Source organism: Mycobacterium sp. 29Ha (assembly GCF_032883055.1).
GTDB lineage: Bacteria > Actinomycetota > Actinomycetes > Mycobacteriales > Mycobacteriaceae > Mycobacterium > Mycobacterium gallinarum.
Window position 1 is genome coordinate 162129 of sequence record NZ_JAMQTI010000006.1, and the last position, 114796, is coordinate 276924.

General features: G+C 66.0%; 106 protein-coding genes and 3 riboswitches (2 of these 109 only partly in view). Of the genes, 43 read left to right on the forward strand and 63 right to left on the reverse strand.

The genetic code is table 11. The features are described from left to right. On the forward strand, positions 1–1077 hold the 3' portion of the coding sequence (locus tag M1248_RS10010) for a primosomal protein (RefSeq protein WP_317148229.1). The gene continues 180 nt to the left of window position 1, outside the view; the window shows 1077 of its 1257 coding nt (coding positions 181–1257); the start codon falls outside the window, past its left edge; its stop codon occupies positions 1075–1077. A 9-nt stretch (positions 1078–1086) separates the two neighbouring features. Here the strand turns inward: M1248_RS10010 and M1248_RS10015 are convergent, their stop codons facing one another. From M1248_RS10015 to M1248_RS10025, 3 genes are read right to left on the reverse strand one after another with little or no spacing between them, the layout of a single operon-like run. Next, positions 1087–2172, reverse strand: a complete 1086-nt coding sequence (locus tag M1248_RS10015; protein WP_317148230.1) for an adenosine deaminase — start codon at positions 2170–2172, stop codon at positions 1087–1089. A gap of 1 nt (position 2173) precedes the next feature. After that, positions 2174–3490: a thymidine phosphorylase gene (locus M1248_RS10020; protein WP_163735961.1), complete on the reverse strand. Its 1317-nt coding sequence runs from the start codon at positions 3488–3490 to the stop codon at positions 2174–2176. A gap of 38 nt (positions 3491–3528) precedes the next feature. After that, complete coding sequence (locus tag M1248_RS10025) at positions 3529–3951, reverse strand: cytidine deaminase (RefSeq protein ID WP_163735958.1); 423 nt, start codon at positions 3949–3951, stop codon at positions 3529–3531. A 243-nt stretch (positions 3952–4194) separates the two neighbouring features. Here M1248_RS10025 and sdhC point away from each other — a divergent pair, with 243 nt between their 5' ends. The 4 genes from sdhC (at position 4195) to M1248_RS10045 (ending at position 7679) form a co-directional block, all read left to right on the forward strand. Then, complete coding sequence (gene sdhC / locus M1248_RS10030) at positions 4195–4623, forward strand: succinate dehydrogenase, cytochrome b556 subunit (protein WP_317148231.1); 429 nt, start codon at positions 4195–4197, stop codon at positions 4621–4623. 68 nt (positions 4624–4691) lie between these two features. Then, positions 4692–5111, forward strand: coding sequence for a succinate dehydrogenase hydrophobic membrane anchor subunit (locus M1248_RS10035; RefSeq protein ID WP_163690651.1), 420 nt, complete (start codon positions 4692–4694; stop codon positions 5109–5111). A gap of 22 nt (positions 5112–5133) precedes the next feature. Beyond that, a complete protein-coding gene (gene sdhA / locus M1248_RS10040; protein WP_163735951.1) occupies positions 5134–6888 on the forward strand; it encodes a succinate dehydrogenase flavoprotein subunit in 1755 nt (584 codons plus the stop codon). Continuing rightward, on the forward strand, positions 6888–7679 hold the full coding sequence (locus tag M1248_RS10045; RefSeq protein WP_163735947.1) for a succinate dehydrogenase iron-sulfur subunit: 792 nt from the start codon (positions 6888–6890) through the stop codon (positions 7677–7679). Before sdhA ends, M1248_RS10045 begins: the two co-directional genes overlap by 1 nt. Here the strand turns inward: M1248_RS10045 and M1248_RS10050 are convergent. Beyond that, positions 7651–8769, reverse strand: a complete 1119-nt coding sequence (locus M1248_RS10050) for an AI-2E family transporter (RefSeq protein WP_163735944.1) — start codon at positions 8767–8769, stop codon at positions 7651–7653. The genes M1248_RS10045 and M1248_RS10050 overlap by 29 nt on opposite strands. 63 nt (positions 8770–8832) lie before the next feature. Here M1248_RS10050 and M1248_RS10055 point away from each other — a divergent pair, with 63 nt between their 5' ends. Then, positions 8833–9441 carry a carboxymuconolactone decarboxylase family protein gene (locus M1248_RS10055; protein WP_317148232.1) on the forward strand — a complete coding sequence of 203 codons (609 nt, stop codon included), beginning with the start codon at positions 8833–8835 and terminating at the stop codon, positions 9439–9441. On the opposite strand, the gene M1248_RS10060 is transcribed toward M1248_RS10055, so the two are convergent. Then, positions 9371–10327, reverse strand: a complete 957-nt coding sequence (locus M1248_RS10060) for a sigma-70 family RNA polymerase sigma factor (protein ID WP_317148233.1) — start codon at positions 10325–10327, stop codon at positions 9371–9373. The two genes, M1248_RS10055 and M1248_RS10060, sit on opposite strands and share 71 nt — an antisense overlap. A 113-nt stretch (positions 10328–10440) precedes the next feature. Between M1248_RS10060 and M1248_RS10065 the strand changes: the two genes are divergently transcribed. From M1248_RS10065 to M1248_RS10075, 3 genes are all read left to right on the forward strand, one after another. Continuing rightward, positions 10441–11949 (forward strand): APC family permease, encoded by a 1509-nt coding sequence (locus tag M1248_RS10065; protein ID WP_317148234.1) that lies wholly within the window; start codon positions 10441–10443, stop codon positions 11947–11949. Between the two features lie 8 nt (positions 11950–11957). Continuing rightward, a complete protein-coding gene (locus tag M1248_RS10070; RefSeq protein ID WP_163735933.1) occupies positions 11958–12821 on the forward strand; it encodes a universal stress protein in 864 nt (287 codons plus the stop codon). Positions 12822–12967: 146 nt separating this feature from the next. Beyond that, the gene (locus M1248_RS10075) at positions 12968–17335 is read left to right on the forward strand and encodes an Ig-like domain-containing protein (protein WP_317148235.1); all 4368 of its coding nucleotides are present in this window, start codon (positions 12968–12970) and stop codon (positions 17333–17335) included. Between the two features lie 175 nt (positions 17336–17510). Here M1248_RS10075 and M1248_RS10080 read toward each other — a convergent pair whose 3' ends face one another. After that, on the reverse strand, positions 17511–19016 hold the full coding sequence (locus tag M1248_RS10080) for a gamma-aminobutyraldehyde dehydrogenase (protein WP_317148236.1): 1506 nt from the start codon (positions 19014–19016) through the stop codon (positions 17511–17513). A gap of 122 nt (positions 19017–19138) precedes the next feature. On the opposite strand from M1248_RS10080, the gene M1248_RS10085 reads away from it, so the two are divergent. The 4 genes from M1248_RS10085 to M1248_RS10100 all read left to right on the forward strand — a co-directional run bounded on the left by M1248_RS10085 (position 19139) and on the right by M1248_RS10100 (position 23466). Next, positions 19139–19648 carry an Lrp/AsnC family transcriptional regulator gene (locus M1248_RS10085; RefSeq protein ID WP_083124924.1) on the forward strand — a complete coding sequence of 170 codons (510 nt, stop codon included), beginning with the start codon at positions 19139–19141 and terminating at the stop codon, positions 19646–19648. After that, positions 19645–21024, forward strand: a complete 1380-nt coding sequence (locus M1248_RS10090; RefSeq protein WP_317148237.1) for an aspartate aminotransferase family protein — start codon at positions 19645–19647, stop codon at positions 21022–21024. The genes M1248_RS10085 and M1248_RS10090 overlap by 4 nt, the downstream gene beginning before the upstream one ends. A gap of 23 nt (positions 21025–21047) precedes the next feature. Beyond that, entirely contained in the window at positions 21048–22064 is a 1017-nt protein-coding gene (locus M1248_RS10095) for an SMP-30/gluconolactonase/LRE family protein (protein ID WP_317148238.1), read from the forward strand. 178 nt (positions 22065–22242) lie between these two features. Next, positions 22243–23466 (forward strand): D-alanyl-D-alanine carboxypeptidase family protein, encoded by a 1224-nt coding sequence (locus M1248_RS10100; RefSeq protein WP_317148239.1) that lies wholly within the window; start codon positions 22243–22245, stop codon positions 23464–23466. Positions 23467–23491: 25 nt separating this feature from the next. On the opposite strand, the gene M1248_RS10105 is transcribed toward M1248_RS10100, so the two are convergent. After that, positions 23492–24658: an agmatinase family protein gene (locus M1248_RS10105; protein ID WP_163735909.1), complete on the reverse strand. Its 1167-nt coding sequence runs from the start codon at positions 24656–24658 to the stop codon at positions 23492–23494. Between the two features lie 11 nt (positions 24659–24669). Continuing rightward, positions 24670–24738: riboswitch (guanidine-III (ykkC-III) riboswitch) on the reverse strand. A gap of 118 nt (positions 24739–24856) precedes the next feature. Beyond that, positions 24857–24963, forward strand: a riboswitch (guanidine-I (ykkC/yxkD leader). A 25-nt stretch (positions 24964–24988) separates the two neighbouring features. Between M1248_RS10105 and M1248_RS10110 the strand changes: the two genes are divergently transcribed. Beyond that, positions 24989–26509: a sodium:solute symporter family protein gene (locus tag M1248_RS10110; protein ID WP_163735906.1), complete on the forward strand. Its 1521-nt coding sequence runs from the start codon at positions 24989–24991 to the stop codon at positions 26507–26509. A gap of 28 nt (positions 26510–26537) precedes the next feature. Here M1248_RS10110 and yhjD read toward each other — a convergent pair whose 3' ends face one another. The 4 genes from yhjD to M1248_RS10130 are packed head-to-tail and all read right to left on the reverse strand — an operon-like array spanning position 26538 to position 30840. Next, entirely contained in the window at positions 26538–27587 is a 1050-nt protein-coding gene (yhjD, locus tag M1248_RS10115) for an inner membrane protein YhjD (protein ID WP_163735902.1), read from the reverse strand. Positions 27588–27617: 30 nt separating this feature from the next. Then, complete coding sequence (trpS, locus tag M1248_RS10120) at positions 27618–28625, reverse strand: tryptophan--tRNA ligase (RefSeq protein WP_317148240.1); 1008 nt, start codon at positions 28623–28625, stop codon at positions 27618–27620. 21 nt (positions 28626–28646) lie between these two features. Next, on the reverse strand, positions 28647–29999 hold the full coding sequence (locus tag M1248_RS10125; protein ID WP_317148241.1) for an NAD(P)/FAD-dependent oxidoreductase: 1353 nt from the start codon (positions 29997–29999) through the stop codon (positions 28647–28649). A 16-nt stretch (positions 30000–30015) separates the two neighbouring features. Continuing rightward, the gene (locus M1248_RS10130; protein WP_317148242.1) at positions 30016–30840 is read right to left on the reverse strand and encodes an exodeoxyribonuclease III; all 825 of its coding nucleotides are present in this window, start codon (positions 30838–30840) and stop codon (positions 30016–30018) included. 71 nt (positions 30841–30911) lie between these two features. Here M1248_RS10130 and M1248_RS10135 point away from each other — a divergent pair, with 71 nt between their 5' ends. Continuing rightward, entirely contained in the window at positions 30912–31745 is an 834-nt protein-coding gene (locus M1248_RS10135) for an alpha/beta fold hydrolase (RefSeq protein WP_163735890.1), read from the forward strand. Here M1248_RS10135 and M1248_RS10140 read toward each other — a convergent pair. Beyond that, positions 31742–32566, reverse strand: a complete 825-nt coding sequence (locus M1248_RS10140; protein ID WP_163735886.1) for an SDR family oxidoreductase — start codon at positions 32564–32566, stop codon at positions 31742–31744. The genes M1248_RS10135 and M1248_RS10140 overlap by 4 nt on opposite strands. Then, positions 32563–33000 (reverse strand): nuclear transport factor 2 family protein, encoded by a 438-nt coding sequence (locus M1248_RS10145; protein ID WP_163735882.1) that lies wholly within the window; start codon positions 32998–33000, stop codon positions 32563–32565. Before M1248_RS10145 ends, M1248_RS10140 begins: the two co-directional genes overlap by 4 nt. Before the next feature lie 89 nt (positions 33001–33089). Here M1248_RS10145 and M1248_RS10150 point away from each other — a divergent pair, with 89 nt between their 5' ends. Beyond that, positions 33090–33680, forward strand: a complete 591-nt coding sequence (locus M1248_RS10150) for a TetR/AcrR family transcriptional regulator (protein WP_197905563.1) — start codon at positions 33090–33092, stop codon at positions 33678–33680. Between the two features lie 30 nt (positions 33681–33710). Here M1248_RS10150 and M1248_RS10155 read toward each other — a convergent pair whose 3' ends face one another. Then, positions 33711–35948 carry an NADP-dependent isocitrate dehydrogenase gene (locus M1248_RS10155; protein WP_163735875.1) on the reverse strand — a complete coding sequence of 746 codons (2238 nt, stop codon included), beginning with the start codon at positions 35946–35948 and terminating at the stop codon, positions 33711–33713. Positions 35949–36149: 201 nt separating this feature from the next. Beyond that, a riboswitch (SAM riboswitch) is annotated at positions 36150–36272 on the forward strand. 24 nt (positions 36273–36296) lie between these two features. Between M1248_RS10155 and M1248_RS10160 the strand changes: the two genes are divergently transcribed. Genes M1248_RS10160 through M1248_RS10170 form a run of 3 tightly spaced genes read left to right on the forward strand, consistent with a single transcriptional unit; the run spans position 36297 to position 39534 of the window. Then, on the forward strand, positions 36297–37652 hold the full coding sequence (locus M1248_RS10160; RefSeq protein ID WP_317148243.1) for a bifunctional o-acetylhomoserine/o-acetylserine sulfhydrylase: 1356 nt from the start codon (positions 36297–36299) through the stop codon (positions 37650–37652). After that, positions 37652–38809: a homoserine O-acetyltransferase MetX gene (locus tag M1248_RS10165; protein WP_232076397.1), complete on the forward strand. Its 1158-nt coding sequence runs from the start codon at positions 37652–37654 to the stop codon at positions 38807–38809. The genes M1248_RS10160 and M1248_RS10165 overlap by 1 nt, the downstream gene beginning before the upstream one ends. After that, positions 38806–39534, forward strand: a complete 729-nt coding sequence (locus M1248_RS10170; RefSeq protein ID WP_163735870.1) for a class I SAM-dependent methyltransferase — start codon at positions 38806–38808, stop codon at positions 39532–39534. The genes M1248_RS10165 and M1248_RS10170 overlap by 4 nt, the downstream gene beginning before the upstream one ends. 82 nt (positions 39535–39616) lie before the next feature. Here the strand turns inward: M1248_RS10170 and M1248_RS10175 are convergent, their stop codons facing one another. Next, entirely contained in the window at positions 39617–39910 is a 294-nt protein-coding gene (locus M1248_RS10175; protein WP_317148244.1) for a DUF3017 domain-containing protein, read from the reverse strand. Next, positions 39907–40764 (reverse strand): bifunctional methylenetetrahydrofolate dehydrogenase/methenyltetrahydrofolate cyclohydrolase, encoded by an 858-nt coding sequence (locus tag M1248_RS10180; protein ID WP_317148245.1) that lies wholly within the window; start codon positions 40762–40764, stop codon positions 39907–39909. The genes M1248_RS10175 and M1248_RS10180 overlap by 4 nt, the downstream gene beginning before the upstream one ends. Positions 40765–40822: 58 nt before the next feature. Between M1248_RS10180 and M1248_RS10185 the strand changes: the two genes are divergently transcribed. Then, entirely contained in the window at positions 40823–42019 is a 1197-nt protein-coding gene (locus tag M1248_RS10185; RefSeq protein ID WP_163735857.1) for an NADH:flavin oxidoreductase, read from the forward strand. On the opposite strand, the gene M1248_RS10190 is transcribed toward M1248_RS10185, so the two are convergent. Together M1248_RS10190 and M1248_RS10195 are read right to left on the reverse strand one after the other, a co-directional pair. Further along, a complete protein-coding gene (locus M1248_RS10190; RefSeq protein ID WP_163735855.1) occupies positions 42016–42477 on the reverse strand; it encodes a hypothetical protein in 462 nt (153 codons plus the stop codon). The genes M1248_RS10185 and M1248_RS10190 overlap by 4 nt on opposite strands. 57 nt (positions 42478–42534) lie before the next feature. Next, entirely contained in the window at positions 42535–43098 is a 564-nt protein-coding gene (locus tag M1248_RS10195; RefSeq protein WP_163735852.1) for a TetR/AcrR family transcriptional regulator, read from the reverse strand. A 49-nt stretch (positions 43099–43147) separates the two neighbouring features. Between M1248_RS10195 and M1248_RS10200 the strand changes: the two genes are divergently transcribed. The 3 genes from M1248_RS10200 to M1248_RS10210 all read left to right on the forward strand — a co-directional run bounded on the left by M1248_RS10200 (position 43148) and on the right by M1248_RS10210 (position 47120). Further along, entirely contained in the window at positions 43148–43555 is a 408-nt protein-coding gene (locus tag M1248_RS10200) for a nuclear transport factor 2 family protein (RefSeq protein ID WP_232076396.1), read from the forward strand. Positions 43556–43618: 63 nt separating this feature from the next. After that, positions 43619–46279, forward strand: a complete 2661-nt coding sequence (locus tag M1248_RS10205) for an FHA domain-containing protein (RefSeq protein WP_317148246.1) — start codon at positions 43619–43621, stop codon at positions 46277–46279. A gap of 4 nt (positions 46280–46283) precedes the next feature. Then, complete coding sequence (locus M1248_RS10210) at positions 46284–47120, forward strand: GNAT family N-acetyltransferase (RefSeq protein ID WP_317148247.1); 837 nt, start codon at positions 46284–46286, stop codon at positions 47118–47120. On the opposite strand, the gene M1248_RS10215 is transcribed toward M1248_RS10210, so the two are convergent. From M1248_RS10215 to M1248_RS10250, 8 genes are all read right to left on the reverse strand, one after another. Beyond that, positions 47092–48366 carry an amidohydrolase family protein gene (locus tag M1248_RS10215; RefSeq protein WP_317148248.1) on the reverse strand — a complete coding sequence of 425 codons (1275 nt, stop codon included), beginning with the start codon at positions 48364–48366 and terminating at the stop codon, positions 47092–47094. The genes M1248_RS10210 and M1248_RS10215 overlap by 29 nt on opposite strands. A 63-nt stretch (positions 48367–48429) precedes the next feature. After that, positions 48430–49278 (reverse strand): pyridoxamine 5'-phosphate oxidase family protein, encoded by an 849-nt coding sequence (locus M1248_RS10220; protein ID WP_317148249.1) that lies wholly within the window; start codon positions 49276–49278, stop codon positions 48430–48432. After that, positions 49275–50189, reverse strand: a complete 915-nt coding sequence (locus tag M1248_RS10225) for a zinc-binding dehydrogenase (RefSeq protein WP_317148250.1) — start codon at positions 50187–50189, stop codon at positions 49275–49277. Before M1248_RS10225 ends, M1248_RS10220 begins: the two co-directional genes overlap by 4 nt. A 27-nt stretch (positions 50190–50216) precedes the next feature. Further along, positions 50217–50780 (reverse strand): pentapeptide repeat-containing protein, encoded by a 564-nt coding sequence (locus M1248_RS10230; RefSeq protein ID WP_317148251.1) that lies wholly within the window; start codon positions 50778–50780, stop codon positions 50217–50219. 4 nt (positions 50781–50784) lie between these two features. Continuing rightward, the gene (locus tag M1248_RS10235) at positions 50785–51321 is read right to left on the reverse strand and encodes an ATP/GTP-binding protein (protein WP_317148290.1); all 537 of its coding nucleotides are present in this window, start codon (positions 51319–51321) and stop codon (positions 50785–50787) included. A 55-nt stretch (positions 51322–51376) separates the two neighbouring features. Further along, a complete protein-coding gene (locus tag M1248_RS10240; RefSeq protein ID WP_163735827.1) occupies positions 51377–51748 on the reverse strand; it encodes a DUF742 domain-containing protein in 372 nt (123 codons plus the stop codon). A gap of 7 nt (positions 51749–51755) precedes the next feature. Beyond that, complete coding sequence (locus M1248_RS10245; RefSeq protein ID WP_317148252.1) at positions 51756–52184, reverse strand: roadblock/LC7 domain-containing protein; 429 nt, start codon at positions 52182–52184, stop codon at positions 51756–51758. Next, positions 52181–55018 (reverse strand): ATP-binding protein, encoded by a 2838-nt coding sequence (locus M1248_RS10250; RefSeq protein WP_317148253.1) that lies wholly within the window; start codon positions 55016–55018, stop codon positions 52181–52183. The genes M1248_RS10245 and M1248_RS10250 overlap by 4 nt, the downstream gene beginning before the upstream one ends. Before the next feature lie 256 nt (positions 55019–55274). Between M1248_RS10250 and M1248_RS10255 the strand changes: the two genes are divergently transcribed. Beyond that, a complete protein-coding gene (locus M1248_RS10255; protein WP_163735818.1) occupies positions 55275–55739 on the forward strand; it encodes a tRNA (cytidine(34)-2'-O)-methyltransferase in 465 nt (154 codons plus the stop codon). A gap of 3 nt (positions 55740–55742) precedes the next feature. On the opposite strand, the gene M1248_RS10260 is transcribed toward M1248_RS10255, so the two are convergent. After that, on the reverse strand, positions 55743–56381 hold the full coding sequence (locus M1248_RS10260) for a nitroreductase family protein (RefSeq protein WP_163735815.1): 639 nt from the start codon (positions 56379–56381) through the stop codon (positions 55743–55745). Positions 56382–56404: 23 nt separating this feature from the next. Between M1248_RS10260 and M1248_RS10265 the strand changes: the two genes are divergently transcribed. After that, positions 56405–56821 carry a TIGR03667 family PPOX class F420-dependent oxidoreductase gene (locus tag M1248_RS10265; RefSeq protein ID WP_163735812.1) on the forward strand — a complete coding sequence of 139 codons (417 nt, stop codon included), beginning with the start codon at positions 56405–56407 and terminating at the stop codon, positions 56819–56821. Here M1248_RS10265 and M1248_RS10270 read toward each other — a convergent pair. The 7 genes from M1248_RS10270 to M1248_RS10300 all read right to left on the reverse strand — a co-directional run bounded on the left by M1248_RS10270 (position 56818) and on the right by M1248_RS10300 (position 67388). Next, entirely contained in the window at positions 56818–57960 is a 1143-nt protein-coding gene (locus M1248_RS10270) for an MFS transporter (RefSeq protein WP_232076395.1), read from the reverse strand. The genes M1248_RS10265 and M1248_RS10270 overlap by 4 nt on opposite strands. Before the next feature lie 59 nt (positions 57961–58019). Beyond that, a complete protein-coding gene (locus M1248_RS10275) occupies positions 58020–61340 on the reverse strand; it encodes an error-prone DNA polymerase (RefSeq protein ID WP_317148254.1) in 3321 nt (1106 codons plus the stop codon). A 50-nt stretch (positions 61341–61390) separates the two neighbouring features. Further along, complete coding sequence (locus M1248_RS10280) at positions 61391–62770, reverse strand: 13E12 repeat family protein (RefSeq protein ID WP_317148255.1); 1380 nt, start codon at positions 62768–62770, stop codon at positions 61391–61393. 90 nt (positions 62771–62860) lie between these two features. Continuing rightward, on the reverse strand, positions 62861–63931 hold the full coding sequence (locus tag M1248_RS10285) for an NAD(P)-dependent alcohol dehydrogenase (protein WP_317148256.1): 1071 nt from the start codon (positions 63929–63931) through the stop codon (positions 62861–62863). Positions 63932–63995: 64 nt separating this feature from the next. Further along, positions 63996–65522 carry an APC family permease gene (locus tag M1248_RS10290; RefSeq protein WP_317148257.1) on the reverse strand — a complete coding sequence of 509 codons (1527 nt, stop codon included), beginning with the start codon at positions 65520–65522 and terminating at the stop codon, positions 63996–63998. Next, entirely contained in the window at positions 65519–66406 is an 888-nt protein-coding gene (locus tag M1248_RS10295) for a universal stress protein (protein ID WP_163735799.1), read from the reverse strand. Before M1248_RS10295 ends, M1248_RS10290 begins: the two co-directional genes overlap by 4 nt. Before the next feature lie 112 nt (positions 66407–66518). Further along, positions 66519–67388, reverse strand: coding sequence for a MaoC/PaaZ C-terminal domain-containing protein (locus tag M1248_RS10300; RefSeq protein ID WP_163735795.1), 870 nt, complete (start codon positions 67386–67388; stop codon positions 66519–66521). Between the two features lie 206 nt (positions 67389–67594). Between M1248_RS10300 and M1248_RS10305 the strand changes: the two genes are divergently transcribed. Both M1248_RS10305 and M1248_RS10310 read left to right on the forward strand, forming a co-directional pair. After that, positions 67595–69616, forward strand: a complete 2022-nt coding sequence (locus tag M1248_RS10305; protein WP_317148258.1) for an SDR family oxidoreductase — start codon at positions 67595–67597, stop codon at positions 69614–69616. A 25-nt stretch (positions 69617–69641) separates the two neighbouring features. Next, complete coding sequence (locus M1248_RS10310) at positions 69642–70682, forward strand: nucleoside hydrolase (RefSeq protein ID WP_317148259.1); 1041 nt, start codon at positions 69642–69644, stop codon at positions 70680–70682. Here M1248_RS10310 and M1248_RS10315 read toward each other — a convergent pair. Together M1248_RS10315 and M1248_RS10320 are read right to left on the reverse strand one after the other, a co-directional pair. Then, entirely contained in the window at positions 70673–72214 is a 1542-nt protein-coding gene (locus M1248_RS10315) for a DNA polymerase Y family protein (RefSeq protein ID WP_317148291.1), read from the reverse strand. The genes M1248_RS10310 and M1248_RS10315 overlap by 10 nt on opposite strands. A gap of 37 nt (positions 72215–72251) precedes the next feature. Then, positions 72252–72974: a hypothetical protein gene (locus tag M1248_RS10320; protein ID WP_317148260.1), complete on the reverse strand. Its 723-nt coding sequence runs from the start codon at positions 72972–72974 to the stop codon at positions 72252–72254. Positions 72975–73164: 190 nt separating this feature from the next. On the opposite strand from M1248_RS10320, the gene M1248_RS10325 reads away from it, so the two are divergent. The 5 genes from M1248_RS10325 to M1248_RS10345 are packed head-to-tail and all read left to right on the forward strand — an operon-like array spanning position 73165 to position 78349. Beyond that, the gene (locus M1248_RS10325; protein ID WP_317148261.1) at positions 73165–74133 is read left to right on the forward strand and encodes an alpha/beta hydrolase; all 969 of its coding nucleotides are present in this window, start codon (positions 73165–73167) and stop codon (positions 74131–74133) included. Between the two features lie 5 nt (positions 74134–74138). Next, entirely contained in the window at positions 74139–74972 is an 834-nt protein-coding gene (locus M1248_RS10330; protein ID WP_317148262.1) for an SDR family NAD(P)-dependent oxidoreductase, read from the forward strand. 10 nt (positions 74973–74982) lie between these two features. Then, entirely contained in the window at positions 74983–75915 is a 933-nt protein-coding gene (locus M1248_RS10335; protein WP_317148263.1) for a ferritin-like domain-containing protein, read from the forward strand. Between the two features lie 8 nt (positions 75916–75923). Beyond that, entirely contained in the window at positions 75924–77429 is a 1506-nt protein-coding gene (locus tag M1248_RS10340) for an NAD(P)/FAD-dependent oxidoreductase (RefSeq protein WP_317148264.1), read from the forward strand. Continuing rightward, on the forward strand, positions 77426–78349 hold the full coding sequence (locus tag M1248_RS10345; protein WP_317148265.1) for a MerR family transcriptional regulator: 924 nt from the start codon (positions 77426–77428) through the stop codon (positions 78347–78349). The genes M1248_RS10340 and M1248_RS10345 overlap by 4 nt, the downstream gene beginning before the upstream one ends. Here M1248_RS10345 and guaA read toward each other — a convergent pair whose 3' ends face one another. Further along, positions 78350–79909, reverse strand: a complete 1560-nt coding sequence (gene guaA, locus M1248_RS10350) for a glutamine-hydrolyzing GMP synthase (RefSeq protein WP_317148266.1) — start codon at positions 79907–79909, stop codon at positions 78350–78352. It lies immediately after the preceding gene. Between the two features lie 156 nt (positions 79910–80065). Between guaA and M1248_RS10355 the strand changes: the two genes are divergently transcribed. Together M1248_RS10355 and M1248_RS10360 are read left to right on the forward strand one after the other, a co-directional pair. Then, on the forward strand, positions 80066–80806 hold the full coding sequence (locus M1248_RS10355) for a beta-phosphoglucomutase family hydrolase (protein WP_163735777.1): 741 nt from the start codon (positions 80066–80068) through the stop codon (positions 80804–80806). Continuing rightward, positions 80803–83157, forward strand: coding sequence for a glycoside hydrolase family 65 protein (locus M1248_RS10360; protein ID WP_317148267.1), 2355 nt, complete (start codon positions 80803–80805; stop codon positions 83155–83157). Before M1248_RS10355 ends, M1248_RS10360 begins: the two co-directional genes overlap by 4 nt. Before the next feature lie 5 nt (positions 83158–83162). On the opposite strand, the gene phoU is transcribed toward M1248_RS10360, so the two are convergent. The 4 genes from phoU to guaB all read right to left on the reverse strand — a co-directional run bounded on the left by phoU (position 83163) and on the right by guaB (position 88381). Beyond that, positions 83163–83822: a phosphate signaling complex protein PhoU gene (phoU, locus tag M1248_RS10365; protein WP_163735771.1), complete on the reverse strand. Its 660-nt coding sequence runs from the start codon at positions 83820–83822 to the stop codon at positions 83163–83165. Between the two features lie 37 nt (positions 83823–83859). Next, positions 83860–85605, reverse strand: coding sequence for a GMC family oxidoreductase (locus M1248_RS10370; RefSeq protein WP_317148268.1), 1746 nt, complete (start codon positions 85603–85605; stop codon positions 83860–83862). A 61-nt stretch (positions 85606–85666) separates the two neighbouring features. Beyond that, complete coding sequence (locus M1248_RS10375; RefSeq protein ID WP_317148292.1) at positions 85667–86788, reverse strand: GuaB3 family IMP dehydrogenase-related protein; 1122 nt, start codon at positions 86786–86788, stop codon at positions 85667–85669. A gap of 51 nt (positions 86789–86839) precedes the next feature. Beyond that, complete coding sequence (guaB, locus tag M1248_RS10380; RefSeq protein ID WP_317148269.1) at positions 86840–88381, reverse strand: IMP dehydrogenase; 1542 nt, start codon at positions 88379–88381, stop codon at positions 86840–86842. Positions 88382–88522: 141 nt separating this feature from the next. On the opposite strand from guaB, the gene M1248_RS10385 reads away from it, so the two are divergent. Then, a complete protein-coding gene (locus M1248_RS10385; protein ID WP_014209027.1) occupies positions 88523–88927 on the forward strand; it encodes a DUF5319 domain-containing protein in 405 nt (134 codons plus the stop codon). A gap of 15 nt (positions 88928–88942) precedes the next feature. Here the strand turns inward: M1248_RS10385 and M1248_RS10390 are convergent, their stop codons facing one another. The 3 genes from M1248_RS10390 to M1248_RS10400 all read right to left on the reverse strand — a co-directional run bounded on the left by M1248_RS10390 (position 88943) and on the right by M1248_RS10400 (position 91608). Next, complete coding sequence (locus tag M1248_RS10390) at positions 88943–90157, reverse strand: anti-sigma-D factor RsdA (protein WP_163735762.1); 1215 nt, start codon at positions 90155–90157, stop codon at positions 88943–88945. Then, positions 90150–90728, reverse strand: a complete 579-nt coding sequence (locus tag M1248_RS10395) for a sigma-70 family RNA polymerase sigma factor (RefSeq protein WP_083124837.1) — start codon at positions 90726–90728, stop codon at positions 90150–90152. The genes M1248_RS10390 and M1248_RS10395 overlap by 8 nt, the downstream gene beginning before the upstream one ends. A gap of 91 nt (positions 90729–90819) precedes the next feature. Beyond that, the gene (locus tag M1248_RS10400) at positions 90820–91608 is read right to left on the reverse strand and encodes a hypothetical protein (RefSeq protein ID WP_317148270.1); all 789 of its coding nucleotides are present in this window, start codon (positions 91606–91608) and stop codon (positions 90820–90822) included. Positions 91609–92047: 439 nt separating this feature from the next. Between M1248_RS10400 and M1248_RS10405 the strand changes: the two genes are divergently transcribed. Continuing rightward, positions 92048–92338 (forward strand): WhiB family transcriptional regulator, encoded by a 291-nt coding sequence (locus M1248_RS10405; RefSeq protein ID WP_317148271.1) that lies wholly within the window; start codon positions 92048–92050, stop codon positions 92336–92338. Positions 92339–92400: 62 nt separating this feature from the next. Here M1248_RS10405 and M1248_RS10410 read toward each other — a convergent pair whose 3' ends face one another. The 4 genes from M1248_RS10410 to M1248_RS10425 form a co-directional block, all read right to left on the reverse strand. Next, positions 92401–93357, reverse strand: coding sequence for a DUF4349 domain-containing protein (locus M1248_RS10410; RefSeq protein ID WP_317148272.1), 957 nt, complete (start codon positions 93355–93357; stop codon positions 92401–92403). 67 nt (positions 93358–93424) lie between these two features. After that, positions 93425–94345 (reverse strand): NADP-dependent oxidoreductase, encoded by a 921-nt coding sequence (locus M1248_RS10415; RefSeq protein ID WP_163735755.1) that lies wholly within the window; start codon positions 94343–94345, stop codon positions 93425–93427. A 29-nt stretch (positions 94346–94374) separates the two neighbouring features. Further along, the gene (locus tag M1248_RS10420) at positions 94375–94695 is read right to left on the reverse strand and encodes a hypothetical protein (protein WP_163735752.1); all 321 of its coding nucleotides are present in this window, start codon (positions 94693–94695) and stop codon (positions 94375–94377) included. 39 nt (positions 94696–94734) lie between these two features. Continuing rightward, complete coding sequence (locus M1248_RS10425; RefSeq protein WP_174262180.1) at positions 94735–95094, reverse strand: hypothetical protein; 360 nt, start codon at positions 95092–95094, stop codon at positions 94735–94737. 71 nt (positions 95095–95165) lie between these two features. Here M1248_RS10425 and M1248_RS10430 point away from each other — a divergent pair, with 71 nt between their 5' ends. Continuing rightward, a complete protein-coding gene (locus M1248_RS10430; RefSeq protein ID WP_163735749.1) occupies positions 95166–95636 on the forward strand; it encodes a hypothetical protein in 471 nt (156 codons plus the stop codon). A gap of 52 nt (positions 95637–95688) precedes the next feature. Here M1248_RS10430 and M1248_RS10435 read toward each other — a convergent pair whose 3' ends face one another. The 13 genes from M1248_RS10435 to M1248_RS10495 all read right to left on the reverse strand — a co-directional run bounded on the left by M1248_RS10435 (position 95689) and on the right by M1248_RS10495 (position 107708). Then, on the reverse strand, positions 95689–96030 hold the full coding sequence (locus tag M1248_RS10435; protein WP_232076393.1) for a hypothetical protein: 342 nt from the start codon (positions 96028–96030) through the stop codon (positions 95689–95691). A gap of 286 nt (positions 96031–96316) precedes the next feature. After that, positions 96317–97942 carry a chaperonin GroEL gene (gene groL, locus M1248_RS10440; RefSeq protein ID WP_317148273.1) on the reverse strand — a complete coding sequence of 542 codons (1626 nt, stop codon included), beginning with the start codon at positions 97940–97942 and terminating at the stop codon, positions 96317–96319. Positions 97943–98044: 102 nt separating this feature from the next. Further along, positions 98045–98347, reverse strand: a complete 303-nt coding sequence (gene groES, locus M1248_RS10445) for a co-chaperone GroES (protein WP_046754122.1) — start codon at positions 98345–98347, stop codon at positions 98045–98047. 182 nt (positions 98348–98529) lie between these two features. Further along, on the reverse strand, positions 98530–99522 hold the full coding sequence (locus tag M1248_RS10450) for an alpha/beta hydrolase (protein WP_317148274.1): 993 nt from the start codon (positions 99520–99522) through the stop codon (positions 98530–98532). Positions 99523–99548: 26 nt separating this feature from the next. Beyond that, positions 99549–99992, reverse strand: coding sequence for a nuclear transport factor 2 family protein (locus M1248_RS10455; RefSeq protein ID WP_163735739.1), 444 nt, complete (start codon positions 99990–99992; stop codon positions 99549–99551). Further along, positions 99989–101014 (reverse strand): tRNA (adenosine(37)-N6)-threonylcarbamoyltransferase complex transferase subunit TsaD, encoded by a 1026-nt coding sequence (gene tsaD / locus M1248_RS10460; RefSeq protein WP_317148275.1) that lies wholly within the window; start codon positions 101012–101014, stop codon positions 99989–99991. Before tsaD ends, M1248_RS10455 begins: the two co-directional genes overlap by 4 nt. Beyond that, positions 101011–101487 carry a ribosomal protein S18-alanine N-acetyltransferase gene (gene rimI, locus M1248_RS10465; protein ID WP_163735731.1) on the reverse strand — a complete coding sequence of 159 codons (477 nt, stop codon included), beginning with the start codon at positions 101485–101487 and terminating at the stop codon, positions 101011–101013. The genes tsaD and rimI overlap by 4 nt, the downstream gene beginning before the upstream one ends. Then, positions 101484–102080 (reverse strand): tRNA (adenosine(37)-N6)-threonylcarbamoyltransferase complex dimerization subunit type 1 TsaB, encoded by a 597-nt coding sequence (gene tsaB / locus M1248_RS10470; protein WP_163735728.1) that lies wholly within the window; start codon positions 102078–102080, stop codon positions 101484–101486. The genes rimI and tsaB overlap by 4 nt, the downstream gene beginning before the upstream one ends. Then, on the reverse strand, positions 102077–102544 hold the full coding sequence (tsaE, locus tag M1248_RS10475; protein ID WP_317148276.1) for a tRNA (adenosine(37)-N6)-threonylcarbamoyltransferase complex ATPase subunit type 1 TsaE: 468 nt from the start codon (positions 102542–102544) through the stop codon (positions 102077–102079). The genes tsaB and tsaE overlap by 4 nt, the downstream gene beginning before the upstream one ends. After that, the gene (locus tag M1248_RS10480; RefSeq protein ID WP_163735722.1) at positions 102537–103628 is read right to left on the reverse strand and encodes an alpha/beta fold hydrolase; all 1092 of its coding nucleotides are present in this window, start codon (positions 103626–103628) and stop codon (positions 102537–102539) included. The genes tsaE and M1248_RS10480 overlap by 8 nt, the downstream gene beginning before the upstream one ends. Next, positions 103625–104776: an alanine racemase gene (alr, locus tag M1248_RS10485; RefSeq protein WP_163735719.1), complete on the reverse strand. Its 1152-nt coding sequence runs from the start codon at positions 104774–104776 to the stop codon at positions 103625–103627. The genes M1248_RS10480 and alr overlap by 4 nt, the downstream gene beginning before the upstream one ends. 134 nt (positions 104777–104910) lie before the next feature. Next, a complete protein-coding gene (locus tag M1248_RS10490) occupies positions 104911–106293 on the reverse strand; it encodes a glutamate decarboxylase (RefSeq protein ID WP_163735715.1) in 1383 nt (460 codons plus the stop codon). Positions 106294–106307: 14 nt separating this feature from the next. After that, positions 106308–107708, reverse strand: a complete 1401-nt coding sequence (locus tag M1248_RS10495; RefSeq protein ID WP_163735713.1) for an NAD(P)H-hydrate dehydratase — start codon at positions 107706–107708, stop codon at positions 106308–106310. Positions 107709–108122: 414 nt separating this feature from the next. Here M1248_RS10495 and nthB point away from each other — a divergent pair, with 414 nt between their 5' ends. From nthB to M1248_RS10510, 3 genes are read left to right on the forward strand one after another with little or no spacing between them, the layout of a single operon-like run. Then, on the forward strand, positions 108123–108839 hold the full coding sequence (nthB, locus tag M1248_RS10500; protein WP_317148277.1) for a nitrile hydratase subunit beta: 717 nt from the start codon (positions 108123–108125) through the stop codon (positions 108837–108839). Between the two features lie 8 nt (positions 108840–108847). Next, positions 108848–109429, forward strand: coding sequence for a nitrile hydratase subunit alpha (nthA, locus tag M1248_RS10505; protein ID WP_317148293.1), 582 nt, complete (start codon positions 108848–108850; stop codon positions 109427–109429). Further along, entirely contained in the window at positions 109419–109754 is a 336-nt protein-coding gene (locus M1248_RS10510) for an SH3-like domain-containing protein (RefSeq protein WP_317148278.1), read from the forward strand. Before nthA ends, M1248_RS10510 begins: the two co-directional genes overlap by 11 nt. On the opposite strand, the gene M1248_RS10515 is transcribed toward M1248_RS10510, so the two are convergent. Next, positions 109751–110638, reverse strand: coding sequence for an alpha/beta hydrolase (locus M1248_RS10515; protein ID WP_317148279.1), 888 nt, complete (start codon positions 110636–110638; stop codon positions 109751–109753). The two genes, M1248_RS10510 and M1248_RS10515, sit on opposite strands and share 4 nt — an antisense overlap. After that, a complete protein-coding gene (gene glmS, locus M1248_RS10520) occupies positions 110638–112506 on the reverse strand; it encodes a glutamine--fructose-6-phosphate transaminase (isomerizing) (RefSeq protein ID WP_163735700.1) in 1869 nt (622 codons plus the stop codon). The genes M1248_RS10515 and glmS overlap by 1 nt, the downstream gene beginning before the upstream one ends. A 56-nt stretch (positions 112507–112562) precedes the next feature. On the opposite strand from glmS, the gene M1248_RS10525 reads away from it, so the two are divergent. From M1248_RS10525 to M1248_RS10535, 3 genes are all read left to right on the forward strand, one after another. Continuing rightward, entirely contained in the window at positions 112563–113408 is an 846-nt protein-coding gene (locus M1248_RS10525; RefSeq protein ID WP_317148280.1) for a dienelactone hydrolase family protein, read from the forward strand. A 43-nt stretch (positions 113409–113451) separates the two neighbouring features. Further along, on the forward strand, positions 113452–114492 hold the full coding sequence (locus M1248_RS10530; RefSeq protein WP_317148294.1) for an LLM class F420-dependent oxidoreductase: 1041 nt from the start codon (positions 113452–113454) through the stop codon (positions 114490–114492). 178 nt (positions 114493–114670) lie between these two features. After that, on the forward strand, positions 114671–114796 hold the start of the coding sequence (locus tag M1248_RS10535) for a DEAD/DEAH box helicase (RefSeq protein WP_163738457.1). Its footprint extends 1149 nt past the window's final position; only the first 126 of its 1275 coding nucleotides appear in the window; it begins with the start codon at positions 114671–114673; its stop codon lies beyond the right edge, outside the window.

Sequence of the window (114796 nt, forward strand, 5' to 3'; positions counted from 1 at the left end):
AACGACCTCGCCGACCATCCCGCCTGGGAGAAGCTCACCCAGGCCAATGCACATCGGCTGAACCCCACCGAGGAGCGGCAATACGACGTCGTCGGTGTCCCGGAGCTGGCCGCAGAGAAGCCCAGCGACGAGACCGTGACGCAGTTGCACCGGTCGCTGGCCATCGCATCGTCCATCGGATCGGTGTGTGAGCTGCCCGCGATCAGCAAGTTCTTCAACGGCAACCCGGGGCTCAGCCAGCTCGGCGGCGGAGTCGACGCGTTCTCCGGCCGCACCGGCCGCAAGCGGTGGGCCGAGATCGAGTTGGCGATCGGTCGCAGCTGGGACAACGTCGTCGATGCCATCGACGAGCTCATCAGCACCCCCGATGTCGACGCCGCGGCTGCGAAGAAGGCTGCCGAGGAACTGGCCGAGGACGCTCCCGAACTCGAGGAGGAGGTTGTCGACGAGGACGACGAGACCGGCGAGGACGACGTCGAGGAAACCGACGACCTCGAGGACCACGCCGGCGGCGCGGTGCTCGGCAGCGACGACGACTTCTGGGTCAAGGTCGGCATCGACCCGGTGCGGATCATGACCACCGGCGGTACGTACTACACCCTGCGGTGCTACCTCGACGATCAGCCGGTCTTCCTCGGCCGCAACGGCCGCATCAGCGTGTTCGGATCCGAGCGCGCATTGGCGCGGTATCTGGCCGACGAGCACGACCACGACATTTCGAACCTCGCCACATACGACGACATCCGGACGGCCGCCAACGACGGGTCACTGCGCGTGAACGTCGCCGACGAGAACGTGTACGTACTCACCGAGATCGTCGACTATCTCGCCGAGGGACCCGACGCGATCGACCGTGACCAGCTGGACCTGGCAATCGAATTGCTCAGGGACGTGGGCGACTACGCCGAGGACACCGTGGTCGAAGAGTCCCTGGATGCCGACCAGCCGCTAGGCAAGATCGTCTCGTACGTGCTGGATCCGGAGAATGTCCGGAAACCGACACCCCCGTACGCCAAGGCGGTTGAACAGTGGGAGTCGCTGGAAGCCTTCCTCGAATCGCGCCTGCGCGCCGAATAAGGTTGCAGCTCAACCGATCAGGACCGCAAAACGTGGCTTGATCACGTCGTCGATGATAGATAGGCGCTCGTCGAACGAGATGAAAGCGGACTTCATCGCGTTGATCGTGAATCGCTGAAGGTCGCTCCACCCGTAACCGAACGCCTCGACGAGTCGCAGCATCTCCTGGCTCATCGTCGTGTCGCTGATCAGCCGGTTGTCGGTGTTGACGGTGACGCGGAACCGCAGCCGGGCGAGCAGATCGAACGGGTGCTCGCCGATGCTGCCGACCGCACCGGTCTGCACGTTGCTGCTGGGACACATCTCGAACGGAATCCTCTTGTCCCGCAACAACGACGCTAACCTGCCCAACTCCATCGTCCCGTCCGGCCGCTCGGTGATGTCGTCGACGATCCGCACCCCGTGACCGAGACGGTCGGCGCCGCAGAACGCTATCGCCTCGTGGATGGACGGCAGTCCGAACGCCTCTCCAGCGTGAATCGTGAACCGGGCGTTGTTGCCCCGCATGTACTCGAACGCGTCGAGGTGTCGCGTCGGCGGATACCCGGCCTCGGCGCCCGCGATGTCGAAGCCCACGACGCCCTTATCGCGGAACCGGATCGCCAACTCGGCGATCTCCAGCGACCGTGCCTGATGCCGCATCGCCGTGACCAGGCACCGCACCACAATCGAGCGGCCCTCGGCGCTGGCCGCTTTCTCACCATCGGCGAAACCGGCCAACACGGCATCGACGACCGCGTCCAAAGACAGGCCGGCGTCGATGTGAAGTTCAGGCGCGAAACGGATCTCGGCGTAGACCACGTTGTCGGCTGCAAGGTCCTCGACGCATTCGAAGGCCACCCGGTGCAGGGCCTCGGGTGTCTGCATCACCCCGACGGTGTGTGCGAAAGGCTCCAGATAGCGCACCAGCGATCCGCTGTGTGCCGCCGTACGGAAGAACGCGGCAAGTCCGTCGACGTCGGTAGCCGGCAGGTCGCTGTAGCCGTTCGCATCGGCGAGCTCGAGCACGGTGGCCGGTCGCAGCCCGCCGTCGAGGTGGTCGTGCAGCAGCGCCTTGGGCGCGTGCCGGATCGACTCCAACGTCAGTGCAGCCATTTCAACCTCCGTTCGTGATCCGATCGATGATCAGCGGGCGCACGGGCGGCGCATGGTCCCCCACGCGCCAGCCGCCGTCCAGTTCGGCCATCGCGGCCTCGAAACGCTCCGGTGTTTCGGTGTACAGCGTGAACAGCGGCTCACCAGGTGCTACAGGCTCGCCGGGACGGCGGTGGATACGCAGACCCGCACCGGACTGCACGCGCTCACCGGGCACAGAGCGACCCGCACCGAGCCGCCACACCGCAAGTCCAACCGCCATCGCATCGATGTTTTCCATGGTGCCACCGCGCGGCGCGGTGACGGTCTCGGTATAGGCGCCGATGGGCAACGTGTCCGGAGAGAGGGCGCCGAGATCGCCGCCCTGCGCGGCGACCAGCTTGCGGAACCGATCCATGGCGGTGCCGTCCCGCATCGTCTGAGCCGGATCGACACCGTCGATGCCTGCGGCGTCGAGCATTTCCGCGGCCAGCGCCAGCGTCAGCTCCACCACGTCTGACGGGCCTCCGCCGGCCAGCACCTCCAGGGACTCGGCGACCTCTATGGCGTTACCCACCGTGCGCCCCAGGGGCGTCGACATGTCGGTCAGCAGCACCCGGGTCACCAGCCCGGCTTCGGTGCCGAGATCGGCGAGCGTGTGGGCCAGTTCTCGGCACTCCTCCTCGGTGTCGAGAAACGCGCCCGAACCCACCTTGCAATCGAGCACCAGCGACGCGGTCCCTTCGGCGATCTTCTTGCTCATCACCGAGCTGGCGATCAACGGCAGTGACTCGGTGGTGCCCGTGACGTCGCGCAGCGCATAGATCTTTCGGTCCGCCGGCGCCAGCTCACCGGCGGCGAATATCGCGGCACCGATATCGCAAAGTTGTTGACGTATCTGGGCTTTCGGCAGCTCGGGGGTGAACCCGGGGATGGACTCCAGCTTGTCGAGGGTGCCGCCGGTATGGCCGAGCCCGCGCCCTGCCGCCTGTGGCACCGCGCCGCCGCACGCCATCACGACCGGCACGAGCGGGATGGTGATCTTGTCACCCACCCCGCCGGTGGAGTGCTTGTCCACCAACGCCAATGGCTTTCCATCGCGACGCAGATCTGTAAAGTCCATGCGCTCGCCGGAGGCCACCATCGCCGCCGTCCAGCGAGTGATCTCCGATCGCGTCATACCGCGGATGAAGATCGCCATCAACAGCGCCGACATCTGCGCATCGGCGACCCGGCCGTGGGTGTAGGCGTCGATCACCCAGTCGATCGCCGCGTCGGAGAGCGCGCCGCCGTCGCGCTTGGTCCTGATGATCGTCGGAGCATCAAACGGATGCGACATCCAGCCTCCGCGCATCGAATGTGAACTGCATCACCGGATTACGGTACTTCTTCCTGAGGCCCCTCACGCCGTGCCAGGTCCTGCGGCCCGAACGCGTCGGGGAGCAACTCGCCCAGCGGCCGTGGCCCCATGGGATGGTCGATCAGCATCTGAGGCCCGCCATGCTCGAGCAGCACCTGCCGGCACCGCCCGCATGGCATCAGCACCTCTCCCGCACGGTCCACGCACGACAGCGCGATGAGCCTTCCGCCCCCGCTGGAATGAAGGGCGCAGACCACTGAACACTCGGCACAGAGACCTAGGCCATATGAGACATTCTCCACATTGCAGCCGGACAGCATCCGGTGGTCGTCAACCAGCGCGGCAGCCCCGACGGAGAAGCCCGAATACGGCGCATACGCATGGATACTCGCCTCAGTTGCCTTGTGGCGCAGCATTTTCCAGTCGATTTCGGATGTCATGTCGCCCTTGCCTGGATCGATTCTGAATGCATTCCGAAGCTCCCGTCCGCGGTCGGCCAGTGACCAAGGTAACCCTAACTTTTCCCGTTTTACGTGCACCGACGGCTAAACGGTAGTTCGTTAGGGAGTAGAAGTGGGTTTAGAGTCGCCCCGAGGTTTGGGCAGCGGTTCGCAGCCACGGCCAGTGTCCGGCCGCCGTGGCGGCTCCGAGCCCAAGCGTCCACCGAAGGCGTTGGAGGCCAGATGAGTACTGCAACACCCGCGAGCACGGAGGTGCCTGCTCCGCGATCCGAACGGTCGCGCAGACGCACCCTCTATCGCGGTGACCCCGGGATGTGGTCCTGGGTGCTGCATCGCATCACCGGTGCCACCATCTTCTTCTTCCTGTTCGTCCACGTGCTCGACACCGCGCTCGTGCGGGTCAGCCCGCAGGCGTACAACGAGATCATCGAGACGTACAAGACACCGATCATCGGGCTGATGGAGATCGGGCTCGTCGTCGCGGTCCTCTACCACGCCCTGAACGGCATCCGGGTGATCCTCATCGACTTCTGGGCGAAGGGTCCCCGATATCAGAGGCAGATGCTGTGGGTCGTCATCGGTGTCTTTCTCGCCGTCTTCATTCCCGCCCTCAGCATGATCGGGATGCACATGGTGGAGCGGTTCCTGTGAGCACGCCAGAGGGGACGCCGGGAGGAGTTTGGACGCCGCATCACAAGGAGGGCCGTATCGCCCCGGTGATGGAGAAGGAGTACGACCGCCCGGCCAGCCTGGATCATCCTCGGGCGCCGCGGCGTCCGCGTGGCATCCCCTACTTCGAGAAGTACGCGTGGCTGTTCATGCGATTTTCTGGTGTCGCCCTTGTGTTTCTCGCGCTCGGCCACCTGTTCATCATGTTGATCTGGGACGGCGGCGTGTACCGCATCGACTTCAACTTCGTCGCGCAGCGGTGGGCCTCACCGTTCTGGCAGATCTGGGACATGGCCCTGCTGTGGCTGGCGATGATCCACGGCGCCAACGGCATGCGCACGATCATCGGCGACTACGCCCGCAAGAACACCACGAAGTTCTATTTGAACTCGCTGCTGTTGCTGGCGACCGGCTTCACCCTGGTGTTGGGCAGCTACGTGCTCGTCACCTTCGACGCGAGCATCGCATGACCTTCTACGGGGAGCTCACCTCATGATTCAAGAACATCGCTACGACGTGGTGATCGTCGGCGCAGGGGGCGCGGGTATGCGCGCCGCCGTCGAGGCCGGCCCACGGGCCCGTACCGCCGTGCTGACCAAGCTGTACCCGACGCGCAGCCACACCGGCGCCGCGCAGGGCGGCATGTGCGCTGCACTGGCCAACGTCGAAGAGGACAACTGGGAATGGCACACCTTCGACACCGTCAAGGGCGGCGACTACCTGGCCGACCAGGACGCCGTCGAGATCATGTGCAAGGAAGCCATCGACGCGGTGCTCGACCTCGAGAAGATGGGCATGCCGTTCAACCGCACCCCCGAGGGGCGCATCGATCAGCGCCGGTTCGGCGGGCACACCCGCGACCACGGCAAGGCGCCGGTGCGCCGGGCGTGCTACGCCGCCGACCGCACCGGCCACATGATCCTGCAGACGCTGTACCAAAACTGCGTCAAGCACGACGTCGAGTTCTTCAACGAGTACTACGCACTCGACATCGCGATCACCGAGACGCACTCTGGCCCCGTCGCCACCGGTGTCATCGCCTATGAGCTGGCCACCGGCGACATCCACGTCTTCCACGCCAAGGCGATCGTCTTCGCGACCGGCGGCTCGGGCCGCATGTACAAGACGACCTCGAACGCGCACACACTGACCGGAGACGGCCTGGGTATCGTGTTCCGCAAGGGACTTCCCTTGGAGGACATGGAGTTTCACCAATTCCACCCGACAGGTCTGGCCGGCCTCGGCATCCTGATCTCCGAGGCTGTGCGCGGTGAGGGCGGTCGGTTGCTCAACGGTGACGGCGAGCGCTTCATGGAGCGCTACGCGCCGACGATCGTCGACCTGGCGCCGCGCGACATCGTCGCCCGCTCGATGGTGCTCGAGGTGCTCGAAGGCCGCGGCGCCGGTCCCAACAAGGACTACGTGTACATCGACGTCCGGCACCTGGGCGCGGATGTGCTCGAGGCCAAGCTGCCCGACATCACCGAGTTCGCCCGCACCTACCTGGGCGTCGACCCCGTCACCGAACTGGTGCCGGTCTACCCGACGTGCCACTACGTCATGGGCGGTATCCCGACGACGATCAGCGGTCAGGTGCTGCGCGACAACACCACTCCCCTGCCGGGCCTGTACGCCGCCGGCGAGTGCGCATGCGTCTCGGTGCACGGCGCCAACCGACTGGGCACCAACTCGCTGCTGGACATCAACGTATTCGGCAGGCGCGCGGGGATCGCGGCGGCCAACTACGCGCTCGGTCACGACTTCGTCGACCTGCCCACGGACCCGGCGGGTATGGTCGTCAGCTGGGTCGGCGACATCCTGTCCGAGCGCGGCAACGAACGCGTCGCCGACATCCGCGGCGCGCTACAACAGTCGATGGACAACAACGCCGCGGTGTTCCGCACCGAAGAGACACTCAAGCAGGCGCTCACCGACATCCATGCGCTCAAGGAGCGCTATTCCCGAATCACCGTGCAGGACAAGGGAAAGCGTTACAACAGCGACCTGCTCGAAGCTATCGAGCTGGGCTTCCTTCTGGAGTTGGCCGAAGTCACCGTCGTCGGTGCGCTCAACCGCAAGGAATCCCGCGGCGGCCACGCCCGCGAGGACTACCCCAACCGTGACGACACCAACTACATGCGCCACACCATGGCTTACAAGGAAGGCACGGATCTGTTGAGCGACGTCCGGCTGGACTACAAGCCGGTGGTGCAGACCCGCTACGAGCCGATGGAACGGAAGTACTGATGACTATCGCTCCCGAAGTCTCGACGAAGGACTCAGAGCTGCCACCCGTGCCAGAGGGCGCGGTGATGGTGACGCTGAAGATCGCCCGGTTCAATCCTGAGGATCCCGACGCCCACGCCGATTCGGGGGGCTGGCAGAGCTATCGCGTGCCGTGCCTGCCGTCGGACCGGCTGCTCAACCTGTTGCACTACGTGAAGTGGTATCTGGACGGCACTCTGACGTTCCGGCGCTCGTGCGCACACGGCGTGTGCGGCTCAGATGCGATGCGTATCAACGGCGTCAACCGCTTGGCGTGCAAGGTCCTGATGCGCGACATGCTTCCGAAGAAGGCGAGCAAGCAGCTCACCATCACCATCGAACCGATCCGCGGCCTGCCGGTGGAGAAGGACCTCGTGGTGAACATGGAGCCGTTCTTCGACGCCTACCGTGCGATCAAGCCGTACCTGATGACGTCCGGCAACGAGCCGACCCGCGAACGCATCCAGAGCCAGACCGACCGTCACCGCTACGACGACACCACCAAGTGCATCTTGTGTGCGTGCTGCACCACCAGCTGCCCGGTGTACTGGAGCGAGGGTAGCTATTTCGGGCCCGCCGCGATCGTCAACGCGCACCGGTTCATCTTCGACAGCCGTGACGAGGGCGCGGCCGAACGGCTCGACATCCTCAACGAGGTCGACGGGGTGTGGCGCTGCCGCACGACGTTCAACTGCACCGAGTCGTGCCCCCGTGGCATCCAGGTCACGCAGGCCATCCAGGAGGTCAAGCGGGCGCTGATGTTCGCGCGCTGACGCTTTCGCCTGTGCGCTCATCGACCTGTTCGCCGTAATAGCGGACCACCACCGCCGCTGCCGCAACGACCGGCACAGCCAGAAAAGCGCCGACGACACCGAAGGTGGACGCGCCAAGCGTCACCGCGAGCAAGACGATCACCGCGTGCAGCTGCATCGATTTCGATTGCAGCCACGGCTGCAACACGTTGCCCTCGAGCTGCTGCACCGCGACGATGATGGCCAGCACGATCAACGCGTCCACCGGCCCGTTGGAGACCAGCGCAATGAGCACAGCCAGACCACCGGCAACGAACGCCCCCACGATCGGGACGAACCCGGCGACGAATGTGATGATCGCCAGCGCATATGCCAGCGGCACTCCCATGATCACGAGGCCGACCCCAATGAGCACTGCGTCAATGAGGCTGACCAGAGCCTGAGTCCGGATGAAACCTCCCAGGGTCGACCAGACGCGTTCGAGTATCTCCGCAGCGTGCGGCGCAGCAGGACGACCCACGACTCCGCGCAGCCATGGTATGAACCGTGGGCCGTCCTTGAGGAGGAAGAACGCCACGACGATCGTGGTGAACAGGGTGACCAACGCCGACGTCGCTGCGCCCACCCCGGTGAACACGCCCGACGCGATCTGGGCGCTGCTCGAATTCAGTTGTTCGTTTATCGCGGTAACCGCTGAATCGAGTTGCGCCTCACTGATGTTCAGTGGGGGACCGCCCAGCCAGTCGCGCACCTGCACGACTCCGGCGGTCGCTTGTTCGGCCAACTCCGCGGATTGCTCGACGATTGCCGGCGCCACCGCCGCCACCACACCGGCGAGCACCGCCACCGCGACCAGGAGGACCGAGATGACCGCGACGGCGGGGGGCAGACGCTTGCCGAGGAGCCAGCGCACGGGCGGCCACAGCACGGTACACACGATCAACGCCAGGAAGACGGGCAGGATGATCACCCACGTCTTTCCCACCACCCACGCCAACACCCACAGCGCGGCGGCAACAGCGATGAATTGAACGGCAGCTACCGCAGCCGACCGAAGATGGGCGCTGTAGATCGTTCCGCGGACGGGAAGCGTTGTCGATTCGTCATTCACCGGACTTAGGTACCCGCGCGCTGACGGCTGTCACACTTCTGCGGGCCGCCTCGTCTAAGGGTTATGACTCAGACATCTCGCATCGAACCCGTATCCCCGAAGCACGCATCGCTGATGACCAAGGTCTTCTACCGGGTCGCCAAGCGCAAGTTCGGTGAGGTACCCGAACCCTTCGCCGTGGCGGCGCATCATCCACGGTTGATGCTGGCCAACGTGGTTCACGAGGGCATGCTGGGATCGGCGTCCAAGAAGCTGCCAAAGAACGTGTTCGAACTGGCGGTGTTCTGGACTGCGCGCACCGTCGGTTGCTCGTGGTGTGTCGACTTCGGCTCGATGCTGCAGCGCCTCGACGGCCTGGACGTCGACCGACTCAAGCACATCGACGACTACGCCATGTCCCCGCTCTTCAACGACGACGAGCGCGCGGCCATCGCCTACGCCGACGCCATGACCACCGACCCGCACACCATCACCGACGAGCAGGTCGCCGATCTGGTGCGCCGCTTCGGCAACGACGGCGTGATCGAGCTGAGCTACCAGATCGGTGTGGAGAACATGCGCGCGCGGATGTACTCGGCGCTGGGCATCACCGAGCAGGGCTTCAACTCCGGCGATGCGTGCCGGGTTCCGTGGGCGACCGAGGGCGCCGGCGGCGCAGCGGCGAGCCGGTGAACTTGTCCGGATTGGCGATATCCCAGATGGCGCAGACCTTTCCGTCGCGCACTGTCATCGCCGTCACCCGCGGCATGACCTCCGGATAGCCGTCGTTCGCGGGCGACCCGACGAGGTAGGTGCCCAGCTGGCCGTTGATGTTCGCCATCTGGCTCGACGACAGGAAACCCGGTCCGTAACGTGCGGCCAGCCCGAACAGGAAACGAGCCACCTTGTCCGGACCGTGGATGACGCGCGCGGCCGTCGGCGCCTTGCGGTTTGAGTCACCGGTGAACGTCACATCCGGATGTAGCAGGGCCACAACGGCTTTCATGTCACCGGCGGCGAGCGCGAGCATCAGCGCACCGGCGACCTCGGCGTGCACATCGTCGGAGACCGCGGGCGGTGCGGCCGCCACCGCGCGTCGCGCTCGCGATGCCAGCTGGCGTGCGGCCGCGTCGGAAACACCAAGCACCGAGGCGATCTCGCCGAACGGCACGGCGAACCCGTCGTGCAGCACGAACGCCACCCGCTGATCGGGGTTCAGCCGCTCCAGCACCACCATCGCGGCGAACCGGGCGTCCTCACCGGCTACCACGGCGGCCAGCGGATCGTTGCCGTCGAGCGCGGTCACGACGGGCTCGGGCAGCCATTCGCCGTAGTACATTTCGCGGCGATGGGCGGCCGAACGCAGCCGGTCGAGCGCCAGCCGGCTGACGACCGTCGTCAACCACGCCCGCAGATCGGTGATCGCATCGCAGTCGGCACGATCCCATCGCAGCCACGCATCCTGGACGAGGTCTTCTGCGTCAGCGATCGTCCCGGTCAGCCGGTACGCTACCGACAGCAGGTGTGGCCGCAATTCCTCGAATTCATCGATGCGCGTCGTTCCCGAAAGCCGGGTCATGGCCCAAGTCTAGAACCGCTGAGTTGTGCACTGATTCCGTAGCCAAATCGCGTTTGTTCCTCGATTCCCGGTTAGGACCCGCGCAAAAACCGCGCAAACCGTATATTCCGCACATGGCAATCAAGGAACCCGACGCCCCCGCTGTCGGTGACAAGGGGCTGCAGGCAGGCGCCCTAGGTCTTGTCGGCAACATCGTCATCGGTCTCGCCGCGGTGGCTCCCGCTTACAGCCTGGCCGCCACCCTCGGCTACGTCGTCCTCGCGGTCGGCGACAAGGCACCGTCGATGTTCGTGCTCGCGTTCATCCCGATGCTCCTCGTCGCATTCGCCTACAAGGAACTGTCCCAGGACACCCCGGACTGCGGCACCACCTTCACCTGGGGCACCAAGGCGTTCGGGCCGTGGATCGGATGGATCGGCGGATGGGGCCTGGCCGTGTCGGCGATCATCGTGCTGGCCAACGTGGCCGAGATTGCGGCGATCTACCTGTTCAAGTTCCTCGGCCTCGACGACCTCGCCGACAACATCCTGGCCAAGGTGCTGCTCGGCGCCTTCTTCATCGTCGCAATGACCCTGATCAGTGCGCGAGGGATCGTGGTGTCCGAGCGGTTCCAGAACGTGTTGATCGCCATCCAGTTCGGCGTGCTGGTCATCGTCAGCATCATCGCGCTCATCCGCGTGTTCTCCGGAACCGCCGGAGCCCAGGCGATCACGCCCCAACTGTCCTGGCTCTGGCCGAGCGGTCTGGACATGTCCTCGATCGCCGCCGCGATCATCCTGTGCATCTTCATCTATTGGGGGTGGGACGCCTGTCTGGCGGTCGGTGAGGAAACCAAGGACCCCGGCCGTACGCCCGGCATCGCCGCCGTTATCACCACGCTGATCCTCGTGTGCACCTACGTCCTCGTCGCCTATGCGGTGCAGTCGTTCTCCGGGTTCAGCGAAGTGGGCATTGGCCTGAACAACCCGATGAACACCGACGATGTGCTGACCGTGCTCGGTAAGCCGGTCGCAGGAACCATCGCGGCCTCCCTGCTGCTGCTCACCGTCTCCGTCTCGGCGCTGTCGTCGACGCAGACGACCATCCTGCCTACTGCCCGCGGCACGTTGTCGATGGCGGTGTACGAGGCCATCCCCAAACGGTTCTCGAACGTGCATCCGCGCTACATGACCCCGGCCTTCGGCACCATCGTGATGGGGCTGGCGGCTCTGTTCTTCTACCTCTTGCTGACCTTCTTGTCGGAGAACGCACTCGCCGACTCGGTCGCTTCGCTTGGGCTCGCGGTCGCGTTCTACTACGGCATCACCGCGTTCGCGTGCGTCTGGTACTTCCGCAGGACGTTGTTCACCTCGGTACGAAACCTGTTCTTCCGGGGCGTCTTCCCGCTGATCGGCGGCCTCGCAATGGCGGCCGCGTTCGGCATCAGCGCCAAGGACATGATCGCCCCGGACTACGGCTACACCGCGTTCGGCCCGATCGGCGGCGTCTTCGTGCTCGGCGTCGGCATGCTCGTGCTCGGCATTCCGCTGATGTTGGCGTGCTTCGCATTCGGGACCAAGCGGTTCTTCCGCGGCGAGACTCTCAACGCGAACACCGAAGTCAAGGTCCCAGACGTCTTCTAGGAGAAGCAATGCATCTGACAGTCGGCTATCTGGCAACCCCGACCGGGGACGACGGCGTCGCGCTCGCGAGCGCTCTCGCCAGCACCTTTGACGCGCAGGTCGACGTCGTCCTCGTTGTGCGGCAAGAACTTCCCGACGGCCACCCCGGTCGCGTCGAGTACCAACAGCTGCTCGTCGAACGGGGAGAGGACTGGATCTCCCGGGCCATCGACCGGCTCACCGCCAACGGTGTCAGCGCATCGTCCACCGTGATGGTCGGTGAGTCGTTCGCCGAATCGCTCGTCGGCTTTGCCGAACAGAAGGATTCGGATCTGATCGTGGTCGGCGGTGCGCGCGACGGATTCTTCGGCGGCCACACCATCGGACCGGTGACCGGTTCCCTGCTGCACTCTTCGCCGATTCCGGTGGCGCTGGCTCCCCGCGGTTATGCCGACGATCCCGACGACGCCTTTGCTGCGGTGACGGCCGCCGTTCCGACCCGTCCGGGCGACGACAACCCGCTGCCGTTCGCGATCACCCTCGCCAGCGCGGGCAACATGGCCATTCGGATGCTGTCACTCGTATCCTCCGAGAATCTCTCCGAGGCCGCCAACGCACGAGAGGTACGCCAGCTCCAAAAGGCCGCCGCCGAAGAAAATCTCGCTGTCGCGGCGCGCGCACTTCCGGACGCACCCGAGATCGAATCGCGTGTCGCCGAAGGTATGACGCTGGAGTCCGCGCTGAAGAAGCTCCGGTGGAATGACGGTGATCTGCTTGTCGTCGGGTCCAGCAGGTTCGCGGCGCCGCGGCGGATCTTCCTAGGGTCGACTGCTGCGCGCATCCTGGCCGGCGTTGATGTCCCAGTGATCGTCGTCCCGAAGTCGGACGGCTAGCTGCCGGAGCCGCAGAGTAAGTAGTGGTCTGCTTTACGTCACAGAAAATTAATAGCGCGTTCAGCGTAAAGTTTGCTACTTCGTACGCCAGAATGGATTCATCATGCAGCGGGCCGCGAGGCGTCCGCACTGACGGACGGATTGCGATGGGGTATGCCCAGCATGTGGGTCGGGTTGGCGCGTTGGCGGTGGCACTTGGAGTCGGTGTCGCGGTGGTCACCGGCTACGGCGCCGCGGTGGCTTGCGCGGACGAGACCGGTACAACCGAGACCCCACCCGGTGTTACTCCAGATCCGCCATCACTGACGTCCGAGAACGACGAAGTGAGTCCTGCAACCGACTCCAACGATCCCGCCCCCGATCCGACCGAGGACGGCGCAGCGCACCCGGGTATGCAGGTGGGCAACTCCGGCGGCCAACACACCTCGATCAACGACCAGGGCCAATACACCGACACCAACGCCGACGACGGCACCGACAACGAGGCGAGGTTGGCGGACCCGCCATCCACGACGACGCCCGAACCGCCGGCACCTGAGATGCCGCCGGCAGCCGAGATCCCGCCCTCGCCGCCGGACCAAAGCCTGGATCAAAGCCTGCAGGATCAAGCACAAGACCACTCGGTCGCAACGACCGAAACGAGCCTGCAAGCTGTCGACCCCTCGGCCGGCGATCCCGACCTGGGCGACGTAAACGGCTCAACCGGCGATGGCGAGCTCACACAGATCGGTGTGTTCTCGGCCCTGGGCGCTCAAGACATCGGAGCACCGGGTAATGGGCGGATGATGGCAACCTTTGCCGGCAGCGAGATGCCTGGCCTCGTCACCACGACGGCATTGCCCGCGCCATTGGTGCCGCAGCCCTCCGGCCCGGTAGATGCAGTTTTGGGGCTGCCCGGCGTCGTGGCCAGTATCGCCACAACGGTCGTGGGCTTGATGGTGGCGCCGTTTTTGGCGCCCGGACCGGTCGCCCCGGCTCAGCCGCCGCTGCTGTTTGCGATGCTGGAGTTCGTCCGGCGGCAGATCCAACGCACCTTCTTCAACAGCACCCCCAAAGCTGGCGTCGATGACGTGACGACGTCTGAGGACGTCGCCACGACCATTCCGGTGCTCACCAATGACACCGATTCCGACGGGGATACCGTGACCGTGACCGCCTTGAGCCAGCCGCGCCACGGCATCACCGTCCTCAACTCCGACGGCACCATCACCTACACTCCGGATGCCGACTTCTCCGGCACTGACAGCTTCACCTATCGCATCTCCGATGCAGCGAGCCCGTGGCATATCCACGGCCTCGCAGGCTTTTTCGGCGGTGGCGGGCACACCGAGACAGTCACCGTGAACGTCGCCGTCACCGGAGTCAACGACCCGCCGCTGGCCGAACCCGACACCTACACCACCGTGGAAGACGTCGCGGTGATCGTTGATGCCCTGACCAACGACAGCGACCCCGAAGGCGATCCACTGGATCGCAAGCTCACCTCCGCTCCACGAAACGGCAGCCTCGCCGAGATCAACCAAGGACCCAACGCCGGCGCATGGACCTACACCCCCAACCGCGACTTCCACGGCACCGACACCTTCACCTACCAGGCATTCGACGGATCCGAATTCAGCGACCCCGTGACCGTCACCATCACGGTGACCCCCGCCAACGACCCGCCCACCGCCGTCGGTAACACCGCCACCGTGGCCGAGGATTCCATCGCGAATCCGATCGACGTGCTGCCCGACGACTCCGACCCCGACGGCGACGCCCTGACCGTCACAACCGTCACCCAGGGTGCCAACGGGTCAGCGCATCTGGTCGACGGCTCAGTGACCTACACACCCAACGCGAACTTCCATGGCACCGATTCCTTCACCTACACCATCAGCGATGGCAACGGCGGAACCGCCACGGCCACCGTGAGCGTCACCGTCACCGGAGTCAACGACCCACCCAACGCAATCGGTGACACCGCCACCGTGACCGAGGATTCCCGCACCAACACCATCGAAGTGCTCGCCGGCGACACCGACATCGACGGCGACACCCTGACCGTCATAGCCGTCACCCAGGGTGCCAACGGGTCAGTGCATCTGGTCGACGGCTCAGTCACCTACACACCCAACGCGAACTTCAGCGGCAGCGACTCGTTCACCTACACCATCAGCGACGGCAACGGCGGAACCGCCACCGCAACCGCAGCGGTCACCGTCACCGATGAGAACGACGACCCGACGGTGGCCAACCCGATTCCGGACCAGAACGCCACGGAGGGAGGAGCTTTCACCTACCAAATCCCGTCCAACGCCTTCGCCGACATCGATGGCGACGCGCTGACCTACACCACGGGCACCCTTCCCAACTGGTTGAGCTTCGACCCCGCTACCCGTACCTTCACCGGCACCCCGGCCCGTGCCGACGTCGGCACGGCAACGATCACGGTGACCGCCACCGACGCCGCGGGACAACGCGTCACCGACACGTTCGTCCTCACCGTCGTCGTCAGTCCGATCACCGCGAACGACGACGCCTACACGGTGGACGAGGGTACCTACACCGACCTCACCCCCGCATTGACGGCCAACGACACCACAACGTTGGGCAGCGCACTGGGCGCCGTGAAGGTCGTGACCGAGCCCACCAACGGTTTGCTGTTCGAGACCAACGGAGTGCTGAGCTATCGACCCAGGAACAACTTCACCGGAACCGACACCTTCACCTACACCGTCGCCGACAGCGCCAATCCCGACATCGTCTCCAACGTAGCCACGGTCACCGTCACCGTCGTCGGCCCGATCACCGCGAACGACGACGCCTACACGGTGGACGAGGGTACCTACACCGACCTCACCCCCGCATTGACGGCCAACGACACCACAACGTTGGGCAGCGCACTGGGCGCCGTGAAGGTCGTGACCGAGCCCACCAACGGTTTGCTGTTCGAGACCAACGGAGTGCTGAGCTATCGACCCAGGAACAACTTCACCGGAACCGACACCTTCACCTACACCGTCGCCGACAGGTTCAATCCGGACATCGTCTCCAACGTGGCCACAGTGACCGTCACCGTAGTCCCGTACAACCCCCTGAAGGCAGCCGACGACGCCTACACGATCCTGGGCAGGCCGACTGTGCTCACCCCGGCGATCACCGCCAACGACACCACCGACCTGGGCAGACCGCTAGGCGCTGTCACCGTCGTCAGTGGTCCCGCCCACGGCACCCTGAGCACGACGGGCGATGGGCTGACCTACACGCCCAATTCCGGCTACGTCGGCTCCGACAGCTTCACCTACACCGTGTCCGACAGCGTCGACCCCACGCAGAAGTCCGTTCCCGCCACCGTTGTCCTCAACGTCATCGCCTACAACCCCATCCTTGCGAACGCCGATGCCTACTCGATCCCGTTCGAAACACCCACTGTGCTGACGCCGGGCATCACCGCGAACGACACCACCGACCTGGGTCACCCGCTGGGCGCCGTCACGGTCGTCAAAGGGCCCGCCCACGGCACCCTCAGCGCGACGGGCGGCGCGCTGACCTACACACCTGACACCGGTTACGTCGGCTCCGACAGCTTCACCTACACCGTGGCCGACAGCGTCGACCCCACGCAGAAGTCCGTTCCCGCTACGGTTCAGCTCACGGTTCATCCGTACAGCCCGATCGTCGCACGCAACGACGTCTACACGGTGCTGTCCGGTACCTTCACCCCAATGCGGCCCGCGATCACCGCAAACGACACCACCACGGCTAACGGCCTCGGTCGGATCACGATCCTCACCGAGCCCACCCACGGGTACCTCACCGAGGAGAACGGCGAACTGACGTACCGGGCGGGCAACGGCTACACCGGGACCGACTCGTTCACCTACATCGTGGCCGATAGTGGTTATCCGGACATCGTCTCGAATCCGGCGACGGTCACGCTCACCATCGTCGACTCGCTGCCGGTCCGGGCCCGCGATGACCGCATCACGGTCTTCACCAACGAACCGATCGCGCTCACCGAGGAGATGGTCTCGAACGACCGAACCGAAGCGGACGGACCGGTGGGGGCAATCACCGTTCTCACCCAACCGGCCCATGGCACTCTCACCGAGATCAACGGCATCCTGACCTACACGCCCGACGCGGAGTTTCGCGGCGAGGACAGCTTCCTCTACACCGCGGCCGACAGTGTCGATCCCACCGTCGTATCCCTTCCCGCCCGTGTCACCCTGATCGTCACCGATCCGATCAGGTCTCAGAACGACTTCTACTGGGTACCTGCGGGCGTCTCCACCGAGCTTGATCCACCGCTCACCGCCAACGACGTGACCTATACCGGCAACCCGCTTGGCGCGCCGGTGATCTTCGGCCAACCGCTCGGAGGCGCCGTCACGGTTGTCGGCAACCGATGGACCTTCACCCCCAAGGCCGGCTTCACCGGGCTCACCACCTTCGGGTACCGGGTCACCGACAGCGTGAACCCTGCGTGGAGCGACACCGCAACAGTTTTCATCACCGTGACCGCCGATTAGACCCGAGTGTTGCCGGTCGGATCAGGGTTCCGACGCTGTCACCTTGCTCGCACGACAGCAGGTTCAGCAGCAGCCGGCTGCACAGCCGACGAAAAAACCGGCACCCGTCGTCGCGCTAATCGCACACCTCCGTCGCAGGGCGGACGGCGAGTATCGTCTCTACGAGTCAGCTCCGCTAGCGCTTCGTGAAGATGGTCCGGTGCCACTCCTTGTCGGCCACCCCGGTGATATCGCTCATGACGTGCTTGATCGTGAGGTACTCCTCGAGCGAGTAGTCGCTCATGTCCTTGCCGAATCCTGACGCGCCGACGCCGCCGTGCGGCATCTCGCTGATGATCGGAATGTGGTCGTTGATCCAGACACAGCCCGCGTTGATCTCACGTGATGCCCGCTGCGCGCGGTACACATCGCGTGTCCACGCCGAAGCCGCCAAACCGAACGCGGTGTCATTGGCCTGCCGCAACGCGTCGTCGTCGTCCGTGAACGACCGCACCGTCAGCACCGGTCCGAAGATCTCGTCGCGGTAGATCTCGGAGGCCTCGTCGACATCCGCGATCAGCGTCGGACGGTAGAACGACCCCGGCAGATCGGGCGCCACGCCGCCGGTGACCACGCGTCCCCCCTGACCGGGTGCCCGCTCGACCATGCCCGCGACCTTGGCGCGGTGCGCCATCGAGATCAACGGACCCAGGTCGGTGTCGGGGTCCTGCGGATCGCCGACCACCACCTTGCCCATCACCTCGGCGACACCGGCGACGAAGTCGTCGTAGAGATCTCGCGCCACGATCGCGCGCGTCGCTGCCGTGCAGTCCTGTCCGGTGTTGATGAGCGCACCGGCGACGGCACCCTGGATGGCGGCGTCCAGGTCGGCGTCGTCGAACACCACGAAAGGCGCCTTGCCGCCCAATTCCAACTGCGTGCGGTGGCCGTGCACCGCGGCCGCCGCCATGACTTTGCGCCCCACCGGGGTCGAGCCCGTGAACGTGACGACGTCGACGTCAGGGTGTCCGGCCAGGGCGGTGCCGACATCGCCGCCTGCGCCGGTCACGACATTGAAAACTCCGTCGGGCAGACCTGCCTCGGTCGCCAGCCGGGCCAGGGTCAGCGTCGTCAGCGGTGTGAGCTCCGCGGGTTTGATGACCACGCTGCATCCGGCGGCCAACGCCGGCAACACCTTCCACACCGCCATCTGCAGCGGATAGTTCCACGGCGTGATCGTCGCAACCACGCCCACCGCCTCGCGCCGGATGCTCGACGTGTGATCACCGGAGTACTCGGCGGTGGCCTTGCCCTCGAGATGGCGTGCCGCACCGGAGAAGAACGAGATGTTGTCGATGCTGCCCGGCACGTCGAACTCCGTGGCCAACCGCACCGGCTTTCCGGTCTGGCTCACTTCCTCGGCGATGATCGCCTCCGCGTTGGTGTCGACGAGTTCGGCGAGTTTGGCGAGCACGCCGGCGCGGTCGACAGGGGTAGCCGTCGCCCAACCGCGCAACGCGGCACGGGCTGAAGCCACAGCGCGGTCGACGTCGGCCGGAGTCGCCAGCGCCATCTCGGCCACCGTCGATCCGTTGGCGGGGTTGACCACCTGATGTACGCCGCCGGCGGTGACCACCGGCGCCCCGTCGATCCAGCTGCCTGCCACGTGTGTCGATACGGTCTCGGGGGAAGACACAGTCATCGTTCAACGCTAACCGACTCCGACCGGCCAAGCTACGCATTCCTGCAGCGCGAAGCCGTCAAAACGCGTGATTTCATGGTCATAGTTGCTTGCTACGACGGATTCCGTGCACAATCTCATGCATGGCTAACCCGGGCGTTGGACCCGTGTCGTTCCGCGTCAACCAGTCAAGACCTGGCGCGGCGTTCCAACTCGACGACTTGTCGAAACAGATCATCGAGAAGCTGCAGCAGGACGGCCGACGTTCCTATGCCGGCATCGGCAAGGCAGTCGGCCTCTCCGAGGCCGCGGTCCGGCAGCGGGTGCAGCGCATGGTCGACGCGGGTGTCATGCAGATCGTCGCGGTGACCGATCCGATGCAACTGGGCTTCGCGCGTCAGGCCATGATCGGCATCAAGTGCACCGGGGACACCACCAAAGTGGCCGAGAAGCTGGCCACCATCGAATCCGTCGACTACGTGGTCCTGACGGCGGGTTCGTTCGACGCCATCGTCGAAGTCGTGTGCACGGACGACGACGACCTTCTCGACCTCCTCAACACCCAGATCCGCGCACTACCGGGAGTGATATCAACCGAGACACTTGTTTACCTGAAACTCGTTAAACAGCAATACAATTGGGGTACAAGATGACTGCTACCGATATCGATCTCTCCGCCGAGCTGGGCGCCACCGCCGATCGTCACCTCTGGGGCCACTTCGCTCGCCACGGCGCCGGCATCACGCCGCCGATCATCACTCGCGGCGAAGGCGTCACCATCTGGGACAGCAAGGGCAAGAGCTACATCGACGGCCTGTCAGGGCTTTTCGTGGTCCAGGTCGGCCACGGCCGCAAGGAGCTCGCCGAGGCGGCGGCCAAGCAGGCCGAGACGCTGGCGTTCTTCCCGCTGTGGTCCTACGCCACGCCGTCGGCCATCGAGCTGTCCGAGCGCCTCGCAGGGTACGCACCGGGCGATCTCAACCGCGTGTTCTTCACCACCGGCGGTGGTGAAGCCGTGGAGTCGGCGTGGAAGCTGGCCAAGAACTACTTCAAGCTGACCGGCAAACCCGGTAAGCACAAGGTGATTTCGCGTGCGATCGCCTACCACGGCACCCCGCAGGGCGCCCTGGCGATCACCGGCCTGCCGGCGTTCAAGGAGCAGTTCGAACCGCTGACACCGGGCGGTTTCCGCGCGCCCAACACCAACTTCTACCGGGCACCCGCGCTCTTCGAGCATGACGCGAAGGCGTTCGGTCGGTACTGCGCGGACCGCATCGCCGAGGCGATCGAGTTCGAGGGCCCCGACACCGTCTGCGCGGTGTTCCTGGAACCCGTGCAGAACGCCGGCGGCTGCTTCCCGCCGCCGCCAGGGTATTTCGAGCGCGTTCGCGAGATCTGCGACGAGTACGACGTGCTGTTGGTGTCCGACGAGGTAATCTGCGCCTACGGCCGGATCGGCTCGATGTTCGCCTGCGACGACTTCGGCTACGTGCCCGACATCATCACCTGCGCAAAGGGTTTGACGTCGGGTTACTCGCCGATCGGCGCGATGATCGCCTCCGACCGGCTGTTCGAACCGTTCAATGACGGCAAGACGACGTTCGCGCACGGTTACACCTTCGGCGGGCATCCGGTGTCGTCGGCGGTGGCGCTGGCCAACCTCGACATCTTCGAGCGCGAGGGTCTCAACGATCACGTCAAGGAGATGGCACCGGCATTCCGCGCGACGCTCGAGCAGCTCTATGACCTCCCGATCGTCGGCGACGTCCGGGGCGAGGGCTTCTTCTACGGCATCGAGTTGGTGAAGGACAAGGCCACCAAGGAGACCTTCAACGACGAGGAGAGCGAGCGGTTACTCCGCGGTTTTCTTACTCCCGCGATCTTCGAGGCGGGCCTGTACTGCCGTGCCGATGACCGCGGCGACCCAGTCGTGCAGTTGGCGCCGCCACTGATCAGCGGCCAGAAGGAGTTCGACGCGATTTACGAGATCCTTCGCGGCGTCCTTGAAGAAGCGGGTCGGTTGCTTTAGCGAACCACGCTAACGTCGGCGGCGTGCCTGTCAAACAGCCCAAGCCGCCGATCGACCCCGTCCGCTGGAATCCGCCGCCGGTCGACCCGTTGCCGGAGTTTCCCTCCGCGGAACTGACGGTTGTGCCCGTACCGGGCGATGCGCCCGAGGATGTCGTCGTCGACGGCAACGGCCAGATCTGGGCCGGTCTGATCGATGGCAGGATCGTGCGCATCGACCCGAATGGCGGCGCATCCGTGGTCGTCGCCCAGATCGACAACCGGCCACTGGGGTTGCACGTCGCGCGGGACGGCCGGTTGTTGGTCTGCAGCAGCCCCGGCGGCCTGCTGGTGCTCGACCCGGCCACCGGCGCCGTCGAGCCGCTGGTACCGGAGGTTGACGGGCGGGCTTTGCAGTTCTGCTCGAATGTCACCGAATTGGCCGACGGCACAATCTATTTCACCGAGTCGACCAGCGCGTTCACTTACGAGCACTTCCTCGGACCGATCTTCGAGGCCCGCAACCGCGGCAGCGTGTTCCGTCGCGATCCCGATGGAACGGTGCTCACCGTCGTCGCGGGGCTGTACTTCGCCAATGGCATCACGCCGACGTCCGACGGCTCGGCTCTGGTGTTCGCCGAGACGCAGGCGCGGCGGCTGTCGAAGTACTGGCTCACCGGCGATGAGGCGGGCACGGTGACACCGCTTGCGGTGAATCTGCCGGGCAGCCCGGACAACTTGTCGACGGGTGCCGACGGCCGGATCTGGTGCGCGATGGTCTCGCCCACGAACGCCGCCGCGGAGTGGCTGCCTAAAAGTCCGCCGGCATTGCGCAAGCTGCTGTGGCGACTGCCCGACGGGCTGCAGCCCAAGATCAAACCGATCGTGTGGGCGGTGGCATTCGACCCCGACAGCGGCGAGGCCGTCGCCGGTGTACGCACTGAACATCCCGGGTTCGGCATGGTGACCGGACTGGTCGAAAACGGCGACAGGCTGTGGATGGGCAGCATCGGCTTCCCTGCTGTCGCGCACGTCGACCTGGCGGCCACCGCCTTGCGCTGAGGGGGCATCGCTTTTGACGAAATGCAGAGGTCTACTCGCACTTCTTCTGCATTTCGTCGATAACGATGCCGACCGCCCGCCCGCGCTACCCCGCCGAGTCACATTTGAAACTCCAATCACACCAGTCACAGCGCGCCTCCCGGCAAACCCGCCTGCAACGTCCTAATCTGCGCTCACCATGGCGAACGTACGAACCTCGTCCAAACGCGCTGCTGCCCTGGTGGCGGCCTTGTTTCTGCTGACCTCGCCCGCGGTGGCCGCCGCTCAGCCGGATGCCGCGCCGGACACGAACGCTTGTCCGTACAAGCAATCGACGCCACCGGCCGTCGACGCGTCCGAGGTGCCCAAACCCGGCCAAGCCGCACCCGGTCCGCTGCCTGTCCCGGCCAAGCCGATGGGCGGCGATGCGCTCTCGGGTTGCGGCGTCATCACCGCGCCCGGCACCCCACCGCTGCCCAACGACATCTCGGCCGGAGCATGGCTGGTCGCCGACCTCGACACCGGCGACGTCATCGCCGCCAAGGATCCGCACGGCAGGCACCGGCCCGCCAGCATCATCAAGGTCCTCGTCGCAATGCAGGCCATCAGGGAACTGCCGATCCACAAGGTCGTGCCGGGCACCGCTGAAGATTCGGCGCAGGAAGGCACCAAGGTCGGCGTCGGCGAAAACGGGCACTACTCCATCAACGACCTGCTGCACGGTCTGCTGATGTATTCGGGCAATGACGCCGCACACGCGCTGGCGGCCCAGATGGGCGGAATGGAAACCACGATCGGCAAGCTCAACGTCCTTGCCGACAAGCTCGGCGGGCATGACACGCGAGTCGCGACGCCGTCGGGTCTCGACGGTCCCGGCATGAGCACGTCTGCCTACGACATCGGCCTGTTTTACCGATATGCCTGGCAGAACCCGATTTTCAGCGACATCGTCAGCACGCGCACCTTCGACTTCCCGGGTCGTGGTGATGCCGGCTATCCGATCGAGAACGACAACAAGCTGCTCGCCAACTATCCCGGCGCTCTCGGCGGCAAGACCGGCTTCACCGACGACGCGGGCCAGACGTTCGTGGGTGCGGCCAACCGTGACGGACGCCGACTGGTCGCGGTGCTGCTGCGCGGAACCCGCCAGCCGATCGCACCCTGGGAGCAGGCGGCGCATCTGCTTGACTACGGCTTCGCGACGGCGCCGGGCACCAAGGTCGGCACTCTGATCGAACCGGACCCTTCGCTGCTCGCGCCGAAGCCGGAAGCGGCCGCAGGAGCCGAGGCGCTCAACGCCGCACCGGTACTGCCCGACATCGACGCCACGCCCGTGCGCGTGGGTGTCGGCATCGCCGGCTCGATCATCGTGTTCGGGCTCATCATGGGCGCCCGGTCACTCAATCGCCGCCCCCAGCACTGATTTCAGGCCCCGCGGCGACATCGAGTCACGGCCCCCACGCCGGTCGGGGCAGCGCCGCGGACTTCTTGCCAAGCTTTCCCGATCGGACCTGCGCGGCGAGGCTGTCGAGTATCACCCGTGAGCTCATCAGCGCGGTCTGCTCCGCCCAGTCATAGGGCGGCGAGCACTCCACGACTTCGATACCGGCCAACCCGGGCTCGGACACCATCTTGACCAGGTTCAGCGCTTCGCGCGGCAGCAGCCCACCCGGCTCGGGCCAGCCGGTGCCCGGCACGAAACCGGCGTCGATCACATCGATGTCGAACGACAGATAGACCGCTTTGGCGCCCTTCCATGCGATTTCGAGGGCCATCTCAGCGATTTTCTCGACGCCGACACGTTCCACGTCGCCAACGGTGATGACCGTCGACTGGCGTTCGCGGCCGACCTTCACGCCCTCGCGTGGGCTCTGCCAGCCGCCGATGCCGATCTGGACGAGGTTGGTCGCGGGCGCGTTCTTGATGTTGGTCGCGTGGAACCAGGGGGTGGTGTGCATCCGCTCGTCGAGGTCCGTCTCCTGGGTGTCGACATGGCGGTCGAAGTGGATGATGCCGATGTTGCCGTCCATGTAGGGCGCCAGCCCGCGAACTGTCGGAAAGCCGATCGAGTGGTCGCCACCCAGCACGATCGGCATGACGCCCTTCTGCGCCACATGTGCCATCGCCTGACTGATCTGGTCGAAAGACTTCTCCAGATTGCCCGGGATCGTGAACACGTCGCCGATGTCGACCATGTTCAGCTGCTCGCGCAGGTCGACCCCGGACTCGTAGTTGTACGTGCCGAACAGGTTCGTGGAACGACGAATTCCCTGCGGACCGAACCGGGTGCCAGGCCGATAGGTCGCACCGGCATCGAGTGGCACACCGAAGATCGCCACCTCGGCGTCGTCGACCTCGTTGACATCCTCGATGAACGGGCACTTCAGGAATGTGCCGCGCTCACCCGCGAAGTGCGGTTTCTCACCGCGGACGAACGTCGAGATGGTTCGGTCGTTGATGGTCGGGGCGGCCTCCAGGCCGTAGCTCAGACCGCGATCGATCTCCTCGCGAAGCCGGCGATCGCCGAGATTTGCCTCGACTTGCTGCGCCCACGCACCTTCGGCGTTGGGCAGCGACGGATCCGGACGGTCGGGGTAGCCAGACGAATCGGACACGAGATTCTCCTCACGCGCCGTCTTGTCGCTGACCGGGTACGACGCACCTCGTCCGGGGCGCCGGATCTCGCAGCGCCTGACGCCATTGTTGGCACGTCTGTGAATCCGTGTCCAGCGCTGAATGAAACGCATCGTTAACACCGGACGCGACGACACGTAATCAACCGGGCTTTTCCTGACGTGGACTCACAGAAAGTTGTGGGGCGCGTCTAGGGTTCCGCCGGCACGCCGGGCCTGGTCCGAGAGACGCAGGCGGCCAGCACCGACGCATGACCGTTCCACGGCGGGACAAAAGCCCGGGAGACTCCAGCTTCATACAGGAGACTCCAGATGATTCTTCTCGGCGTGGCGATCAGCATCGCCGTTGTCGTGGCCGTCGGCTTCTACGTGTCCAAGCGTATCGAGGGCGACAGCTCCAATTTCCTTGTCGGCGGCCGGATGTTGCCCTTCTGGCTCGTCGGCGGCGCACTCATGGGCGCGGCCGTCGACACCAACGCGACCCTCGGCAACACCGACCTCGCCTTCGAATTCGGCTTCTGGGCCGGCGCGGCGCTGCCCCTGGGTCTGGCGCTGTGTCTGACGATCACCGGCATCTTCTTCGCCAAACCGATGAACCGGATGGGGCTGACGTCGTTTCCCGACTACTACCGGCTGCGGTTCGGGCGTTCGGTCGAGGTGGGCGCCTCGGTTCTCCTGGCCGTCGCGTTCTGCATGCTGGTGGCCGGCAACCTCGTCGCGGGCGGGTTCTTGTTCAACTACTTCCTCGGCATGCCCTACTGGCTGGGTGTGGTCCTGATCGCGGCAATCGCGGTGGCCTACACCGGAACCGGCGGCCTGATCGCCGACGCCTACACGGCGATCATCCAGATGTCGCTGATCCTGATCGGCGCGATCGGGCTGCTCGTGTGGATGACCACGACGCACGGTCTCGATATCGCCGAGGGCACGGGACCTTTGGCGCTCGGCCAATTGTCCGACCCCGCGCAGGGCGCGGTCATCAACTGGGCGACGCTGATCGCACTGGGCATCGGTGACATCGTCGCGATCGACTTCATGGCCCGCGTGTTCTCCGCGAAGTCGCCCGAGGCCGCGCGCAAGGCCTGTTTCACCGCGGCGGCAGGCACCGTCGCAATCTGCGTTCCGTTCGGATTGGTTGTGCTAGCGGCACATTCGTTCATGCCCGCGGAGCTCGACGGCCCGGTGCTCTTCGTCCTGCTGGACCAGTACGCGCCAATCGGACTGACGGTCCTCGTGCTGTGCGGGCTGGTCGGTGCGTCGATGTCCACTGCGAACGGCGCAATCCTGGCCATCTCGAATGTCTGCGTGCGCAATCTGGGCGGTGTCCGCCGCGTGCACGAGCCCGGCAAGAAGGATCCGCTACTGAAGGCAACGCGGATCGCAATGGTGCCGATGACGCTGTTCTCGATCCTGTTCGCGGTCTACGTGCAGCAGACGGGAATCTTGCTGACGCTCGCCTTCGACCTGATGCTCGCGTGCCTGGCCGTGCCGTTCATCCTCGGGTTGGTGTGGCGCCGAGGGACCACCACGGCCGCGGTCGCCGCGATCGGCGTCGGGTTCGTTGTCCGGATCGTGCTGTTCGTCATGACGCCGACGATGTTCGGGGTCGAGAACACGATCCTCTACATCCCGAACAGCCTCATCACCGCATCGTTCGACGGGTGGCCCACCTTCATCGCATTCGGGGCCGGCTTGCTGACCTATGTCGTGGTGTCGCTGATGACACCGCCGGCACCGTTGCGCGGCCTGGACATTCAGGTCGCGCAGGATGTCGACGATGCCCTGGATTCCACGACAGTGGAGACCGAGACGGAGCCTGTGCTCGCGGGGTGAGGCTGCGCGCGTATAGCGCAGCCGGGGCTTACGGGCGGCGGCTCCACCGCGAAATCCCCAACGCACCAACGGCTCCCAGGGCGGCCGCGGCCAGCGCACCGCGAATCCCCAGGCCCTCTCGGAACTCGACGCGCGGGGTGATCTGTGCCGGGTTGGGCGGATCGACCGGAGCCGTCGCCAGGTTGTCGGATGACGTCGCGGCCCACGCCGTGGCGAACAGAATGAGCCGAGAGGTGATGTAGGCGAACACCATCAGGCCCAGCACCGGACCGAACGTCGCGCCGGCCGGGCCGGTCACCACTGAACGCAGGTAGATCGACGCCAACTGCTTGAAGACTTCGAATGCCACCGCGGCCATCAGCCCGGCCCTCAGCGCGCTGCGGAAGCTGACCGACTCCCGGGGCAGACGCGCGATGACCCAGGTGAACAACCACCAGGTGATCAGCACCGATACCGCAAGCGAGGCCACCCGCAGCGCTATGCTGACGCCCGGAACATCCTGCAGTCCAACCCATTCCAGCACCTGCTTCATCGCGCCCGAACTACCCAGCACGGTGAGCCCGATCGTCAGCACCAGCGCGAGGAACAAGCCCACCATGGCCGTCAGATCTGACAACTTGGTGCGGACGAACCCCTTCGCCTCGTTCCGCGCCCCTCCCCACATCTGACTCAACGCTTCACGAAGGTTCGCCATCCAGCCCAGGCCGGCCCATGCGGCGGTCGCGAGGCCGATGATGCCGACGGAGGTGCGCGATTCGATCGCCGAGTCCATCAGATCGACCAGTTGCTGGCCGACGTCGCCGGAGATCGTCGACTTGATCCGCTCCTGGATCTCGGCGAGCAGCTCGGGCTGGCTCGCCAGAATGAACCCGCCAATCGCGAACCCCACCATCAACATCGGAAAGAGCGCGAAGATCGTGAAGTACGTGATGCCCGCGGCGTAGAAGTCGCCCTTGCTCTCCTGGTACCGCTCTTGGGCGCGCATCACATGGTCGAACCAGTGGTATCGCGCGCGAAAGCGGTCGAGAATTCCGGGTTTGGACTCGTCCGGATTGCCCGGCTCGACCGGAGGTGTCATTCAAGCCTCCAAGCGAGTTGCGGGCGTTGGCTAGGTCCCCCGGGGAAACCCTAAACGGTCATATACCCGCTGCAGAGTGTTTGAAGACACCTCTCTGGCGCGCTCGGCGCCGGCGGCCAGCACCGACTCGAGCTCGGCCGGATCGGCCATCAGTTCATCGACACGCGCCTGGATCGGCGTGACGAACTCGACTACCGCTTGGGCGGTGTCGGCCTTCAGGTCGCCGTAGCCGCGGCCCGCGTACCCTTCGACGAGCTTGTCGACGTCGGCGCCGGTGATCGCGGACTGGATGCTCAGCAGGTTCGACACGCCGGCTTTCGCGGCCGGGTCGTAGCGGATCTCGCGCTCACTGTCGGTCACCGCCGACCGGATCTTCTTCGCGGTCTTCTTCGGATCGTCGAGCAGACTGATCAGCCCGGCGTCGGTGGCCGCAGACTTACTCATCTTCGACGTGGGGTCCTGCAGGTCGTAAATCTTGGCGGTGGCCTTCTGGATCAGTACGTCGGGCACCACGAAGGTGTCCGGAAAACGGGCGTTGAAACGTTGGGCGACGTCGCGGGCCAACTCCAGATGCTGGCGCTGGTCCTCCCCGACCGGAACCAGTTCGGTGTCGTAGAGCAGGACGTCGGCGGCCATCAGCACGGGATACGTGAACAGCCCGACGGTCGTGGCCTCCGCACCTTCCTTCTGCGACTTGTCCTTGAACTGAGTCATCCGTGACGCCTGCCCGAATCCGGTGAAACAGCCGAGCACCCAAGCGAGTTCGGCGTGCTCGGGCACCTGGCTCTGGACGAAGACGGTGGACCGTGACGTGTCGATGCCGAGCGCGAGGTATTGCGCGGCGGTCACCATGGTGCGCCGACGCAACTCCTCGGGATCCTGCGGGATGGTGATCGCGTGCAGGTTGACCACGCAGAAGAAGGCGTCGTAGTCGTCCTGCATGCCCACCCACTGCTTGATGGCGCCCAGGGCGTTGCCCAGGTGCAGGGAGTCAGATGTGGGTTGGACACCGGAAAAGACGCGACGCGCAGTGCTCATGATGCGTCAATCTTGGCATGGTCAGCCAATGGCTTTTTGAGCGCTCTGTTCCCGGGACTCCTCGATGGCCCTGCGCGCGAAGACCCACCGTTCCGTGATCGCCAGCTGGCTGCGGCCGCGGCCCAGGAAGGTGATGAACCAGGAGTACACCGCGACAATGCGGTTTCGGCTGCCCACGAGGTAGTAGAGGTGCAGACCGAGCCACGCGAGCCAGGCCAGGAACCCGCCGAACTCGATCTTGCCGATCTGGCACACCGCGCTGAACCGCGAGACGGTGGCCATGCTGCCTTTGTTCAAGTACTTGAACGGCTTTCGTTCGCCTGCCGAACCCTTGAGTTCGCTCTTGATCTGCTTGGTGGCGTAAACCGCGCCCTGAATCGCGCCCTGCGCCATCCCCGGGACGCCGGGAACGCTCATCAGGTCACCGATGACGAAAACGTTCGGATGCCCCTTGACCGTGAGGTCAGGCTCGACGATGACGCGTCCGGCCCTGTCGACCTCGGTGCCGTCGGACTGCTCGGCGATCAGCTTGCCGAGCGGGCTGGCCTGCACGCCGGCTGACCACACCTTCACCGCGCATTCAATCCGCTTTTCTTCACCGTCTTCCTTGACGGTCAGGCCCATGTAGTCGACATCGGTGACCATCGTGTTGAGCTTGACCTCGACGCCCATCCTCTCCAGCCGGCGCTGCGCCTTGAGCCCGAGCTTGGGCCCCATCGGGGGCAGGACTGCAGGGGCGGCCTCGACCAGGATCACCCGGGCCTCGGTGGGGTCGATGGTGCGGAACGCACCGGCCAGGGTCCGATCGGCGAGCTCGGCGATCTGTCCGACGACCTCGACACCGGTCGGTCCGGCGCCGACGACGACGAATGTCAGCCGGCGCTTGCGTTCGGCCTCCGATGTCGTCACCTCGGCCGCCTCGAAGGCGCCGAGGATCCGGCCGCGCAGCTCCAGCGCGTCGTCGACTGTTTTCATGCCCGGAGCGAAGGCCTCGAAGTGGTCGTTGCCGAAATAGGACTGCTGTGCGCCTGCGGCCACGATCAGACTGTCGAACGGCGTGACCCGCTCCCAATCGAGCAGCTTGGAGGTGATCGTCTTGTTCTCGAGGTCGATCCCGGCCACATCACCGAGCAATACTTCGGCGTTCTTGTTCTTACGCAAGATGATTCGCGTCGCCGGCGCTATTTCACCGACCGACAGGATGCCGGTGGCGACTTGATAGAGCAGCGGCTGGAACAGGTGGTGGGTCGTCTTCGCGATGAGGGTGACGTCAACGTCCGCGCGCTTGAGGTGTTTGGCCGCGAACAGCCCACCGAAGCCGGACCCGATGATGACGACGCGATGACGCCGGGGAGCGATGGGTTCGTCGGTCATTGGCCGACCCTAACGGTCATGCGCTCCGCTCACAGTCCACAGCAGGTGAATATTCGACGGTGACCGGGGCATGGTCGGACCAGCGCAGCGCATAGGCCTCGGCCCGCTCGACCCTGGCGGATACGGCTCGCGCCGCGAGCGGTTGGGTGGCGAGCTGGTAGTCGATCCGCCAGCCTGCGTCGTTGTCGAATGCGCGGCCCCGCCAGGACCACCAGGCATACGGGCCTGCGACGTCAGGATGCAGCACCCGCACCACGTCGACCCAGCCGGACGCAAGTAGATCCGTCAGCCAGGCCCGCTCACTGGGCAGAAAGCCGGACTTCTTGACGTTGCCCTTCCAGTTCTTGATGTCGCTCTCGGTGTGCGCGATATTCCAGTCGCCACACATGACGGCGTCGCGGCCCGCCGCGGCCAGGACGGCCATCCGGGCCGCCAGCGTCTCCATGAACCGCTCTTTCTCCGACTGGCGCGGCGTATCCGCTTCGCCGGTCTGGATGTACAGGCTGGCGACCGTCGTGCCCGCGGTGTCCACCTCCAAATAGCGGCCGTGCGTACCGAATTCGTCCGAATCCATCAGCCGCGCGTCGTCGATCGGATGCCGCGAAAGGATCGCAACGCCGCTACGCCCTTTGACATGCGGCTCCGCCGACGCCAGTTGCCACCCGTCGGCCAGCACCGGCGCCAGCGCAGTCGAGACTTGATCGTCGTCCGCGCGGGTCTCCTGCAGGCACACGACGTCGGCGGTGGTGGCGGCGAGCCACGGCAGCAGCCCGAGGTTCTCCGCTGACCGCTCCTTGATCGCCGCGCGGATGCCGTTGACGTTGATGGTGCTGACAATCACGTGCCAGACCCTAACCATCGGCCGGGCTGCGGGCTTGCGGTACCGGCGGTACCACCTTTAGTGTCGGGCAGATGATCGAGCGCGCACCCATCCACCTGGGCTCCGGCGAACCACTGCTATTGCTACACCCGTTCATGATGTCGCAGAACGTGTGGAAAGGCGTCGCACCTCTGATTGCTGACACCGGTCGGTACGAAGTGCTGGCACCCACCATGCCCGGCCACAACGGCGGTATCAAGGGCAGGTTCTTCCTGGACACCGTCGAGCTGGCCGACGATATGGAACGCCGGATGGACGCGCTGGGCTGGGACACCGCGCACATCGTCGGTAACTCGCTCGGCGGTTGGGTGGCCTTCGAACTGTCGCGCCGCGGCCGCGCCCGCTCGCTGACCGGCATCGCGCCCGCCGGCGGCTGGCATCGTTACACCCCCGCCAAGTTCGAGATCGTGTTCAAGTTCGTGGCCGGCCTGCCCGTTTACCTAGGCGCCAAGCTGCTCGGCCAGCGTGCGCTGAAGCTGCCGGGCGTGCGTCATCTCGGTTATGTGCCGATCAGCGCTAAAGCAGACCGCCTCAACGACGAGCAGTGGCTCGACATCATCGACGACGTCACCCACTGCCCGGCCTACTACCAGCTGCTGATCAAGTCGCTGCTGATGCCCGGCCTGATGGAATTGGCCGAGGCCAAGACGCCGACGCATCTTGTCATCTGCGAGAAAGACCGGGTGCTACCGCATCCGAGGTTCACCCGGCACTTCACCACTCACCTGCCGGAGTCCACGCAGATCACGCATCTCGACGACGTCGGGCACATCCCGATGTTCGAGGCGCCGCGCCGGGTCGCCGACCTGATCGTCGAGTTCACCGACCGCCACGCGACGCCTCCGCCCCACCAGGCGATCGGCTAGCCGCTGCGCCCCTCGGCCCTGACCACTTCGGCGAGTGACCGCGGCCGACGGCCGGTGATGCGCTGCACCGACTCGGTGACCCGGTTCTCTGCGCCCGCTGCAATGACCGCGTCAAGGCTCGCCAGCAAGGTGGCATAGTCCGCGGACAACCCGGCGCTGGTGAACAGCGCAACGAGAGTGTCGGGGTCGACCGATCGGTGGCGCACCATGTGGCCGACGGCACGCGAGATGATGTCGGCCGCTTGGGCGTAGCTAAGCGCTTCGGGACCGGTGAGGACATAGTCGGTGTTGTGCGGGGCGTGGTCAGTGAGCACCGTGGCCGCGACTGCAGCGATGTCGCCGGCATCGATGAAGGCCACCTTGGCGTCGCCGGTGGCGGTGACGATCTCGCCGTGGCGGACGGCGTGCGCGAGGGGATGGTCACCGAAAAAGTTCTGCATGAACCACGACGGTCGCAACACCGTCCACTCCGGCATCGCCGACGCGATCATGCGGTGTACGACGCCGGGTCCCGGGGCGCCCGCCTCGACGGCCGACGAGCTCAGCGTGACGACACGTTGCACTTTCGCGGCAGTTGCTTCGTCGAGAAAAGCTTCGACCTGATGACTGGGGTCGACCACCTCGATCGGACCGACCAGGTAGACCGCGTGCACGCCGCGCAGCGCGTCGGCGAATGTCGAGGAATCGTCCCAATCGAACCGGACCTGATCTGACGAACGCGGCCGACGCGTCGCGGAGCGATACGCCACCCCACGACATCGCAGTTCAGCGACCACGCGCGAGCCGGTCGTTCCCGCCGCTCCCGTGACGAGGACCGTCACCGCGCATCCGTCCCGCCGAACGCGGCCACGAACTCCGGCAGGCCACCAATGATGTCGGCCGCGGCCGCGGGGCTCCAATAGTCGCGGTAGCGGGTGATGCTCCCGTCGCGGACGGTGACCACACTGATGTAACGCATTTCGTAGGGCTTCCCGCTCGCGACCACGGTCCCGGCGGCGGCGAACTCGACCACTGCGACGTCGGGCGCGTCGGTGGCATGGATGTGCGGGTCAACGATGCGGTCGATGTGCAGCGTGTTCGGGTAGTCCTTCAGATATTCGTGGATCGCGGCGCGTCCACGGACCTGCTGCGGATACCCGGGCGGCGCGAAGGGGAACTCAATGACCCCGTCGTCCGCCCACAGGTCGGCGAACCCCACAAAGTCGTTGGCGGACAGCAGGCTCAGCGCTCGTCTGGTGACAGCGATGACATTCATGAATGTGCTCCTAATAGGACGATACGGTGTCGTCCTATCCAACTTAGCACGCGCCGGGTCGGTACCGTCCTGGCCCTATGCTCATGGGCATGTCACCAAGGGCACCGACCGGCGCTGCGCTGCTGCAGCCGCACATCACTCGGGCCATCACCGACGCCGTGCTCGACGAATGGGCCGAACGCGGTTACGGACGGCTCGCGATGGAAGGAGTCGCCAAACGCGCCGGCGTCGGCAAGAGCGCCCTGTATCGCCGCTGGCCGTCAAAGCAGGCAATGGCGATCGCCGTCCTCGGGGAGCTGGGCGTCAGCCTGGCCGCGGCGCCCGATACCGGAAGTCTGCGCTCCGATCTGACCGAGATGATCGCCTCGCTGCTGGCCTGGCTCAATCACCCGCAAGCCTCGCGGATCCTGCCCGACTTGATCGCCGAGACAACACGAGACCCGGCCCTGGGACGGGCGGTCAAGGCGATGCTGGGTGACCCGCGGCGCGAGCGGAGCCGCGTCGTCTTCGAGCGCGCGATCGTTCGGGGGGAACTGCCCGCCGCCACCAACATCGACCTGGTGCTCGACTTGGTTCCCTCGGCGATCTACTGGCGCCAGACCATCCGCGGCGTGCCGGTCACCGAGGACTATGTCGAGCAGCTGACCGAGATGATCTTGCGGGCGATTGCACCGTCCTGACCATGCACCGGCCGGTTCACGGCCGAGGCCTCAGCCGCGCGCGGACTCCAGGGTCGAGTTCAGCGTCTTGCTCGGCCGCATGATCGCGGTGGTCTTCTCCGGGTCGGGCCAGTAGTAACCACCGATGTCCACCGAATCCCCTTGCACCTCTGCAAGTTCAGACACGATGGTCTCCTCGTTCTCGGCAAGCGATTTCGCGAGCGCGGCGAAGTGGTCGGCGAGCTCCTTGTCCTCGCTCTGTTCGGCGAGTTCCTGCGCCCAATACATGGCGAGGTAGAACTGGCTGCCGCGGTTGTCGAGCTCACCGGTTTTGCGCGACGGGCCCTTGTCGTTCTCCAGCAGCTTGCCGATCGCGCCGTCGAGCGTCTTGCCGAGCAGGGTGGCGCGCTTGTTGTCCGTCTTGGTGCCCAGATCCTCGAAGCAGGCGCCCAGCGCGAGGAACTCGCCGAGCGAATCCCACCGCAGGTGGTTCTCTTCGACCAGCTGATGCACGTGCTTTGGCGCCGATCCACCCGCGCCCGTCTCGTACATTCCGCCGCCCGCCATCAGCGGCACGATCGACAGCATCTTGGCGCTCGTGCCGAGCTCCAGAATCGGGAACAGGTCGGTGAGGTAGTCACGCAGGATGTTTCCGGTGACGGCGATGGTGTCCTGTCCGCGGGTGACCCGCTCCAGCGTGTATCGCATGGCCCAGACCTGCGGCATGATCTGGATGTGCAGGCCCTCGGTGTCGTGGTCCTGCAGGTACGCCTTGACCTTCTTGCGCAGTTCGGCCTCGTGCGGACGCTCGGTGTCCAGCCAGAACACCGCCGTCATCCCTGACGCGCGGGCGCGGGTGACGGCGAGTTTGACCCAGTCCCGAATCGCCGCGTCCTTGGTGACGGGCATGCGCCAGATGTCGCCTTCCTCGACGTTCTGCGACATCAGCACCTCGCCGGTGTCGATGTCGACGATGTCGGCGACGCCGTCCTCGGGGATCTCGAAGGTCTTGTCGTGTGAGCCGTACTCCTCGGCCTTCTGCGCCATCAGGCCGACGTTCGGCACGGTGCCCATCGTCGTGGGATCGAACTGGCCGTTGGTCTTACACCAGTTGATCATCTCCTGGTAGATGCGGGAGAACGTCGACTCGGGGTTGACCGCCTTGGTGTCCTTGGTGCGACCGTCGGCGCCGTACATCTTGCCGCCGAGTCGGATCATGGCGGGCATCGATGCGTCGACGATCACATCGCTGGGCGAGTGAAAGTTGGTGATTCCCTTGGCTGAATCCACCATCGCCAGCTCGGGACGGTGCTCGTGGACGTCGTGGATGTCCTGGATGATCTGCTCGCGCTGGAACGACGGCAGCGCCTCGATCTTGTTGTAGAGATCGACCATCCCGTTGTTGACATTGACTCCGAGTTCGTCGAGCACGTCCTGATGCTTGGCGAAGGCGTCCTTGTAGAAGACCTTCACGCAGTGACCGAACACGATGGGATGGCTGACCTTCATCATCGTCGCCTTGACGTGCAGTGAGAACATCACCCCGGTCTTGTAGGCATCCTCGATCTGCTGTTCGTAGAACTCGACGAGCGCCTTCTTGCTCATGAACATGGATTCGATGACGTCGCCGTCCTCCAGCACCGTCTCGGGCTTGAGCACAATCGTCTGCCCGCCCTTGGTTTTCAGCTCCATGCGTACCTTGCGGTCGCGATCCAGCGTCATCGACTTCTCGCCGTGGTAGAAGTCGCCACCCTTCATGGTCGCCACGTGGGTGCGCGACGCCTGGGAGAACTCACCCATGCTGTGCGGATGCTTGCGGGCGTACTCCTTGACGGCGTTGGGAGCGCGACGGTCTGAATTTCCTTCGCGCAGAACGGGGTTCACCGCGCTGCCGAGAATCTTGCCGTAGCGCTCCTTCAGCGCCTTCTCCTCGTCGTTCTTCGGCTGCGCCGGATAGTCGGGAACCGCGTAACCCTTCTCCTGCAGCTCCTTGATCGCCGCGTAGAGCTGCGGCACGGACGCGCTGATGTTGGGCAGTTTGATGATGTTGGTGTCCGGGGACTGCGTCAGCTTGCCCAGCTCGCCGAGGTTGTCCGGGACGCGCTGCTCTTCGGTCAGGTGGTCGCCGAACTCGGCCAGGATGCGGGCCGCCACCGAGATGTCGCTGGTTTCGATGTTGATCCCGGCCGGATCGGCGAAGGTCCGAATGATCGGCAGGAAGCCATAGGTCGCAAGCAGCGGCGCCTCGTCGGTCAGGGTGTAGATGATGGTCGGCTGCTCTTCGCTCATGTGATGCACTCCCGGGGGTCTTCTCGGCCAGTTCGACAAAGCTCCGCGTTGTGCGCGGCGGCTATAAGTATTGCGTCGAACATGACGCTACGCGTGGGCCACGTTGTACTCCCGGGCGGACTTCAGCTACCGGCGGGTAGCTTTCGGCGCATGACAACAGGCTGCTGGCCCGCAGTCAGCCCCATGCGATAGTCTGTGCTCGGTCATGAGCGCCAGCGTCAAGCCCCGGCTTGCTGGCCGGCAACCCTCCAACCGCGGTGGGGTGCTCCGGGTGAAGACCAGGTTGAGTAGCCGCTAGCGAGCGGTTGCCGGCAAGCGCGGGTCCGTTTGACGGGCCCCCTGACACAAATGGAGGGCCGTCTCATGAGCGCGCCAGAAGACCCGAGCCAGAATTGGGCGTTCGAAACGAAGCAGGTCCACGCGGGCCAAACCCCCGATATCGCGACCAACGCACGTGCCCTGCCGATCTACCAGACCACGTCGTACACGTTCAACAGCACCGATCACGCCGCCGCGCTGTTCGGCCTCGCCGAGCCGGGCAACATCTACACCCGGATCATGAACCCGACGCAGGACGTCGTCGAGCAGCGCATCGCGGCGCTGGAGGGCGGCGTCGCCGCGCTGTTCCTGGCATCCGGCCAGGCCGCCGAGCACTTCGCGATCCTGAACCTCGCCAACGCGGGTGACCACATCGTCTCCAGCCCACGGCTCTACGGCGGCACCTACAACCTCTTCCACTACACCCTGCCCAAGATCGGGATCGAGGTCAGCTTCGTCGACGACGCCGACGACCTGGACTCCTGGCGAGCCGCGGTCCGCCCCAATACCAAGGCATTCTTCGGCGAAACGATCTCCAACCCTCAAATCGATGTGCTCGACATTCCATCGGTAGCCGCCGTAGCACACGACAACGGCGTGCCATTGATCGTCGACAACACGATCGCGACGCCGTACCTGATTCAACCGCTCGCCCACGGCGCCGACATCGTCGTGCACTCGGCCACCAAGTACCTCGGCGGGCACGGCGCGGCGATCGCCGGCGTGATCGTCGACGGCGGCACTTTCGACTGGACCAACGGCAAGTTCCCCGGATTCACCACACCCGACCCGAGCTATCACGGTGTGGTGTTCGCCGAACTCGGCCCTCCCGCATACGCATTGAAGGCGCGCGTGCAGCTGCTCCGCGACCTCGGCTCGGCGGCGTCGCCGTTCAACGCGTTCCTGGTCGCCCAGGGGCTGGAGACGTTGAGCCTCCGGGTCGAACGGCACGTGCAGAACGCGCAGCGCGTCGCGGAGTACCTCGCCGGGCACGGGGACGTCATCTCGGTGAACTACGCCGGGCTGCCCAGCTCACCGTGGTATGAGCTCGGAAAGAAGCTGGCTCCCAAGGGAACCGGTGCGGTGCTGGCGTTCGAGCTGGCTGGCGGCATCGACGCGGGCAAGGCGTTCGTCAACGCGCTCACATTGCACAGCCATGTCGCCAACATCGGCGACGTGCGGTCGCTGGTCATCCATCCGGCGTCGACGACGCACGCACAGTTGTCGCCCGAGGAGCAGCTGGCCACCGGAGTCACTCCGGGGCTCGTACGCCTCGCGGTCGGCATCGAAGGTATCGATGACATCCTTGCCGACCTCGAACAGGGCTTCGCCGCCGCCAAACAGGTCAGAGGCTCGGCCGATCCGAAATCCGCGGCGGCATTCTGATGACGTTGCTCGATAAGGAACTCGACGTGAACATCGATGAGCGCGAAGAGCGTGATTCCGCAACGCTGCCCGCCGAAGGGGAAGTCGGCTACGTCGACATCGGCCCGCTGACGCTGGAGAACGGCGCCGTCATCGACGACGTCACGATCGCCGTGCAGCGCTGGGGTGAGCTTTCGCCCAACCGCGACAACGTGGTGGTCGTCCTGCACGCGCTCACGGGCGATTCCCACGTCACGGGGCCCACCGGTCCAGGCGACGAGACTGAGGGCTGGTGGGAAGGCGTGGCCGGACCCGGCGCGCCCATCGACACCAACCGTTGGTGCGCCATCGCCACCAACGTGCTCGGTGGCTTCCGCGGATCGACCGGTCCGAGCTCGCCGCATCCCGACGGTAAGGCGTGGGGTTCCCGGTTTCCGCCGGTCTCGGTGCGCGACCAGGTCGAAGCGGATATCGCCGCCTTGAGCGCGCTGGGCATCACCGAGGTCGCCGCCGTGGTCGGCGGCTCGATGGGTGGCGCCAGAGCGCTGGAGTGGATCGTCGGCCATCCCGACAAGGTGCGCGCCGCGCTGGTGCTGGCCGTCGGGGCCCGCGCGACCGCCGACCAGATCGGCACCCAGAGCACCCAGGTGGCGGCAATCAAGTCCGATCCGAACTGGTGCGACGGCGACTACTACGACACCGGCCTCGCACCGAGAACCGGTATGGAGATCGCACGCCGGTTCGCGCACCTCACTTATCGCGGCGAGACCGAACTGGACGACCGTTTCGCCAACGACCCACAGGGCGACGAGGATCCCGCGGCCGGCGGCCGCTACTCCGTGCAGAGCTATCTCGAGTACCAGGGGCGCAAACTGTCGGCCCGGTTCGACGCCGGCACCTATGTGGTGCTTACGGATTCCCTGTCCAGCCACGACGTCGGACGCGGCCGCGGAGGCGTGGAGGCGGCGTTGCGCAGCTGCCCGGTGCCGGTGGTGGTCGGCGGTATCACCTCGGACCGGCTGTACCCCCTGCGACTGCAGGAGGAATTGGCCGAGCTGCTTCCGGGTTGCACCGAACTGAACGTGGTCGACTCGATCTATGGCCACGACGGGTTCCTGGTCGAGACGGAGGCGGTGGGCGAGTTGATTCGCAAGACGCTGGAGTTGGCCGCGCGGTGACGAGCAGCCAGCAGCGCTCGCTGTCGTTTGGTGCGGAAGCCGCGGCATATGAGCGCGGCAGGCCGTCCTATCCCCCGGAGGCGATCGACTGGCTGTTGCCAGAACGGGCGCGCGATGTCCTCGATCTCGGCGCCGGGACGGGAAAGCTGACCACGCGGCTGGCCGAACGCGGACTGAATGTCATCGCCGTTGACCCGATCCCGGAAATGCTGGAGCTACTGAGCAATTCGCTTCCCGATACCCCCGCACTGCTGGGCACGGCCGAGGAGATCCCGCTGCCCGACGACAGCGTCGACGCGGTGCTGGTGGCCCAAGCCTGGCACTGGTTCGACACCGAGCGTGCCGTCAAGGAGGTGGCGCGTGTCCTGCGGCCGGGTGGTCGGCTGGGCCTGGTGTGGAATGCGCGCGACGAGCGGCTTGGCTGGGTGAAGGATCTGGGCGCCATCATCGGCCACGAAGATGCCCACTTCAACGAAAAAACGACGCTGCCGGAGGTGTTCACGGATGTCGAACATCACCGCGTCGACTGGACGAATTACGTGACACCGCAAGCCGTCATCGATTTGGTCGCCTCACGCAGCTACTGCATCACGTCGCCGGAGAAGGTGCGCACCACGACGCTGGACCGGGTGCGAGAACTGCTGACCACCCATCCCGCTCTGGCCAACTCGAACGGTCTTTCGCTGCCGTACGTCACGGTGTGCACCCGCGCCACGGTGTGCTAGACGTGCCGGATCAGACGCTTTCGACCTTCACGACCATGACACCCCCATCGCAAGCAGAACCGCAGCCGTCGGCGGCGTGACGCTAGCTGGTGCCCAGCGGATCGATAGTCCATGCGATGTAGAGAATCGCCGCGCTGACGCTGGCGGTCGTGGCGACGTCGATGCCGCGACTGCGTACTGCGAGCAGGCCCGCCCGGTCTTCGGGCAGGGTGAGCCTCAGCACCGCGGCGACGGCCACTCCGATCGCGAGGACCAGTGCCCCGCGGCGCCAGTAGCCGGCGACCACGAGCCCGAAGGCCGTCACCACGATGATGCCGGGCAGCAGAATTGGCCACTGCCGGCCGAACACCTTGTGCGCGAACTCCCGCAATGTCACTGATCTGCCAGGACCTCGGCTCGCTCCACCACGTTGGTGAGCAGGAACGCGCGCGTGAGCGGACCGACTCCGCCGGGGTTCGGTGACACGTGACCGGCCACGTCCCAGACGTCTGGGTGCACGTCGCCCACCAGCTTGCCCGCGTCGTCGCGGCTCACTCCGACGTCGATCACCGCGGCGCCGGGACGGACCATCTCGGCGGTCACCATGTGCGGCACCCCTGCCGCGGCGACGATGATGTCGGCCTCGAGGGTGTGCTGGGGCAGATGCCGAGTCGCGGTGTGGCACAACGTGACCGTCGCGTTCTCGGAGCGACGGGTCAGCAGCAGGCCCAGCGGCCTGCCGACTGTCACGCCGCGACCGATCACCACGACCTCGGCGCCGGCGATCTCGACCTCGTAGCGGCGCAGCAGATGCACTATGCCGCGCGGTGTACAGGGCAGCGGCGCCGGCTCGTTGAGAACCAGCCGGCCCAGATTCGTCGGGTGCAATCCGTCAGCGTCCTTGCCGGGGTCGACCCGCTCCAGGGCGGCGTTCTCGTTGAGGTGTTTGGGCAGCGGCAACTGCACGATGTAGCCGGTGCACTCGGGGTTGGCGTTCAACTCGTCGATGGTCTCGTCGAGCGTGGCCTGACTGATGTCGGCGGGCAGATCGCGGCGGATCGAGTTGATGCCCACCTTGGCGCAGTCCGCGTGCTTGCCCCGGACATAGGCATGTGAGCCCGGGTCGTCCCCGATCAGCACCGTGCCCAGTCCAGGCGTGTGACCTGCGGCGGTCAGCGCCGCCACCCGCTCCTTGAGGTCGACGAAGATCTCGTCTCGTGTGGCCTTACCGTCCAATGTGATCGCACCCACGCAAGATTCTCCCGTCGCTTCGCTCGGCCGCGAAGCCAGTCTGGCATGCTCACTGCCTATGAACACACAGCCCAATGTGTTCACCCCGGCCAAACTCGGCCCGGTGACGCTGCGCAACCGAATCATCAAGGCGGCCACGTTCGAGGCTTCTTCGCCGGACGCCCTCGTCACGGACGACCTGATCACTTACCACCGGCTGCCCGCCGCGGGCGGAGTCGGAATGACGACCGTCGCGTATCTGGCGGTGACGAAGGGCGGACGCACCGAAGGCAACGTCATCTGGTGGCGCCCCGAGGCCATGCCCGGACTGAAGAAGCTCACGGACTCGATCCACGCCGAGGGGGCGGCGATCAGCGCGCAGATCGGCCATGCCGGGCCGGTGGCCAATGCCCGCGCGACGAAGGCGACGGCGTACGCGCCGGTGCGGTTCTTCAATCCACTCTCGATGCGGTTCGCCAAGAAGGCGACACGCGACGACATCAACGACATCATCGCCGCGCACGCCAACGCGGCCAGGATGGCGATCGAAGCCGGGTTCGACGCCGTCGAAATCCACTTGGGGCACAACTATTTCGCGAGTTCGTTCCTCAGCCCGCTGATCAATCGCCGAGCCGATGAATTCGGTGGCTCGCTGGAGAACCGGGCCAAGGTGGCGCGCGGCATGGTGATGGCGGTGCGACGCGCGGTGGAGGCCGAAGGCACTCCGATCGCGGTCACCGCCAAGTTGACCATGGCCGACGGCGTGCGCGGGGGCATCTCACTCGAGGAATCACTGCAGACCGCGAAGTGGCTCGAGGAGGACGGCGGTCTGGACGCCATCGAGCTCACCGCGGGCAGCTCACTGGTCAATCCGATGTATCTGTTCCGCGGCGACGCACCCGTCAAGGAGTTCGCGGCGGCGTTCAAGCCACCGTTGCGCTGGGGCATCCGGATGACGGGCAAGAAGTTCCTTCGCGCGTACCCCTACCGCGAAGCGTTCCTGCTGCGCGACGCCAAGCAGTTCCGCGCCGAGCTCAAGATGCCCCTGATCCTGTTGGGCGGCATCACAAATCGCGAAACGATGGATCTGGCGATGGCCGAGGGTTTCGACTTCGTTGCGATGGGACGAGCGCTACTCGCCGAGCCCGATCTGATCAACCGTATCCAGGACGACGGGGACGCCCACTCGATCCGGTCGCTGTGCACGCACTGCAACAAGTGCATGGCGACGATCTACAGCCACACGCACTGCGTGGTGACCGGTTCACCCGGTTAACGAGGCGGTGTCGGCATCTCCACCGCGAGCATCGGCTGCGTACCGAATTGCAGCACCGGTTCGGTGCGCACCCACTCGTCGGTCTTGATGATCAGGTTCTGCGCGGTCACGGTGTAGGTGACGCCGTCCTTTTGGGCGAAGAATTCGCCGGGCACGGTTGGTTCGGCCACCACGGTGAGCACCGCATCCTTGTTGGCCACCTGCGCTCCCCGGTATTGGTAGCGCCCGGCCTGGTCCACGCAGATCGCCACGATGGACTGTTCGGTGCGGCTGAATGCGACCGCCGACTGCGGCGCATCGCAACGAATCTGCGAATCGACGAAACCTCGATCGTCAGTGGGATACGCCGGGTCCGCGGCCGCCATCGGCGACGTGATCGCCGCGGCCGCAGCCAACACCGCCGCCATGCCCGTGAGCAGGGCTGCAGGCGGTTTGGACACCATGATCAACGACACCACGAACACAGCGTCGACGCCGAACGACTCGCCGTACGAACCAACACTTATTTGCGTTTTTCAGCCGGCAGATATGAGTGCCCTGGCGCAGTCGGCAACGATGCTGTCCACGCTGCCGGGAATGGCTTGCTTGGCCAGCAGATGCCGCCGGACGACGGCATAGGGGATGTCGACGATGGCCGCGTTGACTCGATCCGGCTCGGCCCGCACTTCTTTCATGAGGTGCCGCAGTTTGCGGTGCAGGCGCTGCCTGGCCGCGGTCAGGTGTTCGGGCCAGTCCGCGGCGGCCAGCGCGTCGGCTCCGGCCAGCAGCACCTGCGCTTCGTTCGGGTGCTCGCGGCACCACCGCACCGTGAACTGGGCCGCGGCGACACACCGCGTCTGCGGGTCTGCCGGTTCGGATAGCGCCGCGGTGACACCGGAGTGGAAGCGCGTCTCGGTACGAATCCACAATTCGCCGCACAGGGCGGCCCTGGTCGGAAAGCGGTGATACATCGATCCGCTGGGCGCACCCACCGCGCGCGCGACGGCCGACATGGTGACGGCGGCCGGGCCCTCGTCAGCCAGCAGGGTCGCGGCGGCGTCGAGCAGTTGGTCGACGGTGTATCGCGCGGGCCGCGGCATCGTCCTATCATAATAGAGGTCACTCTCTATTATGAGTTTGGAGGCAGCCGTGTCCCTTTCCGAATCCAGTCCCGTCACCGTCGCCCAGCGCTTCTATGACGCCATCGCCCGGTCCGCCGCCGACGAGCTGTTCGCGCTGCTCACCGATGACTTCGTCGGAACGGTCAGCGCGGGTATGCCCCACGATGTCGGCGGTCAGCACAAAGGCCCGGACGACATGATCGCCGGGGTCTGGGGCCGCATCGACGCGCTCTACGACGTGACGGTCAACCCCGTCGAATTCCTCTCGGTCGACGACGACCGGGTCGTCGTGATCGGCCAATACCGGGGTCCCTCGCGCGACGGTGCGACTGCCGTCGATGCCGCTTTCGCTCACGTCATCACCACACGAGGCGAGCGGATAACCGCACTGCACCAGATCACCGACACTGCCCAATGGCGCATTCCGTGTCGATGACTGCGGATTGACGACCCCCAGACCTGCGCCGAGATCGGTGTCATACCGATAGAGTTGGTCGCGATGAGCCGACCAGCCCCACCCGCGCTGACCGTTCGATACGACGGGTCGACCCGAACCTTCGCGCCGGGCAACGACGTAGTCGTCGGCCGCGATCTTCGCGCCGACATCCGAATCGCACATCCGTTGATCTCGCGCGCGCACCTTGTGCTGCGGTTCGACCAGGGTCGGTGGGTCGCCATCGACAACGGCAGCCTCAACGGGATGTACGTCAACAACCGTCGGGTGCCCACTGTCGACCTGCAGGACGGTCAGCACCTCAACATCGGCAATCCCGATGGGCCGCAATTGAGTTTCGAGATCGGGCGGCATCAGGGCGCCGCCGGCCGGACACCGACCCAATCGGTTCCCATCGGCGCGGCGCGCCCGGCTGACACGTCGTGGCCCACGCAGGCACCGGCACATCCGCCGGCCTCCTCGCCGCAGGTTTCGCGGCCGCAGCCGCCGAGCGCGCAGCGGCCGGCGTACCCGTCCGCGCCGCAACCGCGATACCCGTCGTCGCCACAACAACCGGCCGCCCGCGGCGGGCCGGGATATCCGTCCAGCCCGTCGAGCCCCGTGCCGCCGCTGCGGCCACCGCCGATTTCGCAGCCCATGTCGCAGCCGGCGCTCGAGTCGGTCACCGCGATGGGTCCGACGGCCGCCCCACGTGCGGGCGAGGGCAATCTCGCGACGAGCATGCTGAAGATCCTGCGGCCGGGCAAGCCCGCCGCAGCGGCCGGCCCGGGCGCTGTCAAGATCGGCCGCGCCACCGACAACGACATCGTCGTTCCCGATGTGCTCGCGTCGCGTCATCACGCGACGCTGTTGCCCACACCAAACGGAACCGAGATCCGGGACAACCGCAGCATCAACGGCACGTTCGTCAACGGTGCCCGAGTCGACTCAGCGCTACTGCGTGAGGGCGATACCGTCACGATCGGCAACATCGACCTCGTGTTCACGGGCGGCACGCTGGCCCGGCGCACCGAGACCGCCGCCGCCACCCAAACCGGTGGCCTCGAGGTGCACTCGGTCACCTGGACGATCGAGGGCAACAAGACTCTGCTGGACAGCATCTCGATCGCGGCGCGCCCCGGCACGTTGACCGCCGTCATCGGACCGTCGGGCGCGGGCAAGTCGACCTTCGCGAAGTTGGTGGCCGGCTATACCCAACCGACGACGGGCACCGTGTCCTTCGAGGGGCACAACATCCACGCCGAGTACGCCTCGCTGCGCTCCCGGATCGGCATGGTGCCGCAGGACGACGTGGTGCACGGTCAGTTGACCGTCCGGCAGGCGCTAATGTACGCCGCCGAGCTCCGGCTGCCACCGGACACGACGAAGGCCGACCGCGAGCAGGTCGTCATGCAGGTCCTCGAAGAACTCGAGATGACCAAGCACCTGGAAACCCGTGTCGACAAGCTCTCCGGCGGTCAGCGCAAACGCGCCTCGGTCGCTCTCGAGCTGCTGACCGGGCCGTCACTGCTGATCCTGGACGAGCCCACGTCCGGTCTGGACCCGGCGCTGGACCGCCAGGTCATGACGATGCTGCGTCAGCTGGCCGATGCGGGCCGCGTGGTGCTCGTGGTCACGCACTCGCTGACCTACCTCGATGTCTGCGATCAGGTGCTGCTGCTGGCACCCGGCGGAAAGACCGCGTTCTGCGGCCCGCCCAGTGAGATCGGCCCGTCGATGGGCACCACCAACTGGGCCGACATCTTCAGCTCGGTCGCCGGAGACCCGGACGCGGCCAAAGCGCGATACCTCGCCCAGCACGGGCCGCCGCCACCACCGCCGGCGGTAGAGAAACCTTCCGACCTCGGCGAGCCGACGAAGACGAGCCTGCGCAAGCAGTTCTCCACGATCAGCCGCCGCCAGATGCGACTGATCATCTCGGATCGCGGTTACTTCATCTTCCTGGCGTTCCTGCCGTTCATCATGGGCGCATTGTCGCTGTCGGTGCCCGGAGATGTCGGCTTCGGTGTTCCCAAGACCGCGTTGGAAGGCGGCGAAGCCCCGAACGAACCGGGACAGATTCTGGTGCTGCTCAATGTGGGCGCCATCTTCATGGGCACCGCACTGACGATCCGGGCGCTGATCAGCGAGCGGGCGATCTTCCTGCGCGAACAGGCGGTCGGATTGTCCACGACCGCATACATGCTCGCGAAGGTCTTCGTCTTCTCCGGCTTTGCGCTGATGCAGTCGGGCATCGTCGTCGCCATCAACATATGGGGCAAGGGTTGGGGCCCCGGAGCCGTCGAGAGCGGCGCGGTGATACCCAACCGGTCCCTGGAGTTGTACGTCGACGTGGCGGCGTGCTGTATCGGGGCAGCGATGGTCGGCTTGGCCCTCTCGGCGATTGCCAAGTCGAACGAGCAGATCATGCCGCTGCTGGTGATTGCGATCATGTCGCAGCTGGTGTTCCAGGGCGGCATGATCCCGGTAACCGGTCGCATCGTGCTCGACCAGATGGCATGGGTGACTCCAGCCCGCTGGGGATTCGCCTCGACGGCGTCGACGATCGATTTGCTCAGGCTCGTACCGGGCCCGTTGACACCGCAGGACTCGCATTGGAAGCACACCGCAGGTGCCTGGTGGTTCAACATGACCATGCAAGCGCTGATCTGCGTCGGTTACCTGGGCCTGGTGCGGTGGAAGATCCGGCTCGCCGCTGCCGGCTGACCCAATGTTCTGCAGCACTGCGCTGGCCGAGCGCATCGAGCGCGCGGAGGCAGGTCTCATCGCCGCGGGTGCTGTTGCGGCACGGCGCCGTGGCGGTGAGGGCTTCAAGATTGCGATGGCGGGTGGCGCGGCGTGCTTCGCCGGCGAGAACTCGCCGTTCAACAAGGTCGTCGGGCTCGGCTTCGGCGGCATGCCGGCCGACGCCGAATTGGAAGAGATCGAAAGGGCTTTCGCCGCGCACGGTTGCCCGACCCAGGTCGAGCTGGCGCACCTGGCCGACCCCGAGATCGCCGCGGCGCTGACAGCTCGCGGCTATCAGCTGGTTTCCTTCGAGAACGTGCTGGGCCGCCCGCTGGCCGATGCGTTGGAGCGGGTCACACCGCCCGGTGTCGACGTTCGGCCCAGTGCTGACGACGACTTCGAGACCTGGCTCGACACGCTCGTCGAAGGTTTCGCCAACCCGGACACCCAAGGCGTCGCGTCGCACGAGGAATTCCCGCGCGACGTCCTTGCCGACGCGACCCGCGACATGGCGGCGGCCGGCGCCACTCGCTATGTCGCGATGGCCGACGGAGTCCTCGCAGGTGCGGCGAGCGTTCGCTTCGCCGACCGCATCGCGCAACTCACCGGTGCCGCGACTGCTCCCGCACACCGCAGACGCGGCGTCCAGACGGCGCTGCTGGCGGCCCGGCTCGTCGACGCGGCCGCGGCGGGATGCGACATCGCGGTCGTCACGACGGCGCCCGGTTCGAAGTCCCAGGAAAACGTGCAGCGACGCGGTTTCGACCTGCTCTACACCCGCGCGATCCTGGTCAAACCCGTGCCGGAGCCAACCGCTTGAGCGCCAGCCCGCCTTCGAACGGCCGGTAACCGAACGCGGGCGGAGCGACGTAACCGGTGTCCCCCAACGGCGTTGCGACCTCATCGACCGTCGGCCCGATCTTGGCGGCAATCGGTGCGAGCTTGTCGAGATCAAAGCGGTAGAGGCGACCGGCGTTGCCGCCCAGTATCTTTCGACAGTTGTCCTCGGGCTGGTCGTGTAGCGCCCACCGGATCGCCAGCTTGGAGTGCGGCGCGAAGCCCTCCTCGTGCGGATAGTCGCTGCCCCACATGATGTGATCGGCGCCCATGTAGTCGACCATCGACTTCTCGAACGGCGTGAGTTCGGACGCCAGGTAGCAGTTGCGCTTGGCATATTCGCTCGGCGCCATGGTGAGCTCGTCGATCGACGAACCGCCGAACATTCCGTACGTACGGTTGCCCGCTTCGGTTTTCATGCTCGGCACCATGACGTCGAGCAGCATCATCTGGTTTTGCAGCCACATGGTGCCCTGCTCGGTCGGCACGAAGCGCAGCGTCGGGTGACGCTCGAACACCCCGGCGAGAACGAGATGGCTGACCGTGCGTTGCGCCCACAGCGCCATCTCGGTCACCAGCACTGCGTTCGACGCCGGCTGATCCATCGGCATCACGGGGCTGCCCGCACCCGCGTGCTGAACCAGCGTCAGGTCGAGCTCGGTACACAGCGCCCAGATCGGTTCGTAACGCGTGTGAAAGAGCGGGGCGACGTTCGGATCCCCGGGCGAGACCGCCGGCAGTAGTACGCCGCCGAAGCACTGCTGCTGCGCGCCCCAGCGGATCTCCTCGAGAGCGAGCTCGATGTCGTTGGGAAATATCTGGATCAGCCCGCGACGCCGATCCGGTGCCAGCGAGCAGAAGTCGACCTGCCACCGGTTGTGGGCCTGCACGCCTGCCCATCGGTGTTCGAACTCTTCTCGGGTGCGCGGCAGGCTGATCGTGATGTTCGGGGACGTCGGGAAGAACGGCGGCACGGTATTGGGCAGCAGCACTTCGGCGGCCACCCCGTCGGCGTCCATCTCCGACATCCGCAGCTCGTGGTCCCAGTTGCGTTTGGCGGTCGCGATGATCAGGTCGTCGAAGGGACTGATGTAGGTCTTCGCCCATGCGTCGAAATCGTCATGAAGTCGCGTGGGCAGATACTCCTTGTAGTCGTGGAGATCCGCGCCTGCGTGTGTGTCAGTCGAGATGACGACATAGCGATCGATCATGTCCCAGGTGGCTGCCATCTCCCGATCATGCTCTCCGCCGGGGCGAGCGCAGGTGAGATTCAGCGATCGTGTGGCGGGTGCTCACCAGCGGGCTCCCCACACCACCGACTCGACCGTCAGGCTGACACGGCGTCCCGTACCACCGTCGATGTCGCTCGGCGTCACCCATTCGACGGTGGCGGTGCCTGAGATATGCAGCGTCGTGCCGGTGTCGAAGTCGATGAACAGCAGCGCTGCGCTGGGGTCCACCGCGAGATTGCCGAAGCTGTTGAACATGTTGTTGCCCGGATAGTCCGGCCACCACAGGCGGTTGCCCTCGACACGGACGAATCCGGGTGGGCCGCCCCGATGGGAAGCGTCCGCTCCGCGAGACGGGTGGATGGTGCCGAGGAAGAAGGTGTCGGCGTTGGTGACGAGCTGTACGTGCTCGGGGCTGAGCGCCGGCGAACGTTCGATAGCCGGCGCGGGAGTGTCGTAATGTTCGAGATGGCGTGGGTGAATGTACTTGGGGCAGTTGCCGTATGCCTGTTCCACCGAAAGCAGCAGACTGGCCTCGCCGACATGGACGAGGGTGCCGTTGACCCGGACCCTGCGACGGGTGGCGAACTCGATGGCGAGCAAGCCGATCGGCTGCTGCACGGCAAGGTCGTGCAACGGGTCACCGGGCGACGGCAGGGCGTGGACCTTCAGCTCGCGGTCGTGCGCTTGCAGGAACCCGGTCGAGGAGAACAGCGGTGACGTCCACAGCCGGCCGTCGGCGTCACGGCCCGTCAGCACGGCGAAGTCGCGGGCTGCCAGGAAGGCACCCATGCCGCCATTCAGATCGGGAGTGGCGAGCATCGCCTCCCCGAGGCGAGCCGCCTGCACGCGGACGCCTGCGCGGTCCTGAACCGCGAGTTCTCCGTCGTGAAACCCCGTCTGTGCCGTCATTTCACATCCAGTACGGCCTTACCTGCGACTCGACGGTCGAGCAGCGCCTCTGCCGCCTTCGACACATCCTCCCACGAGGTCCGCAGACCGATCTGCGGATCGATCTCTGCAACGGCGAGCAGGTCGACGAGGTAGCTCAAGTCCGGCCCCAGCGGAGTGCGAACGGTGAACGGTTCGAGCCGCTTTCGCACGCCCAACCGTCGCTCAGCTTCGAAGTCGATGGTCGTCGGCTGGCCCGATGCCATCCCGATCGACTGCGCCGAACCACCGTCGCCGACGAGGCTGAACGCCTCCGCGAGGAGTTGCCCGCCGACGTTGTCGAGCACGCCGAACACCGGCTCGGTCACATCGGCAAGCCCAACGACCACCTCGGCAGCCCCCAATTCCACCAGACCCTCACCACGGGCGGTTGCGCCGACCGCGGCAATCACGTGGGCACCGGCTCTGGCGGCCAACTGCACCGCGAAGCGCCCCACCCCGCCCGACGCGCCGGTGATGAGCACCCGTCGCCCCACGACTGGGCCGAGTGCACGCAATGCCTGCAGGGCCGTCACACCGGCAACCGGCAGTGCAGCCGCAGAACCGAGGTCGACCGAATCAGGCAAGACAGCAAGGTTTTCCGTCGGCACCGCGCGCAGTTGCGCCCAGCCGCCGGATCCGTCGAACCCCACAACGCGGGTACCCGCGGGGGGACCCGAGCCATCGGCAGCCGCCGTCACGACGACTCCGGCGGCGTCCCAACCAGGCACCTCACCGGGTCGACGCGATTGGTCGATCCAGTGCACCTCACCGAAATTGAGGGCGATGGCATGTACCTCGATCAGGGCGTGGGATTCGGCCGGTACGGGTTCGTCGACTTCGGAGAGACGGAGTTTCGCGGGTGCATCGGGGTCATAGATGACAGCACGCATGCAACGTCTAACCGCCCGCGCGACGGGTTATTCCCCATGGATGTTCAGACCGTGAGCCGCGGCGTAGGCCAGTGCCTGCTCGATGTCGACCTTCGCGCCGCGCAGGGCCGCAGTGGTCCAGAACGTCGCGTCGGTGCGCGCCCCCCGAAGATCGGATTCTTCGAGGCGGGTCTTCTGCAGGCGGGCGCCGCGAAGGTCGGCGCCGCGCAACACCGCTTTGCGCAGGTCGGTTTCGACAAGGCTGGCCTCCCGCAGCCGACATCCGGACAGGTCGACGTTCTTCAGATCGCAACCGCCGAGGACCGCGAGCGTGAGGTCGACCTCGACCAGTTTCAGCGGGCGCATCTGACATTCGGTGAACACCGATCCCAACATGCTGCAGTGCTGAAATGTGCTGTGGTGCAGTCTGGCCCGTTCGAAACGGCAGTTACGGAATGCCGAGCCGACGTGCTCGGATTCGGCTAGATCGACACCGCGGAAGTCGCATTCGTCGAAGACCGCACGTTCGGTGCGCAGCCGGCTGAGATCCTCGTCGCGAAAGTCGTACGCGACGAACTCCCTTTCGACCCACGCCTCTTCGTTGTCACCCACCGGTTCAGCCGGGCAGCGAGGATAGCGTGTCGAGCGCGTACTCGGTGACCGCGATCAGCGCCTCGCGGCACGAGTTACGGTCTCTGGCGTCGACCGTGACCACCGGGATGTGATCAGAGAGTGCCAGCGCTTTGCGCAGCGCCTGAGTGGAATATCTTGGTGCACCGTCGAATTCGTTGATCGCGATCAGGAATGGCAGGCGGCGGGCTTCGAAGAAGTCGACCGCGGCGAAGCTGTCCTGCAGGCGGCGGACATCGACCAGGATGACCGCGCCGATGGCGCCGCGGATGAGGTCGTCCCACATGAACCAGAACCGGCGCTGACCGGGTGTGCCGAACAGGTACAGCACGAGGTCTTCGCCGAGGGTGATCCGGCCGAAGTCCATTGCCACTGTCGTGGTGGTCTTCGACGGGGTCGCATCCAGGCCGTCGACGCCTTCGGACGCGTTGGTCACCAACGCCTCGGTCCGCAGCGGCATGATCTCGGAGACTGCGCCGACGAACGTCGTCTTGCCGGCGCCGAAGCCGCCGGAGATGACGATCTTCGTCGAAGCGGCGGCCCGCTTCGCCGCGAGGTCCGTCGAGACATGCCGCCTCTCAGAGTGCCCTGAGGCCACGCAGCGTCCTTCCTATGAGATCTCGTCGTTCGTCATCGGTCTCCGAATCGCCGAGTGTGGTGTGTACCTGCAGATATCCCTGTGTCACGAGGTCACCGATCAGCACCCGTGCGACCCCGAGCGGTAGGGCCAGGCCCGCGGCGATCTCGGCGACCGAGGGGACCTCGACGCTCATCGTGAGGATTTGGCCCCGCACATCGTTTCCCGGCCAGCGCGGCGGCTTGGTCGTCGTGAGCTTCCCGATCGGTGCTTCCAACGGCAGATTCAACCGGGCCTCGGTGCGTCCGGACGTCAGCGTGTACGGCCGGACCAGACTCGGCTCGTCGTCGACCTCCCGCTCCCAGTTGTCCATCGGCCACTCACATGTGCTGGGGTGCGCGTCGCCGCGATGATTGCACCACGGCGCCCACCCGTTCCACCAGAATCGCCATCTCGTAACCGATTTGGCCGATATCGCAGTTGCGCGATGCGAGCGTCGCCAGGTTCGAGCCGTCGCCCACGCGCATCAACAGCAGATAACCGTTCTCCATCTCGACGATCGACTGCATGACGTAACCGCCGTCGAACAGCTGCGCGGCGCCCGTCGACAGACTGGCCAACCCGGAGGCGACCGCGGCCAACTGGTCGGCACGTTCGACCGGGATGTGCTCACTGGAGGCCATCAACAGTCCGTCCGCGGACACCAGGACCGCATGGGTGACCCCGGAGACTTCGTGCGCGAACTTCGAGACCAGCCAGTCGAGCGAATCGCGCTGCGTCGATCGTGGCGGGTAGGACTGGGAGGTCACTGGCTATCTGTTCCTCTGGTCTCTCGCGCGTGCGAGCGGCCCGCGTGCACACCGCCGAAGTGGCTGCTGAGACTCGCACGGACCGCATCGGGATCGCGCTGCGGTAAATCACCGACTGCGGATGATGCGTCCGGCCCCGGGGAGCCGAACTCAGCCGCCGATGCTACCTCGTCGTCGACCTCGGTGTTCCTGTGAGCGCCCTCGTCTTGGTGGTGTCCGACCTCACTACCTGCGGATTCAGCCGCGCCGGGCACCAGCCGGGCACCGGGCGCACGCACCGGCAACCCCTCCTCGGTGTGCTGCTCGACCGGAGCCTCGTCGGCGGCTTCGGCGGCCGACCAGCCGCTGTCCCACACCGATTCCCAATTCAGATCGGCGCTGTTGGCCAGCTCCGTCGGATCGACCAGCCACTCGGAGAGCATCCGCTGGTAGATCGCATCATCGGAGCCCGAGGTGGCTGACGGTTCCGCGGGTGGGACGGGTTCGGGCTGCGGTGCCGGGCTAGCCGGTGTCGCCGCAGCGGCGGCCACACTGTTGCTCGCGGCCTGCTGCCTTGCGGCGAAGAAGCCCGACGTGTCCGTCGGGCGCTCGGCGGGCGCAGAGGGTGCGCCCCATTCGCCCGTCTGGGCCGGCATGGAGTCCTCGGGCCACTCGTCTTCTGGCCACTCGTCTTCTGGCCACTCGTCCTGCGCCCATTCGGCCTGATGCGCCGACGGCGCGAGCGACGCCGGGACGTCGGAGATCCCACTGGCGCCGGGATCGCGTTGCGGCAACAACGCGATCGGTACCTCGGAATGGCCGTTGCGGTACTGCGGCTCGTCTTCGTAGTCGCCCCAGCCGTCTGAATGGTCGTCGTCCAGTGCCAACGCGGTCGCGATGCCCGCGTGCGCATCGGCCGCGTACTCCGGTTCGCCGTATTGATGCGGGGCATCCGCGCCGCCGAGCAGCTCGGGAGGGACGTAGACCCCTGCGGTCGTGCCTGAATTCGGCTCGCCCGCAATGGTGCTGCGCAATCTGACCACCAGACCGTGCTGCGCCGCCAGCCGTCCGACCACGAACAGGCCCATGTGCCGCGCGGTGTACGGGGTGACCTCACCCCCGGACTGCAGACGCGTATTGGCCACCCGCAGGTCCGAATCGGTCATACCGAGGCCGATGTCGCTGATCTCGATGACGAGGCCACCCTGACCGGTGTGCACGGCGGATACCCGTACCTGTGAAATCGGCGGCGAGTAGCGAAGTGCGTTGTCGAGCAGCTCGGCCACCAGGTGAACGAGGTCGCCCGCCACCGAGCCGGCGACCTCGCTGTCGGGCACCGTCGCGGTGACCACGCGGGTGTAGTCCTCGACCTCGGAGGCCGCCGCGTTGATGACGGCCGAAACCGGCACCGGCTCCGCCTGCTCACGCTGGACCCTCGCACCGGCGAGCACCAGCAGGTTGGCGCCGTTGCGGCGCATCCGGGCCGCGAGGTGATCGAGACGGAACAGGCTTTCCAGCCGCTCGGGATCCTCTTCGTTGCGCTCGAGCCGGTCGATGAGCGACAGCTGCTGATCGACCAGTGAGCGACTGCGCCGCGACAGGGTCTCGAACATGTCGCCGACCTGCAGCTGCAGCCGCGACTGCTCGCCGGCCAACAGCACCGCCTGCTCGTGCAGTTCGTCGACGGCGTGCGCGACCTGGCCCACCTCCTCGGAGGTGTACACCGGTATCGGATCGATCGGTCCCGGGTCGCCTCCGGCACGCACGTGCTCGATTTCGCGGGCCAGGTCGTCATGGGCCACCCGCAGCGCGCTGTCGCGCAGTCGACGCAGAGGTCGCACCAGCGACCGCGCCACCACGATGACCACGATCAGGGCGAGCAGCATCGCTCCCCCGATGATCGCCGCATCCCGGATGGCCGCCGTGCGCTGCGCGGCCGCGCGCTCATCCACCGTCGACGTCACCGAAGCGGTGGCGTCGGTGATGATCTGACTCGCGATCTGATCGGTGACCGCTTCGGAGGCACGCAGATCCGGGTTGTTGACCAGAACCGCAGCCGGATCCGACATGATCGCCAACCGCTTGACCATCTCGCCCTGCAACTGCTGGGCCTCCGCCGAACCGACGCCGAGCACTTGGCTCATCCCGAACAGCGTCGACGGCTCCGTGCCGGCCAACGCGATCATCCTGGTGCGCAGCTCGGGTTCCGGCAGTTCGCCGCCGAGGTTCACCAGCAGCTGCTGCATCATCATCTGTCCGCGCGCACCGACCGCGCGGGACAACCCGAGTGTCTCGGCCGTGATGCGCTCGTCGTCGACGCGTACGGACCCGTTGATGGCGTCCTCCGCGGTGAGCAGGATCGGCGCGTAGGTGGTCACCCGCTCGAACAGGTTGATGTTGTTGGCCGTGACCCTGTCCATCAGCGCCTGGCCGCCGTCGATCATGCTCGTGACGCCCTTGCTGACGTCGTCGGCGATGTCCGTGTCGGACAGCCGGCGCTGCAATTCCTGCCTGCTCGAATCGAACTCGGTGAGGGCGGACTGCGGATCACCGCCGGTGGAACTCGCCAACATTGCGCGGTCGAGCGCCGCCATGTAGTTCACGATCGCGGGCACCATTTCGGTGCGGTCCGCGGCACGACGCAAATCCGTTGCTTCGGTGACGCTGCTGTAGATGCGCAACCCGCCAAACACACCTGCGAGAACCAGTGGCACCAATACGATCGCAAATACTTTCCAGCGGACCGGCCAATTGGAAACCGACCAACGGCTCGGCCTCTTGGGCGGCGGCGCGGCTTTGGCTTCGAAATTTGCAGGCGCGTCGTCAGACGGTTCCACCTGCGAGAAGGCGGTCATCGACGCTCTCCCGCGTTTTCGCCCGCGTGTCGGCATTTCGGTTTTGGAGCGTGGTTCATATGCTTCCTGATAATTCGCCCGCGTCCACGGGCTGGCGGTGTGCGCCTGGCAATTGGTCGAGTATGCCAGCCGTGTCGTGCTGATTCCACAATTCTTACTGAACAGACAGAGTTCATAACTGCACGTCTAAGTCGCTTTGTGATAACAGAGCAAACACGTTTTGGACTGTCAGCCCGCCCGGCGCAATGATCTATGAATGTTCCGCGTGCTGTTCTTCTCGCCGCGCATCGCACCCAACACCGGTAACGCGATCCGAATGGTCGCCGCAACGGGCTGCGAATTGCATCTCGTCGAGCCGCTCGGATTCGATTTGTCCGAACCCAAACTGCGGCGGGCCGGCTTGGACTACCACGACCTCGCGTCGGTGACCGTGCACCGCGACTTGCCCGCCGCATGGCAAGCCATCGCACCGAAGCGCGTGTACGCGTTCACCGCACATGCCAAGGCACGGTTCGACACCGTCAGTTATGAGCCGGCAGACGTGATGATGTTCGGTCCCGAACCCACCGGCCTGGACGCGGCGACGCTGGCCGACCCGCACATCACCGCGCAGTTGCGCATTCCGATGCTCGCGGGTCGACGGTCACTGAACCTTTCCAACGCCGCAGCGGTCGTCGTCTACGAAGCGTGGCGGCAGCAGGGATTCAGCGGCGCAGTCTGAGCTTCACCACGAATCCCAGTGGGTCAGCTGCTCAGCGGGCAGCCGCTTGGCCGGACGGAAATCGGTGCCCTTGGTATAGGCGATGGGGAACAGGCCACCCTGGCGATACTCGTCGAACGGAATGCCGAGGACCTCGGCAGCCAGCTTCTCCCCCTTGCCGACCAGATGCAGCGTCGTCCACGCCGAACCGAGCCCTCGCGAGCGCAGGGCCAACATGTAACTCCAGACCGCGGGTAGCAGCGAGCCCCAGAACCCGGCGCTGCCCGCGACCGCGTCGTCCGGGCTGCCCGCAAGGCAGGGAATCAGCATCACCGGTACCTCGTGGAAATGCTCGGCGAGGTACTTCGCGGAATCCGTGACGCGCGGGCGCTGCTCGTCACGCTCGTCGCCGTAGGTGGGCTTGGGCATCTCGAGGTACCGCTCGGCGTTGTACCGGTAGATGTCGGCGAGCGCCTTCTTCTTCTCGGGATCCTCGACGAAGACCCACTGCCAACCCTGCGCGTTGGATCCGGTCGGTGCCTGAAGCGATAGCTCCAGACACTCCATCAACACCTCGCGCGACACCGGCTTCTCGAGGTCCAGCCGCTTGCGCACTGAACGTGTGGTGGTCAGGACTTCATCGACAGACAAGTTCAGGGTCACATTTGGAGACTACATTCGGCGGTATGGCAGTCGAATTCACGCAAGAAGTCACCGACCGGCTTTCAACCGATCACTCGGGATGGTTGACCACGGTGGCCAAATCCGGCCAGCCCGTGCCGCGGTTGGTCTGGTTTTACTTCGACGGCAAGGACGTCTTCGTCTATTCGGAACCCGACGCCGCGAAGGTCCGACACATCAGGAACCACCCTCGGGTCAGCCTGAATCTGGATTCCGATGGCGCCGGTTCCGGCGTCATCGTGGTGGGCGGTGCGGCCACCGTCGACGCCGAGAACGCAGATCCGTTGCAGGACACGCGATATCGCGCGAAGTACGCCGAGCTGGCGACCAGCCTTGGGTTCACCGAGGAATTCCTGTCGGCCTACAACCTGCGATTGAAGATCGACGTCGACAAGGTGTGGACCACCCCGACCGAGGGCTAGGCGGTTCGAGGCTGAGCCGACCCCGGCGGCCGCAGGGCAACGACGCTCAAGCCCACCAGTGCGATCGTCACGAACGCCGCTGCGGTCCCGACAGCATCGATCAGCAGACCGGCCGCAGGTGCGCCCAACGCCTGCCCCGCCGCGATGGTGAAGAACGACAGACCGACCCCGAACGAAGTCCGGTCCGGGTACAGCCGCACGCTCCACAACAGGAGCAGTCCCGTCAGACTGATATAGGCAGCACCGAACAGCGCGGCCGCGACCATGACCGCGACGAGGCTGGACGGCACCAGCGCCAACAGCACCGAAGCCGCGGCCATCGTCACCGTCGCCGCGATCCACGCCCGCCGCAGTCCGATGCGGCCGACGGCGTCGCCTGCCAACGCTCCGACGATGCCGGCCGCACCGAGCACGATCCACATGAGCGACGAGCGCGTCGTGTCGGCTCCACCGACCGTCGTGATCAGATCGCGACCGAAGGTCCAGACCGCAATGCTGCCGATTCCCATCATCAAGGATGCGGCGATGAGACCGAAGGAACCTGGGCGCCAGGATCGTTCGGCCGCAGCCTTGGCAGGCAGGCCCGAAGTGGACGGTACCGCCAGGATCACCGCGATGGTCACGAGGACGGCCAGGATCGCGTATACGGCCCACGCCAGACGCCACTGGGTGAAGAGCGCAAGCGCGATCGGCGCGGACAACACCACTCCGACCCCGGTACCACCATTGACGACCGTCTGGGCTCGATCCGCGGCTTCGCTGGGCACGAACTGTGCGACGGCCGCCGCCAGTGGCGGCGAGGCGATCCCGGTGCTGCACCCGGCGACCAGCACTCCCGCAGCCAGAACCCAGGCTGACGTCGCGACGGCGACTATCGAGATACCCACTGTCGCAACGACTCCGGCTGCGGCGGCGACCCATCGCGCACCGAGTCGTTCGGTCAGCACCAGGCTGACGATGATCGCGGCGCAGTACCCGACGTAGCTTCCCGCACCTATCACCCCGGTGAGCGTGGGCGTGAGCTGGAAAGCGTCGGTGAACACGGGTGCGAACAATCCGTAGGTAAACCGCGCGAAGCCATAACAGCATGCGATGAGCGCGGTTCCCGCGGCGACGAGGAAGTACACGCGACGCGTCACTTCCTCACGGTAGCGGTCAGCGTTTCACCTGCTGGGTCCGACGTTCCGCTTCGCTACGCTCAGCGAAAATCGCGGGACTTAGAACCCACCCGCATGTCGAGCTTGCCCATGCGGTCGGCGACGACGGTGACCGCGCCGGTGGCGTTCTGCACCTGTCCGCGGATCAGCAGCGCCGACGCCGTCTGCGCCAGCTTGCGATGCCGCGCCCAAACCCCGCGCGAACACAGGACGTTTACCATCCCCGTCTCGTCCTCGAGGTTGATGAACGTGACCCCCTGTGCCGTCGCAGGCCGCTGGCGGTGAGTCACCGCTCCGGCCACCAGCACCCGGGTCCCATCGGGGACCTCCAGCAGCTTGTCGGCCGGAACGACGCCGAGTGCGTCGAGGTTTCGACGCAGGAACTGGGTGGGATAGCTGTCGGACGAGACGCCCGTCGCCCACACGTCGGCGGCGGCCAGTTCCAGTTCGGTCATGCCGGGCAGCGAGGGGATCTGCGATGACGCTCCCACTCCGGGAAGCCGGTCGGCACGCTGGGTGGCGGCCGCGCCCGCGGCCCACAGCCCTTCTCGGCGGGTGATTCCGAAGCAGCCCAGCGCACCCGCGGTGGCCAGCGCCTCGGTCTGCGGAACGCTGAGCTGAATCCGCTGGGTGAGATCGAGCAGAGAAGTAAACGGCCCGTTGGTATTTCGCTCAACGACTATGCGTTCGGCCAGCTCGTCACCGATGTGTCGGACGCTGCCGAGCCCCAATCTGACGACGTTCCCTGCGTCTTCCAAGGTGGCATGCGCGAGGCTGGCGTTGGCGTCCGGTCCGTGGACGGTGACCCCGTGCCTGCGGGCGTCGGCCACCAGCGACTGCGGTGAGTAGAAGCCCATCGGTTGTGCCCGCAGCAGCGCAGCACAGAACGCCGCAGGATGATGCAGCTTGAACCACGACGAGTAGAACACCAGCGAGGCGAAGCTCAGCGAATGGCTTTCCGGGAAACCGAAGTTGGCGAATGCTTCCAGCTTCTCGTAAATCCGGTCGGCCACCTCTCCCGTGATGCCGTGCCGCGCGCGCATACCGTCGTAGAACCTGCCCCGCAGCCGCCGCATGCGTTCGGTGGAGCGTTTGGAGCCCATTGCGCGGCGCAACTGGTCGGCCTCGGCGGCGGAGAAGCCTGCGCAGTCCACCGCGAGCTGCATGAGCTGTTCCTGAAACAGCGGAACACCCAATGTCTTTCGCAGAGCGGCTTCCATCGACGGGTGGTCGTAGGTGACGCGTTCGTCCCCGTTGCGCCGCTTGATGTATGGATGCACCGACCCGCCCTGGATGGGGCCCGGACGGATCAGCGCGACCTCGACCACCAGGTCGTAGAACACCCTTGGCTTCAGCCGGGGCAGCGTGGCCATCTGCGCGCGGGACTCCACCTGGAACACCCCGACGGAGTCGGCGCGCTGCAGCATCTCGTAAACCGCGGGCTCGGACAGGTCCAGCTTGGCCAGGTCGACGTCGAGGTCTTTGTGCTCGCGCACCAGGTCGATGCAGTAGTGCAACGCTGAGAGCATACCGAGGCCGAGCAGGTCGAACTTCACTAAACCGATTGCTGCGCAGTCGTCTTTGTCCCACTGCAGCACGCTGCGGTTCTCCATGCGTGCCCATTCCACCGGGCAGACGTCGGCGATGGGGCGGTCGCAGATCACCATGCCGCCGGAATGGATGCCCATGTGCCTTGGCAGGTTGGAGATCTGCACGGCCAGGTCGATCACCGGTTCGGGGACATCATCGACATGAGTCGCTTCGGTCAGGTTGCCCCACTGGCCGATCTGCTTACTCCACGCATCCTGTTGCCCCTGGGAGAAGCCCAGCGCGCGGGCCATGTCGCGCACGGCGCTGCGGCCCCGGTAGGTGATGACGTTGGCCACCTGGGCGGCGTAGTCGCGGCCGTAGCGGTTGTAGACGTACTGTATTGCGTTCTCGCGCAGGTCCGATTCGATGTCGATGTCGATGTCCGGAGGTCCGTCGCGCGCCGGAGACAGGAACCGCTCGAACAGCAGCTCGTTGGCGATCGGATCGACGTTGGTGACGCCGAGTGCATAACAGACGGCCGAGTTGGCCGCCGATCCCCTGCCCTGGGCCAGGATGTTGTTCTCTTTGCAGAATCGAGTGATGTCGTGAACCACCAGGAAGTAGCCCGGAAATGTCAGCTGTTCAATGATTTTCAGCTCGTGCTCGATCTGGGCGTATGCCCGCTGGGCACGCTCGGGCGGGCCGTACCGGTTCCGGGCCCCCGTCATGACGAGATGTCTCAGCCAGCTGTCTTCGGTGTGCCCCTTCGGGACATCGAAGGGCGGCAACTGCGGGGCGATCAGCGCGAGCCCGAACGCACACTGCTCGCCCAGCTCGGCCGCCGCCGTCACCACCTCGGGACGGTGTGCGAAGAGTTGCGCCATCTCCATTCCCGACCGCAGATGCGAACCGCCCAGCGGGGCAAGATAACCGGCCGCCTCATCCATGGAATGCCGAGCGCGGATCGCACCCATGGCCATGGCCAGCCTGCCGCGTGACGGTTCGGCGAAGTGAGCGCCGGTGGTGGCGACGACGCCGAGGCCGAACCTGGGCGCCAGTTCGGCGAGTGCGCCGTTGCGTTCGTCGTCGCAGGGATGTCCGTGGTGAGTGAGCTCGATGCTGACTCGGTCACGGCCGAACCGGTCGACCAGATCGGCGATTGCGGTGGCCGCCGCCTCCGGTCCGCCTTGGGAGAATGCCTGGCGGACATGCCCTTTACGGCATCCGGTGAGGATGTGCCAGTGTCCGCCCGCCGCCTCGGTCAACGCGTCGTAGTCGTAGCGCAGCTTGCCCTTCTCGCCGCCCGCCAGATGTGCCTTTGCGAGCTCGCGCGACAGTCGCCGGTATCCCTCCGGACCGCGAGCCAGCACCAGCAGATGCGGACCCGGCGGGTCCGGGTCCTCGGTGCGGTCGCCACCGCCGAGTGACAGTTCCGCGCCGAACACCGTCTGCATGTCGAGTTCCTTGGCGGCCTCGGCGAAGCGCACCACCCCGTAGAGCCCGTCGTGATCGGTCAGCGCGATGGCACGCAGATCGAGCCTGGCGGCCTCCTCGACGAGTTCCTCCGGCGTGCTGGCGCCGTCGAGGAAGCTGTACGCCGAATGCGCATGCAACTCCGCATACGGCACCGACGATCCGGAGCGGTCGATGTCCAGCGGCTCGTAGGACCCGCGCTTGCGCGACCAGGCCGGACTGTCTCCGCCGTCGCCGACCTGCTGGTCGATGGGCCAGCCGGCACGGCGCGGTTTTGCCCCTCCGGCGGACCGGAGCGACCGGCCTGAGAGCACCCGCTCCATTTCCGTCCAGCTCGGCGGTCCGGTATGCCAGCCCATCCACGCAGTGTATCGAACACATGTTCTAATCGCAGCCGGGGACCGCACCGCTACTCGGAGTCGGGCGGGTCTGGGTCGCTGCGCAGGAGTTCTTCGGGGTGGTGGGCGTGGTTGATGTCGGGGGGTCGGGTTCCGTTGGTCCATGCCAGTCGTCCGGTGTCGGTGATCGTGGTGTGCCATCGCCCCTTGCTGACTGCTGTGTGGTCGGGCCCGCAGGCGAAGAACAGCATGTCGGCGTCGGTGGCACCGCCTGCGGCCCAGTCGACGCTGTGGTGGACCTCGCTGTGATATCCGGGCGCGAGGCAATTCGGGCGGGTGCAGCCGCCGTCGCGTGCGTAACAGATGATGCGTTGGTCAGCGGTGGCCACCCGCTTCTGGCGGCCCAGGTAGATGGGGCGCTCGCTGTGGTCCTCGAACACCGCCAGGTAGTGGATCCCGTCAGCGGCCATCCGGATCAGGTCCCGCATCGGCAGTGCGGTGTCCCCGCCGGTGCGCGCCGGCGACGGCATCGGCACATCGGGATCGTGCACGGCGTGGGCGGCCTGGTTGAGCTCGGCCAGCGTGGTGCGCGCGATCACCGTGACCGCATGCCCGCGATGGGAACCCATCTCCCCGGAGGCGATGCCCAACTTCAGGCCGAGTTTGATGCCGTCGTGACACCGCTGGGACGCGCTGCGGTCATCACGATCCTCGGCCGGGGTGCCGTCGGGCAGATGTCGGCCCGGGCGCACCGCGGCCGTCGCTGTCTCGACATAGCAGCGGGTTTCGGGGTCGATCCACCCCGACAACCGCGACATCCCATCAGGGCCCTGCGGACCCAGCACCATGGAGCGCCGACGCTGCCGGTCGGCCTCATCGAAGTCGCCATCAGGGTTGAAGATCTCATCGATGCGGCGGCCGGCGGCCTTGACGATCTCGGCGTCGTTCTTGACCGCCTCGCGGACCAGGCTGCGTTCAACCTCCACCCGGTCAGCGGCCGACACACACGACGGCAACCTTTCGATGGCGTTCCTGATCACCCGCAGGTGGTCCTCGCCGATATCGCCGGACTCGACTGCGGCAGCCACCAGCGGCAGTTGCGGTGGCAGCGCGGGTCCGGCGAGTTGGCGGCGCGGGGAAATCCGCGCGGCCACCTTCATGCGCCGCTTGATCTCATCGACCGGGATCCGCAACCGCGCCCACAAGCTGTCGACCACACCGCCCACCAGACCCGTCTCATCGGGCGGGTCGGCGAGTTGACCGAACACCCGATACATCAACCCCCGATTGGTGCGCTCCTGGGTCTCGAGGCGTTCGGCCATCTCCACCCGAAACGCATTGCCCACCTCGTCAGAGGACAACTCCCGTATCTGGGCATAGGCGGCATCTACCTCATCGAACAGCACGCGAAACCGCTCACGTGCCGCTGCTCCGGTGACGAATTCGCCCATACCACAACGCTAACGACACCCACCTCCCCAAACAGCCGCCCCGAACCCCAGAACCCCCAGCCTGTGGATCAACCCGTGATTGGGGATAACTCAGTCGAAGGTCACCACGAGGCGACCGACCACATCGCCGCGTGCCAACGCCTCGAGTTTCTCGTTGACGTCATCAAGACGCAGAGTGGTGACGGTGTGCTTGATCAGGCCCTGGCTGGCGAGCGACAGCACTTCGGCGAGATCGTCGTAGTTCCCCCAGAACGAGCCGAAGTACGACCTCTCCCCGTTCGTGAACGGCAGCAGCGGCAACACCACCTTCTGCCCCATCAGGCCCACGCAGGTTATCGCGCCCTCGCGGGCCAAAACCGCCGCCCCCAACTGCAAGCCGTCTTCGGCTCCAGCGCAATCGAGGATCGCGTCTGCCTCCCGCCGACCCGTCATGTCCTCGAGGACATCGGCCACCTCGTCCGCCGTCTTCCCGCGGGTGTTGATGGTGTGATGCGCACCGTTTTCCATTGCCAGGGCTAGCTTTTCGTCGCTACGCGCGAAGGCCACCACCGTCGCACCGCCACCGAGCAGGCGCGCGTACTGAACCCCGTAACTGCCCAGACCGCCGATGCCGTTCACAACGACCGTGCGACCCGCACCGACCTTCCCCGCCTGCCGCAGCTTCTTCATCCCGCGATACGGCGTGAGCCCGGCGTCGGTCAGCGGCGCCAGCGTTTCGGGCCGGGAGTCGAGTCCGTCCCGAACAGCGATGACGTGGCGATAAGGCACGGGCATGTACTCCGCGAAACCGCCCGGCGGACCGAAGCCCGCCATCTGTCCGTTTGCGCAGATCTGTTCGTTGCCTTCGCGGCACTGTCGGCACGTCCCGTCCCCCCAATTCGGGTTCACCACAACCAGATCGCCCTCGGATAGACCCGCGACGCGGGGCACGTCGGCACCCACCGCGGCGATGCGCCCCGCCACCTCATGCCCGGGGATGATTGGTGCCTTCAATGGCGCACCCTGGGTGAAGTAACCCTCCATGAGCTGACAGTCGCTGCGGCACATGCCTGTCGCGGCCACCTTGACGAGCACATCGGCCGGCCCGACGTCGGGAACCGGAACTTCCTCGATGCGCAGGGGCTCGTTGTAGTCGTGCATTATGGCCGCGCGCATCTGCATGAGACCAATACAACCGCAGCGCGACCCGCGCGAGTGGCGCATTCGTGCTCAGATCGTGCCCGTTCTAACTCATGCTGTCGGACAGCGTGCGCCGCTCGAAGAACTCCGGGCTGCTGAACCGTCGGATCACCATCAACACCGCACCGAGCAGCAGGATCCCGAAGCCCATGAAGAACACCAGGCCGATGCCGCCGATCGCGGCGCCGCTACCGTTCTCCGGATTCATGCTCTCCTGCACCGAGATCACGAAGACCGCGGCGAGCATGATGCCGCCGAGCAACGGGAAAAGGAACTTGAACACGATGTTGTGGACGTTGCTGAACAGCTCTTTGCGGAAGTACCACACGCACGCGAACGCGGTGATGCCGTAGTACCAGCAGATCATGATGCCAAGCGCGGCAATGGTATCCAGCAGCACCCGCTCGGACAGCAGGCTCACGAGCGTGTAGAACGCACCCGTCACCACTCCGGCGACCACGGTGGCATACGACGGCACCAGAAATCGCGGGCTGACACTGGCGAAGCGCTTCGGAAACGCGCCGTAAGCACCCATTGCGAGCATGGCCCGCGCAGCGGGCAGGAAGGTCGTCTGCAGGCTGGCCACCGAGGACGCGAGCACCGCCAGGAAGAGCAGCGGTCCGGCCCAGCCCAGCACCGGATCGGCCAACGCGCCGAATACGTTGTCCGCGTTCCCCTCGTTGCCCAGGCCCAGGCCCTCGACGCCAACGCCGGCGTACATCATCACCGCGACGGCGATCAGCAGATAGGTCACCAGGATCGATAGCACGCACAGCAGTCCGGCGCGGCCGGGAACCCTCGTGGGGTCTTTGGACTCCTCGCCCAGCGTCAGGCAGGTGTCCCAACCCCAGAAGGCGAAGATCGATCCCGTCACACCGATCACGAAGGCGCTCAGCACAAGCCCGGTGAACGGGTTGAACCAGTCCAGGTCGAACGAGAGACCGGCAGGCGCGTCGCCCCGTCCGACGAGGATGAACGCCGCGACCGCGAAAGCGATCAGCACCGTCATCTGAAAACCGACCAGGACGTACTGCACACGCTCGCTGGTGGTGATGCCACGGCTCGCGATCAACGTGGCGATCGCGATCAACACGAGCGTCGTCACGATGTTGATCACCTTATTGTCCGCGAGGTCGGCGATCGACGGGTTGTCGAGCACCCGCGCGATGAACAGATAGAGGAACTCGACGGCGATGGCGGCCAGATTGGACAGCACGATGATGGTCGCGATCACCATCCCCCACCCGCACATCCAGCCGACGTACGGTCCAAAAGCCTTGGTGGACCAGGTGAACGACGCTCCGCAGTCGGGGGCGCGTGAGTTCAGCTCGCGATAGGCGTAAGCGGTCAGGAACATCGGGATGAACCCGGCGATCAGGATCGCGGGCATCTTCAGTCCGACCGCCGCCACGATCAGACCGATGCTCGCCGTCAGCGTGTACCCGGGCGCGACCGACGAGATACCCAGTACCGCACCGGAGAAGGTGCCCACCTTGCCTGCGGCAAGCCCCTTCGAGACGAGACCTGCCGACTCTTCGGCGATCTGCAGTTGCTTGTCCGCGGCGTCGCTCACGGCAGGTCCGCGGCGTCGAACTGATCCCTCGGAACGACCACCATCGGAACTTCGAGTACCCGCAACATCTTCGCCGCCGTCGACCCCAGGAACAGGCGCTTGGGTGCGCTGAGCCGACTCGATCCGACCATGATCACGTCGCCGTCCCGCCATTGGAGCTTGCTGACCGCCTCCTCGACCGTGCGACCGTCGACAATCGTCGACGTCACGGGAAAGTCTTCGGGTAGTTGGCTTTTGGCCGCCTCGAGCGTGTGCTCGGCGTGAGCGAGCGCACGCCCACGCACCGCGTCGTCGTCGCCGCGAAGCGTCCCGAACATCGGGTCCAGCGAAACCAACGACACCAGCCGCAACGGAGTCCCCGCCGCTCGGCTGAAGCTAACGGCGGTTTCGAGCAGCAGATCCGCGCCCGCACGCTCGCCGATCGCGCACGTCACCTCCCGCACCCGATTCTCTGACCAATGGCGGCTGCCCCGCGGCGCCACCGCGACAGGCACCGGCGCCGAATGCAGAAGCTCGTTGACGACCGATCCCAACGAGTAGGGGCCCGCCAGCCCGCCACCAGAGCCGCCGACGACGATGAGGTCGGCCTGCACCCGTGCCGCTTCCTTGATCAGACCGTCGGCGTAGGAGTCGTCGAAACTGACGTGGGTCCCCGCGACGACGTCGGCGGGAATCATCGCGCGGGCTTCGGCAAGCCAGTGCTCGGCCTGCTCGGCGAGATGCTCGTCGTAGCCACCGACCGGAACCAGCGAGGGCACCATCCGATCCGGCGGCAAGATGATGCTCACCCCGAGTTCGGCGCCGAGCGTGCGGGCGAGCCGCACCCCGAGTGCCAGCGCGTCGGCGCCTCCCGGCGTTGCCAGGTAACCAACGATCAGTTTCATAGCCGTACCACCCTCCATCTCGCACACCGATGTCCGGACGTCGTGGGGTGAATCCTGTCAACGCGGAACCCTGGTTACCGCCGTTTGAGGGAAATTGGCCGCCGGCGCAGCGTCAGGAGCTGTATTCGGCGGTGCCGTCCTCGAGTACCAGCCGCGTGTTCGAGCCGTCGGGATTGGCGGCCTCGGTGCGGAACACCGCATGCCCCGGCTCGGTCCGCCAGATCGACGTCGTGAGAGTTTCGCCGGGAAACACCGGCGACGTGAACCGGGCTGCGACGGCACTGACTTTCGTCGCGTCACCGCCACCGAGGTCGGCGACGAGCGCTCGTCCTGCGACACCGTAGCTGCACAGACCGTGCAGGATCGGCTTGGGGAAGCCGGCCAGCTCGCGGGCAAACCACGGATCGCTGTGCAGCGGGTTGCGGTCCCCGGACAGCCGATAGATCAGCGCCTGGTCCTCGCGGGTGGGCAGCGCGATCGTCGAATCCGGTTCGCGGTCAGGGATTTCCGGCGCCGCGGGACGCTGGCCAGGCTGGCCGCCGAATCCACCCTCACCGCGGATGACCGCCGTGGTGTGCGTCTCGGCGATCACCTCACCGGAGTCGGGATCGGTGCCCGTTGCCTTGAGCATGACAACCGCATTCTTGCCCTCACCTTTGTCCTGAATGTCGGCGACTTCCGCTACGACGCTGAGCTTGCCCGCCGGCGGCAGGGGTTTGAACAACCGGATCCCCTGGGATCCGTGCAGCAGCATGGCGAAGTTGAAGCTGCCGATCATGGCGGCGGCTGCGAACGGCAAACAAGCGATGACGGCATAGGTCGGCAGCACCTGTTGTGGAGTGTCGTGGGTGTTCTCTGTGGTGAACGCCAGATCGTCGAGTCCGGCGCCGACGCCGAGTGCATAGAGCATCGTGTCGCGGTCGGTCCATTTGAAAATCTGCGGTTCCGTCTTTGCGCCTATGGCATTCGGATCGAGCGGCATCGAGGCTCCCTTCGCTGGTGTGTCGGACGATACACAGCACTGTCGGCCGAGCCGACAATCCGGCCACGTCGGCCGAGCCGACAATCCGGCCACGTCGGCCGAGCCGACAATCCGGCCACGTCGGCCGAGCCGGCGATCCAGCCACGTCGGCCGAGCCGACAATCCAGCCATTGACGTATCCCTCGTCAGGGGTGACCATGGCTCGCATGCGTTATGTCGTTACCGGCGGTACTGGGTTTATTGGCAGACGCGTGGTGTCGCAGATTCTGGCGAGCCGCGAGGACGCCGAGGTGTGGGTCCTGGTCCGCCGAGAGTCGCTCGAGCGGTTCGAGCGGTTGGCCGCCGAGGGTGAGCATCCATGGGGCGAACGAGCGAAGCCGCTGGTCGGCGACCTCGCCTCGGCGGACCTCGGGCTGACCGACGAGACCGTCGCCGAGCTGGGCACCGTGGACCACGTCGTGCACTGTGCGGCGATCTACGACATCACCGCCACCGAGGCCGACCAGCGTGCGGCCAATGTCGACGGCACTCGCGCCGTCATCGACCTCGCCCTGCGCCTCGGCGCGACCCTGCACCACGTGTCGTCGATCGCGGTGGCCGGCACCTATCGAGGTGAATTCACCGAGGACGATTTCGACGTTGCGCAGGAGCTCCCGACGCCCTATCACCAGACGAAGTTCGAAGCCGAGCTGCTGGTTCGATCAACGCACGGGCTCCGGTACCGGATCTACCGGCCCGCCGTCGTCGTCGGCGATTCACGCACCGGTGAGATGGACAAGGTCGACGGGCCGTATTACTTCTTCGGCGTGCTGGCCAAGTTGGCCCGATTGCCCGGCATCACGCCGATGGTGCTGCCCGACACCGGCCGCACCAACATCGTCCCGGTGGACTATGTAGTTGAAGCGGCTGTCCATCTCATGCACAAGCCCGACCGCGACGGGCAGACGTTTCATCTCACCGCTCCGAAAACCATTGGGCTGCGAGGGATCTACCGCGGGGTGGCCAAGGCCGCGGGTCTGCCACCGCTGGTGGGTTCGCTGCCGCGCAGCGCAGCCACACCGATTGTGCGGGCCACCGGGCGCGCCAAGATCCTGCGCAATATGGCGGCCACCCAGCTGGGCGTTCCCGCCGCGGTGCTCGATGTCGTCGACCTGATGCCGACGTTCACCTCCGACAATGCCGATGAGGCGTTGCGCGGCACCGGCATCACCGTGCCCGAATTCGCCACGTACGCATCGAAGTTGTGGCAGTACTGGGCCGAGCACCTGGACCCCGACCGTGCACGCCGCGACGATCCCGCCGGCCCGTTGGTGGGCAAGCACGTCGTCATCACAGGCGCGTCCAGTGGGATCGGGCGTGCGTCCGCCGTGGCCGTCGCCGAACGTGGGGGATGCGTATTCGCGTTGGCGCGCAACGCCGAAGCGCTCGACGAGCTCATCGCCGAGATCCGCGAGGCCGGTGGGCAGGCGTACGCCTTCACCTGCGACGTCACCGACTCGACATCCGTCGAGGCCACGGTCAAGGACATCCTCGGGCGATTCGGGCACGTCGATTATCTGGTGAACAACGCGGGCCGGTCGATCCGTCGCTCGGTGGCGGCGTCCACCGACCGCCTGCACGATTACGAACGCGTGATGGCGGTCAACTACTTCGGGTCGGTGCGGATGGTGCTCGCCCTCCTACCGCACTGGCGCGAAAGGAAGTTCGGGCACGTGGTCAACGTGTCCAGCGCCGGCGTGCAAGCCAGCAGCCCGAAGTACAGCGCGTACATCCCCAGCAAGGCCGCGTTGGATGCGTTCGCCGAAGTCGTTGGCAGCGAGACCCTTTCCGACCACATCACCTTCACCAGCATCCACATGCCGTTGGTGAAGACGCCGATGATCGCGCCGTCGCGGCGACTCAACCCGTTACCGCCGATCACCGCCGAGCATGCTGCGGCGATGGTGGTGCGCGGGCTCATCGAGAAGCCCGCAAGGATCGACACCCCGGTCGGGACACTGGCCGACGTCGGCATGTACTTCACCCCGAAGCTGTCGCGGCGGGTACTGCATCAGATCTACCTGGGCTATCCGGATTCGGCGGCCGCCCGAGGCGAGGTATCCGAATCCACGCCGGAACGTCGCCCGAAACGACCGGCACGCGCCGCGGTGCCCAAGGTCCGCGTCCCGCGGGCGATGGCACGCCCCGCCAAGCGCGCCCTGCGCCTGGTGCCCGGCGTGCACTGGTGAGCGGGCTGGTCCTATCGTTGGCAGCGTGACGCTGCCTGTCTTCGTCGATGTCGACACGGGGGTCGACGACGCGATGGCGTTGGTGTATCTGTTCGCCAGCGACGACGCCGAAGTCGTTGGAATCGCCTCGACCGCCGGAAACGTTCCCGTACAACGGGTCTGCGAGAACAACCTGGGTCTGCTCGAGCTGTGCCGGATGAACGTTCCGGTGTCCAAGGGTTCCGAACGACCCCTGGTGGTGCCGTTACGCACCGCTGAAGACACCCACGGACCCAAGGGGATGGGTTACGCGCAACTGCCGTCGACCGATCGTGAACTCACCACGCACGACGCCGCCGACGCGTGGATTCGTGCGGCGCGCGCGTATCCCGGCGAGTTGGTCGCGATCGCCGTCGGCCCGTTGACCAATCTGGCACTGGCCATGCGCAGGGAACCGGCGCTGCCGAGACTGCTACGCCGGCTGGTCATCATGGGCGGCGCATTCGACTACCGCGGCAACACCACACCGGTGGCGGAGTGGAACATCAGCGTGGATCCGGAGGCCGCCGGAGAGGTCTTCGCCGTGTGGGGTGCAGCGTGGGGGCTGAAGCCACCCGAACATCTCCCAATTGTGCTCGGCCTGAACCTGACCGAGCACATCGCGATGACGCCGATGCTGCTGAGCCGACTCGCCGCGGCCGCGGAGTCGTCGTCGATCCCGATGAGCGTGCTGGACAACCGCGGCACGAAATCGGTCGCGTCCAATCCGTTGATCGCGGTGCTCGAGGACGCGATGCGGTTCTACTTCGAGTTCCACTTCGACCAGAACGAGGGCTATATCGCGCACCTGCACGACCCGCTGGCCGCGGCGGTTGTGCTGGATCCCGACCTTGTCCGCTGTCGACGCGTCACCGTCGACGTCGAGCTGACGGGCACCCTCACCAAGGGCATGACGATCGCGGACTGGAGCAACAGGTGGGGCCGGGAGCCCAATGCGCTCGTCGGCGTCGGCGTTGAGCCCGAGGCGTTCTTCGAACGTTTCATCGCCCGAGTGGGTGCGTTCGCGAAGAAACTCGGCTATTCGTAGATGCCTTCGACGAACCACCTCCTCTGCCGGTAGCAGAGCAGCAGCGCCCGCCCCGGCTTGCCATCGACCAGCACCTGCGCCCTGGCGGTGCGACCCGATTTGGTGAACTCAGGGTCCCACCACCGCTCGTCGACCGGCCAGGGCCCGGCCCACCAAGCCAGCCGGGAATCGTTCGAACCCGGTGAAACCAGACGCGACGGGTCCGCGGAGAACAGTCCACGGCCGGTCACCCGCACCGGATTCCCGCCGGCGTCGAACAGTTCGACCGGATCGTCGAGTAGCACCGTCGGTGACGGTTCGGGCAGTTGGCCCGGCCAGGGCTGAGCGGGATCGGCGCGCGGCACCTGCTCGTCACCCAGGGGCGTGAAGGTGATGCGTTCAGCCGGCCCACGACCACCACTGAGCATCGGCACCTGCACCGCCTCGGGTCCGAGCAGACCTTGTACGCGTACCAGCGCACGCCGCGCCCGCAGCCTGTCCTCTTCCCCAATGCCGCCCCACAGCGGCAACTGCAGCGCCTCGGCCGAAACCAGCTCCACCGGACGCAGCCGGATGACGGTGACCGGGGCGGTGGGCCGATCACCCGGATTGCGTCTGTTCAACCAGCCGTCCAGTTGCCAGCGCACCCGGTCGGCGGTGGCGTCCTCGGTCAGCGGTTCGGCGCAGCGCCAAACCCGTTCCAACTCTTCGCCGTTGGCGGTGATCGCGTGGATGGCCAGGCGGGTGCATCCCACCCCGGACGCCTCCAGGCTGCGGTGCAGGGCCCCCGCCAGTGAGCGGCCCGCGAACGCTGCGGCATCCACCCGATCGATAGGCGGGTCGCAGTCCATGACGGCGTCGAACTCCTGCTCGGGTTCACGACCCGACGGTCCCCTGGCCGGCTCGCCACGGGCGAACCGGTGCGCGACCACCGCGTCGGCGCCGAAGCGCGAGGCCACGTCGCTGCGAGCCAATGCCGCGAACTGTCCGATCGTCCGGATTCCCATGCGCCACAGCAGGTCTGCCAAGTCATCACGGCCGGGCGCAGCCAGGCTCGGCTCGGTGGCCAGCTGCCGGATGGACAGCGCCGACAGGAACAGTGCGTCCTTGCCGGACTCGACGATCCGTCCCGCTCGCGCGGCGAAGACCGCGGTGGGCAGTTGATCGGCGACACCGACCTGACATTCGGCTCCGGCCGCGGCCACCGCGTCGACCAGTCGCTCGGAGGCCGCCTGTTCGGACCCGAAGTAGCGGGCCGCCCCGCGCACCGGCAGGACCAACAGGCCGGGCCGCAGCACTTCGGCCCGTGGCACCAGGTCGTCCACCGCGGCCGTCACGTCCTCGAAATGGCGGGCATCACGCGCCGGATCGGCGGTGACGACATGTAGATCCGGACACCTGGCCTGCGACTCCCGGCGGCGCAGTCCCCGCCGCACGCCCACCGAACGCGCCGACGCCGAACACGCGATGACCCGGTTGGCCAACGTCACCGCGACCGGCGCCGTGGGTGTCAAACCAGCCGCCGCCGCGGCGGCGACCGCGGGCCAGTCCATGCACCAGATGGCCAATACGCGCGACGACACAGCCCGCTCACTGCGCAACCGGGGTCAGCCCGGCCCGGCCGCTCACGACCCGGCCACTGACCGAATAGGCCAGTTGCACCTTGGCGATTCGGCCGAATCCGGGGCGGGCACGGCCGGTGATCTCATAGCCGCAGACCCTGGCATCCAGACGGGCGGACGCACCCTGCCAGTCACCGTCGGTGACCAGCAGGGTGCAGCCCTTCTGCCGCGCCCGGGCAACGACCGCCCGCGCACGGGTGGCAGGCACCGAACGCCCACCCAGTCCGAGCACCACCATGTCCATGCCGTCCATCAGCACGGCGGCCACCTCGACCGGATCGCTTCCGGGATCGGGGACGACCGCGATCCTGCTCAGATCCGCGCCCATCTCCACGGCGGCCAGCAGACCGGCCTCAGGGTGACCGACGATCGCGGCATGTCCGCCCTCCGCCGTCACCGCCGCCACCATGCTCAACGCCAGCGATCGAGCACCCGACAACACCGCCACGGTCCCGCGCGGCAACGGTGCAGCTAGAACATTGCCATGGGAGTCCCGCCCACGCGCAGCGTAGGGGGAAGTTTCGGGTATCGGCAGCAAACTTTCCGACGCCGGAAGCGGATCGCTGGCCGGTGCCGCTCCACGACGCCCGCCACCCACCTTTCCGGATACTGCCGCTATCCTGCGACGCAGGTGTTCTAGCTGTTCAGCGCGGTCAGGACGGCCCTGATCCAGGGGCAAGGCAGCTGTCACAGCAGCACCTCCTGCATCACCAGTTTCACTCTGTTTTCGAATGTATGTTCGATACCCCGAGTAAACACCTGCCCACCGACAACCGTCAAGCGGATCGAACTCGGGCCAGCCTTGCCATTGCACGATGGTGACATTGACAAATGTCATCATTTGGTGTTGTACTCCGAGAGTGCTCAACGGAGAGCCCGCAATGCCCGAGCGCGGTTCGCTGCGCTCGCGCAGCGCGGCATCGATCAGCGCCATGACCCTGCGACAGATCAGCGCCGTGCTCCCGCCGGATCAGGCGTGGGGAGTATGGCTTTCGCGTCAGATCGTGGCCCGCATCATGGATACGTTCGGCCCATCGATGATCGGCACACACGTGCGACGCGTCGACACCAGGATGTCCGACGGCCGTCGCGTCATCGGTGAATGGGTTCACGGCCCAGGCGTGCAGCGCAACCGCGCCGAAGCGGTCTACTTCGTCCATGGCAGCGGATTCGTCCTCTGCTCGCCGCGCACGCACCGCCGACTCACGTCCTGGCTTTCCCAGCTGACCGGGTTACCGGTCTTCTCCATCGACTACCGCCTCGCGCCCAAGCACCGATTCCCCACCGCGGCAGACGATGTCCGCACCGGATGGGAATGGCTGATACACGACCAGGGCATGGCGCCGCAGCGCACCGTCATCGCGGGGGATTCCGCGGGCGGCCATTTGGCCGTCGACCTGTTGCTGCAGCCCGATGTCACCCATCCCGCGGCACTCGCGTTGCTCTCCCCCGTCCTGGATCTGACGTTCTCCCTGGCGCGCACACGCGAACGGACTCGCCGAGACCCGGCCATCCGCTCGGCGGACGCCATTCGGTTGATCGAGTTGTACTGCGCCGGAGTCGATTCGACGCATCCCCGCCTGAAGCTCGACGTCGCTGAGGGCCGCACTCTGCCGGCGACGCTGATCCAGGCCGGCGGGGCCGAGATGCTGGCCGCCGACGCCATCGCGCTGGCCGAACACATTCGCGCCGCGGGTGGAACCTGCGAACTCGAGGTGTGGCCGGATCAGGTGCACGTCTTCCAGGCGCTGCCGCGGCTGACACCTGAGGCGCGACCGGCGATGCACCGGCTCGCATCGTTCCTCTCGGGAGCATTGCGCGGCAACATCATCGACCAGGCAGCGGGGTGACAGGCATGGGCCTGTTCGGATCGTCGAAGAAACGCAGCCACGACGCCGCGGCGGTGATCACCGGCGCGGGCAGTGGCATCGGCGCGGCATTCGCAAGAGAGCTCGCCAACCGCGGCGGGCGCGTGGTGTGCAGCGACATCGACGAAACCGCGGCGGGCGCCACGGTCGACGCGATCATCGCCAATGGCGGTGAGGCGTTGGCATCTCGTTGCGACGTCTCACAACTCGACGACGTCACGGCGCTGGCCAAAGAGGCACAGTCTTGGTTCGACGGCCCACCGACCGTGGTCATCAACAACGCCGGTGTCGGTGCGGGCGGCCTGCCCATCGGCGAGATGAGCGTCGACGACTGGCAATGGGTGCTCGACATCAATCTCTGGGGACCGATTTACGGCTGCCATGTCTTCACGCCCATCCTGCGCGAGGCGGGATATGGCGGCATCATCAACGTCGCATCGGCCGCGGCGTTCGGAGCAGCGCCCGGGATGGCGGCATACAACGTCAGTAAGGCCGGCACGCTGTCGCTGTCCGAGACGCTGGCCGCCGAGCTGTCCGGCACCGGCGTCAACGTCACCGTGCTGTGCCCGACGTTCGTCAAGACGAATATCGTCGACGCGGGTCGGATCTCCGACAGGTCAACACAACTGGCCGACATGCTGATGCGTTGGACCGGTTTCTCACCAGAGCGGGTGGCCCGCACCTGCCTGGACACCCTGGACCGCGGCGGCCTCTACTGCATGCCGCAACCCGATGCCCGGATCGGCTGGGGTATCAAACGTTTCGCCCCGACGGTGTACACCCGCGCCGTCGGCCTCACCACCCGTGTCACCACGCCGTAGGAGGATCGAGATGGCCCCCAACTCAAAGATCGATATGGACGCGATGCTCGACAAGATCAAAGACCGACAGTGGGCGCTGGCCGACATCGACTGGGACGCACCGGGCGCGGAGCTGATCACCGATGAACAGCGACCCAAACTCAAGGCCTTCATGGCCGACCTCTGCTGGATCGAGAACATCGGTGCCCGTGGCTTTGCAGCGCTGGCCAAGAAGGCGCCCACGCCGACCATCGCCGAGATCTATCGCTACTTCCATGCCGAGGAACAGCGGCACGCCAATGCCGAACTCGCACTGATGAAGCGCTGGGGCATGCTCGAAGACGGGGAAGTTCCCGAACCCAACGTCAACATCCGGCTCGCCATCGACTGGCTGGACCGCTGGGCCGACGACATGCCGCTCTCGCTGCTGGGCACCGTCATTCCGATGCTCGAGGTCGCACTCGACGGCGCACTGCTGAAGTTTCTGCTCGACGAAGTGCACGACCCCGTTTGCCATCAGGTGTTCGAGAAGATCAACAACGACGAGTCCCGGCATCTGGTGGTCGATTTCGAGGTGCTCGACATGATCGGCCACGCCAAGATCCGCAGGCTCCTGATCGACTTCGTCGGCCACAACGCCACCCCGGGACTCATCATCGGCGCGGTCATGGGCGCACCGCTGATCAACAGGATCCGCAACGAGATCACGGCCATGGGCATGGAGCCCGAGCGGCTGTACCGAGCGGTGAAGCGATTCAAGGAACTCGGCGATCGCGGCCAGCACACCCACCGGGTACCGACGTATCTGTTCCTGCGGCGCTACGCCGGAGTGGTGACCAATCCACGTCACCCGTATCACCTGTTGGCCAACTCGATGGTCTGGCTCTCCGACCGGTATCCACGGCCACTGCTGCCCTCGGTCCCGAGCTGGGTCAAAGAGGTCACCCACGAGCCGGCGGCGTGAGGATGAACATGAGGGTCAGCACCCACACCTACGACACCCTGATCGTCGGCGCCGGATTCACCGGCATAGGTGCGGCGATCAAGCTCAGCGAGGCCGACGTCGACGACTTCGTCATCCTGGAGCGCAGCGACCGCGTCGGCGGCACCTGGCGGGACAACACATATCCCGGTGCGGCATGTGATGTTCCGTCGCTGCTGTACTCGTATTCGTTCGTGAAGAACTCGTCATGGTCGCGGGCCTACTCCCCCGCTGACGAGATCTGCCGGCATATCGAGGACATGACCGAGAAGTTCGACATCGAACGCCGTATTCGATTCGGCGTGGAGGTCAACGGCCTCGACTTCGACGAAAAGACCGGCACCTGGATCGTGAAGACCAAGGGGCGAGAGAGTTTTCGGGCCCGCACCGTGGTGCTGGCCTCCGGCCCACTGCCCGACCACAAATGGCCGGACATCCGCGGCCTCGACACCTACCAGGGGCACAAGATCCACAGCGCCCGGTGGGACCACGATTACGACTTCTCCGGCAAGCGCGTCGCGGTCATCGGCACCGGCGCCAGCGCTGTGCAGATCGTGCCCGAACTGGTCAAGCGGGCGGAGTTCGTGAAGGTCTTCCAGCGCACTCCGGGCTGGATGCTGCCTCGTCTGGACACCGCCGTCCCTGCCGCGGCACAGGTGTTGTTCGCGAAAGTGCCTGCCGTACAAGAGCTTGCACGGCAGGCTTTGTTCTGGGGTCACGAGCTCAGCGCGACGGCGCTGGTGTGGAACACGCCGCTGACCGGACTGGTCGCCAGGCTGGGCAAGGCGCACCTGCACAGGCAGGTCAAGGATCCATGGCTGCGACGGCAGCTGACGCCGGACTTCACCCCCGGCTGCAAACGGATGCTCGTCTCCAGCGACTACTATCCGGCGCTGCAGAAGGACAACTGCAAGCTCATCGACTGGCCGATCGCCACGATGAGCCCCGTCGGAATCCGCACCAGCGACGGTGTCGAGCATCATCTGGACTGCGTCGTTTTCGCCACCGGTTACGACGTGCACCTGACCGGACCGCCGTATGAGGTCACCGGCATCGGCGGCCGCTCACTGTCGCAGGAGTGGGCGTCGGGCGCACAGGCCTACAAGAGCATCAACGCTCACGGCTATCCGAACCTGTTCTTCATGACGGGACCGAACTCCGGGCCGGGCCACAATTCGTTGCTGGTCTACGTCGAGGGCCAGCTCGACTACGCGGTCAGCGGCATCACCACGATCCTGCGGGAGAACCTGAAATATCTGGACGTGCGCCAGGACGTTCAGGAGCGCTACAACGACCGCATCCAGCAGCGCCTGACCAGGACGACATGGATGTCGGGCTGCAGCAGCTGGTATCTGACGGCCGACGGCTTCAACGCCTCGATGTACCCCGGCTTCGCCACGCAGTATCTTCGTCAGATGCGCGACTACCGCTTCTCCGACTACGTCGCCGTCGAGCACGGCGCGCGCACCGGCAGCGGTGCCCTCTCGAGCGCATGACCAATCCGCCGGAGAAGCCACCGCGCCAGCAGGCGGGGGCGATCTCGGCGATCCTGAAGAGCCTGCGGCGCGCTCCCCGGCGTGTGCGCCGCGGCTCCCGCGATGTCATCGAAACCGCCGTATCGCAGTTGTTCGACGCGGCCGTGCTTCATCCGCACCCCGAATCCACTTCCGGCGAGTACCGCATCGACGAGCTCGCGCGCCTGGCCGGTACCACGACCCGCAACATCCGGGTGTACCGCGACCGTGGACTGCTGCATCCGCCGTTGCGGGTCGGGCGGATCGCGCTTTTCAACGACACACATCTGACGCGGCTGCGCCTCATCACCTCGATGTTGAATCGCGGCTACAACATCGCGCACGTCCACGAGATGCTGTCGGCCTGGGAGCAGGGCAAGAACCTGGGCGACATGCTGGGCATCGAATCGGCGATCGCGGGTAGCTGGGCGACGGAGAAGCCCGAGCGGATGAGCGTCGCCGAAGCGCGCCGGCTGGTCGACGACGATCCGGGATTCGACCGCATGGTGGGACTCGGCGTGATCAAGCTGGAAGACGGCGAGGCGGTCGTGGTGCGCCCCAAGCTGATCGAGGCGTTCAACGAGATCAGGCAGTACGGTGTCGCGACCGACAAACTGATCGACCTGCACGAGCAGATCTCACCGCTGCTCGATCAGATCAGCGGACTGCTTGTGCAGGCCGGCATCGAAGAGGTGCTGCACCGGGTCAACCCGGGCGCCGCGCTGCCGCCGGATACCGAAGTGGCCGAACTGATTACGATGCTGGTACGGTTCCGCACCCAGGCTGTGTCGGCGGTCTCGGCCACGCTGGCCTTCTCTATCGAATCGACCATCGAGTCGACGGTCGGTCAGATCCTCGGTGAGTTCATCGAGAAGGAACCGCCCCCGGACGCCGATGTCTGATCATTCCCATTCGATGGTGCCCGGCGGCTTGCTGGTGATGTCCAGCACGACGCGGTTCACCTCGCGGACCTCGTTGGTGATACGTGTCGAGATGCGTTCGAGCACTTCGTAGGGCACTCGCGTCCAGTCCGCGGTCATCGCGTCCTCGCTGGACACCGGGCGCAGCACGATCGGGTGACCATAGGTCCGCCCATCGCCCTGCACCCCCACGGAACGGACTCCGGCAAGCAGCACCACGGGGCACTGCCAGATCTGGTGGTCCAGCCCTGCGGACGTCAGTTCCTCCCGCGCGATCGAGTCGGCCCGCCGCAGCGTCTCAAGTCGCTGCGCGGTCACCTCACCGACAATCCGGATGCCCAAGCCCGGCCCTGGGAAGGGTTGGCGCGCAACGATTTCCTCAGGCAATCCCAGCTCGCGGCCAACCGCGCGCACCTCGTCTTTGAACAGCAGCCGCAGCGGCTCGACCAGTTTGAACTTCAGGTCGTCGGGCAGCCCGCCGACGTTGTGGTGGCTCTTGATGTTCGCAGTTCCCGACCCGCCGCCGGACTCCACCACGTCGGGATACAGCGTGCCCTGCACCAGATAATCGACCTCAGAACCGGTGTCCCCCACGATGTCTCGGACCGCACCTTCAAAGGCACGGATGAACTGCCTGCCGATGATCTTGCGCTTACCCTCGGGGTCGGTCACCCCGGACAGTGCTTCCAGGAACCGGTCGGCGACGTCGACGGTGACCAGATTGGCACCGGTGGCCGCGACGAAGTCACGCTGAACCTGCGCACGCTCCCCCGCCCTCAGCAGACCGTGGTCGACGAATACACACGTCAACCGGTCGCCGATGGCCCGCTGCACCAACGCGGCGGCCACCGCGGAGTCCACGCCGCCGGACAGACCGCAGATCGCGCGCCCGTCGCCGATCTGCTCACGCACCTGCTCGACGAGCGCATCGGCGATGTTCGCAGGCGTCCACGTCGAGTCGATACCCGCGAATTCGTGCAGGAATCGGCTCAGAATCTGCTGACCGTGCGGGGTGTGCATCACCTCGGGGTGGTACTGCACGCCTGCCAGGCCCTTGGCCCGGTTCTCGAACGCGGCGACGGGCGCACCGGAGCTGGTGGCGACCACATCGAAGCCCTCGGGGGCGACGGTCACGGCGTCTCCATGGCTCATCCACACCGGCTGGGTGGTGGGCAGATCGGAATGAAGGTCTCCCCCAGTCACTTCCAGCTCCGTGCGGCCGAACTCACTGGTGCCGGTCCGGGCGACGGTTCCGCCGAGCGCCTGGGCCATCGCCTGAAAGCCGTAGCAGATACCGAAAACCGGTACCCCCAGGTCGAACACCTCGGCATTCAGCTGCGGGGCACCGTCTTCGTACACACTCGCGGGACCGCCCGACAGCACGATGGCCTGCGGGTCGCGTGCCTTGATCTCCTCGACCGTCGCGGTGTGCGGAATCACCTCGGAATAGACCCGCGCTTCGCGGACGCGGCGGGCGATCAACTGCGCATATTGCGCTCCGAAGTCGATGACCAGCACGGGCCGGGGAGAACCTGTTGTCACCCGGTCAGTCTAGTCAGCGACTCCACAGCACCGACGAACCTTCTTCGCTCGTGGCCCAGCGCACGCCCGTCAGATCCATGCCCAAGTATGCCCACGGACGAAATTGGGAATGGTGAACTGGAAGCACGCACCCGAGAAGCCAAAGCGAGGTACCCAGTGCTCGGTCTACCCGAACGGATCCGTGCCACACTTTTCGACCTCGATGGCGTGCTGACAGACACCGCCAGCGTGCACAAAAAGGCCTGGAAGCTGATGTTCGACAACTTTCTCGAGGCGCAGGCAGAGCAGGCGGGAACCCAATTCGTGCCGTTCGACGTCGACTCCGATTACCTGAAGTACGTCGACGGCAAGAAGCGCGAGGACGGGGTCCGGTCCTTTCTCGCCAGCAGAGGTATCACGCTGCCCGACGGTGCCCCGGATGACGCTCCGGACGCCCAGACCGTCTTCGGGCTCGGAAACCGCAAGAACGAGGCGTTCCAGCACACCCTGCAGACCGACGGGGTCGAGGTCTTCGACGGATCTCGCCGCTACCTCGAGGCCGTTGTGAACGCGGGGTTCGGCACGGCGGTGGTGTCGTCCAGCGCGAACACCCGCCAGGTGCTAGAGCTGACGGGGCTCGACAAATTCGTCCAGCAACGCGTGGACGGCGTGACGCTGCGGGAGCAGAACATCGCGGGCAAGCCCGCTCCGGACTCGTTTCTGCGCGCGGCAGAACTGCTCGGAGTCACCCCTGCCGAGGCGGCCGTGTTCGAGGATGCGCTCTCCGGCGTCGAGGCGGGCCGTGCGGGAGATTTCGGATACGTCGTCGGTGTCGACCGGGTGGGCCACGCAGAGGCGTTGCGGCGCAACGGTGCCGACGTGGTGGTGGCCGACCTCGCAGAGTTGATGTCGCGATGATCACCGGCGAAAACTTCATAGTCGAACCGTGGCACATTCGTGAAACCTCGTTAGACCTAAGCCTTTTGGACGAATCCGAATCACTGTTTGCGCTGTCCAACGGCCACATCGGCATGCGAGGAAACCTCGAAGAGGGTGAACCGCACGGCCTTCCCGGCACCTACCTGAACTCGTACTACGAGGTACGCCCGTTGCCCTACGCCGAGGCGGGGTTCGGTTATCCCGAGGCGGGCCAGACGATCGTCAACGTCACCAACGGCAAGATCGTCCGCCTGCTCGTCGACGACGAACCCTTCGATGTCCGGTACGGCGACCTGCTCGAGCATGAACGCGTTCTGGATCTGCGCGCCGGCACGTTGACCCGCACCGCACATTGGCGCTCCCCGGCGGGCAAGCAGGTCAAGATCGTCACGACCCGGCTGGTGTCGCTGGCGCAGCGCAGTGTCGCAGCGATCGAGTACACCGTCGAGGCGGTCGACGAGTTCACCCGCGTCACCGTCCAGTCCGAGCTGGTCGCCAACGAGCAGCTGCCCTCGTCCGAAGACGACCCCAGAGTGGCGGCCGTGCTCGACAAACCGTTGGAGGCCGTCGGGCACGAGCACTCCGAACGCGGCGCCATCCTGCTACACCGCACACGGGCCAGCCAGCTGCTGATGGCCGCGGCGATGTCTCACGACGTCGAGGTCCCCGGCCGGGTCGAAGTGACCACCGGAGCGGGCGAGGACTGGGCGACCACCACCGTGATCTGCGGTCTGCGACCGGGTCAACGGCTACGCATCGTGAAATACCTCGCCTACGGGTGGTCGAGCCTGAGATCGCGGCCCGCGCTGCGGGACCAGGCCGCCGCAGCGGTCAGCGGTGCGCGCTACACGGGATGGGAGGGACTGCTCAAGTCCCAGCGCGAGTATCTCGACGACTTCTGGGACTGCGCCGATGTCGAGGTCGAGGGCGACCCCGACAGCCAGCAGGCGGTGCGGTTCGGACTGTTCCACGTTCTGCAGTCCAGTGCGCGCGCCGAACGTCGGGCCATTCCGGGCAAGGGGCTGACGGGCACCGGGTACGACGGTCACGCGTTCTGGGACACAGAGGGTTTCGTGCTGCCGCTCCTGACCTACACGGCGCCATATGCCGCGGCGGACGCGTTGAGGTGGCGGGCCTCGACGCTGGATCTCGCCAGGGAACGAGCCGCACAACTCGACCTCACCGGAGCCGCGTTCCCGTGGCGCACCATCCGCGGCGAGGAGTGCTCGGCGTACTGGCCCGCCGGTACGGCCGGCTGGCACGTGAACGCCGACATCGCCATGGCATTCGAGCGGTATCGCATCGTGACGGGTGACGATTCCCTGGAAGCCGAGTGCGGGCTGGCGGTTCTCGTGGAGACGGCGCGGTTGTGGCTGTCGCTCGGACATCACGACCGGCACGGCGTGTGGCACATCGACGGGGTCACGGGACCCGACGAGTACACGGCGGTCGTGCGGGACAACGTGTTCACCAATCTGATGGCGGCACATAACCTTCGGGCCGCGGCCGAGGCCTGCCTTCGCCACCCCGACCGCGCCGAGGGACTGGGCGTCACCGAGGCGGAGATGGCCGATTGGCGCACTGCCGCCGACGACGCGTTCATCCCCTTCGACGACGAACTCGGTGTCCATCCGCAGTGCGCCGGTTTCACCACCCTCCGGGAGTGGGACTTCACGTCCAACACCGAATATCCCCTGCTGTTGCACGAACCGTATGTACGGCTGTACCCGGCGCAGGTGATCAAACAGGCGGATCTGGTGTTGGCCATGCAGTGGCAGAGCCACGCGTTCACCCCCGAACAGAGGGCGCGCAACGTCGACTACTACGAGCGCCGCACTACGCGCGACTCATCGCTGTCGGCGTGTACCCAGGCGGTGATGTGCGCCGACGTCGGCCATCTCGAACTCGCACATGACTACGCGTACGAGGCCGCGCTCATCGATCTGCGCGACCTGCACCACAACACTCGCGACGGCCTGCACATGGCGTCTTTGGCAGGCGCCTGGACCGCGCTGGTGGCGGGGTTCGGCGGACTGCGTGACGACGACGGTGTGCTGTCGCTTGATCCGCAACTGCCGTCCGGTATCTCACGTCTGCGGTTCCGGTTGCGCTGGAGGGACTTTCGGATCACAGTCGATGCCAACCACAAAGATGTCACCTACACCGTCCGCGACGGGCCGCACTCATTCCTGACGATTCGTCACGCACGCGAGGAAATCAAGCTCGGTACGGACCGCCCGACGACTGTCGCGCTGAGGCGCCGCGAGCCGCTGCTTCCGGAACCGCAGCAACCGCCGGGCCGAGAGCCGTTGCGCCGCAGGATGTTGTAGGGGGTTCAGGCCAGTTTCTTGGCATCCGGCAGACCGCCGGTTGCCTCGAACACGACGCGCCTGCCGATCTCGACGGCGTGGTCGGCGAAACGCTCGTAATAGCGGCCCAGCAACGCGACATCGACTGCGGAGCAGACCCCGTCCTGCCACTTGTTGTCGATCAGCAGCGTGAACAGGTGACGGTGCTCCGCATCCACCGCATCGTCCAGGTCGTGCATCTGCGAAGCCTTTTCCGAATCACTGGACAGCAGCACCTCACGCGCAATCCCCGCCATCAGGACTGCTCGTTTGCCCATCTCCGCAAAGCTGGCCCGCACCTCGTCGGGCAGCGCGCACTCCGGGTGGCGCAACCGCGAGATGCTGGCCACATGCACCGCAAGCGCACCCATTCTCTCGATATCGGCGCCGATATGGATGGCGCAGACCACCGTCCGCAAATCGCCGGCCACCGGCTGCTGCAGCGCGAGCAGTTTGAGCGCCGTATCCTCGGCCTGCCGGCCCATGACCGCAATGCGTTCCTGCTCGGCGATGACCTCTTCGGCCAGCGACAGGTCCGCTTCCAGCAGGGCCCGCGTCGCATCGTCCATCGCCTTGGCTGCCAGGCCGCACATGTCGGCCAGCCGCGCGCCCAAGCCCGACAACTGTTCGCGATAGGCGGTTCGCATCGGCAATAGGTACCCGAGACCGCTCAGGTAAAACCTGTCAGCTGGCGTTTTTTCCTGCCGAGCTGACCGGTTCGATCGGCAGATGGCGCAGCGCCGCGGGCGCATCGGCGGGTACGACAGGATGTGCCGGCGGAATCGGATCGAGGCGCTTGTAGGGTTCCCCCTGCTTTGGACGCTGATCGATCTCACCCTTGTTCGGCCACAGCGATGCCGCGCGCTCGGCCTGCGCCGTGATCGAAAGCGATGGATTGACACCGAGGTTCGCCGAGATCGCCGCACCGTCGTGCACCGAGAGCGTCGGATACCCGTACACCCGCTGATACGGATCGATGACTCCGTGGTCGGCGGTGTCGCCGATCGCAGCGCCGCCGAGGTAGTGGGCGGTCAGCGGGATGTTGAACAGTTCACCCCAGGTGCCGCCCGCGACGCCGTCGATCTTTTCGGCTATCCGGCGCGTGACCTCGTTGCCCACCGGGATCCATGTCGGATTGGGTTCGCCGTGACCTTGCCTGCTGTCCAGCCGCCGGAAGCCGAACTTCGTGCGCCGGGTGAATGTCGTGATGGAGTTGTCCAGGTGCTGCATGACGAGCGCGATCATCGTCCGCTCGCTCCACTTACGCGGGTTCAGCAACCGCAGCAGCTTGCGGGGGTTCGACCCCGCCTGCACGAAGAACTGCTTCCACCGTGGCACGTCAGAACCCTGCGGCCCCGCGCCGTCGGTCATCAGGGTCTGCAACAGCCCCATGGCATTGCTGCCCTTGCCGTAGCGCACCGGTTCGATGTGCGTATCGGAAGTCGGGTGAATCGACGACGTGATGGCCACCCCGTGGGTGAGATCGAGATCGGGTGAGACCTCGAAACGACCTGCACCGACGATCGATTCCGAATTGGTTCGCGTGAGCACACCGAGCTTCTCCGACAGCTTCGGCAGCTTGCCCTTGTCGCGCATGTCGAACAACAGCTTCTGCGTGCCGAACGTCCCCGCCGCGAGCACCACATGGGTGGCGGTGTACTTGCGCCGCTTGAGTGGCAACAGACCCGTCCGTTTCGCGCGCACCTCCCACACTCCGTCGGACCGCTGCGAGAAACTCGATACCGTCGTCATCGGAATGATCTCTGCCCCAGCCTTTTCGGCGAGGCCGAGATAGTTCTTCAGCAGGGTGTTCTTGGCGCCGTAGCGGCAACCCGTCATGCAGGATCCGCATTCGATGCAGCCGGTGCGCGCCGGACCGGCACCGCCGAAGTACGGATCCGGCACCGTCTTACCCGGAGCCTTCGTGCCGTCGGGGCCGAAGAACACCCCGACGGGCGTCGCGACGAACGTGTCCTCGACACCCATATCGGCGGCGACCTCTTTCATGATGCGGTCGGCGTCTGTGAACGTCGGATTCTGGACCACGCCGAGCATTCGCTGCGCCTGGTCGTAATGCGGGGTCAGCTCGCCACGCCAATCGGTGATCTGCTCCCATTGCGGGTCGTTGAAGAACGCGTCCGGCGGGACGTACAGGGTGTTGGCGTAGTTGAGCGAGCCTCCGCCGACACCCGCGCCGGCCAGGATCATCACGTTGCGCAACAGATGGATTCGTTGGATGCCGTACATGCCGAGTTTCGGCGCCCATAGGAACTTGCGCAGATTCCAGGACGTCTTCGCGAACTCGTCGTCGGCGAACCGGCGACCGGCCTCGAGAACGCCGACGCGGTAGCCCTTCTCGGTGAGCCGTAGAGCGGTGACACTGCCACCGAAACCGGAACCGATGATGAGGACGTCGTAGTCAGGCTTCATCGGCCCAGTATCTAACTACCGGCCGGTAACTACCAGCTAGGTCGCCCTAACTATCGAGATCTCAGTTACCGACGGTCAGGCCGACCTTCTGGAACTCCTTGAGGTCGCAATAACCAGCCTTGGCCATCGATCGCCGCAGGCCACCGACCAGATTCAGCGATCCGAAGGGATCATCGGACGGCCCGGTCAGCACCTGCCCCAGCGAAGGCCGCTCGCCCAGCGCGACCTGCAGCAGAGCGCCGCGCGGCAACGACGGGTGCGCAGCCGCGGCGGGCCAGAACCAGCCATCTCCCAGGGCCTCGGCGGCAGTGGCCAACGGGGTGCCGAGCACTACGGCGTCGGCGCCGCACGCGATGGCCTTGGCTAGGTCGCCGGACGTGTGGATGTCACCGTCGGCGAGCACGTGCACGTAGCGCCCGCCCGTCTCGTCGAGGTATTCGCGGCGCGCGGCCGCGGCGTCGGCGATCGCGGTCGCCATCGGCACGCTGATGCCGAGCACCTCGTCGCTGGTGGTGACGCCGCGGGTCGATCCGTAGCCGACGATGACGCCCGCAGCGCCGGTGCGCATGAGGTGCAATGCAGTGCGGTGGTCGAGGACACCACCCGCCACCACCGGTATGTCGAGCTCGGAAATGAAGGTCTTGAGGTTCAGCGGTTCGCCGACCCCGTGATCTTGAGCGACCCGCTCCGCGGAGATGATCGTGCCCTGGATGACCAGTAAGTCGACGCCTGCGGCCACCAGCGCCGGCGTCAGCGCCTGCGCATTTTGGGGACTCACTCGGACGGCCGTGGTCACACCGGCATCGCGGATCCGCGCCACCGCGGCACCCAGCAGATCAGGATCCAGCGGCGCAGAGTGCAGTTGCTGCAACAGCCGGATCGCCGCCGCCGGTTCCGGCTCTTTCTCGGCCGCAGCGACGACCTGAGCGATCTTCTCCCCGACGTCGGCGTGCCTGCCGATCAGGCCTTCGCCGTTGAGCACACCGAGGCCGCCGAGACGGCCCATCTCGATGGCGAACTCCGGCGACACCAGCGCGTCGGTCGGGTGTGCCACGACCGGGATCTCGAACCGGTAGGCGTCCAGTTGCCAGGCCGTCGAAACATCTTGGGAGGACCTGGTTCTGCGGGACGGGACGATGTTGATCTCGTCGAGTTCGTAGGTGCGGCGGGCGGTTCGGCCCATGCCGATTTCAACTGTGTCACGCACTGCGTCATCTCCCCTTCGAGCACGCTGTCAGCGGATGTAGTAGTTCGGGGCCTCGACAGTCATCGCGATGTCGTGCGGGTGACTCTCCTTCAATCCCGCTGCGGTGATCTGTACGAACTGCGCCTGCTGCAGGTGCTCGATGGTGGCCGAGCCCGTGTAACCCATCGCGGCGCGCAACCCGCCCGTGAGTTGATGAATCACTGTCGACAGCGGACCGCGGAACGGCACCCGCCCCTCGATGCCCTCGGGCACCAGCTTGTCCTCGGACAGCGCGTCGTCCTGGAAATAGCGGTCCTTGGAGTACGACCGTGCCCCCGCGCGCCCGGCCATCGCGCCGAGTGAGCCCATGCCGCGGTAGCTCTTGAACTGCTTGCCGTTGACGAAGATCAGCTCGCCCGGCGACTCGGCGGTGCCCGCCAGCAGCGAGCCGAGCATGGCCGTGGACGCGCCGGCCGCCAATGCCTTGGCGATGTCTCCGGAGTACTGCAGGCCGCCGTCGGCGATGACGGGAATACCCTTCGGCGCGCACGCTGCGACCGCCTCGAGGATCGCGGTGATCTGTGGGGCTCCGACGCCGGCCACCACCCGCGTGGTGCAGATCGAGCCGGGACCGACGCCGACCTTCACCGCATCGGCGCCCGCGTCGACCAACGCGGCCGCGGCGGCGCGGGTGGCGACGTTGCCGCCGATCACCTCGACGCGGTCGCCGACCGTCGCCTTCAGTCGATGCACCATGTCCAGCACGCCGCGGTTGTGGGCGTGCGCGGTGTCCACGATGAGCACGTCGACTCCGGCGTCCACCAGCGTCGTCGCCCGCGTCCACGCGTCGTCGCCGACACCGACCGCGGCGCCGACGAGCAACCGGCCGTCACTGTCCTTGGTAGCGAAGGGGAATTGCTCGGTCTTGACGAAGTCCTTGACGGTGATCAGCCCGGTCAGCTTGCCGTTGCCGTCGACGATCGGCAGCTTCTCAATCTTGTGGCGGCGCAACAGCCCCAGCGCCGCTTCGGCCGAAACACCTTCCTGCGCAGTGATCAACGGAGCCTTGGTCATCACCTCCGACACCGGCTTCGACTGGTCGACCTCGAAGCGCATATCGCGGTTGGTGATGATCCCGACGAGAGAGCCTTGTGAATCCACGACCGGCAGCCCCGAGATGCGGAACCGCGCGCACATCGCGTCGACCTCGGCGAGCGTGTTGTCCGGTGAGCAGGTGACGGGGTCGGTGACCATGCCGGCCTCCGAGCGCTTGACCGTCTCGACCTGGCCGGCCTGTTCGGCGACGGGCAGGTTGCGGTGCAGCACCCCCATGCCGCCGGCGCGGGCCATCGCGATGGCCATCCGCGATTCGGTGACGGTATCCATCGCCGAGCTGACGAGCGGGACCCGCAGCCGGATCCGTTTGGTCAGCTGGCTGGAGGTGTCTGCTGTGGCGGGCACCACATCTGAAGCGGCCGGCAGCAGCAGTACGTCGTCGAATGTGAGGCCGAGCATCGCGATCTTCGTCGGATCGTCGCCGCCGGTGGGTACCGGAACAGCGAGGGGAAGGCTGCTTTCGGCAATCGACATGGGTGGGGCCTCCCGGGACAGACGAGCTAGATTCCCCATCTTATCGGCATTGACGTCGCCGGTTCTGCTCCACACTCCCGGTTGCGCCATGCCGGGCGGACGGCTGGCGCGAAATGTAGGCGGCTGCGTAATGTGGGAGTCGTGCGCGACCACCTTCCGCCGGGTTTGCCGCCCGATCCGTTCGCCGACGACCCGTGCGACCCGTCGGCAGCGCTCGACGCCCTGGAGCCCGGTCAGCCGCTGGACCCCCAGGAGCGGACCGCGGTCGAGGCCGATCTCGCCGACTTGGCTGTCTATGAAGCGTTGTTGGCGCACAAGGGAATTCGCGGTTTGGTGGTGTGCTGCGACGAATGCCAGCAGGACCACTATCACGACTGGGACATGCTGCGGGCGAACCTGCTGCAGCTGCTGGTCGACGGTACGGTCCGCCCGCACGAGCCGGCCTACGACCCCGAACCCGACGCCTACGTCACCTGGGATTACTGCCGCGGTTACGCCGACGCCTCTCTCAACGAGGCCACGACGGACACCGACGGGTATCGCTGACGGCGCAATCGCTAATTAGCTGCCGTCGCCGCCGGAGCCAGACTCCACTTCGGGAACCACGAACGTCGTCGTAACCGGCGCTCGCCGTTGTACCGGCGGTTCCTCGACCGTCGCCGGAGGTTCCTCGACAGTTGCGGGCGGCGCCTCAACCGTCACAGGAGGTGCCTCAACCGTCGCTGGCGGCACTTCGACGGGCGGCGCCTCCTCGGCGGCCTCAGAGACAGTCGATGACGGCGCAGCAGGCTGCTGGGTCCTCGTGGTCACTGCAACGGTGGTCGTCGTCGTAGGTGTCGCAGTCGGCGAACTCGGAGGCGGCTCTTCCTCAGGCGCGGCCGATGGCGGCGGCGTGCTGGGCGGCAACGACGTCGGCCCCGCCGTTGCAGGCACCGACGATGGGGGCGGCACCTGCACCGGCGGACTGGTCGGTGGCGTCTGGGACGACGTCGGACTGGTCGGCGACGTCGGACTGGTCGGCGACGTCGGACTGGTCGGCGACGTCTCCGACGAAGGAGAAGTTGCCGGCGTCGTTTCCGACGGCGGGGTGGTCTCCGACGAGGTGCTGTCCGACGACGTCGGGGTGTCCAGGACAACCACGTCCGGGAAGACCGGCGGCGGCATGTCGGGCGGCAGCACCGCGGCGGGATCCTGCGCCTCGACCTTCACCGTCAGCTGTTGCCACTCGGAAACCAACTCCTGCTTGGCGACATCGTCATTGACCGTCGCAACGGTGGTGGTGAGTGTCTCCAGTTTGTCCTGAGCCTGTTGCCACTGTCCCTGGTCGACGAGCTGCTGCACCTCGGCGAGTTGCTGCGAGGCAAGCATCACGGCGTCATCCCGCGGAGCCGGCGCCTCGCCGAAGATCATCGTGCGTAGACCGTAGAGCGAGTCGCCCGGTCCCGCGCCCGCCACGACGCTGGCGAAGCCACCGAGACACAGCACCGCCGCGGCGGTCGACCCGACCAGGGCCAGCGTCCGGCGGGACCGCTTGCGTGTGCGCTGGGCGGTGTCGAGTGCGATCACCGCGTCGCGGGGCGTCACCGGCACCGTCATCGGCGCATCACGAATGTCGTCGCGCCAACCGGACAGCAGGCTGATCAGCTCAGCGTCTCCGCGATCGCTTGCATACGCCGGCTGCTGATACGCGAGCGCGTCGAGCAACTGGTCAGTGCGGTTGATCTCGTTGAGCGACGGATCGCCCCCGTTGGAAGTCCAGCGTCCGAAGTCAGGCATGGTCGTGCCCCGTCGAGATGATCTCTTCCTTCAGCCGTGCCAGTGCGCGGTGCTGGGCGACTCGGACCGCGCCCGCAGTACTTCCGACCGCCTCGGCGGTTTCTTCGGCGCTCATGCCGACGACCACGCGCAGGATCAGAATTTCGCGTTGCTTCTCAGGCAATATCGCCAGCAGCTTCTTCATCCGGGCCGATGCCTCGGAATCCAGCGCCATCTGCTCGGGGCCGGCGTCCAGCGAGAACCGTTCCGGCACGACTTCCGTCGGGTCGGAGCGATTCCTGCCCGCTGCGCGATGAGCGTCAGCGACCTTGTGCGCTGCAATGCCGTACACAAAGGCCAGGAACGGTCGTCCCTGATCCTTGTAGCGCGGCAGCGCCGTTATGGCGGCCAAGCACACCTCCTGCGCGACGTCATCAGCTGAGAGGCCACTTCGCTCAGTCGACCCCACCCTCGCCCGGACGTACCGGATGACGATGGGACGAATGGTCTCCAGCACCCTCCGGAGTGCGTCCCGATTGCCCGCTACAGCCTCAGCGACGACATCATCGAGACGTTCTCCCGAAATTGTCATCGTGGGCGATCTCTCCAGCGTTACGTAGCGGACACTTACCGGTGGGCTTGGCTCAGCTAAACAATAACTTTCAGGATGGAGTGCTCCCGTCTCAGCGGACGGCCCACACGCCGCCCCGTGACCTGACTGTGTCGGCGGAACCGTCGCGGATCGACGCCACCTCTACCTCTGAGCGCACCCCGCTACCGATACCGGCCAGCAAGGAGGCCAACGCCCAGCGCAGCGGGACCATTCCGTGTTGTTCCGTGACCTCGAGCGCGGCATCGGCCACCCGCCGCGAGCCGTCGAGGTCACCGACGCAGCACAGCGCGGCGGCCATGACAACCTCGGTTTTGACGGTGTGCCGTACCGAACCGAGCGTGGCGGCGGCCGCCCTGGCCGCGTCCGCGTGATGCACCGCGGACGAACCCTGTCCGCGGGCCATCGCCAACTCCGCGGACACCCAGGCGATCCGCACATGCAGCCGTGCAGGTACCGGGCCGTCGAGAAGGTCGGCGGCGCGGAGCAACGCCCGCTCCGACGCCGCAAACCGTCCCGTGCCGAGCGCATCGGCGGCCAGCCCGATCAGCGCGTCGCCGCCCGCTTCCCGATCGGCACCCGCAAGTGCGGACGCCCTGCCGTCCCAGGTTCGTGCCCGGTCGTGCCAGCCGAGCTGGCGCAGAAACGACGCGCGGGTGCTGTGGGCCAGTGACACCAGCGGGCCGGGCGGCTGACGTCGCAGTGTGGAGAGGTCGGCCAGCGCGCTGCTGTATCGGCCCTGACCGCCGGCCACCACCGCCCGCAGCCATAGCTGCTGCGGAGTGGTCGCGGCGGGCAGCGGCCAGCGTCCCGGATCGTCCCCGAACGCCGCGTTCGCCAGGTCTGCGGTGGAAGTGATCATCAGTGCCGCGACGCTATCAACGCGTATCAATGGGCCAGTGCAATACCCGGTACCGGTGGACTCGTATTTCAAAGGGGCCAAAATCACTTTGGTTAACAGTTGGTGCTGCGAAAGTTAATTCCATGTAAGACGGCGCGGGGTTGCGAAAAATTGCCGAAGTCGCATGTATCCACGCGATCAGGACAAATACGCCTTGCCAGCCCCCGCATCACGTTTGCTTAAACACCGATCTCGACGGCGAAGTATCTCAAGATGAACGTGACGTAAATTCTGGACCTGCCGTTATGTCAATTAGCACATGTTCAGGCTATTGACGGAATTTCGTGAGCCCCCCTAGTTTGTGTGCACGAGTAGTCATCGGCGACTTGCGCTCGGATCGGTTCCGTAACTCACGCACTTGTGTAGTTGGCGAAATGAGTGTGTAGAGAGGGGTTTTCCAATGCCACAGTCGCAACAGCTTCCCGGACCCAATGCAGATATCTGGGATTGGCAGATCGCCGGCCTTTGCCGAGGCGTCGACTCGTCCATGTTTTTTCACCCCGACGGCGAACGCGGCCGGGCCCGCGCTCAGCGTGAGATGCGTGCCAAGGAGATGTGCCGCAGCTGCCCGGTGATCACGCAGTGTCGCTCGCACGCGCTGGCGGTGGGTGAGCCCTACGGTATCTGGGGCGGCCTGTCCGAGTCCGAGCGCGAATTGTTGCTGAAGCGGGGTATCCGCCGCGCCTCATAGTCACGAACGCAATCGAGAAGGTCCCATCCGGCGTCCCGGGTGGGACCTTTTCCGTCGGCTGCTCAGGCGTCCGGTTCGGTGTCGGGCTTCGCGACGTCCACGTCTGACTCACCGGCGGGCTTGGTCGCGGCCACCGGCTTGGGCTGACGGGCACCGGTCGCGCGGATGACGCCGTAGCAGAGAGCAACGACGGCGGCCACCACGAGCAGCCACGGCAGCATGAGACCGAACAGCAGCACGAGGTTTGCTGCTACGGAAACCAGTGCGTCCCAACCTCGTTCGACCTGGCCCAGAAATCCCTGATACTGCTTGGGTGCCGGGCCGCCGATTGTTTCTGCCACGAAGGTGACATTGACGGTGCTGTATTCGATGCGGTCGCCTAGGGCTTCACGCTGTGCGCGCAGGCTGTCCAAGTCCGCTTGACGCTGAGAGAGCGCGTCCTCGGCGGCGATGAGTGCTTCGGGGTCGCGGGCGTCGCGCATGATCGCCAGCAGGCGGTCCACCGAAGTCTGCAGCGCCTTGATGCGGGCGTCGAGATCGACCCGCTGCGCCGTCACATCCTCGGAGCTGGTTTCGGCGGTCTGCACGGTGCCCAGCATCTTGAGCTCGCGCACCACGCCGTCGAGCTTGTCCACTGGAACGCGCAGCACGACCGACGTGCGCGCCAATCCCGAGTCGGACCCCGCGTCCTCGCTGCGGCTGTCGACGCGGCCGTCGGCGTCCTCGACCATGACGGCCGCCTTGTCCGCGGCCTCGGAGGTGTTGGCCACCGTGATGGTCATCGATGCGGTCTTGACGACGTCGCGCTGGACGTCGTCCACCGGCATGGGCTCCTGCGGCGGTGGGGCCTCCGGTGCGCCTGCGGCGGCGCCATCGGTGGTGAACTTGGACGCGGGCGCGTCATTCTCCTGGCGCGACGGACCCGATCCGGCACATGCCGTCAACAGCGCGAGAGTCGCGATTCCGGTGATCGCCACCGTCAACCATTTGCGGTACAACTTGCAGGAAGTGCTGCTCATGGCAGCCACCATGCCATTAGCTGTGAAGTTCGACCATTTTCGCTGGTTGGATAGGCAGTCAACGAGGTCAAACGTCAATCACGCGGATGATGGTCTTACCCCGGCCACGACGCGTCGGATCGAACGCGGCGGCGGCATCGTCGAGGGGTCGTATCGTCGCGACGCGTGGCGCGATCCGCCCGTCCCGCAGCCTGAGCTCCAATTCGGCGAGTGCCGCACGATCGGGCTCGACGACGAAGAATATGGCGCGAACATTGTCGGGCGGGCTGGGCGGCGGTTCGGCGATGCTGACGAGTGCACCGTCAGGTCGGACCAACGCAGCCGAGCGGCGGAGGATCTCACCACCGATCACGTCGAACACCATGTCCACTGCGCCGACGTCTTCAAGCCGACCTTCATCCAGGTCCGCGAAAACTTCTGCGCCTAGTCCCAGCGCCACGTCACGATCGGCCGCGCGTCCCGTACCGATGACCCGCGCCCCCGCCTCGAGCGCGAGTTGTACCGCCATCGAACCGACACCGCCGGCAGCGCCGTGAATCAGCACCGTCTGCCCGGCGCAGAGCCGCCCGTGAAGGAACAGTCCCTGCCACGCGGTGAGGCCCGAAATCGGCAGTGCCGCAGCCACGGTGTGGTCGACTCCCGACGACAGCGGCGCAAGATTGCGAGCCTCGACTGCCACGAATTCGGCCAGCGTGCCATTTCGGCACCAGTCGGTGATCCCGAAGACTCGTTGGCCGACCGTCAAACCCGTCGTCCCGTAGCCGAGTTCGGCGACGACCCCGGAGACCTCGTGCCCGGGGATGGTCGGTGCCCTGTCACGTCCGGCCCGGTCGGTCCAGGTGCCCGGCCAGTCGAGCTCGCCCGGTGTGAACCCCGCCGCGTGCACTCGGACGACGACATCGTTCTCCGCGGCGTGCGGGTACGGCATCTCCCCCAGCGCTAGGCCGTGCACCCCGGCAGCGCGGTCGCGCGCGATGATCGCTCGCATCAGTTCAGGGTCGAGATATGAAGCTGGGACTAGTCTTTCGACTCGTCAGAGTCCTCGGACTTGTCGTCATCATCCGAGTCGTCATCGCCCGAGTCGTCATCCTCCTCAGAGCCGTCATCCTCCTCCGAGCCTTCATCAGACTCGTCCTTGGTGTCGTCGTCGTCCGTGGTGTCTGCACCCGATTCGCTGATGCCGTCGGCATGTTTCGTCAGCAGCCTCGCCAGTTGACGGGCCTCCTCCGGCGCCAACGAGTCGTCGATGAGCCGCTCGCCGTCCTCGGATACCCGCTCGAGATAGACCGTGTTCTTCTTCGTGGCGACGTTCCATTGGCCGCCTTCATGCTCCGCCATTGGGCCGGGATACCCCGGCTACCGGTTTGTCATTCACTTTCAGGGCACCCGGGTCCAGGGTTGGCAGTTCCGCGATTCGAAGGCCTTCACTTCGGCGTTGACATTCGCGAACATCGGACCGATCGACATGTTCGTGGCGACCACGTGGTCTTTGTTGGTGTCGGGCGTGCTGTACGCGAACCACGCGCACATCGAGTCCACGGTCGGCACGTCGTTGATCCATACGCCAAACGTCGAGGCCGAACCGGCGGTTTGGTAAAGACCCGGCGCGATATCAGGACCGACGAGAAAGAAGCCGTTGCCCGGGATCGGGTCCAGCGGGGCGGCACTCGCACGCGACACGAACGCGACCGCAGCCAGTGTGGCGACAAGTCCGGCCAGCGCGTACCGCCTGATCACCTCGGCAGCGTAACTCTTCAGGTCAGCGCACCGAATACATTCCTGTGACGCCTGAAAGGATCGGCGCGGCCATGTCGCTCTTGGCATTGTCTGCCGCCCTGAACATCGCCCCGGCCCACGCTGACCCGCTGCCCGGTTTCTGTGTGCCGCCGAGCGTCGTCGACGACGTGTGCACCGTGCGGATGACATCGGTGACGGCCGATGCCGTCAATGGGACGATCACCGGCACACCCGTCGGAGGCGGAACTGCGATTACCGTTGCGGGACAAGGAGATGCCTACCTGACGTCGGTGGGCTTCGGCGACGCCCGGCCGCACCCGATACAACGCTGGGACGAGACGATCGACAGCGTGAACGCCCTCAGCGTCGATCCGTCCAACCCGAACTGGTACGGCAATGCCAAGGCCCAGGCGTTCCTGCCCAGGACACTGAATGACCTGGCCAGCCAGTTCCCGCCAGATGTCCTGGTGGTCCGCTTCACTGGCGACGACGCCCAGCCGGGTTCGTACCGGCTCGTCTCCGTTCAGCCCACACCCCGGTAGGGGGGCTCAATCGGCAGGAGCAGTAACCAAAAGACCTGCGTGAACGCCTATCTCAGCCTTCCGTGTAGGTATATGTCGTTGTGGTGCATACGTCTATGCCGGTGCGCACCAGCTCCTCGCCGTCCTCGAACACGGCCTTGAAGTCGTATAGGCACGCCCCGCTGCCGTCATCGATGTTGATGTTCACCGACTGGCCGACCGGCAGGACGTCCTCGCCGAGAATGTCCTCCTCCCAGGTGCCTCGGTCGACGTTCGAGGCGAAGAACTGCACGATCGCGTGCTGCGTTTCGTTGATGACTTCGACGTGGCGGTCTTGTGCGTTGGCCGGGGCGGCGGTCAGCCCAATCAGGGCGAGAGCCGCCATCACGATGCTGATCGTGAGTTTCTTCAACATCCTGTTCATCTCTTGTCTCTCTTCTCGAATTGCGAAGCAACCCGAACCCCTACCCCCGGCTCGCCCCGCCACCGACTACGGCTTTGTTCCAGCGGGGCAAACTTATCTCGTTTCGGCTGGCAATGATGCCGAACTTGCGCATTTGCAAGCCAGACGACCTAGGTCGCTGCCCAAGCGTCGCCGACGAAGATTCTTGGTCGGGCCCAGCCCGGCTCAGTAACAATCTGGGTGTTGCATAGCAAACACCCCCGGCCAAGCAGGACCGGGGGTGTCTGTAGAGAACTAGCTAGTGATGGTGATGACCGTGGCCGTGGCCATGGCCGTCGTCCTCCGACTCGGCCGGCTTCTCGACGATCGCCGTCTCGGTCGTCAGCACCATTCGCGCAACCGACGCTGCGTTTTGCACCGCTGACCGGGTGACCTTGACCGGGTCCACGACGCCGTCGGCAGCCAGATCGCCGTATGCGAGCGTGGCCGCGTTGAAGCCCTGCCCGGCGGGCAGTTCGGACACCTTGTTCACCACGACCGAGCCGTCGAGCCCGGCGTTGGTCGCGATCCAGTACAGCGGCGCCGTCAACGCGGAGGCGAATACGCCTACGCCCAGCGCCTCGTCACCGGAGAGCGACTCGCGCAGTGGGCCGAGCACCGAACCGGCCTGGACGAGCGCCGCGCCACCACCGGCGACGATGCCCTCCTCGACGGCCGCCTTGGCTGCCGACACCGCGTCCTCGACCGCTTCCTTGCGCTTCTTGAGGTCGGTCTCGGTGGCCGCGCCGACCCGGATGACGGCGACGCCACCGGACAGCTTGGCCAGTCGCTCCTCGAGCTTCTCGCGATCCCAGTCGGAATCGGATGCCTCGATCTCCGAGCGCAGCTGCGCCTTGCGACCGTCGATGGCTTCCGCCGTGCCACCGCCGTCGACGATGACGGTGCTGTCCTTGTCGACGACGACCCGGCGTGCGGTACCCAGCACCTCGAGGCCTACCTCGCGCAGCACCAGACCGACGTCGGGGTTGACGACCTGTCCGCCGGTGACGATCGCCAGATCCTCGAGGAACGCCTTTCGGCGGTCGCCGAAGAACGGTGCCTTGACGGCAACGGCCTTCAGCGTCTTGCGAATCGCGTTGACCACCAACGTGGAAAGGGGTTCACCCTCGACGTCCTCGGCCACGATCAGCAGCGGCTTGCCCGACTCGGCGACCTTCTCCAGCAGCGGAAGCAGATCAGGCAGCGAGCTGATCTTCTCGCGGTGCAGCAGCACCAACGCGTCCTCGAGCACGGCTTCCTGTGCATCGAAGTCGGTGATGAAGTACGCGGAGATGTAACCCTTGTCGAAGCCGACGCCCTCGGTGACCTCGAGCTCGGTGTTCAACGTCGAGGACTCCTCGACCGTCACCACACCATCGACGCCGACCGTGGTCATGGCCTCGCCCACCAGCTCACCGACCTGCTCATCGCGGGAGGACACCGTGGCGACCTGGGCGATGGCCTTCTTGTCGCTGACCGGCGTCGCGGCCGCGAGCAGCGCCTCGCAGACCGCATCGGCGGCCTTGCTGATGCCGAGGCCCAATGCGATCGGGTTGGCACCCGCGGCCACGTTGCGCAGGCCGGCCTTGATGATGGCCTGTGCGAGCACCGTCGCGGTGGTCGTGCCGTCACCTGCCACGTCGTTGGTCTTGGTGGCGACCGACTTGACCAGCTGGGCGCCGAGGTTCTCGAACGGGTCTTCCAGCTCGATCTCGCGAGCGATGGTGACGCCGTCGTTGGTCACCACCGGACCGCCGTACGCCTTGGCCAGCACCACGTGGCGACCGCGCGGCCCCAGCGTGATCCGCACGGCGTCGGCGAGCTTGTCGACCCCGGCTTCCATTGCCCGGCGCGCAGTTTCGTTGAACTCGATCTGCTTGCTCATGAATGTCCTTACTGACTGAAACTGACTCGAAACGACTCGAAACGAGTGCCGCCCCGGAACTCACCCGTCTATACGGGAAGCTCCGGGGCGGGACACGGGTGCTTACTTGTTGACGACAGCCAGCACGTCGCGAGCGGAGAGAATCAGGTACTCCTCGCCGTTGTACTTGATCTCGGTGCCGCCGTACTTGCTGTAGATGACGGTGTCGCCTTCGGAAACGTCCAGGGGGATGCGCTTCTCGCCGTCCTCGTCCCAGCGGCCGGGGCCAACTGCGACGACGGTGCCCTCCTGGGGCTTCTCCTTGGCGGTGTCGGGGATGACCAGACCGGAAGCGGTCGTGGTCTCGGCCTCGTTGGCCTGTACGAGGATCTTGTCCTCGAGTGGCTTGATGTTCACGCTCGCCACGATGGAGCCCTCCACTAATTTCGGGTTGTCGACCCCGGGGGATCCCGGGGTCTCAATTACCAGGTGTTCGGCATAGCGTCCGTGCCTCGCTCCGTCGTCGCGGGTGCCGGCGCAGGGTTTGGGCGCGTCTGCCACCTAGCACTCTATACATGAGAGTGCTAGCACTCAAGATCGGCCTATGCCTATCTCGTAAAGCGAACACGCAGGTCGCCGAAGAAGGCAGTGACCAGCGGGTTGAACAGGTCGGCGCGCTCCCACTGCAGGAAGTGGCCCGCGCCCGGCACCACAATCGGACCCGCTCGGTTGGTGAAGGCCACCTCGCACGTGTGCAGAAAATCGGGCCCGATCACCTGGTCGTCCATGCCGTAGAGGATCAAGGTGGGCACGTCGACCTTGCGATCGAGGATCGGCGGCTCGCTCATCTTCCGTCCGTGCATGAGCTGATAGCACGCCCAGCTTGCGCGAAGCCGCTCTTCGGTCGAGAACGGTTCGGCCATGAAATCCGCATCGGCCGCGGTGAAGGTGCCTGGTGAGGCCCACAACCGATGTCCGTAGAACTCGGAGATGTAGCGGCGGCGCTTGGCCGGGGTATCTAGATCTGCCGCCAGGTCATCGGGTGTCACGCCCTGCCGGTAGCGGTAGTCGGCCGTCGGCCCGTCGCCTATGCCGCGGATGGACGCGACGTCGATTCCGGCCGCCTCGAACTCTTTGAACAGGAACGGCGGCACGGAGTCGAAGAACACGAACTTCTCCACGAATCCCGGATAACGGTGGAGAAGATCGCAGGCGATGGCGCCGCCGAGGTCACCACCGACCACACCACATCGCTCATGGCCCAGCACATCGTGCACCAGCAGGTACAGATCCCGACTCCACGCCGCCAGGTCGTACACATCCTCTGTCGACAGGTCCGAATCGCCGAAGCCACGCAGGTCGGGGACGATCACCTCGTAGCCGGCCTCGGCAAGCGGACCGATATTGCGCCACCAGATGCGCTTCGTCTCGGGGTAGCCGTGGAGGAGGAGCAGCGGATAGCCACCGGCCCCCTCGTGGACGAAGGCAAGGGACAACCCGTCGCGGCCCTCGCTCGGCGGGACCTCTCGGTGGTGGATGGTGAACGCATCCGGCGCCGGAGTCGGCGGCTGTTCGGGTCGCAGGCGCAGTTCGTAGTGCACGCCCACGCAGTCTGCCGCAGCGACGCTCAGAACTTGGTCGGATCGACCATCAAGTGATCAGACACATTGCCGAGCATTTGGATCTCCACCTTGCGCTCGGTGAAATGCCAGCCGTCGGCGTCACGGCCGAACGTGTCGAAGTACCGCCCCACGACGATCGGCTGGATCGGCACGGACTCGGTGTCCTGCACGACGCAGAACGTGGAGCGCGCGGTCGCCGTGTTGTCGGCGAGGTCGATGATCGGATTCAGCACGAGGTGACGTGTCCGGGGCGTGTTGCCATGGTCGGGATAACGCCGGGTGGTGGCCGCGAACAGCTTGGCGATGTTGTCCGCACCGGAGACTCCCTGGGGTCCGGTGCCGCCGAACGAGGCCTTCGACAGCAGCGCTCCGACGCCGTCGAAGTCGCCCGCGTCGATGAATTCGGCGTAGCGGTAGAGCAACTCGGTGATGTCCAACTTGTCGCTCACGCCACCTGTCCCTTCACCACCGGAAGACCGGGATCGCTTGCCGCGTCCAACGGCGACGGCGCCGCACCCGCGGCGATCAGATGAGCCGCAAACGATGCGATCATCGCACCGTTGTCGGTGCAGAGCCGTGGCCGCGGGATGCGCAGTGTCAGCCCGTTTTCGGCGCAGCGCTGCTCGGCGAGCTCACGCAGCCGCGAATTGGCCGCCACCCCGCCGGCAATAAGCAATGTCGACACGTTCAGCTCTTTCGCCGCCCGCACCGCTTTCAGCGTCAGCACGTCGGCAACAGCTTCCTGGAATCCGGCCGCGACGTCGGCTTGCGAAGCATCCGGGTGGCTCTCGACGTACCGGGCGACGGCGGTCTTGAGCCCGGAGAAGCTGAACGCGAACCGATCGTCGCGCGGTCCGGTCATGCCGCGGGGAAAGGCGATCGCGTTACGGTCCCCGGTCCTGGCGAGATCGTCGAGCACCTTCCCGCCGGGGTACCCGAGCCCGAGCAGACGCGCCACCTTGTCGTAGGCCTCCCCCGCGGCGTCGTCGACGGTGCTGCCGAGTTCGACGATCGGTTCGCCCAGCGACCGCACGTGCAACAGGTTGGTGTGTCCGCCGGACACGAGCAGGCCCACGCTCTCGGGTAGCGGGCCGTGGTCGAAGACATCGGCGGCCAGATGGCCCCCGAGATGGTTGACGGCGTAGAACGGCACCTGCCATGCGGCCGAATACGCCTTGGCCGCAGCCACTCCCACCAACAATGCACCGGCGAGACCCGGTCCAATGGTCGCCGCGACGATGTCCGGCTTCGCCACTCCGGCCGTTTCCAGGGCACGGCGCATCGTCGGTCCCAGCGCCTCCAGGTGCGCACGCGACGCGATCTCGGGCACCACGCCGCCGAAGCGGGCGTGCTCGTCGACGCTGGAGGCAACCTCGTCGGCGAGCAGCGTCACGGTGCCATCCGCACCGAGTTCGGCGACGCCCACTCCGGTTTCGTCACAGGAGCTCTCGATGGCCAGGATGATCGTCATGATGGGCTCCCTTGGGGAAGGCGCTTCATCGTATAGGCGTCCGCACCGCTGGCGCGGTAATAGCGCCGACGCAGACCGACGTTGACGAAGCCGAAGCTCTCATAAAGTTTGATCGCGGGCACATTGTCGGTACGTACCTCGAGGAAAACCACGCTGCCGGAGGCTAATTCGAGGATTTCAGTCACCAGCCGCCGTCCGATGCCCCGACCCTGGTACGCCGGATCGACGCCGATGGTGTGAATCTCGTACTCGTAGGGGCGTACTCGGCCCAGCCGCGCGATCCCGGCGTAGCCGATCAGCTTGTCTTCCGTCTCTTCCTTCGTGCGTGCGGCGATGTAGTGGATGTGCTTGGCCTTGAGTTCGGCAAGAAACGCCCGCTCCGGCCACGGGTCGTCCCCCTCGAACAGCAGGGACTCCAGCTCGGCGCACCGCGCGGCGTCCGAGGGCTTCAGCTTTCCGTAGACGACGGTCATCGGGCCGCCCGCTCGGCCAACGTCTTCGCGTCGGGGCGACGCAGATACAGCGGCACCAGGGGCGCCGGCGGCGACGTCCAATCGGCGACCGCGCGCACCAGACCCTCGGCGGTGGGATGCCGGGGCGGTTGTGCGAGCGCCTCTTCCGCGCCGGGCACGTCGGCAGGCGCGGCGACGGCTGGACCCTCGACGCGCACCCCGTCGCGGTAGCGCGCCCAGTACACCTCGCGCCTGCGCGCGTCGGTGACCACCAGCAGATTGCCACCGCCCACGATGGCGATCGCGTCCAGGCTGCACACGCCGTGTACCGGGACACCCAGCGCATGCCCGAACGCCGCGGCGGTGGCCATGCCGACCCGCAGGCCGGTGAACGGTCCGGGGCCACAGCCGACGACGACCGCCGCGAGATCCTCGACGCCGACCCCGGCGTCGGCGAGTGCGCCGACCGCATTGGGGGTCAACTGCTCGGCGTGCGCACGGGCGTCGACTGTGACCCGCTGCGCCAGCACCTCGATCGTGTCGCCGTCCCGGCGGACCACCCCGGCGGTGACCGCGGGCGTCGCGGTGTCGATCGCCAGGATCAGGCTGCTCACGGCGTGCTCCACTGCCACATCGCTGTGCGCACTTCGGTGTCGGTGCCGCGTTCGAGACGGATGTCCAGATGGCTGTCGGACAGCCGTTCGGCCAGTCCTTCTCCCCACTCCACGACGACGACCGCATCCTCGAGATCGGTGTCGAGGTCCAGCGAGTCGAGTTCGGCGAGCAGGTCGACTGAGTTGTCGTCGAGCAGCCGGTACAGGTCGACGTGAATCATCGCGGGGGCGTCGGCGCGACGCGCCCGGTGCACACGGGCCAACACGAACGTCGGTGACACGACCGGACCGTCGACATCCATCGCCTGCGCAATACCCTTGGCCAACACGGTCTTTCCCGCACCCAACGGGCCGGACAGCACCACGACGTCACCGGCGCGCAGTTCACTTCCCAGCCGCGCACCGAGGGCGATGGTGTCTTCGGCGGTCGGAAGCTCCGCCGTCCCGGCGGCGCGGTCAGCCATGGTGGCGAACTCGGTCCCGGACGCGGCGCGTGAGGGCGACGAGCTTGGAGGGAGTGGCGCGTTCCACCAGCCGGACGAGCGCGTCGTCGATGATCTCTGGCTGTTCGAGCTCGACGAGATGGCCTGCGCCCTCGACGATCACGAGTTCGGATTTGGGCAGGGCGTCAGCCATGTCCTGGGAGTAGTCCATCGGGGTGAGCAGGTCCTCGTCACCGCACGCGATCAGTGTGGGCACCTTCGCGAGGGTGGCCAGCCCTTCGGTTTCGTCGTGTACTTCGAGCGCGTGCAGGAATTCGACCAGCGTCTCGATCGGGGTGTCGTGCATCATCTTCTCGGAGAATTCGACGACGCTGCGGCTGACCTTCAGATCGCCGTACGAGGCCGCGCGCAGGATGGGAGCGATCACCGACTTGGCGGCGCCGCGGGTGCGGTGCACCGTTTTGGGCGCGTACCGGACTGCGAAGCGCACCGCCTCCAGGGCCGGATTCTTCAGAATCTCGCCCAGCGGCGAGCGTGAAACCCCTTCGGCCGCCGATGCGATGAGCGCTGCGCCGACCACGCGGGTGGGGTACCGCTGCGGGAACTGCCGGGCGTGCGACAGGACCGTCATACCACCCATCGAATGGCCGACGAGCACAACGGGTCCGCGCGGCGCCATCACGGCCAGCACCGTCTCCAGGTCCCTGCCCAATTGCGCCACGTTGTAGGTCTCCGGTGGCGCCTGCCCGGATTGGCCGTGTCCACGCTGGTCGTAGAACACCATCCGGACTTGCGAGCCCCACTCATCGGTCAAGCGGGCACGCTGAAAGTGAAAGGCGCCCATGCGGAGACAGAAGCCATGCGCGAACACAACCGTCAGCGGAGCGTCGGGATCCCCCACCTCACGGACAGCCAGGTCGACACCGTCCGGAGTCGTGACGACTACGCTGCGGTCAGCGTCGAGGAGGCCGAAATCCTCGAATTCGTACGGATCGTCGGTGCTGACGCGTCGGCGTAAGGACCTGGCGACCGACACGGCGGTGGCGGTGCCGACCGCGGTCACGCCCGCGGCACCCGCCAGCCAGCGCGCTCCCTGATCGCTCAACGTCGAATTCCACGGTAGGAGCGCACGACTCGGCCGCGGGGACTCGTGACGACCTCATAGTTGATGGTGCCGAGCAGGTCGGCCCAGTCCTGCGCGGTGGGCTCACCGTCGGACCCGGGGCCGAACAGAATCGCGTCGTCGCCCTCTGACACATCGCCGTCGACACCCACGTCGACCACGAGTTGGTCCATGCAGACGCGCCCGACGCTGCGGCGCAGCCTGCCGTTGATCAACACGTCGATGCGGCCGCTGAGGTTGCGGAAGACGCCGTCGGCGTAGCCGATGGGAAGCAACGCCAGCGTCGTGTCACGTTCGGCGATCCACGTGTGCCCGTATGACACTCCCTCGCCGGCCTGCACTTTACGCAGCAGTGCCACAGGGCATTTCAGCGTCATCGCGGGGATCAGCCCCATGTCGCCACGCTCGGGAATCGGCGTCTGTCCGTACACCGCGATACCGGGCCGCACCATGTCGAACCCAAGATCCGGCCGCGTCAGCGCCGACGGTGAATTGCTCAGGTGCACGACTTCGTACCGCAAACCCGCACTGCGGGCTTGATCGACCATGTCCTTCAGCCGGCCCGCCTGAATGTCGTTGAGCGGGTGGTCGGGAACGTCACCGTGCACCAGATGCGACATCAGGCCGCGCAACGTCAACGCGTCTTCGGCGAGCATGCGCTTGAGTGCCGGAAGCATCGCCGAGTACTCATCAGGGCCGGCACCGTTGCGGTTCAGTCCGGTGTCGACCTTGACGGTGACCTTCGCGCTACGGCCCGTCCGCTCGGCTGCCTCACGCAGCTCGCCGAGCTGGCGCAGCGACGACACGGCGATCTGCACGTCGGCTTCGAGCGCGGGACCGAAGTCGGTTCCCGGCGGGTGCAGCCACGCCAGCACCGGAGCGGTGATGCCGTCGCGGCGGAGTCTGATCGCCTCCTCGACGGTGGCGACACCCAGTTCCGAAGCACCTGCGGCCAGGGCCGCCCGGCCGGTCTGTGTCGCACCGTGGCCGTACCCGTCGGCCTTGACGACGGCCATCACCTGCGCCAGACCCGCACGGTCGCGCAGCACACCCACGTTGTGTGCCACGGCGTCGAGGTCGATGACCGCCTCGGGAGCCACGTGCGTCGTTCTGGTCGTTTGCATGGTCATGTCACCCTGACCGATTCTCCCAGACAGCGACCGCCGATTGCCGCACGCAGCTGGGTCTCACGCGTACGACAGCCAGGCGAGGCGGGCTGACCTAGGGTTTCGTCCGCGACCCCACCCGGGTGTTTTGGCACACACTAGTGGGCGAACGGTTCCAGACTGTCGAAGTGACCTTGCGGCTTCAACGCATCGAGGTGCGACAACACCGTCTTGGTGTCGTCATACAACGCCCTGGCCAGATCGGCGGAGAACCCCTCGCGAACCACGATCCGCAACATGGTGATGTCCTCGGCGCCCTCCGGCATCGTGTACGCCGGTACCTGCCAGCCGTAGGAACGCAGAGCATGCGACACGTCGAACTCGGTGTAGCCGAAATCGCCCTTCAGCCGGAAGCTGACCACCGGGATCGCCGAGCCGTCGGCGACGACGTCGAAATGCTCGCTCTCCTTGAGCTGGTCGCCGAGCCAACGCGCGGTCGACGACAGGCAATGCATCACTTTGGCGTATCCGCCGCGGCCGAGCCGTAGGAAGTTGTAGTACTGGCCGACGACCTGGTTGCCCGGCCGAGAGAAGTTGAGCGTGAACGTCGGCATGTCGCCGCCGAGGTAGTTCACCCGGAACACCAGGTCCTCGGGCAGGTACTCCGCGCTGCGCCAGACCACGAACCCGATGCCGGGGTAGGTCAGCCCGTACTTGTGGCCGCTGACGTTGATGGAGACGACCCGAGGGAGCCGGAAGTCCCATTCCAGGTGGGGATGCACGAACGGCACGACGAAGCCGCCGCTGGCCGCGTCGACATGCACAGGAACGTCGACTCCGCCGTCGGCGGCCACCTTGTCCAGTGCGGCGCAGATCTCGCCGATCGGCTCGAGTTCTCCGGTGTATGTGGTGCCGAGAATGGCCACCACGCCGATGGTGTCCTCGTCGATGTTCTCCAACACCTGCTCGGGAGTGATCACGTAGCGGTCCTCGGACATCGGGAGATACCGCGGTTCGACATCGAAGTAGCGGCAGAACTTCTCCCACACCACCTGAACGTTGGCGCCCATCACCAGATTCGGGGTCCGGCCCTTCCAGTCCTTCCCCACCTTCTCGCGCCACCGCCACTTCATCGCCAGCCCCGCGAGCATCACGGCCTCGCTGGAGCCGATCGTGGAAACACCGACGGCACTGTTCGGGTCGTCGTCGCGCAGGTTCTCGGCATGGAAAAGGTCGGCCACCATGCACACGCACCGCTGCTCGATGGCGGCCGTCGCGGGGTACTCGTCCTTGTCGATCATGTTCTTGTCGAACGTCTCGGCCATCAGGCGTTCGGCCTGCGGATCCATCCAGGTCGTGACGAACGTCGCGAGGTTCAGCCGCGAGCTGCCGTCGAGCATGAGCTCGTCGTGGATGAATCGGTATGCGGCGTCAGGCTCCATCGCTTCGTCCGGTAAGCGCAACGACGGGATGGGCGCCATCTCCATCCGGCAGGTGTAGGCCGGGGTGATCTGTTGCGAGTGAGTGCCCTTGCGCTTCATGGCAAGACCTTTCGTTAGAGAGATGCGATGGAAGCCCGTACGTGGGCCAGGATGCGGGATGCTGAAGTCGGGGCCGGGTGCGGGCCGGGGTCGGCGGCGGACAGGTTGGCGGCTCGAGCGTGGACGTAGGCGGCTGCGGCGGCGGCCTGGGCCGGCGGCAGGCCCGCGGCAAGCAGCGCACCAACGATGCCGGACAGCACATCGCCGGAACCCGCTGTCGCCGCCCATGATTGGCCCGCCGGGTTCAGATAGACCGGTCCACCGGGTTCCGCGATGACCGTCACGTTGCCCTTCAGCAGCACGGTGACACCGAGGCGGTCGGCGAGCCTGCGGGTTGCGCCGACCCGGTCGTCCCCCGGCGGCGAGCCGGCCAGCCTTTCGAACTCGCCCGCATGTGGGGTCAAGACCGTCGGTGCGGCGCGATCGGCGACCAGGTCCGGGTGTGCAGCGAGGATGGTCAGCCCGTCGGCGTCGACGATCACCGGCAGGTCGGTCTCCAGCGCGAACCACAGCGCGGTCGCACCAGCCTCGTCGGTCCCCAACCCGGGTCCGACGGCCCATGCCTGAACTCGTCCTGCGGAGGAGACGTTGGGCGTGGCAATGACTTCCGGCCAATGCGAAAGCACCTGCTGTGCGCCACTTCCCGCATAGCGCACCATGCCGGACGTTGCGGCGACGGCAGCGCCGGTACACAGCACGGCGGCCCCCGGGTAGGTGGCCGAGCCGGCCAGGATCCCGGTGACACCCTGGGTGTACTTGTCATCTCTCGGGCCGGGACAGGGCCACAGCGCGGCGACATCAGCGGCCTCGAGCTGGAGTAGGTCGGACTGCGGCAGGTCCAGGCCGATGTCCACCAGTTCGACGCGTCCGCAATCACCAAGGGCATGAACCGGTTTGAGCCCGCCGAAGGTCACCGTCGATGTGGCGTGCACATGCGGGCCGTCGGCGGTCCCCGTGTGCACGTCGATACCGCTCGGGATGTCGACGGCGACCACGGGCGCGGTCACGCTTGCGAACACGTCGGCCGCGTTCGGCCGCAAAGGTCCGGAGCCGGAAATTCCGACGACGCCGTCGATCACCAGATCGGTTGTCGGCGGAATGCTTTCGACGATACGACCGCCGGCCCTCCGGAACGCGGCCAGCGCAGCGGCGTGCGTGCGTTCCGGATTGAGCAGGACCGCGGCGGCCGATGCGCCGCGACGACGCAGGAAGGTCGCCGCCCAGAGCGCATCACCACCGTTATCACCGGAGCCGACGACCGCGCAGACCCGGCGCCCGGCGACGCCGCCCATGTGACGTGCGATCGAGTTGGCCAGTCCGTAGGCGGCACGGCGCATCAAGGCACCGTCGGGGAGGCTCGCCAACAGCGGCGCTTCTGCCTCGCGAATTTGGTCGGCGGTGTAATAGTGCCGCATCGACGCCCACGTTACGTGCCATGCGTGCGCATGGTCGGGGTTTCAGGTCGCGCCCGTCCCAAGCCGTCCGCGAGCGCTTCAAGATCATTTCGTTGCCAAAATTGACGTTCGCTACAAAATTTTTCCCGCGACGACGAGATCCGAACGCCGAGGCGGTCGATGATCCCTGCAGTACCAGCGCATGGAACGGCAGGTGAGAATCCGGCACCGACCGGCTATTGTGCAGGGGTGAGCACGCCGGTCGCGTATTTGCTGCAGTCGTGGTTGAACAACCGCGGCGCGTGTCAGTCGATGTGATCGAGCATTGCCAGACGACCAGTCATGTACCGGTGGGCCTGCCGCCCGTCAGCGCGGTCCGCTCCATCGCTGCCTAAAGGCGGTCATGCCCGCCGAAATCGGGCGTATGGTCACGCCATGACCGCGCCGAGCGACATGGGCGGCCGAGCCGAATTCTTCGCCCCGGTCATTCGGGAATCCGACGAGCCCGTGTTCCACGAACGGTGGGAGGGCCGAGTCTTCGGATTCGCCAACTTTCTGCTGCCGCTGCTCGGTCGCAATGTGGACATCCTCCGCTTCGGCATGGAGCAACTCCCTCGCGAGGTCTATCTGTCCAGTTATTACCGACGCTGGCTCGGGGGTTTCGAAACGCTGCTCGAGCAGGCCGGCTATCTCACACCGGGCGAGGTCGAGGCCCGAACCGCCGGCCGATCCGCGCCGGCCCGGCGGCGGATCTCGCGATTGCGACTCAATGTCACGTCACGGGCGGTGGGCTCGCTCCTGCACCCCACACTGCCCCGCTGGTATGCCGGTCGGGTGGTTCCCCGACTGCTGGGCACGTCGCGGCCGGCGCTGCGTCGCGGCCGCTTCGCACCGGGCGACCATGTTCGAGTGCGCTCTACCCGAGCGGTGCCGTACACCCGACAGCCGGGATACGTGACCGGAAAGCCCGGCGTGATCGTCGCCAAGCTCGGCGCGACGGTGTTTCCCGACGCAAAGGCGACGGGCAGGCACGCACTGCCCCAGCACCTTTACACCGTCGCCTTCCAAGCTGCCGACCTGTGGGGCGCTGCCGCCGAGTCCGGCACCGAAGTGCGTGTCGACCTCTACGAGTCGTATCTGGAGGCGGTGTGAGCGACGCAATGGAAGCGCGGGTCGAGGCGCTCGAAGCCCTGCTCGTGGAAAAAGGGATCGTCGATTCCAGAGTGGTCGACCAGGTGATCGAACACTACGAGACGAACGTGGGACCACTCAACGGCGCCAAGGTGATCTCCCGCGCCTGGACCGATCCCGGGTATCGACAGCGACTGCTCGCCGACGGCACGCGTGCCATCGCGGAGCTCGGCTTCGGGGGCCCCGAGGGCCACCGGATCGTCGCGGTAGCGAACACGCCCACTGTTCACAACGTCGTGGTGTGCACTCTGTGTTCTTGCTATCCCTGGCCTGTACTGGGCTTACCGCCAGGCTGGTACAAGTCGCCGGCATACCGCTCGCGGATGGTCGCCCAGCCGCGAACCCTCCTCTCGGAGATGGGGCTCGAGCTGCCTCCCGACGTGCTCGTCAGGGTCTGGGACAGCTCGGCGGAAGCGCGCTATCTGGTGGTTCCCGAGCGGCCGGCCGAAACCGAGGGACTGAACGAGGCAGAACTGGCTCGACTCGTCACGCGAGACTCGATGATCGGGGTGGGGCGACCCCTGTCCCCCGCCGGGGCAGATGACCGCTGACCCGCCGAGTCTGGACACCGATCTGCTGGGCCCGCTGTCCCCGCCCCGCGACAACGGTGAGCTCGTTTTCGCGGCACCGTGGGAACGCAGGGTTTTCGGGCTGACGGTCGCCGCGTGCCGATCGGGCGTCTGCGATTGGGACACGTTTCGGCAGCGGTTGATCCGTCGCATCGCTGCCGACGACACGCGGCCCTACTGGCGCAGTTGGGCCGCGGCCCTCGAGGACATTCTTGACGAGACCGCCGTGCTGGCGCGCGGCGAACTCGATGAACAACATCGGGAGCAATTGAGCCGCCCCGCGGGTTCCGACCACCACACGGGCTAGGCGTCGGCTTCAGCCCAGAAGGCCGCCGCCGTCTCGGCAATCCTTTCGGGATATTCGCCGTTGATCGCATGTGATGCCTCAGGCCATAGCTCGATCTGACCGCGCGGCAACAGCTTCCGCGCGGTGGCGGCGGCACGCTCACCATGGTGAATCACGCTGCGGCCCGCGATCAACGCGAGGACCGGGACGTCGAGCGTACGCAACTGGTCAGCGGTGAACAACGTCGGTGCGGGCTGGCGTAGCACAAAATCCCTTGTTCCCGAGGCGATCAGCGCTGCGGCCGGAACGGAATCGTCGACCTCAGCCCCGCCGGCGATCCACCTCAACACCCAGCGGCGCAATCCCTCCGGCACGTTGGGTAGACCCATGGGAATCATCATCACCATGGTCCGAACCGGGATCGGCGCGAAGGTCATCACGGGGTCGAGCAGGGTCAGCGACGACACCCGGCCCGGCTTCAGGACCGCATAGTTGGTAGCCGACCATCCGCCGAAGGACACTCCCATGAGATGCGGAGACGTCAACGCCAGCCCGGCGAGCATCTCGTCGAACCACTGCGCCTGGTCCTCGGCACTCCCCAATTCGTGCTCCTGCACCGACAACCCCGGCTCGCCAAGCAGGTCGACCGCGAACACGGTGCGATGGGCCAGCAGACCTGGGAGGTTGTCTGCCCACATCGGGGTGGACGCGTTGCGGCCCGGCAGCAGGACAACCGGACGCCCGTCGGGGCCCGGGAAGCGGTATACCCGAACAGTTCCGAAACTGGTTGGGATGTCGAAGGTCTGGTCGTACGGCGGGAGGTCGGCCAGGCAGTACTGATAGACCGCGAGGAAGTGGGCACGGGCCGCATCGCTGCGGAAGCGCCCAATCCTGGGGTTCGGCACTACTCGACGGTGACGGACTTGGCCAGGTTGCGTGGCTTGTCGACGTCGTAGCCGCGGGCCTGCGCGACGCCGGCGGCAAATATCTGAAGCGGGATGGTCGACAGGAGCGGCTGGAAAAGCGTTGACACCGGAGGGATCTCGAACAGGTGGTCGGCGTAGGGCCGGACGGTTTCGTCGCCCTCCTCCGCGATGACGATCGTGATCGCGCCGCGCGCCTGAATCTCCCTGATGTTCGACAGCAGCTTGGCGTGCAGGGTCGGTGAGTTCTTCGGCGACGGCATGATCACGATGACCGGCAGGTCGTCCTCGATCAATGCGATGGGGCCGTGCTTGAGCTCACCGGCGGCGAAGCCCTCGGCATGCATGTACGCCAGTTCCTTGAGCTTGAGGGCGCCCTCGAGCGCAACCGGGTAGCCGACGTGACGACCGAGGAACAGCACCGTCTGCGATTGGGCGAAGCGCCGTGCCAGCTCGAAGACCGGCTCGACGTTGTCGAGTACGCGGGCGACGAGGTCGGGCATGGCCTCCAGGTCACGGAATTCCCGCTCGACTTCTTCCGGGTACTTCGTACCGCGGGCCTGCGCAAGTGCCAGTCCGACAAGGTAATTGGCGGTGATCTGGGCGAGGAACGTCTTCGTCGACGCCACACCGATCTCCGGACCGGCGCGGGTATAGAGCACCGCATCGCACTCACGGGGGATCTGCGAGCCGTTGGTGTTGCAGATGGCCAGCACCTTGGCCTTCTGCTCCTTCGCGTGCCGCACCGCCTCCAGCGTGTCGGCTGTCTCACCGGATTGCGAGATCGCCACGACCAGCGTGTGACGGTCGAGAACTGAATCGCGGTACCGGAACTCGCTCGCCAGCTCCACCTCGACAGGCAGCCGGGTCCAATGCTCGATCGCATACTTGGCCAACAGCCCGGAGTGGTATGCGGTACCGCAGGCGACGATGAAGACCTTGTCGATCTCGCGCAGCTCCTGATCCGACAGGCGCTGCTCGTCGAGCACCACGCGGCTGTCGGCGAAATGGCCGAGCAATGTGTCGGAGACCGCGGTCGGCTGCTCGGCGATCTCCTTGAGCATGAAGTATTCGTAGCCGCCCTTTTCGGCAGCCGAGACGTCCCAGTCGATATGGAATTCGCGCGCATTGGCGGAGTCGTCGTCGCCGTTGAAGTCCGTGATGCGGTACCCGTCGGCCGTCACCACGACTGCCTGATCCTGTCCCAATTCGACAGCATCGCGCGTGTATTCGATGAACGCGGCCACATCCGACCCGACGAACATCTCACCGTCACCGACACCTAGCACCAGCGGCGTGGAACGTCGGGCCGCGACGATCGTGCCCGGTTCGTCGGCGTTCGCGAAGACGAGGGTGAAATGGCCTTCGAGTCGGCGCAGCACGGCAAGCACAGAAGCCGGAAAGTCGCCCGCGGTGGGTCCGTGGCGGTACTGCCAGGACACCAGATGCACGGCCACCTCGGTGTCGGTGTCGCTGGTGAACTCCACGCCCGTGGCTTCCAGTTCAGCGCGCATGACGGCGTAATTCTCGATGATGCCGTTGTGGACGACCACGATCTTCCCGGCGGCGTCACGGTGCGGGTGGGCGTTGCGATCGGTCGGCCTGCCATGGGTCGCCCAGCGGGTGTGCCCCAAGCCGGTGCTGCCGGCAAGGGTGCCCGCCTCGGATTCGGCAAGCGCAGTCTCGAGGTTGGCGAGCCGCCCGGCCCGGCGCCGTACCGTCAGGCCGCCATTGCCGTCGAGCAGGGCGACACCCGACGAGTCGTATCCGCGGTACTCCATCCTGCGCAGCGCGTCGACGACCACGTCGCAGGCAGGACGCTGCCCGACATAACCGACGATTCCGCACATAGCCTTTCAGGGTAGTGCAAGAGCGCCGGCGGACCTGCCTGCGCTACGGTCGTCTGGTGGCGCGGACAGCGAAGCTCTTCAACGGGTTGAAGCGCCGCGGTCCGCACCGCGTTTTGCGGGGTGACCTGGCGTTTGCCGGACTGCCCGGCGTGCTCTTCACCCCGGAGTCGGGGATGAATCTCGCTGGTGTCGTATTCGGTCACGACTGGCTTACAAGTGACGACCGTTACCGCGGAACGCTCGAACATCTGGCGTCGTGGGGCATCGTCGCCGCCGCGCCCGCCACCGAGACCAGCATGGCGCCGTCGGTGCTCAATCTGTCTTACGACCTGGGCACCGCCCTCGACATCATCGCCGGGGTGCGGTTGGGACCGGGCAAGATCAGCGTCCATCCCACGAAGCTCGGGGTGGCCGGACACGGTTTCGGCGCCTCCGCGGCGGTCTTCGCGGCGGCCGGGATGCCCGGCAGGTTGAAGGCTGTCGTGGCGGCGTTTCCGACCGTCACCAAGCCACGCGCCGAAGAGCCCGCATCGACACTGAAGGTGCCCGGCCTCATTCTCGCCGACCCTGGCGACCCGATGTCGTTGCGCTCCAACGCTGTCGAACTCGCACGCGTCTGGAAGAGCGGCACGTTGCGCGACGTAAGCAGCGTGAAGGCCGGTGGGCTCGTCGAGGGGCGCCGGCTGGCCAAAGCGGTCGGACTGCCCGGCGCCGATCGCGGCACGCAGAAGATCGTGCGTGCACTGATGACCGGGTACTTCCTACACATGCTCACCGGCGACAAGGCCTACCGCGACTTCGCCGACCCCGAGATCGCACTGCCCAAGGCGACGACGATGGACCCGTTCGCCGACGATCCGGTGGCTCTCGAGAACAAAGTCGTCGCGCTCCTGAAGCCCTGAGTGCGACCAACCAACCGGTTGGGTGTATAAAGCTCACATGTCGATGCGCACCGGAATCTTCCTCAACTACGCGGGTGGCTTCCTAGAGGCCGTCGACCAGATCGTCGAACTCGAGCAGGTCGGCGTCGACGTCGCGTTCGTGGCCGAGGCCTACTCCTACGACGCGATCAGCCAGCTGGGCTTTCTGGCGGCGAAGACGACGCGCATGGAGTTGGCCACTGGCGTCGTCCCGATCTACATCCGCACGCCGACGCTGCTCGCGATGACGGCCGCCGGGCTCGACTACGTGTCCGACGGCAGGTTCCGGCTGGGCATCGGCACCTCCGGCCCACAGGTCATGGAGGGCTTTCACGGAGTCCCCTTCGACGCTCCGCTGGGGCGCACCCGCGAGGTCATCGACATCTGCAGACAGGTCTGGCGCCGCGAGCGGGTGACATACGACGGCAAGCACTATCAGATTCCGCTGCCCGCCGATCAGGGAACCGGCCTCGGCAAACCGCTGCAATTGATCAATCACCCTGTGCGCGAACGCATCCCGATCAATATCGCCGCACTCGGCCCGAAGAACGTCGAACTCACCGCTGAGATCGCCGAGGGGTGGCAGCCGGTGTTCTTCCTCCCGGAGAAGGCCGACGACGTGTGGGGTGACGCCCTGCGCGCCGGGTTCGCCAAGCGGGATCCCGCTCTGGGCCCACTGGACGTGACGGTCAGCGCGCCGTTGGCGATCGGCGACGACGTCGATGACCGACTGGCGTGGACGAAACCGCAACTGGCGCTGTACATCGGCGGCATGGGCGCACGCGGCAAGAACTTCTACCACAACCTGGCCACGCGCTACGGCTACGGCGAGGTCGCCAACGACATCCAGGACTTGTACCTGGCGGGCAAGAAGACCGAAGCCATCGCCGCGGTTCCCGACGAATTGGTGCGCGCCGTTTCGCTGGTGGGTCCGCGCGGTTACGTCAAGGAGCGTCTCGCCGCCTTCGCGGAGGCCGGTACCACCACACTTCTGCTACAGCCGCTGTCGGGTGAGCGCGCCGAAACGCGGCGATTCGTCGAGGAATTGCGTGAGCTACTCCCGTAACGATTAAGCCGAATGCAGCCGAGGCTGTAGACTGATCTTCAGCGGCATCGTCTGTTCTGCCTTTTGCCGTTTCTCGATCGTCAACCGAGCGCCGCGGATTGATCCGCGCCGGGCAGGACGACCACACTCTACTTTCGGAGCTTCAACCTTGTCTGTTCAAATCACTGACGGCACAACCGTGCCCACTTTCGCCGACCTCGGCCTGCCCAAGGCTGTCGTCGATGTCCTTGCCGGTAACGGCATCGACTCCCCGTTCCCCATCCAGGCCGCGACGCTGCCCGATTCGTTGGCCGGCCGCGACGTA

Bases quoted from the DNA above. Each gene is read 5' to 3' on its own strand.
- M1248_RS10150 (WP_197905563.1), top strand. From the start codon at position 33,090: ATGTCACCAAGGGCACCGACCGGCGCTGCGCTGCTGCAGCCGCACATC.
- nthA (WP_317148293.1), top strand. From the start codon at position 108,848: ATGGAAGCGCGGGTCGAGGCGCTCGAAGCCCTGCTCGTGGAAAAAGGG.
- M1248_RS10300 (WP_163735795.1), bottom strand. From the start codon at position 67,388: ATGCCGCTCGATCCGAATGCCATAGGCGCAAAGACGGAACCGCAGATT.
- M1248_RS10080 (WP_317148236.1), bottom strand. From the start codon at position 19,016: ATGACTGTGTCTTCCCCCGAGACCGTATCGACACACGTGGCAGGCAGC.
- M1248_RS10075 (WP_317148235.1), top strand. From the start codon at position 12,968: ATGGGGTATGCCCAGCATGTGGGTCGGGTTGGCGCGTTGGCGGTGGCA.
- M1248_RS10185 (WP_163735857.1), top strand. From the start codon at position 40,823: ATGAACACACAGCCCAATGTGTTCACCCCGGCCAAACTCGGCCCGGTG.
- groL (WP_317148273.1), bottom strand. From the start codon at position 97,942: ATGAGCAAGCAGATCGAGTTCAACGAAACTGCGCGCCGGGCAATGGAA.
- trpS (WP_317148240.1), bottom strand. From the start codon at position 28,625: ATGAGCACTGCGCGTCGCGTCTTTTCCGGTGTCCAACCCACATCTGAC.
- M1248_RS10135 (WP_163735890.1), top strand. From the start codon at position 30,912: ATGATCGAGCGCGCACCCATCCACCTGGGCTCCGGCGAACCACTGCTA.
- M1248_RS10100 (WP_317148239.1), top strand. From the start codon at position 22,243: ATGGCGAACGTACGAACCTCGTCCAAACGCGCTGCTGCCCTGGTGGCG.
- M1248_RS10240 (WP_163735827.1), bottom strand. From the start codon at position 51,748: ATGGACAACTGGGAGCGGGAGGTCGACGACGAGCCGAGTCTGGTCCGG.
- M1248_RS10025 (WP_163735958.1), bottom strand. From the start codon at position 3,951: ATGACATCCGAAATCGACTGGAAAATGCTGCGCCACAAGGCAACTGAG.
- M1248_RS10410 (WP_317148272.1), bottom strand. From the start codon at position 93,357: ATGAGCAGCACTTCCTGCAAGTTGTACCGCAAATGGTTGACGGTGGCG.
- M1248_RS10490 (WP_163735715.1), bottom strand. From the start codon at position 106,293: ATGAAGCGCAAGGGCACTCACTCGCAACAGATCACCCCGGCCTACACC.
- M1248_RS10315 (WP_317148291.1), bottom strand. From the start codon at position 72,214: ATGGACTGGCCCGCGGTCGCCGCCGCGGCGGCGGCTGGTTTGACACCC.
- M1248_RS10255 (WP_163735818.1), top strand. From the start codon at position 55,275: ATGTTCCGCGTGCTGTTCTTCTCGCCGCGCATCGCACCCAACACCGGT.
- M1248_RS10265 (WP_163735812.1), top strand. From the start codon at position 56,405: ATGGCAGTCGAATTCACGCAAGAAGTCACCGACCGGCTTTCAACCGAT.
- yhjD (WP_163735902.1), bottom strand. From the start codon at position 27,587: ATGACACCTCCGGTCGAGCCGGGCAATCCGGACGAGTCCAAACCCGGA.
- M1248_RS10210 (WP_317148247.1), top strand. From the start codon at position 46,284: ATGTTCTGCAGCACTGCGCTGGCCGAGCGCATCGAGCGCGCGGAGGCA.
- M1248_RS10125 (WP_317148241.1), bottom strand. From the start codon at position 29,999: ATGACCGACGAACCCATCGCTCCCCGGCGTCATCGCGTCGTCATCATC.
- M1248_RS10415 (WP_163735755.1), bottom strand. From the start codon at position 94,345: ATGCGAGCGATCATCGCGCGCGACCGCGCTGCCGGGGTGCACGGCCTA.
- M1248_RS10220 (WP_317148249.1), bottom strand. From the start codon at position 49,278: ATGACGGCACAGACGGGGTTTCACGACGGAGAACTCGCGGTTCAGGAC.
- M1248_RS10020 (WP_163735961.1), bottom strand. From the start codon at position 3,490: ATGTCGCATCCGTTTGATGCTCCGACGATCATCAGGACCAAGCGCGAC.
- M1248_RS10225 (WP_317148250.1), bottom strand. From the start codon at position 50,189: ATGCGTGCTGTCATCTATGACCCCGATGCACCCGCGAAACTCCGTCTC.
- M1248_RS10155 (WP_163735875.1), bottom strand. From the start codon at position 35,948: ATGAGCGAAGAGCAGCCGACCATCATCTACACCCTGACCGACGAGGCG.
- tsaD (WP_317148275.1), bottom strand. From the start codon at position 101,014: ATGACGATCATCCTGGCCATCGAGAGCTCCTGTGACGAAACCGGAGTG.
- glmS (WP_163735700.1), bottom strand. From the start codon at position 112,506: ATGTGCGGAATCGTCGGTTATGTCGGGCAGCGTCCTGCCTGCGACGTG.
- M1248_RS10090 (WP_317148237.1), top strand. From the start codon at position 19,645: ATGACTGCTACCGATATCGATCTCTCCGCCGAGCTGGGCGCCACCGCC.
- M1248_RS10370 (WP_317148268.1), bottom strand. From the start codon at position 85,605: ATGAAGCCTGACTACGACGTCCTCATCATCGGTTCCGGTTTCGGTGGC.
- alr (WP_163735719.1), bottom strand. From the start codon at position 104,776: ATGACCATGCAAACGACCAGAACGACGCACGTGGCTCCCGAGGCGGTC.
- M1248_RS10495 (WP_163735713.1), bottom strand. From the start codon at position 107,708: ATGCGGCACTATTACACCGCCGACCAAATTCGCGAGGCAGAAGCGCCG.
- M1248_RS10215 (WP_317148248.1), bottom strand. From the start codon at position 48,366: ATGGCAGCCACCTGGGACATGATCGATCGCTATGTCGTCATCTCGACT.
- M1248_RS10205 (WP_317148246.1), top strand. From the start codon at position 43,619: ATGAGCCGACCAGCCCCACCCGCGCTGACCGTTCGATACGACGGGTCG.
- M1248_RS10305 (WP_317148258.1), top strand. From the start codon at position 67,595: ATGCGTTATGTCGTTACCGGCGGTACTGGGTTTATTGGCAGACGCGTG.
- M1248_RS10250 (WP_317148253.1), bottom strand. From the start codon at position 55,018: ATGACCGCCTTCTCGCAGGTGGAACCGTCTGACGACGCGCCTGCAAAT.
- M1248_RS10055 (WP_317148232.1), top strand. From the start codon at position 8,833: ATGACTCAGACATCTCGCATCGAACCCGTATCCCCGAAGCACGCATCG.
- M1248_RS10110 (WP_163735906.1), top strand. From the start codon at position 24,989: ATGATTCTTCTCGGCGTGGCGATCAGCATCGCCGTTGTCGTGGCCGTC.
- guaB (WP_317148269.1), bottom strand. From the start codon at position 88,381: ATGTCGATTGCCGAAAGCAGCCTTCCCCTCGCTGTTCCGGTACCCACC.
- phoU (WP_163735771.1), bottom strand. From the start codon at position 83,822: ATGCGAACCGCCTATCGCGAACAGTTGTCGGGCTTGGGCGCGCGGCTG.
- M1248_RS10530 (WP_317148294.1), top strand. From the start codon at position 113,452: ATGCGCACCGGAATCTTCCTCAACTACGCGGGTGGCTTCCTAGAGGCC.
- M1248_RS10330 (WP_317148262.1), top strand. From the start codon at position 74,139: ATGGGCCTGTTCGGATCGTCGAAGAAACGCAGCCACGACGCCGCGGCG.
- M1248_RS10165 (WP_232076397.1), top strand. From the start codon at position 37,652: ATGACGTTGCTCGATAAGGAACTCGACGTGAACATCGATGAGCGCGAA.
- M1248_RS10060 (WP_317148233.1), bottom strand. From the start codon at position 10,327: ATGACCCGGCTTTCGGGAACGACGCGCATCGATGAATTCGAGGAATTG.
- M1248_RS10335 (WP_317148263.1), top strand. From the start codon at position 74,983: ATGGCCCCCAACTCAAAGATCGATATGGACGCGATGCTCGACAAGATC.
- M1248_RS10015 (WP_317148230.1), bottom strand. From the start codon at position 2,172: ATGGCTGCACTGACGTTGGAGTCGATCCGGCACGCGCCCAAGGCGCTG.
- M1248_RS10085 (WP_083124924.1), top strand. From the start codon at position 19,139: ATGGCTAACCCGGGCGTTGGACCCGTGTCGTTCCGCGTCAACCAGTCA.
- M1248_RS10065 (WP_317148234.1), top strand. From the start codon at position 10,441: ATGGCAATCAAGGAACCCGACGCCCCCGCTGTCGGTGACAAGGGGCTG.
- M1248_RS10435 (WP_232076393.1), bottom strand. From the start codon at position 96,030: ATGTTGAAGAAACTCACGATCAGCATCGTGATGGCGGCTCTCGCCCTG.
- M1248_RS10325 (WP_317148261.1), top strand. From the start codon at position 73,165: ATGCCCGAGCGCGGTTCGCTGCGCTCGCGCAGCGCGGCATCGATCAGC.
- rimI (WP_163735731.1), bottom strand. From the start codon at position 101,487: ATGACCGTCGTCTACGGAAAGCTGAAGCCCTCGGACGCCGCGCGGTGC.
- M1248_RS10195 (WP_163735852.1), bottom strand. From the start codon at position 43,098: ATGCCGCGGCCCGCGCGATACACCGTCGACCAACTGCTCGACGCCGCC.
- M1248_RS10510 (WP_317148278.1), top strand. From the start codon at position 109,419: ATGACCGCTGACCCGCCGAGTCTGGACACCGATCTGCTGGGCCCGCTG.
- M1248_RS10285 (WP_317148256.1), bottom strand. From the start codon at position 63,931: ATGCAGATGCGCGCGGCCATAATGCACGACTACAACGAGCCCCTGCGC.
- tsaE (WP_317148276.1), bottom strand. From the start codon at position 102,544: ATGGCTGACCGCGCCGCCGGGACGGCGGAGCTTCCGACCGCCGAAGAC.
- M1248_RS10405 (WP_317148271.1), top strand. From the start codon at position 92,048: ATGCCACAGTCGCAACAGCTTCCCGGACCCAATGCAGATATCTGGGAT.
- M1248_RS10145 (WP_163735882.1), bottom strand. From the start codon at position 33,000: ATGAATGTCATCGCTGTCACCAGACGAGCGCTGAGCCTGCTGTCCGCC.
- M1248_RS10160 (WP_317148243.1), top strand. From the start codon at position 36,297: ATGGAGGGCCGTCTCATGAGCGCGCCAGAAGACCCGAGCCAGAATTGG.
- nthB (WP_317148277.1), top strand. From the start codon at position 108,123: ATGACCGCGCCGAGCGACATGGGCGGCCGAGCCGAATTCTTCGCCCCG.
- M1248_RS10375 (WP_317148292.1), bottom strand. From the start codon at position 86,788: ATGGGCCGAACCGCCCGCCGCACCTACGAACTCGACGAGATCAACATC.
- M1248_RS10400 (WP_317148270.1), bottom strand. From the start codon at position 91,608: ATGATCACTTCCACCGCAGACCTGGCGAACGCGGCGTTCGGGGACGAT.
- sdhC (WP_317148231.1), top strand. From the start codon at position 4,195: ATGAGTACTGCAACACCCGCGAGCACGGAGGTGCCTGCTCCGCGATCC.
- M1248_RS10430 (WP_163735749.1), top strand. From the start codon at position 95,166: ATGTCGCTCTTGGCATTGTCTGCCGCCCTGAACATCGCCCCGGCCCAC.
- M1248_RS10045 (WP_163735947.1), top strand. From the start codon at position 6,888: ATGACTATCGCTCCCGAAGTCTCGACGAAGGACTCAGAGCTGCCACCC.
- M1248_RS10390 (WP_163735762.1), bottom strand. From the start codon at position 90,157: ATGCCTGACTTCGGACGCTGGACTTCCAACGGGGGCGATCCGTCGCTC.
- M1248_RS10070 (WP_163735933.1), top strand. From the start codon at position 11,958: ATGCATCTGACAGTCGGCTATCTGGCAACCCCGACCGGGGACGACGGC.
- M1248_RS10275 (WP_317148254.1), bottom strand. From the start codon at position 61,340: ATGGGCTGGCATACCGGACCGCCGAGCTGGACGGAAATGGAGCGGGTG.
- M1248_RS10420 (WP_163735752.1), bottom strand. From the start codon at position 94,695: ATGGCGGAGCATGAAGGCGGCCAATGGAACGTCGCCACGAAGAAGAAC.
- M1248_RS10295 (WP_163735799.1), bottom strand. From the start codon at position 66,406: ATGAAACTGATCGTTGGTTACCTGGCAACGCCGGGAGGCGCCGACGCG.
- M1248_RS10280 (WP_317148255.1), bottom strand. From the start codon at position 62,770: ATGGGCGAATTCGTCACCGGAGCAGCGGCACGTGAGCGGTTTCGCGTG.
- M1248_RS10345 (WP_317148265.1), top strand. From the start codon at position 77,426: ATGACCAATCCGCCGGAGAAGCCACCGCGCCAGCAGGCGGGGGCGATC.
- M1248_RS10395 (WP_083124837.1), bottom strand. From the start codon at position 90,728: ATGACAATTTCGGGAGAACGTCTCGATGATGTCGTCGCTGAGGCTGTA.
- M1248_RS10340 (WP_317148264.1), top strand. From the start codon at position 75,924: ATGAGGGTCAGCACCCACACCTACGACACCCTGATCGTCGGCGCCGGA.
- M1248_RS10360 (WP_317148267.1), top strand. From the start codon at position 80,803: ATGATCACCGGCGAAAACTTCATAGTCGAACCGTGGCACATTCGTGAA.
- M1248_RS10035 (WP_163690651.1), top strand. From the start codon at position 4,692: ATGGAGAAGGAGTACGACCGCCCGGCCAGCCTGGATCATCCTCGGGCG.
- sdhA (WP_163735951.1), top strand. From the start codon at position 5,134: ATGATTCAAGAACATCGCTACGACGTGGTGATCGTCGGCGCAGGGGGC.